The organism is Kushneria indalinina DSM 14324 (genome assembly GCF_003385845.1).
Lineage (GTDB): Bacteria > Pseudomonadota > Gammaproteobacteria > Pseudomonadales > Halomonadaceae > Kushneria > Kushneria indalinina.
This window is the reverse complement of the sequence record NZ_QRDJ01000007.1, coordinates 275,380-386,684: the sequence shown is the minus strand read 5'-3', so window position 1 is coordinate 386,684 and position 111,305 is coordinate 275,380. Positions and strand designations below refer to the sequence as shown.

Below are 111,305 nucleotides of genomic sequence, written 5' to 3'. Positions count from 1 at the left end.
TTCCAAATTAATGAAAATGTATGCTGGCTGAGCTTATCAATTTTAAGGTAGAATATTTATGAACTATCAGAGAAGACGTATTGCAATAAATAGTATTTTATTAGATTTGCGCAATGCAAGGCATGGGGTGCTTAATAGCCAAAAGCAAATACTAGAGTGGATGGTAACTGAGCCAACTAAAGAGAAAGTTCTCAACTTGGCTAAAGAAATAGCAGCTCATGGTTTGAGTCCAAATGAACTGCCGATCCTTATACCCGATACTAGCACAGACAAAAATAAATATATCGTTGTTGAGGGGAATAGGCGTCTAGCTGCGTTAAAGATGCTTCGCAAACCTGCTTCATGTCCTATCAAGAAAGTAAAATCACAGTTTGAAAAGATAGCAGGTTCCTCAGAAGTCGATTTGCCAAAATCTCTTTGGTGTATAATTTATCCTACATTAGAGGAAGCGGAATACTGGATTAAATTACGTCATGGAGGTCAAAACAACGGCGCCGGCACGGTTGATTGGGGACCAAAAGAATTTGATAGCTTCGAAAAAAGGATGGGGCGCCGCACTCCCAATAGTGCAGCAATAAGTTTATTAAGTTACGCTTTGTCAGAAGGTATAATAAATCAAGAGCAATACTCATTAGTGCCTGTGACTAATGTTACTCGTCTTGTCGGAACTAAGGATGCGCGCCATGTTTTTGGCGCTTATTATGCAAAAGGAGAAGTTAAAAGAATAGCTGACAAAGAATACTTTGATCGAGCTATCAAAGATATTTTTATTGCTTTGAGTGGTGGCTATTGGACAGTCACAAAGCTAAAATCTGGTAGCCAGAGGAAAGACTTTGTTGACCAGCTAAAAGAAGAAAATAATTGGGGAAAATACGAAGCTGTTGAGCCTGCTGCGCTTGAACCTACTGTTAGTGAACACGATAACGTAGAGGAAGAAGACGCGGACGAAAAAAGTAAGGATAGAACCTCTTCTAGAGGGAATAAGAAATCTACATCACGGTCGAAACTACTTCCAGCGGATTTAAAGCTTAAAATAAAAAACAAGAGGCTCAACGATATTTTTGTTGAGTTGAAAAGTATGCACGCTAGCAACACAAACTCTTGTGCAGTTTTGACTAGAGTTTTTATAGAAGGGTGTACCGACGTTTTTTTAAAAAATAGTGGGGTAGAGGTAGGGTACAATGATAAGCTTGAAAAAAAAGCGATCGATGCCAGAAAGCTTATTCTTGGCAATCACAATAACGCGAAGCACGTTAAAGATGACCTAAAAGGATATGAGCATTTGAGTGGGCCTCACAATACTATTGGTTCTGCCAATTTCTTCAATAACATTGTTCATAATATGAGCTTTAGTGTTAGCTCAGAAGAGCTTAAAACGCATTGGAATAATTTGGCTAATTCCCTGAAATGGTTTGAAGGTTATATTTAATTATCGTTTTAATGTGGGAGTTCTTCCAAGAGCAATGTTTTTGTAAAAAAGCACTTCTTTTGCTTTTGGGCGCTTCAGATGAGTTGAGTAGTGAAGAGAAAATTCTTCACATTCAGCTCCCTTGTAAAGCGATTTAATTTCTTCACAATTGTCGTAAGTGACAAGCCATGGGGTTTCCAGAGCCATCACCTTTTTGGCGATCTCAGCATGATCTTCTGGCTTATAGAAGTTTCGGTAGAGCTGGTTGGCCTTGTTGTAGTAAGGCGGATCGAGATATATCAAACAGCTTTCGGGGTTCTCAAGAAAGCCCGGTTGGATCAGATCCATGGCGTCTACATCATAAAGCGAGATGTCATCGCGTCGTGCAGCAATATCTTTAATGCGTTTGCATAGGCCTTCAATATTGTATCGCGCATCCAGCTTATAATCGCCGGATTGGCCTTTGCCGCCAATGACCCCGCCAGAAATGATACCTGACCGATTGGTGCGGTTCATGAAGAAGGTGGCAAAGCCGAGCGTGGTGGTGTCAGCTTCGCCCGGAGTATCTACAATCGAGCGTTGTTGATGCCAAGTATCCATGGTGACAGGCGTTTCTCTGATCAATGATACAAGGCGCTCACTGTCGTTGAGCACAGCCCACCAGAAAGCATGAATCGCCGGATCAGCATCGTTGATAACGATACTGCTGACGTGTTCCTTCAACAGCAGATACATGGCTGCACCAGCACCACCTGCGTACGGCTCTACATAGCAGCCTTCCTGCAGATTGTTGTGCCGGATAACCTCGGCCAGCCATGCGCCAAGTCGTCCTTTGCCGCCAGGGTAGCGTAATGGGGTAGCGAATGAAGAAGACATGGCACTTCCAAATAAAGATGTATCTAATTCTAACTGTTTATTCATGAGATGGCCAGCCTTCTAAAAGCTTTAATTTCAAGCAGATAGAGATGCTTCCTTGATTGCCTAATGGCGGCATTGTACTGTATTTGCATCCAGTAAAAAAGGTTTGGCTTGAAGCTGACAATAGTATATTGCAATCCATATAAAAATTTTTTCCTTGTGCGAATAAAGAGTTTTTAAAGGTTGAGGAGTTGTAGGTATGAATAAACCGCCTGTAGTGGGCTTATTGTTTGCGGTTGCCCTTTTTTTTGTTTATGTGGCTTTAGTTTATTTTGGGCTTTATGCACATGGTGGTGATAAAGAATACGCACTGAATTTATTTAAATATGCCAAAGGTTCATCTCCGGGAGCTATTCTGGTTTTCGTGGGTTTGGTTAGCTCTTCGTTAGAAAACTATGGCTATGAAGGGTCGTGCAAATTTTTTATAATATTGTTTGGGGCGATATCTGCTTTAAGCTATTTCGTAACCTCAATGTACTATGGCCCTCAAGAATTTTTTGATGATGTGCCTAGGTTTTTTATTCTTTCAGCAGCGGCATCATATCTTTTCTTTACTCAGATGATGTGCGCGTTTTTCTTCGCAATTTTTAATTTTATTGGTGTTGATAAAAAGTCTGTTTAGTCATTCATTTTACGTGGGTGGTTTTGGGCTGGCATCTGATCTGGCTGCATCTGTGAATGTAGAACTAAGCCCATCCGCCCCTATGCTCTGCTTCAACCCACACCATAAACTTCCGTACTCCTCGTCACCCCCTCCCTGCACGACGTCATCAGCTCCACCACCACGCGCCTCTGACGGGTCCTGAGGCTGGTCTCCCTGTCCCGGTAGTGCGCGTTGGCCAGCCAGTTGAAGCTGCCGACGATGGCGTAGCGCTTGTCCACGATCAGGCACTTCTTATGCGTGGGGCGCTGCACAATGGTCAGCCGGCCCTTGCGGCTGCGATCGCCGATCTCCTTCAAACGCTCCAGCGCCTTGATAGCCGTCTCGGATAGACGGTGCTGTCGATCTCGATCACTCGCGCCATAGGCAATATGGACGTTGACGCCGCGGTTGAGGGCGCTGGCCAGTAGCCCACAAAACTGATCGTTCACGACCCGGTCGGATAGCCAGCCGGAGACGATCATCAGCTCCTTTCTGGCCGTCTGGAGTGCGTGGGTCAGCTCATTGTGATGATCACGGCCCTGGATCAGAGAACTTTTAGCCGTGGTTCTGTTGGCATTGGGTGCTGCCTTGTGGTCGGCGGTTTGAGGCGCATTGCCGGCTCGCGTTTTCTGCTTGAGGAAACACCGGGTGCCGTACCAGCTGATCCAGGCGGTGAAGGTCTGTACGGCCATGAAGGGCAACCCTGCAAGCGTGGCGATCGACCATAGCGTCCAGACAAGCGCTGAGCCAGCGCCCAGCCGACGATGGAGCCGTGTCAGGCACAGCACCGAGACAAAAATGATCAGCTGGTAATGCAGAAACGTCATTCAAAAATACTCAGAAAAACCAGCATGTTACCGGGCGCTGTCCGGATGGGCCATGCGCAGCAGGCTCTGATGGGGCGGGATTCCTGAATTTCTCTCTTCACCGCTCGTGACTACACTCCCGTCATGTGCGGACGATACGTATTGTTTACCCAGCGTCAGAAGGCAGCCCGGGAGCTGTCGTTTGGCGTGCGCGATCGAATCGAGGATGCCGAGCGGCCCCGCTACAACGTGGCGCCCGGCACCCATGTGCCCGTGGTCCTGCATCGGGAAGAGGCGGAAGAGGCGGATGAGGCGAGCTTTGAACACGTCTGGTGGGGCTATCACCCGCATTGGGCGGGGGAGGGTGCGCCAACGCCGATCAATGCCAAGGCCGAGAAGGTCGCGACGTCGAAATACTACGCCGGCGCGTTTTCCCATCACCGCTGCCTGGTGCCGGCCGATGGCTGGTATGAATGGCTCAAGACGGGTAACGGCAAGCAGCCGCACTTTATCTGCCGGGAGGATCGGTCGCTGATCTGGCTGGCCGGCATCTGGTCAACGCGACCGGATGGGGAAGCGGGGCTGGCCATCATTACCCATGATGCCCAAGGGGCGGCCCGGGACGTACATGACCGGATGCCGCTGGTGCTGGGTGATGACTGCCTGGAAGACTGGCTCGACCCGCACATGACCGAGCGGGAGACGATCCGCCAGCTGATCAAGCCGGTGCCGGCCAGGATGATCACGCACTGGGCGGTGTCGAAGGACGCCAACCGGGTCGGTAACGATCACGCCGAGCTGGTCGAGCCGGTTAATCCTGCCTGAACGCGGGTTGGTGCTGCGCCATGAGCGTGATGGTGCGCATGGCCCAGCTTTCGACCTCGAGCCATGCCCGCTCGGTCCTGTCGCTATGCGGCATGGGCTCCATCCAGATACGCTCGTCGTTCCATTCGATCGCGCCGTGCCAGCCCTGGTTGTCCGGCCGGCGCATCAGCAGAATCGCAGCACTGGAAGGCCCGTAGGCAATCGCCTGCTTGTGCGTCTCATAGGGGCGGTAAGGGGTGGTCATTGTAACCTCACTGTTGGCAGTTCCTCCCATCGGGTCGACCAGCGGTTCGAGCGGTGATTGCTGCGCAGCTGCCACGCCGCCGCCTGGCGTTGTACGCCGACGGTGACCGTGCCCCGCCCGTACTGACCGTTTAACTGATCCAGCACCGACATCAGCCGGTCGGTCCGCTCTCTATCGGCCGCGGGCTGCGGCGGCTGAAAGACATCGAGCTGCTGACCGGTCACGTCGATCAAATCCATGAGCTGCACGCCGCACTTCTGATAGCGAATGCCGCGGTCCTTCCAGAGCCGGCGCAGCCCTTCCTGCGCAGTGCGCACGATCTCGAAGGTGTCGTCCGTCGGACAGGGCAGTGCCACGGTGATGCTGTCGTGATCCTGCGGCAGATGCGGCATGTGCTTGTTGGTCTTGAGCGTTACCCTCAGCGAGCAGGCGAGACTTTGCTGGCGTCGCAGCTTTTCGGCGCCGCGGGAGGCGTGGGCGCGCACGGCTTCTTCAACGTCGCGGCGCTCGGCGGTCATCTGCCCAAACGAGCGGCTGGTCATGATCAGCTTTTTGCTGTCGTGCTCGTCGTTCATGTCGATGCAGCGGGTGCCGGCCAGCTCCCGCGCGGTGCGCTCGACGACCACCGAGAAGCGTCGGCGTATCCAGGTCGGGTTGGCGCGGGCGAGATCCAGCGCGGTGCGAATGCCCATCTCATACAGGCGAGGGGTTACCCGGCCGCCGATTCCCCAGACCTCCCCGACCGGCGTGCGCTCAAGCAGGGCGAGCGTGTCGGGGCTGCCGGCGTCTTCGATGACAAACACGCCCCGGGTGGCGCCGTGCCTCTTGGCGTGACGGTTGGCGAGCTTGGCCAGCGTACGCGTGGGCGCCACGCCGACCGAGACCGGAATGCCGGTCCATTTGTAGACGATCCGGTGCATCTCCTGACAGTGGGCGGGCAGGGCGGTGCGGTCGAAGCCTGCAAAATCCAGCCAGCTCTCGTCGATCGAGTAGGGTTCAACGCGGGGCGTGAATTCCCGCAGGGTAGCCATCACCCGCGCGCTCATGTCGCCGTAGAGCTCGTAGTTGCTGGAGCAGAGCACCAGGCCGCGTTCGAACGCCTCACGCGGGAGGTGATGCATCGGCGTGCCCATGGCAATGCCGAGATCCTTCACCTCCTGGGAGCGGGCAATCACGCAGCCGTCGTTGTTGGAGAGCACCGCGACCGGGACGCCGTGCAGCTTCGGGCGAAACACCCGCTCGCAGCTGGCGTAGAAGTTGTTGCAGTCGACCAGGGCAATCATCGCCGCACCCGTCGCAGAATGTCGGTGACGACGCCCCAGATCTGGTAGTCGGCGTCGCGCAGGGGAATGGGCGTATAGCGCGGGTTGGCGGAGTGCAGCGCCGGCGGGCAGCCGCGGCAGCGCAGCTCCTTGACGATCATCTCGCCATCCACGAGTGCGATGACGATATCGCCGTGGCCGGCCTCGATCGAGCGATCCACCAGCAGCCGGTCACCGGCATAGATCCCCGAGCCATTCGGGCCCTGCATCGAATCGCCGTCCGTCGTGAACATGAAGGTCGAGGTCGGGCGCGGAATCAGCTGCTCGTTGAGGTCGATGCGCCGGCCGTCGTAGTCCTGCGCGGGGGAGGGAAAGCCGCTGATCCCGCCGCGCACGTGATGGATGGCCCAGGGGATGCTGCGTCGCGGCGGATCGATCGCCAGTGAACATTGATGGGTGACATGAAGCATGCCGGCTGCCTGCGTTGGTAAACGTTAGAATACTGTTTATATATACAGCAAAGTGCGTCGACGCTGCCATCGTGAAATGGGCATCATTCGACCAAACGATGAGGCGGGGTGGTACCCGACAGCGGGCCGCAGCGTGCTGGCGTATTCCCCGACTACACTCCAGTGACGGGCGTAGATGTCCTGTGTGGTATCCGCCTTTCTGCCCGGGCTGTGGCCGCTCCGGGCAACACTTCCCTTCAACGTCGGTGAGGATCAGTCATGCGCGTGGCGTATCGAATGCCCATGCCTACCATGGTGCCAAAGGGCGAGCAGGACCCGGCCTATAACCCGGCCGCCGAGCGCTGGCAGCAGTTTTTTGCCCCGCATGCGCACGCCGCCTTTCTGGCGGAGGTGGTACAGGACGATGACGCCGCCGCGCCCTGGCAGGAGGGCGACTGGCTGGTTGTCGATTCATGGCGGTCGCTGCGTGACGGTGTGCTGGTGGTGGTGAGTGTCGATGAGGCGCTGTACGTCTATCGGTATGCCCATCGCATCAATCTGCCCGTGCTGGAAGGCCTTGATGGGCAGCTATGGACGGGAGATCTGACCAACGTGGAGATGGTGGGGGTGGTGTCGCATCAGGTGCGGGCGGTGTATTGATTGTTCGCGCGTGGCCACCGACCGAGGATCGGCGACCACGTTGGCAGGCGCCCGAAAGCGTCAATCACTCCGCGGGCATGACCCGCAGTACCCGCCCTTCAGGATTGTCCGTCAGCAGATAAATCGCGCCTTCCGGGCCGGTGCGGACATCGCGGATGCGCTCATCGAGTTCACCAAAAAGCCCTTCGACGTCCTCGGCCTGAGTACCATCCTCAGAGAGCGTCACGCGGCGCACCTCGCGATCCACCAGCGCACCGACGAGCAGGTCGCCCTGCCACTGAGGGAACAGCGCGCCGTCGTAGAGGGTCATGCCCGAAGGCGCGATCGAGGGGGTCCACTCATACAGCGGTGACTGCATGCCGGGGTACTCGTCAAAAGGCGTTACACGAGCGCCGGTGTAATCGAGCCCGGTGGTCGCGATCGGCCAGCCGTAGTTGCCGCCCGGGACGATGATGTTGATCTCGTCGCCGCCCTTGGGGCCGTGCTCGTGCATGATGATGCGGTCGTCACTATCCACCACCAGGCCCTGCACGTTGCGGTGGCCGTAGCTCAGGATTTCGGGTCGGGCGGTGTCGTCATCCACAAAGGGGTTGTCCTCCGGGACGCTGCCATCCGGATTCAGGCGCACGATCGAGCCGATATGATTGCCGGTGTTCTGAGCCTGCTCGCGATAGTCGAAACCATCCCCGAGCGTGAGGATCAGCGTGCCGTCCGACAGCCACGCCAGGCGCCCGCCAAAGTGAGCGTCGCCCCGCTTGGCCGGGTCCACCCGGAAGATCTCCTCGACCTGCTCAAGGCCGTCATCCCCAAGGCGCGCCCGGCTCAGACAGGCGTGATTGGCCGCCTGCGTGCCGCATGAATAGGCGAGAAACAGCGTCCGGTCCTGCTCGAAATCCGGTGACAGCAGCACATCGAAAAGCCCCGACTGGCCCGAGGCAAATACCTCCGGTACGTCCTCGATCGAGGCGGTGAGCGTCTCGCCCTCGGCGCTCAATAGCCGCAGCCGCCCGGGGCGTTCGGTGACCAGCATGCGCCCATCGGGCAGAAAGGCCAGCGACCAGGGGTGCTCCAGCCCTTCGGCAACGGTGTCGATCCGGTAGTCGGCGGTCTCGGACTGCGCCAGTGCCTCCGTCGTGGGCGCCAGACCGGCCATACCTGCTGCCAGCAGGGCCACTGTCATCGTGTTGGCCGCTCTGGCAGGGGCGCGCTGAGGACGGGTGCCTCTCAATAGCCCCAGCACCACGCCGGCGATACCGGCGCTGATCAGCATGGCAATCATGCCGGCGGCGGTGCGGGTGGCCGCGATCAGCGTGGGCATGGGCGCGAAATAATTGACGATATGGAAGGTGGCCCACAGCGCCGCCATGGCAGACAGCGCACAGAGCACCGGGCGGTGATGGCCGTTCCAGAGACGTCGCGAAATCCAGAGCGCCGCGACCTGAGAGATGACAAAGCCGACCGAGAAAAGCGCGGCATAGACGGGGGCGAACAGGACCAGATCACTGAGGGTCGTCGTCAAACGCTGCATGACCGGAATATCCACACCCATCTGCTGCAGTGCCGCCAGATTCATCTGGGTCTGTACGATGCTGCCCAAAAGCGTCCCGACGAGCAGGGCAATGGCGAAGTGAATCGTCGTGGTAAGCCAGGCAGGCCGGTTGCGCATAGTGTTGACCCTTGAGCCGCAAGTGGTGACAGAGGCGGGGCCGCCGCTGCCTTTGATGGGACCCAGCGTACCCTGCTTTCCTCAGCTCGGGTTTAAGGCGGAAGGCGATGGCGAAAGGCCAACGTTATTAACACCCTTCGAAGTGTTTCCCTGCTTCATCAATGGCGTATGACACGCTGTTGTGACAGTGACTGAATAACCGCCCGTTCGAGACAGTTATTTGTCAGCAGTGACCCCTTATCTGTAACCCCGTGTCGCCTCCGGTGTCGGCATGTCAGGCATGATTTTTGATTACGACATCGACTGTTTTAAAAGCGACGCTTTCAACTAACGGAGGGCGATACAGTGTCCATAAAACCGTGTATACGTGCCTGTTAGCGACAATTTAAGAGGCGACTGTTGAAGCCGGTATGGTGCATGATGGGCCATGGCAACCGTGCTTCGATGGATCGCAGACGAGTCTGCCAAAACAATGACAAAAGCAGGAAAAGTTGAGGAGGCATGACGCCATGTTACCTGACCATAAGGCCGGCCCTGTACCGGGAGCCAGCGGCATCAGCATGCCGCAAACCATCGGTTTTTTATTACTGGATAATTTTACGCTGATTTCGCTGGCCTCGGTGATCGAGCCGCTGCGCATGGCCAATCAGCTGGCCGGACGCGAGCTCTATCGCTGGTACACCCTGACCCAGGACGGGGCGCCGGTACGTGCCAGCGATGGTCTGCAGGTGACGCCCGACGTTTCGATCACCGTGCCGTTGTCGCTGGACTGGGTGGTGGTCTGCGGCGGTGTGGCGCCTCAGCATAGTGTCACGCGTGAACACGCGCACTGGCTGCAGGCGCAGTCGCGTCAGCTGCGACGCATCGGCGCCATCTGTACGGGCAGCTGGGCGCTGGCCAGGGCGGGGCTGCTGGACCACTACGAGGCCAGCATTCACTGGGAGTGTCTGGCCTCGATGCAGGAAGCCTTTCCCAACGTCACGCTGACCACGCGTCTGTTCTCGATCGATCGCGACCGGTTTACGGCCTCCGGCGGGACGGCGCCGATGGACATGATGCTCAATCTGATTGCGCATGATCATGGCCATGAGCTGTCCGCCGGTATCTCCGAGATGTTCATCTGCGAGCGGGTGCGCAACGAGCAGGACCATCAGCGCGTGCCGCTCAAGCATGTGCTGGGCACCACCCAGCCCAAGCTGCTGGAGATCGTGGCGCTGATGGAGTCCAACCTCGAGGAGCCGATCGAGCTGGATACCCTGGCCCGCTACGTCAACGTCTCCCGGCGCCAGCTGGAGCGCTTGTTCCAGCGCTATCTGCACTGTTCGCCGTCACGCTACTATCTTAAGCTGCGTCTGGTGCGGGCGCGGCAGCTCCTCAAGCAGACGTCACTGTCGATCATCGAGGTGGCCTCGGTCTGCGGCTTCGTGTCGACGCCACATTTCTCGAAGTGCTATCGCGAATACTTTGGCGTGCCGCCCCGGGGCGAGCGTTCGGGCAGCAATGTCTGGTATGGCCGCAACGCCAGCGCCGCCACGGCCCTGCAGCAGGGCAAGATCGTGGCCGTGGAGCCGGCGTCGAGCGAACCCATGTCGAGTGCCATGATGTCGCTGATGAATGCTCAGGGGGAGCCAACATTTGCCAGTGTGCCGCTGACGCGCTAACCCACCAATGTGACGCGCTGTTGACGCTACAGCGTGCTTTCGATGCCACCCACAAGAGGAGCTGCCCCGACCGGGCAGCTCCTTTTTTATGCCTGTCCGCTCAGGGGTTGCCGGGCCCCGTCAGGGCAGGGGCCTGATTCGCCGATGGTTTGTCCGTGGGCCCATGGGCGGGCAGGGCCTGTAACGTCGCTCTTTGGCAGGACATGACGCTTTTGGAATTTTCCCCGTCGTTTCCAGGCGTCGGATGATGTCGGGGCAGGGATATGCTCCTCGCATAAGCCACAATCTGGAGCCTGACCATGACCCCTGCCGAACTGCATGACGACGCCATCGTGATCGACGGCCTGATCATCGCCAAATGGAACCGGGAGCTGCTGGAAGACATGCGCCGCGGCGGCTTGACCGCGGCCAACTGCACCGTCTCGGTCTGGGAAGGGTTCAGGGCAACGGTCGATAACATCGTGGCGTCAAAGAAGCTGATGGACGAGTGCAGCGATCTGGTACGTCCGGTGCGCACCACCGCCGACATCACTCGCGCCAAGGAAGAGGGCAAGACCGGCATCATCTTCGGCTTCCAGAACGCGCACGCCTTTGAAGACCAGATCGGCTACGTCGAGGTCTTCAAGAACCTGGGCGTGGGCATCGCGCAGATGTGCTACAACACCCAGAACCTGGTCGGCACCGGCTGCTATGAGCGCGACGGCGGCCTGTCCGGCTTCGGGCGCGAAATCGTCGCCGAGATGAACCGCGTCGGCATGATGTGTGACCTTTCCCACGTCGGTGCCACCACCTCTCAGGAAGTCATCCTCGAGTCCAAAAAGCCGGTGTGCTACTCCCACTGCCTGCCCTCCGGGCTCAAGGAGCACCCGCGCAACAAGTCCGACGAAGAGCTCAAGTTCATCGCCGATCACGGCGGCTTTGTCGGCGTCACCATGTTCACCCCGTTTCTGAAAAACGGCGTCGATTCGACCATCGACGACTACTGCGAAGCGATCGAATACATCATGAATATCGTCGGTGAAGACGCCATCGGCATCGGCACCGACTTCACCCAGGGGCATGGTCAGGACTTCTTTGAGTGGCTGACCCACGACAAGGGCTATGCCCGTCGTCTGACCAGCTTCGGCAAGATCATCAATCCCGAGGGCATTCGTACCGTCGGCGAATTCCCCAACCTGACAGAAGCGCTTTTGAAGCGTGGCCTGAGCGAGTCCCAGGTCAGAAAAATCATGGGCGAGAACTGGGTGAGAACCCTGAAGGATGTCTGGGGCGAATAAGCCGCCACCAGCGCCGGGGCGGTGCCTGAACCGCCGCCCCGGTCCTGTTTCCTGCCGCCCCTTGAGGGCCGATCCGGCCCCTGAACAATGACAAGCTTGAGGAAGACGACCGTGACGACACAAGCTCCCGAACTCCCGATTGAAGTCGACAGCGAAACCGGTATCTGGACGACCGATGCGCTGCCGATGCTGTACGTACCGCGTCATTTCTTCATCAACAACCACATGGCCATTGAAGAGGCCCTGGGCGCCGAGAAATACGCGGAGATTCTCTATCACGCCGGCTACAAGAGCGCCTGGCACTGGTGCGAGAAGGAAGCCGAGCTTCATGGGCTGGAAGGCGTGGATATCTTCGAGCACTACATGAAGCGCCTGTCCCAGCGCGGCTGGGGGCTTTTCATCACTGAAGAGATCGATCTGGAAAAAGGCACGGCGCGTGTGCGACTCGAGCACAGTGCCTTCGTCTACCAGATGGGTAAGGTGGACCGGAAGGTCGAGTACATGTTCACCGGCTGGTTTGCCGGCGCCATGGACCAGATTCTGGGCGCCCGGGGCAGTGATCTGCGCACCGTTGCCGTACAGACCCAGAGTGGCGCCCAGCAGGGCCACGACCACGGTCTGTTTGTTGTCACGCCCGCGTAACCGAGGATCGATGAGATGGCATTCGAGGCACTGTTCAAGCCGATCCAGATCGGCAAGCATACGATTCGTAACCGCGTGGTCAGCACGGCGCATGCCGAGGTGCACGCCACCGATGGCGGCATGACCACCGACCGCTACGTCAAATACTACGAAGAGAAGGCCAAGGGCGGCTGCGGTCTGTGTATCTGCGGCGGCTCCTCGGTGGTTTCCATCGACAGCCCCCAGGGCTGGTGGAGCTCGGTCAACCTGTCGACCGACCGCATCATTCCGCACTTCCAGAATCTGGCCGATGCCGTGCACAAGCATGGCGGCAAGATCATGATCCAGATCACCCACATGGGGCGTCGCTCGCGCTGGGACGGCTTCAACTGGTCGACGCTGGTGTCGCCGTCGGGCATTCGCGAGCCGGTTCACCGCTCCACCTGCAAGACGATCGAGGAAGAGGAGATCTGGCGCATCATCGGTGACTTCGCTCAGGCGGCGCGCCGTGCGAAGGAAGGCGGTCTCGACGGCGTTGAGCTCTCGGCCGTGCACCAGCACCTGATCGACCAGTTCTGGAGCCCGCGCGTCAACAAGCGGACCGACCAGTGGGGCGGCACCTTTGAAAACCGCATGCGCTTTGGCATGGAAGTGCTCAAGGCCGTGCGTGAAGAGGTCGGCGACGACTTCGTGGTGGGCCTGCGCATTACCGGTGACGAGTTCCACCCGGACGGTCTTGACCACGAAGAGATGAAGCGGATCGCGGCGTACCATGACGCCACCGGCAAGATCGACTATTTCGGCGTGGTGGGCTCGGGCTGTGATACCCACAACACCCTGGCCAACGTTATCCCCAACATGTCCTATCCGCCGGAGCCGTTTCTGCATCTGGCCTCGGGCATCAAGGAAGTGGTCAGCGTTCCGGTCATTCACGCCCAGAACATCAAGGACCCCAACCAGGCGCAGCGTATCCTGGAGGGCGGCTACGTCGACATGGTCGGCATGACGCGTGCCCAGATTGCCGACCCGCACCTGATCGCCAAGATCCAGATGGGCAAGGTGGATCAGATCAAGCAGTGCGTCGGTGCCAACTACTGCATCGACCGTCAGTATCAGGGTCTGGACGTCCTGTGTATCCAGAACGCGGCGACCTCGCGCGAATACATGGGGCTGCCGCACAACATTGAGAAAAGCGAAGGTCCCAAGCGCAAGGTCGTGGTGGTCGGCGGTGGTCCCGGCGGCATGGAAGCAGCACGCGTGGCCGCCGAGCGCGGTCATGACGTGACGCTGTTTGAAGCCCTGGACCAGATCGGCGGCCAGATCACCATCGCCTCGAAAGCGCCGCAGCGCGACCAGATTGCCGGCATTACCCGCTGGTATCAGCTGGAGCTGAACCGTCTGGAAGTGGATCAGCGCCTGGGCACCAAAGCCGATGAGGCCACCATTGCCGATCTGCGCCCGGATATCGTGGTTCTGGCCACCGGCGGGCATCCGTTCCTCTCGCAGGTCCCGGAGTGGGGCTATGACGAGGACAAGGGCAAAAGCCTGGTGGTCAGCACCTGGGACATCCTCAACGGCGACGTGGAACCCGGCAAGAACGTGCTGATCTTTGACACCATCTGCGAGTTTTCTGGTGTCTCGGCGGCGGACTATCTGGCCGACAAGGGCGCCCGCGTCGAAATCGTCACCGACGATATCAAGCCCGGTGCTGCAGTGGGCGGGACCACCTTCCCGACCTACTACCGCAGCCTGTACGAGAAGGAGGTCATCATGACCTCGGATCTCGCGCTGCATAAGGTCTATCGCGAAGGCGATTCGCTGGTGGCGGTGCTGGAAAACGAGTACACCGGCGCCCAGGAAGAGCGGGTGGTCGATCAGGTGGTGGTCGAAAACGGGGTGCGTCCGAACGAGTCGCTCTATTACGCCCTCAAGGAGCGCTCGAGCAACAAGGGCCAGGTCGATATCGAAGCCCTTTATGCCATCGAGCCACAGCCCTGCCTGTCCGAGATCGGTGACAGCTTCGTGCTGTTCCGTCTGGGAGATTGCACCGCGCCACGCAATACGCATGCTGCCATCTATGATGCGCTGCGGTTGTGCAAGGACTTCTGAAACAATAGCGCTGTAAGTTGAGCGTCATGGGCCGCAGGGTCCGTGACGTTTCAGTCCTTACGGTGTCTCCGAGAGGAGAGACGCCATGCTCGATATCCTTTTGCCGATACTGCTGTTCTCTGCGCTTGCGCTGGCCGTCATCGGTGCGGTGCGCCGCGTGCGCCTGTGGCGCCAGGGGCGGCCCTCTCCCGTGCCCGTCATCAAGGGCCTGATGCAGGTTCCCCGGCGCTATCTGGTGGATCTGCACCATATTGTCGATCGCGACAAGTACATCTCCAGGACCCACGTCGCCACGGCCGGCGGCTTTGTGCTGGCCGCGCTGCTGGCGATCGTGGTGCACGGTTTTGGCCTGGACAGCGCCATTCTGGCCTGGGTGCTGCTGGCCGCCACGGTCAGCATGTTCGTGGGCGCCCTATTCGTTGCCAAACGTCGTAATCCGCCGCCCTCGCGTTTGTCGAAAGGGCCGTGGATGCGCCTGCCCAAAAGCCTGATGGCGTTTTCGGTCGGCATGTTCATGGTCACCCTGCCCACGGCCGGTGTATTGCCGGCCGATGCCGGCGGCTGGCTGATCGCGCTGGTGCTGGCCGCGGTCGTCACCTGGGGACTGGGCGAGATGTTCTTCGGCATGACCTGGGGTGGGCCGATGAAGCACGCCTTCGCCGGCGCCCTGCATCTGGCCTTTCACCGCCGCCCCGAGCGCTTCAGCAGCCCGCATAACGCCAGTGCTGCACGCTCCAGCGGCCTCAAGGCGCTGGATCTGGACAACCCCGATACCCCGCTGGGGGTGGAAAAGCCTGCCGATTTTACCTGGAACCAGCTGCTGGGCTTTGACGCCTGCGTGCAGTGCGGCCGCTGTGAAGCGATGTGCCCGGCCTTTGCCGCCGGTCAGCCGCTCAACCCCAAAAAGCTGATTCAGGACATGATCGTTGGCATGCGCAACAGCACCGATGCCGACTATTACGGCTCGCCCTATCCGGGCAAGCCGATCGGCGAGCACGGCGGCAGCCCGAACGGGCCGATCGTGCCGCGGGAAGGCCGTGCGCTGGTGGATGCCGAGACGCTGTGGTCCTGCACCACCTGCCGTGCCTGCGTTGAAGAGTGTCCGATGATGATCGAGCACGTCGATGCCATCGTCGACATGCGCCGTTTCCTGACACTTGAACATGGCAACACGCCCAACAAGGGCGCCGAGGTGCTCGACAACCTGATCGCCACCGACAACCCCGGCGGCTTTGACCCTGACTCGCGTCTGAACTGGGCGGCGGATCTCAATCTGCCGCTGATGGCCGACAAGGGCGAGGCCGACGTGCTGCTGTGGCTGGGTGACGGCGTCTTTGACATGCGCAACCAGCGTACGCTGCGCGCACTGGTCAAGGTATTGCGTGCCGCCGAGGTCGACTTCGCCGTGCTCGGCAATGAAGAGCGCGACAGCGGTGACGTGGCACGGCGTCTGGGCGATGAAGCCACCTTCCAGACCCTGGCACGGCGCAACATCAGGGCCATGAGTCAGTATCGCTTCTCGCGCATCGTCACCTGTGACCCGCACAGCTTCCACGTGCTCAAGAACGAGTATGGCGAGCTGGGCACCGCTGAGATGCCGTCCGATTACGAGGTGTATCACCACAGCACCTATATCAATGAACTGGTCAAGGCCGGCAGCCTCACCTTCAAGGAGTGGAAGGGCGGCAGCGTGACCTATCACGACCCATGCTATCTGGGACGCTACAACGGGGAGTACGAGGCCCCGCGTGACGTGCTCAGGGCGCTGGGCATCGAGGTTCAGGAGATGGCGCGCTCCGGCTATCGCTCGCGCTGCTGCGGCGGCGGCGGTGGCGCACCGATCACCGATATCCCCGGCAAGCAGCGTATCCCCGATATGCGCATGGGCGATGTGCGTGAAACCGGCGCCGAGACGGTCGCGGTAGGTTGCCCGCAGTGCACGGCGATGCTGGAAGGTGTGGTCGAACCCCGCGCCGACATCAAGGATATCGCCGAGCTGGTGGCCGACGCGCTGGTGGCTGGATCATCGGCCGAGAAGGGCGCCTCCAATAAGGAAGCGTCGCAGACACAGCGCAATGTCGAGGAGGTAACGTCATGAGCGAGCTTGTTCGCCGCGATCCTCGCAAGGAGTGGATCGCCCGTAACCGCCTGCACTCGCAGCATCTTGAAGTGCTGGCCGAAATTGGCGGCAACGCCGTTGCCACCGAATGGATGGGCCCCAACGGTCTGACGCGACGCAACCCGCATGCCGTCGGCTTCACCGGGCCCAACGGCATTCGACGCATCGACCGCAGCGGCGCCTCGCACGCCGCGCATACGAATGCTCGCAGCACGCAGAGCCAGGACTCACGCCGCAGTGTCACGATCGACACCCCGTCCTTCATGGTCGCCGTGGTGCCTGATATGGCCGGCGGTCGTCTCTCGGGCCACGATCGCGATCTGCTGGGGCTGGCGCGCCAGCTGGCCGACGCCGACCCGGACAACCCGGGCGCGGTGCTGGCAATTCTCTATGGCGAGCACAAGGAAACCACCTTTGATGAGGCCGGCATTGATCGCCTGCTGCATCTGGAAGGCGAGCAGTTTGACGGCTACACCCCGGAAAATCGTATTGCCGCCCTGCAGGGCGTGGATCGGGAAATAGCGCCGCGCTACTGGCTGCTGCCCGACTCCACCCAGGGCGGCGGCGAGCTGGGCCGACGCCTGAGCGTGCGGCTGGGCGAGCGGGCGGCCAGCCAGGTCTGGCAGGTCGAGGCCGACAGTGACAGCGACACCGGCTGGCGCTGCACCACCCGCGGTGCGGCCGGGACGACCGATATCGTTCGTGCCCTGCCGCGCGTCGTGATCGCGCTGGCCGAGTGCGCCGATCCGATCACCGAGACGCGTCACGCCGCCGAGCCCATCGAACTTTCCCAGGATCTGCCCAACGTGCTCGGTCGTATCGAGGACATCGGCGAGGTCGCCGTTGATCCGGCCAGCGTGTCGCTGGCCGAAGCCGAGTTCATTCTGTCGGCCGGCAACGGCGTCAAGGACTGGGACAACTATCACCACGCCGCCGACATTCTGGGCGCGACCAAGGGCGCCTCGCGCGTGGCGGTCGATGACGGCCACATGCCGCGCGATCGTCAGGTCGGCGCGACGGGCACCTGGGTGTCGGCGAAGGTCTACGTGGCCGTGGGAATTTCCGGAGCCATTCAGCACCTGCAGGGCATTCAGACCTGCGAGAAGGTCGTGGCCATCAACCTTGATGAAGGCTGTGACATGGTCAAGCGCGCCGATCTGGCCGTGATCGGGGATGCCAACGCCATACTCGCGGCCCTGGTCGAGCGCGTGGAACAGTTCCGTGCCGAACAGGAGGGCAGTCGCGATGCCGCTTGATGCACAGTCCTCCAACGCTGCCGGGCTCAACGTGGCCGTGCTGGTGTCGATCGGTCGCCATCCGCTGACCGCCCGCACGCGCCGCGCCGATCAGGACGCGCGTGCCGTGGAAATGGCGCTGAGCCTGAAGGGCGCCTCGGTCAATCTGATGCATGCCGGTCAGCATGACAGCGACCACGAAGAGGCCATTCGTGGCTATCTGGGCATGGGGATCGAGGAGGTCCGCCTGCTCGAACAGATGCCCGAGGCCGACGTGGTGCCCGTACTGACCGATGCGCTGCGCGCCAGCTCACCGCAGCTGGTGCTGACCGGCACCCGCGCCGAAACCGGCGAAGGCTCCGGCATTTTGCCCTACCTGCTGGCCGAAGCGCTGGGATGGCCGGTCATCAACGGGCTGGCCGCGGTGGAAAAGGTCGAGAAGGGCGTGGCCACGGTGCTGCAGGCCCTGCCCAGGGGCAAGCGCCGTCGCCTGCGCGTTCGCCTGCCGGCGATCGCCACGGTCGACACCAGCGCACCGAGCGCCCGTCAGAGCGCCTTCGGGCCTGCCCGGCGCGGCGAGTTTGATGTGCAGCCACACGCCAGCGAGGCCGATGCGGCCCTGACCCAGTGGCAGATTCAGCCGGCGCGCAAGCGGCCCAAGCGTCTCAAGGTCATCAAGTCGTCCTCGGCCCGTGACCGCTTCAAGGCGGCAGCCGCCAAGTCCGACGGCGGCGGCGGGCAGTTGCTCAATGATGTCACCCCGGAGCAGGGCGCCGAGGCGATTTTCAAACTACTCAGGGAAGAGGGTGTGCTTCGTTGAGCCTTCGCGTCTGACGTCATCGTCAGGCGGGTACGGCGATCGGCAGCACCGGTTAAAAAAAGGGATCAAAACGCGTCTTTGCCCCGCCACCATGGCGGGGCGTTTTATTGTGGGGAAGAGAAAATTCGCCCCGATTGAGGGGGCGGTTCAGGGCAGCGCTCAGGCGGCCGACCGGCCCCGAGGGACCGGTCGGCAGCCTGCCAATGGAGCGCCTATGAGTGGGCGCTCTGCATCGCCGGCGTCGTCTGTCGCCGCTTGCAGACCACCCAGTAGCCCACGCCACCGGCGGCCAGCAGCATGCCACCGCAGCCTGCGGCCAGCAGGTAGGCACCGGTCGTGGCCTGTCCGGGCACGCCGAAGCGTTCGGCCAGCGACGACAGCGTGGTGGCGTACTGAAACCACAAAAACACCCCCACGGCCACGCCTGACAGCATGGTGCAGGCGGCAATAACGCGCGTGCCGGAGATCCAGGCAGCGCTGACGTCACGATCATATTCATGCAGAAAGCTGCGATACGCCCGCTGGATATCCGTCACATGGGTCAGCCGTGAGGCCACCACGATCGCGGCCAGGGCGGCCAGCGTGCTGAGCACGACCGGGTGCAGATAAACCGGCAGCGAGATCCACTGCGCCTGATCCATCAGCGACAGCGCGATATTGCTGACAAAGCCGACCGTCAGCCCCCAGCCGGCGCCTGCGGCGGTGATCCGGCGGCTCCAGACGCTCATCAGCGCCACCGGCCCCCAGGAGGAGGCAAACAGCGTGGCGGCAAACCAGACCACCGCCATCACGGCCGGCGACTGGAACAGTGCGATGATCAGCGACACCAGCCCGGCGCCCAGAATCGACAGGCGGCTGGCGCGCATGGCGGCCTTTTCGCTGCGATTGGGCGGCAGAATGTCGTTGGAGATACTAAAGCCGATGATCGACAAAAAGGTCGAGCACGAGGAGAGCCCCGCGGCAAAGACACCGGTGAGGATCACCACGCCCAGCCAGGTCGGCAGGATGTTGAGCGACGCCCAGACCATGGCGCGCTCGCCGTCGAGTCCGCTGTCATACAGGTTGATGGCGGCCCCGGTCATCATCATCAGGGCGTAAAACACGGCCAGCGACACGGCCGTGAGCATCGCCGAGCGCATCACGACGTGTTCGTTGCGCGCCATGAGATAGCGACTCGACTGCCAGGGGCTGGCGGCCAGCACGGCGGCCCACACCAGCCCCAGCGTGATCCCCCAGGTCAATGCCTCGCCCGGCGTCGAAAAGGTGGCGTCAGGGCCTTCCAGCACGCCGTGCCACAGCGCGATATCGGGCTTGTCGGTCTGGGCCAGCAGGCCTTCGATAACGCCGTGCCAGCCCCCCAGGTCCTGCAGGATATAGACCGAGCCACCCAGGGCTGCCAGCGAGAAGATCACGAACATGATGGTATCGGTGACCATCACCCCGGGGGAGCCGGAGTAGAGGATAAAGCCGGTATAGGTCAGCCACACCAGCACCAGCCCGGTCCAGTAGGGCATCCCGGTCAGCTCGGAGAACATGATGCCGGCGCCCTGCATGACCCCCACCAGATACGCCCCCAGACCGATCACGGTGGTCAGCCCGGCAATCATCTGTACGCGCCTGGAATCAAAGCGCTTGCCGAAAAATTCCGGCACCGTTTTGGCCTCGCTGCGTCGCAGATAGCGGCCGAAGGCCAGCGCGCCGAGCAGACAGCCCGAGGTGCTCAGGGCGGCGAAGATCAGCATGACAAAGGGGTAGCCGTCGTAGGCAAAGCCGGTTTCGCCCAGAAAGGCACTGGTGCTGAGGTAGCTGGCCACCAGAGTGCCCAGAATGAAAAAGGTCGGCGCATTGCGCCCGGCCACCAGGTAGTCGTCCAAGTGCTTGACGCGACGCCCGGCCAGATGACCGATCAGAAAATAACCAACGAGACTGCACAGGATGGCGATGGTGTAGACCATGGAAGGCTCCAGCGGGGTAGATCTTGTAGGACTTGTCTGAAAAGCATGTCGCGAGCGCCCCGGATGCTCATGCCCGCCAGCGTCACGGGACATGGCATTTGCGACATGGCGAGCCTGAAAAACACAGGGCCGCCCCTGGGGGCGGCCCTGTGATGCCGCGGTGTTGATCCCGTGTGACCGGGCAATGGGGCTTACGAAATGGCCGCTGATCCTTTGGGCGCCGCCGGTCCGTAAAGCTCTCGATGCAGGCCCATGTAGAGACTGCAGCACATCAGGAGAAGGACCACGGTGAAGGGCAGTCCGGTCGCCACGGCACCCGCCTGCAGGGCGCTCATGGCGGTAGTGCCGCCGCCGTAGAGCAGTACGCCGGCAATCGAGCCCTGCATGGTGGCCCAGAAGACCCGCTGGCCGCGGGGGGTATCGGTCTTGCCGCCGGCGGTGATGTTATCGATGACCAGCGAGCCCGAATCCGATGAGGTGATAAAAAACACCAGCACCAGAATGATCGCCAGCAGCGAGGTCACACCGGACAGGGGCAGCTGCTCGAGCATGTGGAACATGGCAAGTGACACATCATCAATGCCGCCGGCCAGCTTGCCGATGTTGTTGGTGACCTGATACAGCGCCAGTCCGCCGAAGGTGCTCATCCAGATCAGGGTGACCACGGTCGGAATGACCAGCACGGCAATCAGGAACTCACGTACGGTGCGACCCTTCGAGACGCGGGCAATGAACATGCCGACAAACGGTGACCAGGAGATCCACCAGGCCCAGTAAAAGATCGTCCAGCCGTGATACCAGGTGCCATCATCACGACCGATCCAGTTCGACAGCGGCAGGATATGGGAGGCGTAGGCCATGGCGGTCGTGCCGATGCCGGACAGCACGGTCAGCGTCGGCGCCACCGCAATGACGAACAGCAACAGCAGCGCAGCGATGATCATGTTGATGTTGGAAAAAAGCTTTACGCCGCCGTCAATGCCGCGCCAGACAGAGATCAGTGTCAGCACGCTGACCACGATGATAATGGCCAGCTGGGTGCCCAGCGTGTTGGGCACATTAAAGAGATAGGCAAGCCCGCCGGCGGCCTGGGAGGCGCCAAAGCCCAGCGAGGTGGCAAGGCCGAAGACCGTGGCCAGAACGGCCAGAATATCGATGATATGACCGGCCCAGCCGCGGGTATGTTTGCCGAGAATTGGATAAAAGGCCGAGCGAAAGGTCAGGGGCAGACCTCGGTTATAGGCAAAAAAGGCCAGCGATAATCCCACCACGGCGTAGATCGCCCAGGGGTGCAGGCCCCAGTGGAACATGGTGGCGCCCATGGCGGCACTGGCGCCTTCGGCCGTGCGGGCCGTGGCGTTGAGCGGGGTGCCATACCAGTCGGTGTAGTAGGCCACGGGCTCCGCCACGCTCCAGAACATCAGCCCGATGCCCATGCCGGCGGCGAAGAGCATGGCAAACCATGACATGCGCGAAAACTCGGGTCTTGCCTCACGTCCGCCCAGTCGAATGCGCCCGACCGGCAGCACGATCAGCGCCAGGCAAAAGATCACGAAAACGTTGCCGGAGATCATGAAGAGCCAGTCGAAATGTTCGATCGACCAGGTCTTGGCCAGGCCCAGCTGCGCGTTGGCCATATCGGGATAAACCAGGGCATAGACAAGAAAGGCAAGAATGGCGAAGGCGGAAAGCGGGAAGACAGGATGGTGGAAATCCATGCCCATCATCTGCTTGTTGTCCTGGCCCGACGTCAGTAATGAATTCTGGTCATCCATACGCGGTCCTCTTTGTTGTTATACAAAAAGTTGTGATGCCACCAGCCCCCTTTTTTCGGCTGTGATGCATTCTTGTGCGCGGCCTTTAAGGTCATTTGTTTAAAAGCGACGCTGACATATCCATTGCCGCTGGGACGGGCGCGCCATTGGTCTATTGCCTTTAATATCGACCGGCAGGCAGACCAAAGGGCAACAACAGGAGAGCGTGAAGATGATGATTGTCGATCTGATTGATGGCGATGATTTTCGGGCGCGGCTGGTGGCACTTGGCGTCCATATTCCCGAAGGCGCGGGCCCGGATACCTGCGCGCGCATGGCACTGTGCAAGCAGCGCGGCGAAGGGGTAGAGGGCCTCAGGGAGCTGGTCGATGAGCTGGTCAGGCGGTCGGATATCCTGCTGCCATCGGTACGACAGGCCATCGATAAATATCTGCTGCCGGCACTGAGTCGAGATTAAAAAAAGGGACCGGTTCACAGCACGTGAACCGGTCCCTCTGGTACATCACCCGTTGCCGGGTATCTCAATGGGGCAGACGTTTAGCCCTTGGCCAGATGCAGGGTCGGCGCTTCCTGGCCCAGATGCGTGAGCATGCGCTCGCCGTACCAGTTGACGAAGTCGATCACACCGAACTCGTAGGTCTCGGAGTAGGGGCCGGGCTGGTAGGCCCGTGAGTTGATGCCGCGCTGGTTTTCTTCGGCCAGCTGGCGGTCCTGGTCGTTGGTGGCATCCCAGACGTGACGCAGGTTTTCAACGTCGTAGTCTTCGCCTTCCACGGCGTCCTTGTGCACCAGCCACTTGGTGGTGACCATGGTCTGCTGCGGACCGAGCGGCAGCACGCGGAACACCACGGCATGGTCGCCCATGAAGTGGTTCCAGGAGTTGGGCAGGTGCAGGATACGCAGCGACCCCATGTCAGGGCTGGTCAGACGCCCCATGAGCTTCTTGCAGCCCGGCTTGCCGTCCATGGTCATGGAGACCACGTTATCCAGCAGCGGCGTGCGGGTCAGGCGATTGCGCTTGCCAAAACGCTTGAGCTGCCAGGGCACCTGCTCCTGGTTCCAGTCGGCCTGCTTGCGGGTGACCAGCTCCTTGTACTTCTCGGTGGCGCGCGGGTCTTCGGTGTCATCGAACTCGATCAGCGAGTTCAAGAGCTCCGGGTGCGCGCCGTTGCAGTGATAGCACTCGCGGTTGTTCTCGAGGACCAGCTTCCAGTTGGCCTGTTCAACGATGGTGGTCTGGGTGGCCACCTTGACGTTATCCATGTCATACGGCTCGAGATAGTGCTCGAGCGAGACCAGAAAATCGTCAATCGCGGGCGGCTCTTCGCTCAGATTGATGAAGACAAAGCCACCGGCGGTGCGCACGTTGACCGGCTTCAGACCGAACTGGCCGAGATCGAAGTCGGTACCCATGTCGCTACCGGCAAACAGCAGACGGCCGTCGAGTTCATAGGTCCACTGATGGTAGGGGCAGACCAGCTTTGCGACCTTGCCCTTTTCCTTGGTGCAAAGCCTTGAACCGCGGTGGCGACAGACGTTGTGAAAGGCATGGATTACGCCTTCGGCACCACGAACGATGACGATCGGGTTGTCGCCGATCTCCAGCGTCATGAAGTTGCCCTTGGCAGGGATTTCGCAGGTCATGCCCGCAAAGAGCCACTCCTTCTCGTATACCTCCTGCATGTCGAGCGCGAAGAAGCGCGCGTCGTTGTAGAACGGCTGAGGCAGGGAGTAGGTAGGGTTGCGATTCTGAAGCAGATCGGCCGCGGCCTGGCGTGCCTGGTTCAGAGGGTCATCGGGTCCATAAGAAGCTGTCATGTCCATACCAAATATCCTTTTCATTGTCGCTGCGCGCGCGAGAGCGACAATACGGTTGAGCGGATGTTATTTGTCTTTTGTGGCCTGGTATTCATGCATGGAAAAAAAATCGATCCATCTTGATTGATGGCGATTGTGGTACAGGGTCATGAAATCCGATTGTCTACCCGCGACATGGAAGAGCGTCACGACGACCTGATTGGTCCATGACAGACAGAAAGTGGGGGTGAAAGGTATGTGCGTGTCGCTGACAGACAAGCCTGGTGTGAGAGGCGTCACCAGAATGCCAGATTGAAAGGGTGTCGGGCCGTGTCATCAACACGGATCGGCGAGCGAACAGCTGTGGCACTGCCAGGCAGAGATCATCATGACAATGAACTTTTTCAATCCGGTTACAACTCAGACCTGGACCAACGGCCGCCACGAGGTTCGCTGTGTCAAGATCATTCAGGAAACCCCTGACGTACGCACCTTTTGCTTCATGGCCGAAGAGCCTGTTCTGTTCTTTTTCAAGCCCGGTCAGTTCGTAACGCTTGAACTGGAGGTCGAAGGCGAGCAGATCATGCGCTCCTATACGATCTCCAGCTCGCCTTCGATTCCCTACAGTTTCTCGATTACCGTCAAGCAGGTGCCCGGCGGCAAGGTCTCCAACTGGCTCCATGCCAATATGAGCGTTGGCGACAAGATCGCCGTGCACGGGCCGGTCGGTAACTTCAACTCGATCGATTATCCGGCCGACAAGGTGCTGCTGCTCTCCGGCGGGGTAGGCATTACGCCGTTGATGTCGATGACGCGCTGGTTTTTCGATACCAACGCCAATGTGGATGTCGAGTTCATCCACAGCGCCCGTGCGCCGCGTGATGTGATCTATCACCGCGAACTGGTGCACATGTTCTCGCGCATCCCCGAGTTCAAGCTGCACATCGTCTGTGAAAAGAAGGAAGACATCGGTGAGGCCTGGGCCGGCTACCGCGGCTTTCTGACCCAGCCCATGCTCGAGCTCATGGCGCCCGACTTCCTGGAGCGCGAGATCTTCTGTTGTGGTCCCGTGCCCTACATGAATGCGATCAAGAACATCCTGCGCGAGAACAACTACGACATGGATCACTACCATGAAGAGTTGTTCGGCGCGACGCCTGCCGACGTCAAGGAAGATGCGCTGGAGCTGGCCGAGCGGGCGGAAGAAGCCGCCGAGAATGTCGACGAGGCCGATCTGGTCACCGTCGAATTTGCCGACTCCGGCAAGAGTGTCCAGGTCCAGCCCGGCGAGACGGTCCACAGCGCGGCGGCCCAGCTGGGACTGCATATTCCCAAGGCATGCGGTATGGGCATCTGCGGCACCTGTCGGGTCGGGATCAGGTCAGGGGAGGTCGATATGGACCATAACGGCGGGATCACCGATGAGGACATCGAAGAAGGCTATATCCTGTCGTGCTGCAGTCGGGTCAAGGGCGACCTGGTGGTCGATTTCTAGACCTCTGATGTCCGGGCCCTGATTTCAGTCCTCCGTGACCGGCGGAGGGCGGCCATCCGCCATCCGCGCTGGTCCTGCCTGCCGCGATCAGCAGGCATCAAGGAACAGGCATCAGAGGGAAAGCATCAAAGGAAAGTCAGCAAAAGACAGACATTAAAAAACGCTCATGGCCAATCGCCATGAGCGTTTTTTTGTCATGCCCTGCTTAGCGCATGATATCCGTCAGAGGCTCAGGCAGCGCCCAGCATGCCGTGCGGGTCCAGCACAAACTTGCTGGCCACACCGGCATCAAACTCTTCATAGCCCTTCGGTGCCTCTTCCAGGCTAATGATCTGAGCGTTGACGATCTCGGCGATGTTGAGACGGCCGTGCAGGATGGCCTGCATCAGCTGACGGTTGTACTGCACCACCGGGGTCTGGCCGGTATGGAAGGAGTGACCCTTCGCCCAGCCCAGACCAAAGCGCAGGCTCAGGCTGCCGGTCTGTGCGGCCTTCTCGGTCGCGCCCGGATCTTCGGTGACATAAAGCCCCGGAATACCGATGGAGCCGCCTTCACGGGTCACTTCCATCATCTGGTTGAGCACCACGGCCGGCTGCTCCTTGCCACCATGACCCACGGCTTCGAAACCAACCGCATCGATGGCGCTGTCAACGCTGGGCTCGCCGACGACGGCGGCAATCATTTCGCCCAGACGGTCGTGCTTGTTCAGATCGATCGGCTCAAAGCCCATCTTGCGCGCATGTTCCAGACGCTTGGGATTGAAGTCGCCAATCATGACCACGGCCGCGCCCAGCAGACGGGCAGAGGCCGCCGCTGCCAGACCGACCGGGCCTGCACCCGCCACATAGACGGTCGAGCCTGCCCCAACGCCTGCTTTCAGGGCGCCGTGGAAGCCGGTCGGCAGGATGTCGCTCAACATGGTCAGGTCGCGAATCTGGTTCATCGCCTGATCACGGTCCGGGAACTTGAGCAGGTTGAAATCGGCATAGGGCACCATAACGTAGCGCGCCTGACCGCCGACCCAGCCACCCATGTCGACATAGCCATAGGCGCCGCCGGCACGGTCATCGTTGACGTGCAGGCACAGGCCGGTATGGCCTTCCTTGCAGGTCCGGCAGCGGCCGCAGGCCACGTTGAAGGGCACGGAGACGATGTCGCCGATATCGAGGAACTCGACATCCTTGCCCTTTTCGATGACCTCACCGGTGATTTCGTGACCCAGCACCATGCCCTGGGGCGCCGTGGTACGGCCACGCACCATGTGCTGGTCGGAACCACAGATGTTGGTGGAGACCACCTTCAGGATGACGCCATGTTCAATGGGCCTGCCATTGGGCGTTTCCATTTTCGGGTAGGCAATGTCCTGTACTTCGACCTTGCCCGCGCCCATGTAAACCACGCCGCGATTGTCTGACATGCTGGAACCTCCTGGTGCCATCACTTGCGTTTAAAGAGACCAGGCGAGCGAGGCCGCTTTTTGCACCATGGAGGTGCAAAAAGAGGCCGGGCGGATGCCTGAAACGCTAGAGTGGAACAGCCGTGAAGGGGAGAGTTGTCCGTGCGCGACGTCGCAAGGTGGCTGGGCGACGTCGTTATCCCATGGTCGTATGCCTGTCGCGTAATGACGGTCATGTCGCAAATACACCAGGTGGTGACGTCGGCAAGCATTTCAGGGCAGGGGAGCAGCGATACCATCGCAGCAGGATAGCGTGCAATAGACACCCCCCTGGCACCGCATTCGACCGATTCCGGATAACAACCGATTTGATGATAAGGAGGCGTGATGCTTCATCATGGTTTCTCCCCCAGCGCTCAGCTGTCTGACTATGACGCAGCCCTGGCCGAGGCGATCGCTGAAGAGACACAGCGACAGGAAGCGCATATCGAACTGATCGCTTCCGAAAACTACACCAGCTGCTACGTCATGCAGGCGCAGGGAACCCAGCTCACCAACAAGTATGCCGAAGGCTACCCGGGCCGGCGCTACTACGGTGGCTGCGAGTTCGTCGACAAGGTTGAGGCCATGGCGATCGAGCGCGCCTGTGAACTGTTCGCCGCCCATTATGCCAACGTCCAGCCGCACTCCGGCGCTCAGGCCAACGCGGCCGTGTTCATGGCGCTGGTCAAGCCCGGCGATACCATTCTGGGCATGAGCCTGGCCCACGGCGGCCACCTGACCCACGGCGCGGCGCCGAACTTCTCCGGCAAGTACTACAACGCCGTGCAGTACGGCCTGAATCCCGAAAACGGCCAGATCGACTACGACGAAGTGGCCGCGCTTGCCCGCGAGCACCAGCCGAAGATGATCATCGCCGGCTTTTCGGCCTATTCGCGCGTCATCGACTGGCAGCGTTTTCGCGAGATCGCCGATGAGGTCGGTGCCTGGCTGATGGTCGACATGGCCCACATCGCCGGTCTGGTCGCCGCGGGTCTCTACCCGAGCCCGCTACCCCATGCCCATGTCGTGACCACGACGACCCATAAGACCCTGCGCGGCCCCAGGGGCGGCCTGATCCTGTCGGCCGAGAGCGACGAGACGCTCTACAAGAAGCTCAACGGCGCGGTCTTCCCGGGTCAGCAGGGCGGCCCGCTCATGCACGTGATCGCGGCCAAGGCCGTGGCCTTCAAGGAGGCCATGACCACCGAGTTTGCCGACTACCAGCGTCAGGTGATCGCCAATGCGCGCGCCATGGCTCAGGTCTTTATCGATCGTGATTTTGATGTGGTCTCCGGCGGTACCGACGACCATCTGTTCCTGGTCTCGCTGATCAAGCAGGGCGTGACCGGCAAGGATGCCGATGCGGCACTCGAGCGTGCCTGCATCACCGTCAACAAGAATGCCGTGCCCAACGACCCGCAAAGCCCGTTTGTCACCTCGGGGCTGCGTATCGGTACGCCGGCCGTCACCACGCGCGGATTCATGGAAGAGGACTGCCGCGAGCTGGCGTCCTGGATCTGCGACATTCTGGATGTGCTCGCGCAGCAGAAGGATACCGACGCGGTCGAGCAGGAGGTTCGTGGCAGGGTGGAATCACTGTGCGCACGTCATCCCGTCTACGGCCAGAGCACCGACCGGGCGGATCAGCGACTCGAGAGTGAAGCCTCCGTAGTCTGAACACGGCCGACAGCAGGCTCCCTCGGGGCCGATCAAGGAGAAAGCTCATGCAACGTTATTCCGGCTTCGGACTGGTTAAACACGCGTTCGGTCACCACGAAAACTGGGAACGCCAGTGGCGTAACCCCGAGCCCAAGAAGCAGTACGACGTCATTATCGTCGGCGGTGGCGGCCACGGCCTTGCCACGGCCTACTATCTGGCCAAGGAGTTCGGCGTCAGGAATGTCGCCGTCATCGAAAAGGGCTGGCTGGGCGGCGGTAACACCGCGCGTAACACCACCATCGTTCGCTCCAACTATCTGTGGGACGAAGCGGGACGGCTCTACAACCACTCGCTGGATCTGTGGAAGGGCCTGTCGCAGGATCTGAACTACAACGTGATGTTCTCCCAGCGTGGCGTGCTCAACCTGGGCCACACCCTGCAGGACATGCGTGACATTCAGCGTCGCGTCAATGCCAACCGCCTCAACGGTATCGACAGCGAAGTGGTCACCCCGCAGCAGGTCAAGGAGATCGAGCCCGAGATCGATATCTCCAACCGGGCCCGCTATCCGATCATGGGCGCGTCCTGGCAGAAAAGCGCCGGCGTGGCGCGTCATGACGCGGTCGCCTGGGGCTTTGCCCGTGGTGCCGACTCCCATGGCGTGGACCTTCTGCAGAACACCGAAGTGACCGGCTTCAAGATTCGTGACGGCAAGGTGCTGGGCGTTCACACCAACCGGGGCGACATCGAGGCCCATACGGTCGGCTGTGTGGCCGCGGGCAATTCGGGCGTACTGGCAAAGATGGCCGGCATCAAGCTGCCGCTGGAGTCGCATCCGCTGCAGGCGCTGGTCTCCGAGCCGCTCAAGCCGATTCTCAACACGGTCACCATGTCCAACCACGTTCATGGCTACGTGAGCCAGTCCGACAAGGGCGATCTGGTCATCGGTGCCGGTATCGACGGCTATCTCGGTTACGGTCAGCGCGGCAGCTACCCCACCATCGAGCACACCCTGCAGGCGATCGTCGAGATGTTCCCGATGTTCTCGCGAGTGCGCATGAACCGTCAGTGGGGCGGCATCGTGGATACCTGTCCCGACGCCTGTCCGATCCTTTCAAAGACGGATGTGAAGGGACTGTATTTCAACTGCGGCTGGGGTACCGGTGGCTTCAAGGCCACGCCCGGTTCAGGACATGTTTTTGCAGCCAGCCTTGCCAAAGGTGAAATGCATCCCATCGCTGCGCCCTTTTCCATCGACCGTTTCCATACCGGTGCGCTGATCGATGAACACGGCGCTGCCGGCGTGGCGCACTGAGGAGAGCCCATCATGTTTTATATCTTATGCCCCTACTGCAAGGAGCACCGCGAGGAAGAGGAGTTTCATCCGCGCGGACAGGCCCATCTCATGCGTCCCGAGGACCCGGACAACACGACCGACGAAGAGTGGGGCGATTACCTGTTCTTCCGTGATAACCCGCGCGGCATCCACCACGAGATGTGGGTGCACTCGGTCGGCTGTCGCAAGTTTTTCAACATCACCCGCAACACGGTGACCTACGAGATTCTTGAGACCTACCCGATGGGCGAGCAGCCGACCATTACGGCTGATGATCCCAGTGTTCGTCATGAGCAGGGGGCTCAGGTGGCCGATGGCGGTTGGCAGACCGTCGGTGCCCGGCCCGAGAATACGGCGCTTAACGAGGAGACCTCGTCATGACCCAGACCAACCGTCTTTCGGCAGGCGGGCGCATCGATCGCTCGCACGGTCTCGAGTTCACCTTCAACGGCCAGCGCTATCAGGGCTTTGCCGGGGACACCCTGGCCTCGGCGCTGCTGGCCAATGGCGTGGATATCATCAATCGCAGCTTCAAGTATTCGCGTGCCCGCGGCATCGTCGCCGCCGGCGCTGAAGAGCCCAATGCCGTGGTGCAGCTGGGCGCCCGCGAAGAGACCCAGGTGCCCAACGTGCGTGCCACGCAGCAGGGGCTCTACGACGGTCTGGTGGCGCGCAGCACCAACGGCTGGCCCAACGTTCAGCGGGACGTGATGAGCTGGGTCGGCAAGCTGGGCGGCAACTTCATGCCGCCGGGCTTTTATTACAAGACCTTCATGTCGCCGGCCTCGATGTGGATGACCTATGAGAAGTACATCCGCATGGGCGCGGGGCTGGGTCGCGCGCCGACCGTTGCTGACCCGGACATTTACGATCACATGCACCATCACTGTGACGTGATGGTCATCGGCGCCGGCGCAGCGGGCCTTGCTGCGGCACTGAGTGCTGCCCGTAGTGGCGCCCGGGTCATTTTGTGCGATGAACAGGAAGAGATGGGCGGTTCGCTGCTCGACAGCCGCGATACGCTGGATGGCGTCTCGGCAGTGCGCTGGATCGAGCAGACGCTCAACGAGCTGGCGTCCATGGAGACCGTGACGCTGCTGCCGCGCACCACCGCCAACGGCTATCACGATCACAACTTTGTCACGCTGCACGAGCGTCGCACCGAGCATCTGGCCGACACCGCCAGTGATGCCGGCTTCCCCGACATGCCCCGTGCGCGGCTGCACCGTGTGCGTGCCACGCGCGTGGTGCTGGCCACCGGCACGCATGAACGCCCGCTGGTCTATGCCAACAACGACCTGCCCGGCAACATGGTCGCCGGTGCGGTCTCGACCTATATCCGTCGCTACGGCGTCATCCCCGGCAACAGCCTGGTGCTCACGACCAGCAACGATCACGCCTATCGTGCTGCGCTGGATTGGCAGGAAGCGGGACGCAAGGTCGTGGCCATCGTCGATGCCCGTGCCAATCCCGACGGGGATCTGGTGCGCCAGGCCTGCGACAGCGGCATTCGCGTCATCACCGGCAGCGCCGTGATCGAGGCGAAGGGCACTCAGCGTGTCAGCGGCGCCCGCGTCTCGGCGGTCGATCTGGATCATTTCGTGATCACCGGGCGCATCGAGGATCTGGAGTGCGACACGATCGCCAGCTCCGGCGGCTACAGCCCGGTCGTGCATCTCTCCTCGCACACCGGCACGCGCCCGCAGTGGGACGAAAACCTGCTGGGCTTTGTGCCCGGTGAGGTCAAGGGCATGCTCATGGCCGGCGGCGTGGCAGGTCATTACGGTCTGGACAACACGCTCTCCGACGGGGCGCGTGCCGGCCGCCAGGCCGCCATCGACAGCGGTTTTGACGAGGCCGGGGAGCTCAATCTGCCGACGGTCAAGGCGCGTCGCGATGGGCCGGCCTGTGCCATCTATCAGGTGCCGCACGAGAAAAAGGGCCTGCGGGTGCCCAAGCAGTTCGTCGACATGCAAAACGATGTCACGGCTTCGGCCATCGAACTGGCCACCCGTGAAGGCTTTGAGTCCATCGAGCACGTCAAGCGCTACACCGCGCTGGGCTTTGGTACCGACCAGGGCAAGCTGGGCAACATCAACGGCATGGCCATTGCCGCACGCTGCCTGGGCCGCTCGATTCCCGAAGTGGGCACCACGGTGTTCCGCCCGAACTACACGCCGATCACCTTTGGCGCCATCGTGGGTCGTCACTGCGACGAGCTCTTTGATCCCAAGCGCTACACCGCGCTGCATCAGTGGCACGTCGAGTATGGCGCCGAGTTCGAGGACGTCGGCCAGTGGAAGCGCCCCTGGTACTTCCCGCGCAATGCCAACGGCAAGAAGGAAAGCATGCACGACGCCGTGGCGCGCGAGTGTCTCGCCGTGCGCCAGGGCGTGGGGATTCTGGATGCCTCGACGCTGGGCAAGATCGACATTCAGGGGCCGGATGCCCGTGAGTTCCTGGGCCGTGTCTACACCAACAAGTGGGCCAAGCTGGCACCGGGTCGCGTGCGTTACGGCCTGATGTGCAAGGACGACGGCATGCTGATGGACGATGGCACCACCAGCTGCCTGGGGGACAACCACTTCCTGATGACCACCACCACCGGTGGGGCCGCCTCCGTACTGGAGTGGCTGGAAGTCTGGCATCAGACCGAATGGCCGGAGCTGCAGGTCTACTTCAACTCGGTGACCGACCACTGGGCCACCATGACCGTGACCGGGCCCGAGGCGCGCAAGCTGATGTCGGAAGTGACCGATATCGACCTTGATCGCGAACAGTTCAAGTTCATGGACTGGAAGGAAGGCAACGTGGCCGGCGTGCCGGCGCGCGTGTTCCGGATCTCGTTTACCGGCGAGCTGGCCTACGAGATCAACGTGCAGGCCAACTACGCCATGCAGGTCTGGAAGACGCTGTTCGAACACGGCGAGAAGTATGACCTGACGCCCTACGGCACGGAAACGATGCACGTCCTGCGCGCCGAGAAGGGGCTGATCATTGTGGGTCAGGACACTGACGGTTCGGTGACGCCGGAAGATCTGGGCATGCACTGGGCGATCGGCTATGACAAGCCGTTCCACTGGATCGGCAAGCGCGCCCTGAGCCGCCCGGACACCATGCGTGGTGACCGCAAGCAGCTGGTCGGGCTCAAGCCGAAGGATGCCAATGTGGTGCTGGAAGAGGGCGCCCAGATCGTGCTCGATCCCAACCAGGCCATCCCCATGAGCATGGTGGGCCATGTGACCTCGAGCTACTACAGCCCGGTGCTTGAAAGCGGCTTTGCACTGGCCGTGCTGAAAGAGGGCCGCGAGCGCATGGGTCAGACGGTCTATCTGCCCATGTCCGACGGCAAGACGCATGAAGCCGAAGTCGTCAGCACCGTCTTTATCGACCCCAAGGGAGAGCGCCAGAATGTCTGACGTCCAAGAGTTCCAGACCCGCCCGACCGACACGTCGAAGGCCGAGTCACCCCTGGAGTGGTCGCTGCACGAGCAGAAATCGCTGCCGCACGCCTCCAACCCGGGCGTGACCCTGAGCGAAAAGCCCTTTCTGGGCCAGCTGATCGTGCGTGGCGGTGCCATCGTGCTTGATGAGGCAGTCCGCGAGGTGATGGACATGGCCCTGCCGGCGAAGCCGCACGCGCTGGTCAGTGATGACAGCGGCGAGCGCTCGATCCAGTGGCTCTCGCCCGATGAGTGGCTGGTGATCGTGCCCGGTGGCGAGGAGTTTGAGCTGGAGCAGAAGCTGCGAAAGTCGCTGGGCCAGTCCCACTTCAGCATCGTCAACGTCAGCGGCGGTCAGACGGTGCTGTCGCTCAAGGGGAATCGGGCGCGTGAGGTGCTCATGAAGTCCATCTCCTACGACGTGCATCCGCAGGCGTTCCCGGTCGGCAAGGGGGTTTCCACCGTTTTTGCCAAGGCCACCATTATCCTGCGTCGACCGGAGGAGAATGGCTGGGAGCTGGTCATCCGCAGAAGCTTTGCCGATTACTGCTATCGCTGGCTGCTCGATGCCTCCCGGGAGTATGGCGTCAGCGTCGTACGCTAGGTCCTGAAGGGCCGGAGGCACACGCCTCCGGCCCTTTTTCATGAGCTCAAGGCAGAACAGGATAAACGTCATGACCCGAACCGCCGATACCTGGATCCTTGCGGCTCAGTGCCCCAGTCTTCTGGGCACCGTGGATGTCGTCACGCGCTTTCTCAAGGAGCAGCGCTGCTACATCACGGAACTCAACTCCTTTGATGATCGATTGAACGAGCGCTTTTTCATTCGGGCCGAGTTTCGCCCGCTGGAAAACGATTTCAGCGTCGAGGCCTTCGAGGAGAGCTTTGGCGCGCGCGCCGTCGAGTTCGACATGTCCTTTGAACTGACGCCGCCCAACAAGCGCACAAAGGCCGTGATCATGGTCTCAAAGGCCGATCACTGCCTCAACGATCTGCTGTATCGCTATCGGACTCATCAGCTGCCGATGGAGATCTGCGCGGTCGTCTCCAACCATCCCGATCTGGAACCGCTGGCCCAGTGGCACGGTTTGCCCTGGCATTATCTGCCGGTCACGCCGGAGAGCCGGGAGCAACAGGAGCGCCAGATTCTCCAGATCATCGAACAAACCGATGCCGAACTGGTCATTCTGGCGCGTTACATGCAGGTGCTCTCGGCCAACATGTGTGACGTGCTGGCCGGGCGCGCCATCAATATCCACCACTCGCTGCTGCCGGGCTTCAAGGGCGCAAAGCCCTACCATCAGGCCTATGAGAAGGGCGTCAAGCTGGTCGGGGCCACGGCGCACTACATCAACAATGACCTCGATGAAGGGCCCATCATCGCCCAGGGGGTCGAGACGGTGGATCATGCCCATTATCCGGAAGACCTGGTGGCGAAAGGGCGGGATATCGAGTGCCTGACGCTGTCACGTGCGATCGGCTATCATCTCGAGCGTCGCGTCTTTCTCTATTCGGGCCGAACGGTGGTGCTCGGCCACTGACCACGGTGTCACAATGACCGGTGCGGGGGCGTTGTCAGGCAAAAGAGCCCTGTGCCGGACGGCAACGGCTCACTCGGTCTCGGGGACCTCTTCCAGTTCACTTCGCCAGCGTTGCAGGGTGCGACGCTGGCGGCGGGTCTTGAACTGTTGGGTGCGGGTGTCATCCGGGATCAGCAGGATGCGGCCATCGTCATCGGCCTTTTCGATGTAAAACGTCCTGCGGGCACCGATCTGGTGACCTTCCGCGCCAAAGACAGCAATCAGACTGACCTCGATGGAAACCAGCTCGTCCTCGCCGGCAATATCATAGCGATCATCAAACTCGATGCCCTGTGATATGCCTGCCTGGCGGATCATGTTGCCAAAGGTGCCAGCCTCCATGTAATCGCCGGAGACCATGGGCCCCTGGCGGGTGAACTCATTAAGGCTGGCATCGACGCCTTCTTCCTGGCGAACGATCTCCAGCGGCTTGCCCGATTCATCCACGACATCGGTAACGTTGCAGAGCCACTGGGTCTGTGAGGTCGTGATACGCACCATGACAAGATCAATAAAGACACTCTGTTTGCTCATGTTGCTGAGCAGACAGACCGAGTTGATATCCCGACCCTTGCCGCGGTTGATGATGATCTGAGGGCGGCGCTGCATGCGAAAATTGTGCAGCAACAGCTGCAGATAGGTCGCCCAGATAATCAGCATGCCCACGCTGGTAATGCCGCTGAACGTGGACGCATTTTCGATAATCCACTGCCACAGGCCATTCAGCGAGGAAAACATTACAAGGGACTCTTCAGGTTATCGGGTTCAAAATTCAGCGCGGGTCGCTCATGAGGCCAGACGTAGACTGACCGGAGGCTTCCCGCTGATGTGCAGATAATTATTATCGAAATCGGCAAATTCGGCCAACTGTTGCCAATCAAGAATGGTCAGTGTCTTCCGGGACAGCGATACCAGCTTCCTGCGTCTTAGAAGCTGCAGTGAGCGATTGAGATGTACGGGTGACAGCCCCAGCGCCTCGCTCAGGGCAACCTGGGTCAATGGGAAGTACATGCTGTTGTCTTCTGTCCTGCCAATGATGACACTGCGAGTAAACAGCTCACAAAGCAGATGCGCCAGACGCATGACCGCCGGGCGACGGGTCACGTTCAAAAGCCACTCCCCCATGATGGATTTATCCACGATCGAGGCCCAGGCCAGGCCATTGGTCAGACCGGAGCCCGGCGTCAGCTGCGAAAGGAGCTTCTGGCGATCCACGCGGGTGATGCGGATATCCGACAGCGCCCGGATGCCGTGGTCGAGGCTGCACTGGATAGGAGAGATGTCTTCACACTGATCGCCCGGCAGGATAAAGGAAATGGCCTGATCCGTGCCGTCGTGGGCACTCTTGAAGCGACAGGCCCACCCTTCGGTGACGATGTTGATCCTGTCCGGCTTTTCCCCGGCTCTCGCCAGCGTCTGACCCTTGGCAAAATAATGCTTGCTGTCCACACAGCCCTGTATGGCAGCCTTCTCTTCGTGGGTCAGGCAGGAGTAAAAATTCATTTTGTTGATGAATGAATACATGAGCCAGCTACCTCTTGATGCCCTTCAAAGGGTGTTTGGTTGACCCGGTGACCGGAGGAAAGAACTTTCCTTCCTTCCTGAAGCTGACGTCCCTGTCAGTCGTGCACTCATCAGGCGTTACCAGTAATGACTGCCGCTGCTATGAGACTCATCATTTTTACCGGCTTCGAATTCCTTGAGGCGATCATTGGCAAAATGACCACCACTGTCTGGACGGCGTGCCCACACAATCCAGGATGTCCTTTTACGGTCTTGGTCAAGCGTACCTGAAGTGCCGCGATGTCTGGATATGAGGATCCTTTTCGATAAGCGGTTCGCATATCAATATGGCGCGTATATGATTGTAGGTTATCGAGTAACTTTATTTTCCTTATCATTTCAACCAAATAATGGGTCAGTCATCTTTTTACTTAATATATCGGTAGAGGATGTGTGGTATAAATAACGCATGTTGTTTATCTGGCCGAAAAATTTTGGGTCCTTTTTCTGTAATATCAGGTTACTTCGTTCAGTTTTTGATGTTCGCAAAGCCTGGGTGGCATTGATTCGATTGTCGGACAGAGGTTCATGGCTTTTGGGAGAGAATATTGGGAATGGCCCCTGTTTTTATTGATGTTGCTGGCAGTATGGAAATGAGCTGGTATAAATTATTAATCTGAGTCATGTGAAAAATAAGATAGCTTTAAATGAGCTTTTATTGTTTTGGCATGCATGTTGGAATAAGAGGCATTTTCAGGAGTTCCTTTTTAATGGTCGATCCACTAATCAACAAGCTACAACACTATACGGATCTGGGAAAAAAAGAACTCAGCATGCTGCGCTCGCTACCAGGGCGAACGAAGCGTTACGAGAAGGGCGAGTACGTCATTACCGAGGGCGAAAACCCTGTCGCGGTACACCTGATGCTCGAGGGTTGGGCCTGCCGCTGCAAGATGCTCTCTGACGGGCGCGAACAGATCATGGGGTACCTGATCAAGGGCGATCTGTGCGATCTGCATGTGACCCTGCTGTCCCATATGGACCACTCCATCCGCACCCTCACGCCTGCCACCGTGGCGATGATTTCCGAAGAAAGTATCAACCAGATTTTTGAAGACTATCCGGATCTGGCCAGAGCGCTTTCATGGTCCATGACGGTGGATGAAGCCATCACCCGACACTGGATCCTCAATATCGGGCTACGCACCGCCGAGGCACGCATCGCTCATCTTTTCTGCGAGATGATTTTGCGCTATCAGGCGTCCGGGCTTACAAGGGATACCACCATCGACATGCCGCTAACCCAGGTTAATCTGGCCGAAACACTTGGCCTGACATCTGTTCATGTTAATCGGGTATTGCAACGGCTGCGTCAAAAAAATCTCATTACGTTGACGCGCAAGACACTCACCGCGCTTGATTTTGAAGGGCTTAAAGAAGTCGCCGAGTTTAACGATATTTATCTGCATCTCAGATAATTTTTTGAAAAACGAGGGTGTCTTGAAAAAGGCGATTCCTTTCGCCTCAAGGTTGTCGTCCCTGACGTGTTTATAGTGTCAGTTATAGAGGTTCTCGCTGTACATAAACTGGGTTATTTTTGGCTGATTATATAACGCAAACAAAAAGTTTGAAAAAAAGGATCACCTTTTATGGTCAGGTCTTTTGTTGTTAATATGTTTTTAGTGTCATTGTATTAATGGAAAGTGTTAATTAAATACCCGGTTTTGAGCAATGGTTTAATCCTGACGCCCTTTTATCAAGGTTAATCGACGTGCGGGGAGTTGTGCCCGTCAATGGCAGGTGTCCTTGAACAGGGCAGGGGGCATGAGCCTGTTGCGACGGTTTCCAGCCGCGCGCCGGGCGCTTACAGGCCCGAGCCCTTGCCAGGGGCTCGAGCGCTGCCCGTGCTGATCGGGGCATGTCAGGTTCGCTGGGTTCGCCAGGCTCTAGCACTCAGCACCACCAGCGTGACGGCGGTCAGGGGCAGGGCATACATCAAAACGGCATCGCCCAGCAGGGTGGCGCTGCCCTGATGGGTGGAATAGAGCACCAGATAGGTGGTGTAGGCCGCGTAATAGACAAAAAACAGCAGCCCTTCCCAGCGCTCGATACGGTAGCCGGTAAAAAAAATCGGCAGACAGGCCAGCGATACGGCAATCATGACCGGGAAGTCAAAGGCCAGGGCGTTGGCGGCCACGGGAATGCCCTGCGGTGCCACCAGCGAGGCCAGGCCCAGCACGCACAGCAGGTTGAAAAGCCCGCTGCCCACCACGTTGCCCACGGCGATATCACGCTCCCCCCGCACGGCGGCCAGAATCGAGGTGGCCAGCTCCGGCAGTGAGGTCCCCACGGCCACGACGGTCAGGCCGATCACCAGATCCGACAGCCCCAGCGCGCGGGCAAGCGAGGTGGCACCTTCCACCAGAAAGTGCGAGCCGGCCACCAGCAGTACCAGACCGGCCACGATCATGACCAGGTACATCACCCAGGCCATCGGCGTGCGCGCTGGGGCAGGTTTGGCGTCAGGGTTTTCCGAGGCCGCCGCCTGCGCCTCCCTTTTGCTCGCGTGCAGGCTGCTGATCACCATATACAGCGTATAGGCCACGATACAGGCAAAGAGCAGTGCGCCATCGAGTCGGCTCAACACCCCATTGGCGCCCAGCACCCAGACCAGCAGCCCGGCGGCAATCAGCAGTGGCACATCCAGGCGAATCAGCTGACGCGAGACGATCAAGGGGGCCACCATCGCTGTCAGGCCCAGGATCAAAAGTACGTTGGCAATGTTGCTGCCCACCACGTTGCCCAGCGCCAGATCACCGCTGCCGCCGAAGGCTGACTGCACGCTGACGGCGGTTTCCGGCGCGCTGGTGCCAAAGGCCACCACCGTCAGGCCGATCACCAGCGAGGGGATGCCAAAGAGCGCGGCCAGCTTCGAGGCGCCACGGACCAGCACCTCGGCCCCGCCCATTAACAGTACAAGCCCTGCCGCAAGGTAGATAAGGGTCATCAACGTCATACAAGGGCGCTCCCGCCAGAGGGTGTTATGGCGTGATCTTAATACAGTGATGGCGGTTGCGATAATGGGTAAGGAGGGCGGGGATGCCAGAGGGGTATCGGGGCTGATGAAGGGACATGTGGCCGCCGCAGGCAAGGGCCTGACACGGGCAGGGGCCCGATACCGTACGTATCGGGCCCCTGAATGGGCTGGCCTGGAAGAAAAGGGTCAGCGTTTGGCGGTGGTATCGTCCTGCTCGGAGCGCTCGAGAAAGGTCTGCGTGATCGCGGGAAGGTTTTCCTCCAGCCACTTCGCCATGGCCTCTTCCTCCTTGAGAATGCGCTCAAGGGAGGCGCGAATCTCGGGTTCGCCCAGATAGTCGGCCGCCCCCATCAGCGCGCGATAGTTGGCGATTTCGAAATGCTCGAAGGCGTAGCTGGCCGAGCCGCCCTTGACCACTTCATCACTGGTGAACATGCCGCCCATGCCCTGAGCCATGGCCGCCATCTTGCCGCCCATGTCCTTGAAGCTGGAAGTACTGCCATCCAGCCGTTCGATACACTCCTCCAGCAGGACAGCCTGCCCCCGGGTCTCCTCGATATGCTGCTCGATACGGGCATGAAGTTCGGGGTAATGCTCAATGCGTTTGGCCTGTGCCATGAGCATGGACTCTGCCTGCTGCTCCATGGCATGCGCATCGCGCAGCCAGTCCATAAAGTGGGCTTTTGCATCCGTTGCCATATCTCGATCTCCTTGTCTCCATCGGAGGATGTCCGACAGAAAAGGTTACGCACCGCATAAAGGCATCACTGCCACAGGGCAGCCATGCCAGAGGTAACGCTGTCAGAGCTGCTCTTTCTGTGCGCCCGAGCCGGGTCTGGCCTTGCCCAGACTCGGTACCTGTCCCAGCGGTTCGGGCTGCTGCTTGAAGCTGAAGTTGCTGCGACCATCCAGCGACGGGCCTTCGCTCCAGCGTCCCTGAGGGGCTTCCTTGTCGAGCAGCGTGTTGAGGAAGTAGTACGAATGCTCGGTGGCCTCGTGCTCCTCGGGCGTGCTGTTGGGAATCGGCAGGCTTGCCTGCAGACCGCCCAGATCCTCGATCACGGCCAGCCACTGCTGCTGGTGATAGGTGTCACGGGCAATCAGAAACGAGAGAAAGTCCTTCATGCCCTTGTCATCGGTCCAGTTGTACAGACGGCTGGCCAGCACGCGGCCACCGGCCTCAGCGGCCACGTTGGCCTGCATGTCAGCGGCAATGTTGCCGGTGGCGTAAACATGGCTCATGTCAAAGGGCACGCCATTGGCGTTGACCGGCATCGCCGAGAGTCCCGAGGAGAGAAGATGGCGCGGATTGGCGCCGCCCAGAATGGCGTTGATGACCGGGTCCTTCGCCGACTCTTCCTGATAGGAGACGGGCGCTCCTTCCAGGTTGAGCGCCACGGCATGGCCCAGCATCTCGATGTGGGCGAGCTCTTCTGTCGCCGTGGACATCAAAAGATCACGAATCCGGTCATCGCCACGCGCCCCCATGGCCTGAAAGAAATACTGCATGGCCACGCGGATTTCCCCTTCGATGCCGCCGATGGCCTGCTGTAACAGCATGGCAAACTGCGGGTCGGGCTTGTCGACACGAACGGGATATTGAAGCTTTGATGAGTGATGAAACATGAATGCCTCCCTGCATGAATGTTCAGACCACAATAAAATCGAGACTGCAATCCATGAGCCCGCATGACAGATCGGTATTCGAGGGCGATAACGTTCATGATGCGCCGTCTCGTGCGTTATGGACGCTCGCGGTGTCATGCGAACCGCTGTATTGAGCGTGGCCAGGAAGGCGCAGAACAGCAAAACTTATTAGGTGTTTTAATATATTTAGATGTGTCTTTTTTCGACGCCTTGATATGAATCAAGGCGCCTTTTGAAAGAGGGGTTATGCCGCGCCTCTTAGCAACCGACGATGGCGCTATTCTGGAAAAGGTACGCGCGGCATTAAAAGCGTCTGGCCTTGTTGAAAGCGGTTTGAAAGGGCCGAAGGCGGTTTGGTTTAAAAGGGCCGAAAGCGGTTTGAAAGGGCTGAGCGCGGTTCACGAGGCCAGTCGGGAGGTAAACAAAAGCAAAAGGGAGGACAGCGCAGGCAGACGCAGCGCCCCTGTACGGTTACAGGCCTTCGATGGTGATGTTCTGTCGCCAGCGGTTGAGCTCTCGTCTCTGGCGCCAGGAAGTCAGTAGCTGGGTGTTGTCCTTTTCCGGTGCGAGCATCAGCTGATTGTCATTGCCACGAACCAGATTGAAACGGCGCCGGGCGCCGATCGGGCGTTTTTCCGTGGCCTGAATGACAATCAGATTGATCTCGATGGTCTTCAGCGTCTCATCGCTGTCCTTGAGGGTGTAGTCACTGTTGAGCGCCAGACCATGCTGCTGCGCTGCATTAGCAAGAATGCGATCAAAGGTGCTCGCCTGCATGTACTGCATCGAATTGAGTGGCCCCATACGCGTGACCAGCTCGCCTTCCTCTTCACCGCCGCCCTTATCGGTCTCCCCCTCGTCGGTGGTCTCCTCATCGGAGGAGGGCTTCTGCTGACGGGTGTCTTCATCCGCCAGTTCGGTGATATCACAGACCAGCGTCTGTTGATCGGTTTCCAGCCGCGCCAGAATGGATTCCACGAAAACGACGCCATGCCCCATGTTGCTGACCAGACAGGGCCCCTCGACCCGGCGGGCCTTGCCGTGCTTGATCAGGATGGAGGGTCGGCGCAGGGCGCGGGCATCGCTGACGGCCACCTGCATGGCGATGCCCCATATCAGCACATGGCCAATACTGGCCAGCCCGCTGACAACGATCGCGTTTTCGGAGATCCAGGCCCACAGGGCACTTAACTGGCTCAGCATGCGGTGTTCTCTTGAAGAATATCTGCGCGCTCTGCGTTATTGGGTCGCAGGAAAACAGCCGGATCATGACATGACGACTGGATGATGCAATGACTGTAGCCTGTCAGGCATCACCGTGCCGGGTAGATGTCCTGTCGACCGTGCCTGTGCCTCAAATGGATTGACGATGCCGGCAGGCACCGCCGGAAGGGGGCCTCCTGCATCGCCTCGCTATCAATGGTATCAGGTGGGCACCGGCGTGGGTGCCCTGCTTCCCTGCTGCGTTACCCGATGCCGGGCTTAGTGTTCGTCGGTGTGATCATCCTGCTCACCGGCGCGGGCGGAGGCCACGTTGTGCCCATGCCCCGAGGGAAACCGGTGTGAGCCGTAACGCACCACCAGAATGGACAGGGCCAGCAGCAGAATGGAGCCTGCAATATAGATGATGCCCATGTCCGGGCGATGATGATGCTGAATGTCGCCGATCATCATACGCGTCAGCGCAGTGATGGCCACATAGATCAGAAAGCGCACCGGCATGTGGTTGGTCTTGAAATAGATGCCGACCATCGCCCCCAGCTCGAGATAGATAAACAGCAGCAGCACGTCATCGATGCCTGCCTGGCCATCGGCAATCATCTCGAGAAAGGCGCCCAGTGCCGCCCAGGCAATGACGCCGCCAATGGCAAAAAGCGCCATGAAGTGAAAGGTGCTGACCAGGAAGTTGCCCAACCGGTCGGCCTGATGATGCAGCCGCACGCCTGCAGGATCCTTGTTCTTTAACGCCATGAAGATGTCCTGAAAAAACAGTAAGGGAAGAGGGGAGGCGGCATGATGATCTGATCCGCTCGACTCAGCGATGCAGCGCCCAACAATGAGAATGTGCCATTGTGCTGCCATCATAATGTTTTTATCACGCCTTGACGCACGGCAAACGCAATGGAAAGGATCATGACGCGGGATCAAAAGCAGCACGATCATCACGACCAGCATGGACACGAGCATCATGGTCACAGCCATCATGGACATGGCCATTCTCATCACGGCACGGATAACGAGCGCCGCCTGCTCTGGGCCATGGTGTTGACCGGCGGTTTCATGGTGGCCGAGGTGGCCGGCGGACTCCTTACGGGGTCACTGGCGCTGCTGGCGGATGCCGGCCACATGCTGACCGACAGTGCCTCGCTGGCGCTGGCCTGGGTGGCCGCCCGGCTGACGCAGCGTCCGGCCAATGCCCGCAAGACCTACGGCTATCATCGTGTGCAGGTGCTGGCCGCCTTCGTCAACGGTCTGGCCCTGTTGTTGATCGTCGCCTGGATTCTGTTTGAAGCCGTGCGCCGGCTGTGGGCGCCGCCCGAGGTCGCCGGCACCGGCATGCTGGCCATCGCCACTGTCGGGCTGGTGGTCAATATCGGTGTGTTCTGGCTGCTGCACAGCGGCGATCGAGGCAACATCAATGTTCGCGGCGCGCTGCTGCACGTCATGGGGGATCTGCTGGGGTCGGTGGCGGCCATTGCCGCGGCCGTGATCATCATGGTGACCGGCTGGATGCCGATTGACCCGCTGCTCTCATTGCTGGCCGCAGCGCTGATCGCCCGCAGTGCCTGGAAGATTACCGCCCAGTCGGGGCATATCCTGCTCGAAGGGGCGCCGGCCCATATCGACAGCGAGCAGCTGGTCCAGGATATACCGCACGCGCTGGACGATATCCACAGCGTGCATCATGTCCACATCTGGTCGCTGACCCCGGAGCGCGTGATGGTCACCCTGCATGCCGTGCCCCATGATGCGGTGGATCAGGACCAGGCCATTATGGCGATCAGGGGGTATCTCAGGGGGCGCTTTGACGTTGATCACGTTACGGTGCAGATCGAGCGCCGGGCATACTGCGTCGAGCAGGGCCGCAACGAGTCTGACCACGCGCCCCTGCCCTGATCATGCCAAATGACCGGGTCAGGGCGCCATCGGGCGCCCCGATAACCCAGGTGATGGATGATGGCTGGCCGAATGTTTTTGAATGCGCACCACCTTGATGCGCCAGGCAACGCATCGAAGGTCCATTAACCATGCGGCGACCGGGTGTCGCTGCATGACCATCATCATGAAAGGAACGAGATATCGTGTCTGAAAGTGGCCAGAGCGCCAAATGGGACAAAATCGCCGGACAGCTCAAGGAGAAGTGGGGCGTCGTTGCCAACGACCTCTCTGCCTATGAGCAGGGCGAGGTGCAGCGCATCGCCGGCCTGCTCAAGGAGCAGAAGGGTCTGAGTGACGAAGACGCCAGGCGCGAAGCCGAGCGCATCATGCGCAACTCCTGATCCGTGCGATGTGTGTCACACTGCATGGCGCAACCGAAAAAGCCCGGCGTTTGCCGGGCTTCTTGCGTTGGTGGGTATCAAAAGCGCAGATTGCAGCATGACCCATCGTGGTGCGACAGGGAGTGACACAATGAGTGAGATCAATACCGTGAACACGGCGAAAGTCATGCGCCCGGCGCCGGTGACGCTGGCGTGGATCGTGCTGGTCGTAGCCTGGGGCGCGTTTCTGCTGCCTCGGGCGGGCTCCGGACTGCTGGTCGGCTGGCCGCTCAATCTGGTCGCCTTTTGCCTGGCCATCGTGATCGTGGCACGCGGACGCACGGTGGCCGGCATTCTGGCACTGGCGGCCTCCGTTATTGTGTCGCCGCTGATCTATCTGCTGGGGCTTTTGCTGCTGATGCTCACCACCGCCTTCAGCGATGTCGAGATCGACATTCAGGAGTCCGGCCCGGTGCGTGAACATCACGCCCCGCCGCCACCGGTGGAAACGCCATCGCTGCAGATGACCGCGCTATCGACACGGCTCTCCTGAAAGGCCGGAAGCGGGTGGGCGGCAGCGACGTCTTGTTGATATTCGATAACCCTAACGCAGGTCATGGCAGCCGTGAATGGCGCTGTCTATGCTCTTCTTTCATGGAGGAAAAAAGAGACGTGATGCGAATGATTCGGGTTGTTTTTTTTCAAAATGATGCGCCAATCGATCATCCTTTCTGCAACAGCGAAGGCGTCATGGAGCTGCCATCGGTGCCTCGTGTGGGAGAAGACATGATGTTTGATGGTCATGTGGTCAAGATCATCAATGTGACCTGGGTGTTGGGCGAGCAGGATTTCGATGTTCGCGCAGACTTGGTGGCCACGCCTGTCGAGTAACAGAGCTCCGGGCCTGGACAACCGGTCAAAAAAAGGCGCCCATCGGGGCGCCTTTTTTAGTGGCCGGGTCCTGTCTCTCAAGGGCGATGGCCCCGTGAGTCGGGCTCACCCTCGGACGGCTTGCGCGTTGTCGACGTGCTTCATTGTTCGCTGGCGGGATAGGCGGTGTTGACGCTGGTTTCCCGCCACTGCTCGATCTCCTCCAGGGTCTCGCGCAGATGCGCGCTGACCTTGTCCACGCCCCAGGCGCCGAGCACCAGATGCTGCGGCGGGTTGGCATGTTCGACAATGTCGATCATTGCCTGGGCCGCGCGTACCGGATCACCGGGCTGCTGGCCGCTGCCTTCGGCGGTGCCGGACATGCGCGTCCCGACCGTGTCGCGGTAGTCATCAATCTCGGTGGTGGTCTGCTGCAGCGAGCGCCCGGCCCAGTCGGTGCGAAAGGGCCCGGGGGCGACGCTGGTGACCTTCAGGCCCAGCGGTGCGACCTCGGCGGCCAGCGCCGTGGAGAAGCCTTCGACGGCGTGCTTGGTCGCCGCATAGTAGCCCGAGCCCGGGAAACCGATGAACCCTGCCACGGAGCTGATATTGAGAATGTGGCCCTGACGGTGCTCGCGCATGCCGGGCAGCACCAGACGGGTCAGCTCGAAAAGCCCGAAGACATTGGCATCAAACTGGGCGCGCACCTGCTCGTCATCGGCTTCCTCGACGGAGGACTGATAGCCGTAGCCGGCGTTGTTGACCAGCACATCGATGCGTCCGAACTGCTGCTCGGCGCTTTTGACCACCTCGCGCAGCTGCTCGCTTTTGGTGACATCAAGCCCCAGTGCCAGCACGCGGTCCTCGACGCCCTCGGCCAGATCGGCGACCCGCGCCCGATCACGGGCGGTGACCACCGCCTTCCAGCCTCGCTCGATGACCAGCCGGGCAAGTTCGCGGCCAAACCCGGTCGAGCAGCCGGTAATCAACCAGACAGGATCTGTTGGTGTACTCATGTCTCTCTCCTTCAGGCCGGGTAACGACGCATGCATTCAGCAGGCCGTTATCAATAGGGGTCCGGTCACTATAGGACAGTCACGAAGAGAGCCTTATCGAATAAGGCAATACGGGGAATAGTGTCCTTTGGCGGGCAGGGCAACGTCTTTCCAGTGCCCCGGGCGCGATGCATGAAAGGTAACCTTTCTAAACAGGGTGAAGTTTTAAAACTGTTTTTAAACAAGAATTAATAAAAAAGAGGGCAAATACACTACAAAAAAGGACAACGAATTTAACCTGCTTAAGTGTTGATGCGATATAAAAGGAGGCCATTAAACGACACTATAAAGAGGGTGGTTGCCATTAATAATCACAGTGCATCCTTTATGGACCTGAGCACGTCATACCGCCGAATCGAGCAGCGGATCAGGTCCGAAATGGAGGAGGTGCTGTCATCATCTACCTTCATCAACGGGCCGAAGGTAGCAGCCCTGGAGCAGCAGCTGGCCGAGCGTGCCGGTGTGGCGCAGTGTGTTACCTGTGCCAGCGGCAGCGATGCACTGGTACTGGCCCTGCGAGTGCTGGATATCGGGGTCGGTGATCAGGTGCTCTGTCCGGCCTACACCTTTGCCGCCACGGTCGAGGCCATTAACCGGGTCGGCGCCGAGCCGGTGTTCATCGATATTGACCCGATCACCTTCAACCTGGACGCCCAACGCCTTGAGCGCTGGCTGGCGGTGCATGGCAGCGCCCGCGTACGCGCCATTATTGCCGTGGATATCTTTGGTCAGCCGGCCGATCATGACCGGTTCAACGCCATCGCTGCGCGTTTTGATCTCCATCTTGTTGCCGACGCCGCCCAGAGTTTTGGCGGTGCTCATCACGGCCGCCCGGTCGGGTCGCTGGCCGACATCACGATCACCTCCTTTTACCCCTCCAAGCCGTTGGGCTGCTACGGCGATGGCGGTGCCCTGTTCGTGCGTGATACTGCCCTGGCCGAGCGGCTGCGCTCGCTGCGCAACCATGGCGTAAGCCACGATCGCGCCCGCCATGACGAGATCGGCATGTGCTCGCGTCTGGATGCGCTGCAGGCCGGCGTATTGCTGGCCAGACTGACCATCTTCGATGACGAGCTCGAGCGCCGTGAGCGCATCGCCTGCGCCTATCAAAAGGGGCTTGGCGAACGGCTCTTGACGCCTGACCTGCCGGCAGGCTGTCGCTCGGCCTGGGCGCAGTATACGGTGCGTCTGCCGGAGGAGCCCGGGGAGGACAATGCCGCGCTGACGGGGCGCCGTGACGCGTTCATGGCCGCTCTTCAAAAGCAGGCTATTCCGGTGCGCTGTTATTACTCCCCGGCGCTGCATCGTCATCCTGCCTATCAGACGGTGGTGCATGATGGGCTGATCTGGACCGATCGGGTGGCCGCCGGCACCTTCAGCCTGCCGATGCATCCCTATCTTGAGCCCGTGCATGTCGAGCAGATCTGTCAGGCGGTGAGGGAGCAGCCATGACGGCCAGGTCGCCGAACACCCTCCATGTGGCCATCGCCGGTGCCGGGAAGATGGGCGCCCGGCACGTGCGCACCTTCGATGCGCTGACCGATGTTGAGGTCAGCGTGATTTATGACCCCCTGCCGGCGGCCGAGTGTGATCTGTCAGCGCCCATGCGACGTCGCTGCTTCCAGAGTTACCGGGCCTTCCTTGAGCGGGCGCGGCTGGCCGACGTGGCGGTGGTGGCCGGGCCTACGGCCACACACTTTGGCGTGGCCCGTGATCTCATCAATTGTGGCCTGCCGTGTCTGGTCGAAAAGCCCATGACCGTGCGACCACAGGAGTGTCTGATGTTGAGTCAGCTGGCCCGGGCTCGCGGCACTGGGCTCTTTTGTGCGCATATTGAGCGGTTTAATCCGGCGCTGGTGGCCACGGCCGGCGTCCTGCGCACCCAAGGCTGGGAGGAGGTGGTCATCACACGGCAGAACCCGAGCAGCGCGCGACTTTCCGGAGACTCCATCGTGACGGATCTGATGATCCATGATCTGGACATCATGCAGCACGTCATGGGGCTCATGCCCGAGGCGCTGCTGGAAGTCGAAGGCGGACTCAACGGTCGAGGGCGCAGCGCTGGGGAGGGCGCCGATCAGGTGATGGTGCGCCTGCAGACCGATGCCGGCTATCCGATCTCCCTGACCACCGGGCGGCTGCCGGAACACCGTGCCCGCGCCATTCATGCCCGTGGGACGCAGGGCAGTCTGCATGTGGATCTGCTCAATCACTGTCATGACCTGCAGTTTGCCGATGGGGCCGAACCGCCGATACCCGCGGTCAGTACGCAGGGGGATGCCCTGTCACATCAGGCCCGCGCAATGATTGCCAGCGTCATGGATGGCCGGGCCCACGGGCTTGCCAGCGCCGATGAGTGCTGGCAGACCCTGACGCTGTGTCAGCTCATCGAGCAGCGATTAAGGCTGGCCTCATATCGGCACATTCGCCTGCACTGACGCCGTAGCGGTTTGTGAACGGATGGTGCTAAAGTCATGATCGCGCGCCGCCGGGCGGCCGATCACACGGGAAGGTAATGCCATGAAACACATGACGCTTTTGGTTCTGGTTGTACTGATGTCTGCCGGAGTACTCGGCGGGTGTAACACCATGCATGGCGCAGGCGAGGACATCTCCGACGGTGGCCAGGCCATCCAGAACGCCTCCGACTGAGACCGCTGTATCAAACACGCAAAGGGGCCCGCAGCCGTATGGCTGCGGGCCCCTTTTGTTATTCGTCAGTGCCCTGCCTCGTGTCAGTGCCCTACATGGCGTGCTTGATGCCCTTGTTGACCAGCAGCCAGTTGGCCGGATAAGAGCTTAAAAACCCGACCAGCATGGCGATCTGCATCATGAACCAGAATTCGGGTGTGGCAGCATCCATTTGGCCGTCCAGCAAAAGCGGCGTGGCGATCAGCATCCAGAGATACATGCCGATCTGAAAGGCGATCAACGACAGCGTGTCGGCCTTGATGGCATCCAGCAGTCCCGCTTTGGGCGAGCGCTCCCCCATCTCGCGAATGGGCAGATACTGAAACAGGATGCCAAAGGCATAGGCGGCCACAAAGGCCAGCAGAAAATGGCCGGCCATGTGCGAACCGAACAGGGTGAACCCCAGTGCCGTGGCCAGCGGTGCCGCGGTGATATCGCCCAGCGTACAGCCGCCGCCGCAGTGGGTGGCGGAGACAAACACGCCCTGCCATTGAGGCTTGTCGCCGTGATGCTCATGACCGCCGTGTTGATGGTGTTCCGAGGCGTCATGACCCTGATCAGCGCGCGCTGTCCGCCCCATCTTCTGGTAGACCCACCAGCCCAGCACCGGCATATAGAGCCCCGTGATCGGCCAGGTCACGTTCATGATCGCCATATGCTGCGGGCGCCGGCGCACATCCGCAGCGATCAGCGCGCAGGTCACCACGCCCAGTAGCAAGAACACCCACGACCAGAAGATCAGCATGGCAGCACTCCCTTTATGGCTTCAGTCTGAATTTACCTGATGCCATAAAGGGTTTAGTGCAGCCGAAGCCAGTCATCAAACCCTGGGGTGGGGCATGGTCAGGGCTGCGTCACCTGGCGCTGTGCCCGCAGGGTATCCACTGTGTAGAGCACCAGCCCGGCCCAGATGCAGCCAAAGGTGACAAGGCTTGCCTGGTTGAAGGGTTCACCGAAAAGGAACACGCCGGTGAGCAGGTGCAGGGTGGGGGTGAGATACTGCATCAGCCCCAGCGTGCCGAGCTTGAGTCGCCGCGCCCCCATGGTAAAGAGCACCAGCGGCAGCACCGTGATCAGGCCGCAGCCGATCAGCAATGCATCGGTGCGCACGCTGCCCTGTAAAAAAACGACCTGCTGCTGAAAATACAGCCCCCCCAGCCACAGCAGGGCAAACGGCAGTAGCAGCATGGTTTCGATATAAAGTCCGGTAATGCTGTCCACGGCGATGCGCTTTCGAATCAGGCCGTAAATGCCAAAGGTGCCGGCAAGCATCAGCGATACCCAGGGCACTCGCCCAAAGCCCACCACCATGATCAATACGCCGGCGGCAGCCAGAAGCACCGCGACCATCTGCAGCGGGCGCAGCCGCTCGCGAAAAAAGATCAGCCCCAGCACCACGTTGAGCAGCGGATTGATGTAGTAGCCCAGGCTTGCCTGCAGTACGTGATGGCTCGATACCGCCCAGATGAACAGGCCCCAGTTACAGCTGATCAAAAGCGCCGAGGCCGTAAGCGCCAGCAGCAGTCGAGGCTGCCGCACAATGGCCATCACCCTCTCATGACGGCGGGTCATCAGGACAAACAGGGTCAGCAGCACCGCGGCCCACACCATGCGCTGGGTCAGGATCTCCCAGGGAGAGACGCTCGGGCCGATCAGATGAAAATAGATCGGCATCACGCCCCACATCGAAAAACAGCCCAGCGCGGCCAGAAGCCCGGCACTGTGTTCGCGCTTGTCCATCGTTGCCTCAACCCTCGGATAAAAGACAGCATCATACGCCCGATGCCGTGCCGCAGCGACGCGTCACGCTTGACGGATCCCCTTTATGTCCATAAGTTTGGACATATGGACAATACAACTGCTATCGACATCTTCTCTGCGCTGGCTCAGAGCACCCGTCTGGATGCGTTTCGCCTGCTGGTACAGCACGAGCCCGAGGGGCTGGCGGCTGGCGAACTGGCGCGTCATCTGGACGTGCCGCACAACACGCTATCGGCGCATTTGAGCGTGCTGTCGCGGGCAGGGCTGGTGGTGTCACAGCGTCAGAGCCGCTCGATCATCTACCGCGCAAGCCTTGAACAAATGCAGGACACGCTGGCCTTTCTGGTGCGTGACTGCTGCGCGGGGCACCCCGAGCTCTGTGCGCCGCTGCTGGAAGCGCTTCAACCCTGCTGCCTGAATGAGGAAAAAACGCCATGACCCCCGTGATCTATCACAACCCTGACTGCGGCACCTCGCGCAACGTGCTGGACATGATGCGCCAGTCCGGCGAAACGCCCCAGGTGATCGAGTATCTGAAGACCCCGCCCACGCGGGAGCGGCTGGTCGAGCTGCTGGCGTTAATGAACATCGCGCCCCGCGAGCTGCTGCGAAAAAAGGGCACACCGTTTGAGGCGCTGGGCCTTGATGACCCGGCCCTGAGCGATGAGCAGCTGATTGACGCCATGATGGCGCATCCGATTCTGATCAACCGGCCGATCGTGGTCACCGACCGGGGCGCGCGTCTATGCCGGCCCTCCGAACAGGTGCTGGCGCTGCTGGACCATCCGTTGACCGAATTCACCAAGGAAGATGGTGAAGTGGTGCGTTTCAAAGGGGTCGGGCATGAGTGACACATTGCCCCATATCGATACGGATCAGCTCCAGCCCATTGATGTCGAGGCACTGATCCATCCCGATGATCCACGCCATGCGCCGCGTATTCTGGTGCTGTATGGCTCGCTGCGTGAGCGTTCCTACTCACGGCTGGTAGCCGAAGAGGTCGGCAGGCTTCTGCGCTGGTTTGGCTGTGAGGTCAAAACCTTCAATCCTTCCGGACTGCCGCTGCCCGATGACGCCGAAGCCGATCACCCAAAGGTCGCCGAGCTGCGCGAACTGGCGCAGTGGTCGGAGGGCATGGTGTGGGTCAGCCCCGAGCGCCACGGCGCGATGACCGGCATCATGAAAACCCAGATCGACTGGATTCCGCTGTCACTGGGCGGCGTGCGTCCGACCCAGGGCAAGACGCTGGCGGTGATGGAGGTCTCCGGCGGCAGCCAGAGCTTCAACGCGGTCAATCAGATGCGCCTGCTGGGGCGCTGGATGCGCATGCTGACCATCCCCAATCAGTCCTCGGTGCCCAGGGCCTTCAACGAGTTTGACGAGGCGGGGCGCATGCTTGCCTCACCGCTTTACAACCGCATCGTTGATGTCTGCGAGGAACTGGTGAAGTTCACCTGGCTGACGCGTGGCCGGGCGGCCTATCTGACCGATCGTTATTCCGAACGTGTCGAGAGCGCCGAAGACGTTTCCCGGCGCGTCAATCAACGCACTCACTAAACAGGTTCCTGCATGCTGGCACTGACCATTTTCGTGATCACCCTGGTACTGGTGATCTGGCAGCCGCGCGGGCTGGGCATTGGCTGGAGCGCGCTGGGCGGCGCCGCCGTGGCGCTTGCTACCGGCGTGGTGGGGTGGGGCGATGTCGCCACCGTCTGGGAGATTGTCTGGGACGCCACCTTCACCTTCGTGGCGTTGATCATCATCTCGCTGATTCTCGATGAGGCGGGCTTTTTCAACTGGGCAGCGCTGCATATCGCCCGCTGGGGCAACGGGCGCGGGCCGTGGCTTTTCATGCTGATCGTGATGCTGGGTGCGGTGATTGCCGCGCTCTTTGCCAACGATGGCGCCGCGCTGCTGCTCACGCCGATCGTGCTGGCGATTCTGGTGCGTCTTGAGTTCAGTGCCAGTGCCGCACTCGCCTTTATCATCGCCACCGGCTTTGTGGCCGATACCACCAGCCTGCCGCTGGTGACCTCGAATCTGGTCAATATTGTCACCGCCAACTACTTCGATATCGGCTTTGGTGAATACGCCCGGGTGATGGTGCCGGTCAATCTGGTCTCGCTGGCGGCCACGCTTTTGGTGCTGTGGTTCTATTACCGTCGCGAGGTGCCGCGTCATTATGATCGTCGCAAACTGGAGGCGCCGGCCAGTGCGATCGTGGACAGTCGCGTCTTTCGCGCCGCCTTTCCGCTGCTGGCGGTGCTTTTGATCGCGCTGTTTGTGACGGCCCGCTGGCACATTCCCTTTGCCTTCATCATGGGTGCGGCGGCACTGGTGCTGATGGCGATTGCCGGGCGCTGGGGCGCTCGCGGTAAACCGGTCATTTCACTGAACAAGGTGGTCAAAAACGCCCCTTGGCAGATCGTGCTGTTCTCGGTCGGCATGTATCTGGTGGTGTATGGACTGGGCAATGCAGGGCTGACTGAGCGCGCTGCCAGCGTGCTGACCTGGCTTGCCGCCCAGGGCGCGTTTGTCGCCACGCTGGGCACCGGCATCGCGCTGGCAATCCTGGCCTCCATCGTCAACAACATGCCCTCGACCCTGATCGGAGCACTGGCCATCGATCAGGCCCAGGTGCCCGAGCTCACCCGTCAGCTGATGGCCTATGCCAGCGTCATCGGCAACGACCTGGGGCCCAAGTTCACCCCGATCGGCAGCCTGGCAACGCTCCTGTGGCTGCATGTACTGGCCGGCAAGGGCCATCGCATTGGCTGGGGGCAGTACATGAAGGTGGGGCTTGTGATTACGCCGCCGGTGCTGCTGGTCACGCTGGTGGCGCTGGCGATGTGGGGGCCACGGGTGATCGGAACCGGCGGGTAGGGCATCTGACATGGGGCACCTGATGAGACGTGGCTGATTCGCGCTGGCGGTCAGACAGGCATCGTCGGGTTGTGTAGATCAATATCGGTAAAACCTCAAGGAATGAGTTTGATATGCCGATGCTGGTCTCAGACCCCACCTGAACCGCAGACATCCGACAGTATCGGCGGCACTGTCATGGCAGGAGTAACCACGTGTTTGGAACCAGAACCCCTCGTCAGCGTGAACCGCTGATAGACGCCATTCATCGCGCCATGGCCGTCATCGAGTTTGATCCGCAGGGCACCATTTTGTGCGCCAATTCGGCCTTTTTTGAGGCCACCGGCTACAGTGCCGAGACGCTGGTGGGCCAGCATCACAGCGTGCTGTGTACCCCGGAACATGTGGCAGATGAGGCTTATGCGACCTTCTGGGCGCGGCTGCGTGACGGTGAGTTCATCAACGGCCGCTGCAAACGCCTGGACCATGAAGGTCAGCCCCTGTGGCTGGAAGCGACCTACAATCCGATCCGCGACCGGCGCGGTCGTGTCGTGCGTGTGATCAAGATCGCCACTGACATTACCCCACAGATTCGCGAAGAGCAGGAGATGAACAGTCGCCTCAAGGCCATCGACCGCTCGATGGCGGTCATCGAGTTCACACCCGATGGCCATATCCTCACCGCCAATCAGAACTTTCTGAATACGGTCGGCTATACGCTTGAGGAGATCGAAGGCGCGCATCACCGGATCTTCTGTTGCAAAACGCTGGCGGCCAGTCCCGAATATCGGGCGTTCTGGGCACAGCTCAACGCCGGTGAGTTCATGTCCGGCCAGTTCAAGCGGTTCGATAAACACAGGCGCACCCTGTGGCTGGAGGCCACCTACAATCCGATCTTTGATGACGATGGTCAGCTCTACAAGGTCATCAAGTTTGCCAGCAACATCACCGAGCGGGTCGACCGGGAGACCGAAAGCCTGCGCCTGGCCTGTCGCATCTCGGCCGATACGGAAAACACGGCCGGGGATGGCAGTCGCATCATTGATGAGACCGTACGCGAGATTCGCAGCATTGCCGATCGGGTCGAGGCGACCTCCAGGCTATTGAATGATCTGACGCAGCAGGCGGCCGGCATCACGGCCATTGTCGAGACCATCCGCTCCATTGCGTCCCAGACCAACATGCTGTCCCTGAACGCTGCCATTGAAGCGGCGCGCGCCGGTGAACACGGGCGCGGTTTCTCGGTCGTCGCGCATGAGGTGCGTCAGCTGGCCCGCCGAACGGCCGAGGCCACCAGCGATATCTCCGGTACGATCGACACCCTGCAACAGCTCTCTCGCAATGCCAACACCAGCATGCACACCTGTCGGGAAAGCGTGGACAAGGGCGTGGACATGGCCGGCAATGCCGGCGAAGCGATCGTGCGGATCAGTGCCTGTACCAACGATATGATCATGGCCGTACGCAGCATGGCCTCTACCGTGGACATGAACGATGAGTCCGGTGCCGTGCGCCAGTTGCCGGATTGCAAGTCACTGGCCGCCTCTCCGCAGTGGGAGGATCGGGACACGCCCGCATCGGTCGCCTTGTAAGTCCTGGTGCGCTGCGGTTGCCCGGGGCGGCCTTCGCCGAGAAGGTCAGCCTGCTCAACGTCTCCTGCGATCCGACCCGCGAGCTTTACACCGACTACAACCAGGCGTTCAGCCAGAGGTATGAACAACACCCGGCAGCGGCCACGTCCTGACCGTCGCCGGGATGTCGGTCTGCCGTTATGCTGAGTACCCGGGATGACCCTTGCGCCGTTCAGGAGACCGACGTGCCCAGCATTGATATCGCCCTCAATATCAGCGCCGAGCAGTGCCGCGCCCACTACGCCGGCGCCGCCGACAGCATTCGTACCCGCACGCTCGATGGGCGCAGCGTGGTGCTGCCCTCGCGGGTCCTGCACCACATCATCGGGCGCGATGGCGTACGCGGCACCTATCGGGTCACCTTCGATGACAATGGGCGGTTCGTCTCGATTCGGGCGCTGTGACAGCGATATTTTTCAACGCACGGCATCAACGGGATCTGCATCGACCAAATCATGATGAACGTGAAATTTTGAGCGGTAAGGGGGGCGGGATCACTGCTGCTGCGAGGCTGAAAGGGGAGTTGTTTGAATAGCGCTGGTGGCATGGTTATATCTGTTTTTTCTGAAGTTTAAGCCATTGATAAAGCGCTTAAAATTATCGCGCTTTTAGCGAGGGCAGTTGGTGGAAAAGCATCATGCCTTTTTGCTCTTTAAAAACAGATGGTTATATTTAGACCGTTCCCCGCAGACGCGGGGATGAACCGAAAAGCGCCGACGAGGACCTTAATCCGGAGCTCCGTTCCCCGCAGGCGCGGGGACGATTCGCCAGTAATGGATTTTCCATGTGGGCCAACAAAACACCCGGCCGGAGCCGGGCGCGTTGTGACGACAGTGCCGCTACATCTTCTGCTCGGGGTGAACATCATCCGGTCCGGGGTTGTCGGTCGCCGAGCGGTTGAGCGTCTCGCAGCGGCGTTGTGCCTCATGCTCCGAGGCATAGATGCCTTCCTGATCAAGGGTCTCTTCGTCATAGATAATGAAGCTTTGATCGGTTTCAGAAGCTGAGGTGGCATCCAGCGCGTCCTGCGTGGCAGGTTTGTAGGCGTAGGTCATGTCAGAGCCCTCCATGGGGAACTCCTTGACTCTAGCCTTGCCTGCCAGCGTTGACCGAATTCAATGGTCTCGTCTCTCGGAGACGGCAAACGAGCGAACGCTGTTCGCCATGTATCAGGACGCCTGCTTCGTTCGATGCCGCCTCATCAGCGCATGCCCCGCCGTGAACACCGCGCCGAGCGCCAGCATGGCGGCGACGGCCAGCAGGGCGTGCCGGCCCAGATGTTGATCCAGCGGGATGGCGAGTGCGGCCCCTGCCACCAGCGCACTCCAGCGCACCAGACCGTCAAACCAGGCCGAGAAATTGCCTTCGGCGAAGGCGCGCCCGGTCTTGACCAGCATGCCGGTCAGAAACGTCACCCCCGATTCGTTGGCGCTGACCTGGTTGAGCACGCCCATGGCGGCGGCAATGAACAGCACGGTGGTGAACGGGTAGTCGTCGCTGTGGGCAAAGGGCATCGAGGCGCTCATCAGGGCCGCGGTCAGCAGCAAAATCACCGTGGGGCGCCAGCGCCCGGCGCGTATGCCGATCCAGGCAGCCAGCGTGGTGGCCGTAAAAAAGGTGGCAATGACCGCCAGTAGCGGCTTGAGATCGCCCCACAGCCCGTCACCAATGTCCCGCCCGATATGCGAGCTGTTGCCGGTCATGTAGACCGCCAGCAGGTCCCGGCTGTGCAAATAGATCAGCGCGTCCGTGGCGCCGGCCACCATGAAGAGCAGGGCGAAGGCCGGAAAGGGGATCTTTCTGTCAAACATGGGAATACCTGAAAGCGGTCATGACGCGTCCGAGTGTAATGCCTATCGACCCGGCAGCGGTTGAGCAATGCCCCTGGCAGCGCCCGATGGGCGTCATTTGGCGATGGCTTCGACCTTCGTGGTGAAACGGCCGTGTGGCCGCTGCAAGGGTCATAATGAACAGGGAGGCGACAGCGGCGCGCAGTACACTGCCTGAAGGGTCTGTCACGTTCGAGGGAGGTGGTCATGGCTTATCGTCTTGAGATGTCTGAAAGTACCTCAAAGGGACTCGCGCGCATTGCCGCCGAGCAGATTGACCGGGCGCGCCGCGATATTGCCAGGCGCGATACGGTGGAAGGTATTCACAAGCTGCGCCAGCGCTGCAAGCGTGTTCGCGCCGTTTTGCGCCTGGGGCGACCGGCGCTGGGCAAGCACTACGCTCGCGAAAACCGGCGCTTTCGCGATCTCGCCCGGGCGGTGGGTGGGCCGCGCGATGAACAGATATTGATCGATACCCTTGATGCGCTGATGGCCGTCAACAAGGACCGCGTGGACCGACGCCAGTTTACACCGACGCGCCAGCAGCTGCTCAAGCGCCATCGCCAGGCCCTGAAAGCGACCGCCCTGCCGGATAGGGCGTGGTTATCAAGCGAGCTTGAAAAGGCCCGTGAGGCGGTCAATGACTGGGCGCCGGCCATCGACCGCTTCAAGGCGTTGAGTGAGGGACTGACCGACACCAGCCGACGGGCGCGTCAGGCAATGAAGCAGGCCGAAGGCGCCAGTGATGAAGTGACCTTTCACGAGTGGCGCAAGCAGGTGAAGTATCACCGTCATCACTGCGAGCTGCTGGCAAACGTGTGGAAGGCCCCGATGGATGCGCGTGCCAAAGAGGCCCACCGGCTGGCGGACCTGCTCGGCGAGGAGCACGATCTGGCCATGCTGGCGCAGGTGCTGAGCGACCCGGCCACGGCCTTCCAGGGACAGGAAAAGGCAGGGGCGCTACTGGAGATGATCGCCGAGCGCCGGCAAACGCTTCAAGGGGAAGCGCTGCTGCTGGGACGACGGCTGTTCGCCGAGAAACCCGAGGCGCTGGGCAAGCGGATCAAGTGCTACCAGGCGGTGGCGCGTCAGGAAGCCCGAGAGGCCGAGCCTTCGGTGTCATGATCGACGCGGCCACTCAAAATGGCGATGATAAGCCCGCACTCATGAATGCGGAGCCGACGACATGGCAGGACAGCAGCATCAGTATCAGGTGACGGTACTCTGGCAGGGCGGTGGCGACACCGGCACGACCGGCTATCACGACTACGGGCGCGAGCACGAGCTGCGTGCCCCCGGCAAGGCGCCCATTGCGGGCTCCGCCGACCCGGCCTTTCTGGGCGATAAGGGCCGCTGGAACCCGGAGGAGCTGCTGGTCGGTTCGCTCTCGGCCTGTCACAAGCTCTGGTATCTGCATCTGTGCGCCGAGGCGGGCGTGGTGGTGCTGGCCTACGAGGATCACGCCGAGGGCGAGATGGATGCAGCACTCGGGCGCTTTACCCGGGTCAATCTGCGCCCGCACATTACCCTGAGCGGTGAGAGCTGCGAGCAGCGGGCGCTTGAGCTGCACGACAAGGCCCACGACAAGTGCTTTATCGCCGCTTCGGTCAACTTCGAGGTGAACTGTCAGCCGGTATTTGCTCGACAGGACGCCACTCATGGGTGAGCAGACCATCTGGTATCTGGAGATGTGCGATCCGGGCGCCCATCACGCCCGCGCACTGCCGGAGGCCCTCAATGTGGTCGAATGCGAAATCCCCCGGTTGGCGTTCAATCGTTTTTTGTATCAGCTGGTCGGGGCGCAGTGGCAGTGGGATGAAAAGCTCACTGGCGATCAGAATGCGTGGCGATCAATGATCGAAAGTGACGCCCATCGCACCTTTGTGGCGTACCACCGCGGCGCGATCGCCGGCTACTACGAGCTCTATCGCCCGGATGGCGTCAACGTCGAGATTCTCTATTTCGGGCTGGTGTCGGACTTCATCGGCATGGGATTTGGCTCAGGGCTGTTAAGTCACGCCATCGACCAGGCCTGGGGCTGGTCGGGCACCGAGCGGGTCTGGCTGCACACCTGCTCGCTGGATCACCCGGCGGCGCTGGATAACTACCAAAAGCGCGGGTTTGTGATCTATCACGAGGAGACCGCGCCCTGTTAGGTCATGGGCGCTGATAATTCTTCCAGTTACGACGCCCGCTCCCCGGATCCGGCGGCTATCATGGGTCGTCTTTCAATGATCGTTTCGGAATGAGTGCCCATGTCCTCTGCGCGCGCCCTCGTCGTTCAACGCCTGCTGCCGGTGGCTCTGCTGCTGGTGGCCATGTCCTCGATTCAAAGCGGCGCCTCCATCGCCCAGCAGCTCTTCCCGGTGATCGGCGCCTCCGGGGCGACCTCGCTGCGTCTGCTGCTGGCCTCCGCCCTGATGCTGGTCATCATTCGCCCCTGGCGGTGGCCGGTGACGCGCCAGGCCTGGAAGGCGATCGTCGTCTATGGCGTGGCGATGGGGATGATGAACTTTCTGCTCTATCAGGCGCTGGTCACCGTGCCGCTGGGCATTGCGGTGGCGCTCGAGTTTACCGGACCGCTGGCGGTGGCGGTGTTCACCTCGCGCCGCCCGCGCGACCTGGCCTGGATTGCGCTGGCCATTGTGGGGCTGGCGATTCTCTTGTGGCCGGACAAGGGCATCGAGCACGGCATCGACCCCCGCGGCGCCCTGTGTGCGCTGGGGGCGGGCGTGTGCTGGGCGCTCTATATTCTCTTTGGCCGCAAGGCCGGCAGCGGTAACGGCACCCAGAGCGCTGCGCTGGGCATCACCATTGCCGCTATTGTCATGGCGCCGATCGGGCTGATCGAGGCCGGCACGGCGATCTTTGCCCCGGCCGTCCTGCCCGTGGGGCTGACGATCGCGGTGCTCTCCACGGCGCTGCCCTATACGCTGGAAATGTTCGCCCTGTCGCGCATGCCGACCCATATGTTCGGCACCCTGATGAGCCTGGAGCCGGCCATCGGCGCGCTGTCGGGGCTGCTTTTTCTGGGCCAGCAGCTCACGGTGCTGCAGTGGCTGGCGATCGGCACCGTCATCATGGCCTCGATGGGCACCACGCTGACGGCCCGTTCGGCGGCCCCCGTTCAGAGCTGACACGACTCTGGCATGACCGCTCCGGTTTGATCGCTGCGGCATGACCGGCATGTTCTGCCATCACCGACAGGCTTCAGGGAGGTCCCCATGACAGCAGCACTGCCCGTATCCCTTCCTCTCATTCAGGCCCCCATGGCCGGGGTATCGACGCCCGAGCTGGCCGCAGCGGTCAGCGACGCCGGCGCCCTCGGCTCGATCGCCATCGGCGCGGCCACGCCCGATGCTGCGCGATCGATGATCGAGCGGACACGGACGCTGACGGACCGGCCCTTCAACGTCAACGTGTTCTGCCACCGCACGCCCTCTGTTGATGCCGAGCGCGAAGCGCGCTGGCTATCAGGGCTGGCGCCGCTGTTTGCCCGTTTCGATGCCGAGCCGCCCGAGCGGCTGGAGACGATCTACACCAGCTTCAATGACGACCCGGCGATGCAGGCGCTGCTGTGCGAGCAGCGCCCGGCGGTGGTGAGCTTTCATTTCGGGCTGCCACCGCAGCCGGTCATCGATGCGCTTAAAGGTTGTGGCATCACGCTGCTGGCCACGGCCACCACTCTGGCCGAAGGTCGGGCTATCGAGGCCGCCGGCGTCGATGTGATCGTCGCGCAGGGCAGCGAGGCGGGCGGCCATCGCGGCGTGTTCGAGCCCGAGCGAGGGGATGCTCTGCTGGGCGTGCTGCCGCTGGTGCGAATGCTGGTACAAAACACGTCGATCCCCGTGATTGCCGCCGGCGGTGTCATGGATGGGGCGGGCATTGACGCGGTACTGGCGGCGGGGGGCGGCGGTGTGCAGCTGGGTACGGCCTTTATCGCCTGCCCGGAGTCTGCGGCCAGTGACACGCATCGTGTCTGGCTGGCCGGGGCGCATTCGCTTGAGACGGTGGTGACATCGGTCATTTCCGGGCGGCCGGCGCGCGCGCTGGTCAACGGTCATACCCGCGAGATCGCACCGATCGAGGTGCCCGACTACCCGCGGGCCTATCTGGTCGGCAAGGCACTGGCTGCGGCTGCTTCAAAAGCGGGTGAAGAGGCGTTTGAAGTTTGCTGGGCCGGGCAGGGGGCCGCGTTGTCACGCGCGCTGCCGGCGGGCGAACTGGTCTTGCAGCTGTGCGCCGAAAGCCGAAATCTTCAGGGTCAATTAAAAATTGTTGAATAAATAATAACTTATATAAAGAATGGACTACCCGACGGCAGGTGGTAGCTTTCTTGTGAATGCTGGTATCACCGTATCGAGTCGTCGTGAATCCTCACCTGATGCTGCAAGGAGTGATCATGACAGGCCGAACCCACCAGGTTCGTGAAGTGCACCACGATGTGGTGGTGATCGGTGGCGGCACCGCCGGTATCGCCATCGCCCAGGGGCTTCGCCAGCGTGAGGCACAGTTTGATACGGCCATCATCGAGCCGGCTGACGACCACTATTACCAGCCGGGCTGGACGCTGGTCGGCGGCGGGGTGTTCGAGGCCGAAAAGACCCGGAAGACGATGGAGGCGGTACTGCCCTCGGGGGTGACCCGTTACGCGCAGGCGGCCGCTGCGATCGATCCTGACCGGGGCATGGTGCAGCTCGGTGATGGTCGCATGCTGTACTACCGGGCGCTGGTGGTGGCGCCGGGGCTCGAGCTGGACTGGGAGGCCATCGACGGGCTTGCCGGGGCACTGGGGAATCACGGCGTGACCTCCAACTACCGCTTTGATCTGGCGCCCTATACCTGGTCACTGGTACAGGAGCTGCACCAGGGGCGCGCACTCTTTACCCAGCCGGCCATGCCGATCAAGTGTGCCGGCGCGCCGCAAAAGGCGATGTATCTGGCCTGCGACCACTGGCGCCGGCAGGGGAAGCTTCACAACATCAGCGTGCAGTTTCACAACGTGGGCGGTGCGCTGTTCGGGGGACCGGCCTATATCCCGGCCCTGATGGAGTACGTCGAGCGCTACGGCATTCATCTTGCGTTTTATCAGCAGCTGGTGGCAGTGGATGGAGAGAGGCGCCAGGCGCACTTCGTGATTCACGACGCCGACGGGCGTCAGCGTGAACACGTCGAGTCCTTTGACATGCTCCATGTGGTGCCGCCGCAGCGTGCGCCTGCACTGGTGCGCGACAGCCGGCTGGCCAACGACGCCGGCTGGCTTGATCTGCACCCCAACAGCCTGCAGCACCAGAACCATCCCGCCATTTTCGGCGCTGGCGACGTCAGTGCCACGCCCAATGCCAAGACGGCGGCGGCCGTGCGGGTTCAGGCACCGATCGTGGCCGACAATGTGGTGGCGTATCTGCAGGGCAGGCCGCTGTCGCCACGCTATCAGGGCTATGGGGCCTGTCCGCTGACGGTCGCCAATGGGCGGGTGGTGCTCGCCGAGTTCGGCTATGGCGGTGAGCTCATGCCGACCCTGCCGGGCTGGCTCAACGATGGCCAGCGCGCCACGGCCCTTGCCTGGCAGCTCAAAGCGCATCTCATGCCGGCCATGTACTGGCAGATGATGCTGAAAGGGCGTGAATGGATGGTGTCATGACGCCTGCCATAATCTTTTGATCATGTTGGAGGACAGGGGGTGCTTTAAGCTGCCGGCCACTGCTCTCAATGAGAATGCCCCATGGCCGCTGGTAGTCTGTTAACCCTGCTTGATGATATTGCCGCTTTAATGGATGACGTCTCCGTCATGACGAAAGTGGCCGCCAAAAAAACCACCGGTGTACTGGGTGATGACCTGGCGCTGAACGCTCAGCAGGTCACCGGCGTGCGCGCCGAACGGGAGCTGCCGGTGGTGTGGGCGGTCTGCAAGGGCTCGCTGCGCAACAAGCTGATACTGGTGCCGGCGGCGCTTTTGATCAGTGCCTTTGCCCCCTGGCTGGTCACGCCGCTGTTGATGCTGGGCGGCGCCTATCTCAGCTATGAAGGTGTGGAGAAGCTGGCCCATGCCTGGCACAAGTGGCGACATCCGCAGGCGGCCAAAAAGGACGCCAAAACCGCCGAGCGTTCTCCGGAGGAGCAAAAAGCCTTTGAGCAAAAGCGCATCAAGGGCGCGGTGCGGACCGATTTCATTTTATCGGCGGAGATTATTGCCATCACGCTGGGCACCGTGGCCGAGGCGGCCTTCATGCAGCAGGTCGTGGTGCTCTCGATTATCGCTCTGGCCATGACGCTGGGCGTGTACGGGCTGGTGGCAGCGATCGTCAAGCTGGATGATCTGGGGCTGTATCTCAGCCGTCGCAGCGCCTCCATCGCACAGTCGCTGGGGCGTGGCATCCTGACGGCCGCGCCGTGGCTGATGAAGTTTCTATCCATTGCCGGCACGGCGGCCATGTTCATGGTCGGCGGCGGTATCCTGACCCACGGCATACCGGTGCTGCATCATGCCATCCAGGCGCTGACGCTGGCCGAAGGCGACATTCCAGGCGTTGGCGTCATTTTGCAGCCGATCACGCCCACGCTGATCAATATGCTGGTAGGGCTGGTGCTGGGCGGGCTGATTCTGGGCGCGGTATCACTGGTGCAAAGGATGCGCGGAGCCCACTAAAGCCGGCCCGGCTGGCACGACAGCCGTCAAGCCCATCAGGCCTCAAGGGATGCGGGGCCTGCCAACAGAACAGGAGGCAGTATATGACCATGCCCGATAGCGTCGTTCCCGAGCGAAGCGAACTCGATGCCAGCCAGGGGCCGGTGGTGGTGGAATTCGGCACGCCCTGGTGTGGCCACTGCAAGGCCGCGCAGCCATTGATCCAGGCGGTGATTGATCAGGCACCCGGCGTGCGCCACATTCGGGTGGAGGATGGCAAGGGCAAGCGGCTGGGGCGGAGCTATCAGGTCAAGCTCTGGCCGACGCTGATCTTTTTGAAGGGTGGCGAGGAGCGCTCACGCTGCGTGCGCCCGACGGATCATGAGGCGCTTGAGCGCGGGCTCAAAAGCATTGTGTAGGGGATGAGGCGTGGTGTGGCGTACAAGAAGGTGACCCGGCAATTGTCATCACTGACCTCCATGGCATCCTGCCATGGGGCCCGTCCCTGGGCCTTGCCGGGTCGACGCGGGTGTCGTCCCTGGCGCGTCCTGTCTTCCCTTGGCGGACACCTTCCGGTTGCCCGGGCAGGTGCCGGGCCCGAGGAACATGATTCCCTTCATTAGCCAGGTCCTTCTGTCCTGGCGCCTTCCTGGCACCGCCTCAAGCCATGAGCAATATAGCGGCTTTACAACGGAGCCAATAGATACAGATGCACCGGCGGGCAGGGTGCATTTGCAGGGCATGCCCTGTCGCTGTTCAGCGACGGTTCATGATCTCTTCTCTGCGTCCGGCCTGCCGTCCAGCCCCTGCTGGCGCGCGACAATGATCGCCTCGCTGCGACTGTGAACATCCAGCTTGCGATACAGCGAGGCGACGTAGTTGCGCACCGTGCTGTGGGCCAGTGCCAGCTCGGCGGCAATACGCTTGTCGGACAGGCCCTGACACAGCAGGGCCAGCACGTCGTGCTCGCGCAGGCTGAGGCTGACGGCTGGTGGCATCGGGGCGGGGTCGGGACCACTGGCATGACGCACGCTGGTCAGCTTTTCGACCAGCGTGCGGGTAAACCATGAGGCGTCCTGCATGACGGTGTCGATGGCAGCAAAGAGCTCCGCTTCACTGCGCTTGCGCTCGGTAATATCCACCAGTGTCAGCAGCACCCGGTCGTGCTCATCGATCTGCACGAGCGTGGCCGAAATCAGACAGGTCAGGCGCTCGCCGCGCTGGTTGGTCACACTGCTTTCAAATCCGCTCAGGGCATTACCGGCCTCAAGCGCGGCCAGAATGCACTGGCGGATCGGCGAGGTCAGCAGTACGTGCTCTTCCAGCCGGCCGGTAGTGAACGCCCCGGCGGCGTCTCCCAGAGTGGTGTTGAAGGCTTCATTGACTTCGATCAGTGACAGCGTTCGGCAGTCGGCCAGCGCCGTGGGCACCGGTGACATGTGAAACAGCGTTGAAAACTGGTTCTCACTGCGACGCAGCGCGGTCTGGGCACGCCGAATGGGCTCGAGGTCGGTAAAGGTCAGCAGCATGCAGGCGTCCTGATTGACCTCGATGGGCTGCCCGGCCACCACGACACACTTGCTTTCCCCCGTGGCGCCCGGATGCAGTACGGCTTCCATCTGCGCAATCATCAGGCCTTCATCGAGGCGGCGAAGCGCCTGGTCACGCTGGTCGGCGCCGGCAAAGACGTCCAGATCATGGAGGGTGCGCCCGAGCACGTCATCCTCTTCCAGGGCGGTCATGTCCAGAAATCCCTGATTGACGCGGATGAAGCACTGATCACGCAGTCGACAGATCAGGGCAGGGGCCGGGTTGGTATTGAAGGATTTCTCGAAGCGGTCCTCGGCGCTGACCAGCTCCGTGATGTCCTCGATCAGCAGGGCGGCCAGGTGGGCGCCGTCGTCGCTGGACAGCACCCGCCCCCGGATGCTGTGAACGCGCAGAACCTCTTCCGGGCCCGGCAGCATGATCTCCACGCCGATCTCGTCAAAGGGCGTGCCTGCCAGCAGGGCGGGCACCAGTGAGTCATCCTCTATATCGGGCGGTCGAAAGCGCAGCTGAAAGCGCTGTCGGTACTCGGCAATATCAAGGCCCAGCGACTCGATATCATGGGCGTTGTGCATGGCCAGTGCGGCCTGGTTGGCCCAGCACAGCGTGCCATCCGGGCCCAGCAGGATGACGCCTTCGCGCATCTCCTCGAGCAGGGCATAAAGCGGTGAGGGGCGGGTGGCACAGGCAAGGGGACTGTCAGACATGCTCGCTCCTGCGCGGCGTGATCGGAAAAGGGCAGACCTTCATGATGCTTTGCGCTCACGAGCATGAAAAGTGCCGGATAGTACACCATATCGCTGTCCAGTGCGCCGTGACCGCTATGCTGTGTCTATCCGGCGTGTGATACACGCCGCCAATGGCCAACAAGGGATACCGACACCATGACGGACAACACAACGCCGCTCTGGCAGCACCGACTGAGCGATTTTCGTGACGCCGTGGCCCGCGAGCCGATGCCCGGCTGCGGCGCCACGGCGGTGGTCAGTGCCGATCTGGGGCTGGCACTGGTGCTCAAGGGCCTGCATCTGAGCCAGCAGCATGACGCCAGCGCCCCGCGGCAGGCGCTGATCGATGAAGGCGCATCGCTCAAGCAGCGCCTGGCGCCGCTGGCTCAGGAGGATGTGGATGCCTTCGAGGCGTTCATGGCAGCTGTTGGCCGCGATAAGGACGATGAGGGCCGTACGCAGGCCATCCACGCGGCTGCTGCCACCGCCGTTGAGGTGCCCCTGAAGACCGCGCAGCTGTGTGACGCAGCGCTGGTGCTGTCCCATCAGGCCCGGGAGGACATCGAACAGCAGTTCGTCAGCGACGCGCTTGCTGGCGCTCGGCTGATTCATGCCGCGCTGCACGGCGTGCTGCTCAACGTCCAGGCCAATGCCGGCCAGCTCGGCAGCGACGACGCCCGTGACCGGGCGCTGCTTTCCCGCGATGGCCTGGCCCGTCGTGCCGATGCCCTGCTGGCGGCCATCACCGACAGCGCCCCGGTCTGAGCCCTGATCAGGCCACGGCCAGGACGCGTCGCCGCCGCTGGGCCAGCGCCACGGCGCCATCGATCAAAATCAGCAGCACCAGGCTGGCGCCCAGAACCGGCAGGGCCAGCCCCAGCAGGACGGCGGCCACCACCACGACCAGCGCCGCCGGGCGCGGTGCCCGGACCAGGGCCTGGATCAGCGTCACGGGCGTGACGGCAGTGCTGGCACGGGTCGGGCGTCGGCGCCACCACATGGCATAGCCCAGCACCAGCATGATCACCAGCGCACTGGCGAAAATGACCAGCACCAGCTGATTGATCACGCCAAACAGCACGCCCATGTGCAGGTCGATCCCCCAGCGGGTCAGTTTGGCGGCGAGTGGAAAGGTCTCAAACCGGGTGCGATCGATCACGGCCAGGGTGGTCGGATCGATGGCGGCTTCATCCACCTCGGTGGGCCATTCACGACCGATCTCGCGCACCTTCCAGGCACTGCCCGGTCCGGCCGCTGGGACAATCTCGATCCTGCCGGCCATGAGCCCCTCGTCGCGCGCCGCTGACAGGACGCGGTCATAAAGCGCCGGGTCGGAGGTGTGTTCCACCATCGCCATGTCATGGCCGGCGTGATCGGCGTGCTCGGCGTGCGGGCCCTGCTCGGCCGGCGTCACGCCGTCCAGATGCGTCGAGACCGTCGGGGTCTGCCAGCCGAACATGTGGCGCAGCTCGCCGATATTGTCGCCGGCGTATTTCGACCAGGTCAGGCCCGTGGCGGAGAAGAACAGAAAACCGATCAATGCCCAGGGGCCCAGCCGGTTGTGCCAGCGACTGGCGCGCCGGCCGGCACCATCGCGCAGGGGGCTGCGCCGGCGCTTGAACCACAGCGTCAGCCCGCCCAGTGCCGCGATCCAGAGCCAGGAGGCGGCCAGCTCGCTGTAGAAGCGTCCCGGCTCGCCCAGCAGCAGGCTGCGATGAAACTTGTCGATGGTGATACGAAACGCTGAAATGCCGCTGGTGCCGTAGACCGGCAGGGCGCCGCGCACCTCGGCGGTCACCGGGTCGACAAACATCGCCAGATGTTCCCACTGGCCAACGCTGGGGTCCGAGAACATGACCCGGGTGGTCTCGCCCGGCGCGGGGGCCGGACGTACCGCCATGGGCGCCTCGTCGCGCCCCAGCGCCTGCTGGGCGGCATGGATCTGCTCGGCCAGCGGCAGCGGTGTGCCGCCGTCGCTCTGGGTATAAAACTGCTCGTGATAGAGCGCCTGCTCGATCTGCGGGGTCAGGGCATAGACAATGCCGCTGAGGGCGACCACCAGCAGAAACGGGCCGACCAGCAGGCCGATATAGAAATGCAGTCGGGCGATAAAAGCCCAGCCCCAGGGTCTGCGACTCGGGGGAGAGGTGGCGGTGTCGTGTGTCATGAAATCACCTGTCACGGCCATGAGCGACGATCTCATGGCATCTGTCTGGTTCGCGCCTTCCCGGTACGGGCCGGAAGGGGGCAGAGCGGGGTCGAACCGGGTATCAGACGGACAGGGGTGGTGCGCGTGAGCGGGCATTGGGAAAGTGGGGATGCCGGGCATGGCCCTGTAGACGGGCAGGAACCGGGGCGCTATTGGGCCCGGCACGGCTGGGGGGCAGCGCCAGGGCGGCCTCGACCATCAGCGGGGTATGGGCCAGCAGCGAGCAGTAGCCACACTGGGCGAGATCGACGTGGCCTGCCGGATGGGTCTCGGTGTACTGGTGTGTGGTGGCCTGCTGGCTTTCCTGCGTCGCTGGCGCGGCCATGACATGGCCGGCATGCATGTCGGAGGTCTGATCCTGCCAGGGGGGATCGGGGTTGGTGCGCTCACGCTCATGGGCCAGCGCCAGTGTCTGCGACAGCACCGGGGCCAGAAAGATCACCATCATTGCGGCCAGGGCCAGCCAGGCCGGAAACGAGCAGCGCAGACGAGTCATGGGCAGGGAAAGGCAGCGCCTAAGGGGTACGTTTGAGGCCTGTGACTTTAACGCAAACCGGCGTTTGAGAACATCCCGCCAGGGGCGTGTGGCCTGGACGACACTGAACACCGACGGGGTATGGCAGACAGGATCGGCACTGAAACATCGCGGCCCGGGTGGCGGCCGTCTTCGAGACGGCGGGCTCTATTCTGCCGAGGAGGTGGCGCTGGTGGCCAGCGACGCTACAGGCGTTGATGCCTCACTGTCGTTGATCACCCTGAGCGCGACCGGCGTGTGAAGGGTCACGGCATCCGGATGGTGATCAAACGGTTCATTGGCCGCGCCGATAATCAGGCGGCGACGTTCAAAGGCGAGATCGCTGCGACGACCCAGGTAAGTGTCACAGTCCCGGCAGTGCACGGGGTCTTCGACCGGGCGCATGTGGCCTGAACGAACGGTAATGCGTCGGCTGCCACAGTGGAAACAGCGGACATTGAGCTCTGTGGGCCTCATGAAACACCTCTGTAATTTGTTTACCCATGTTATGTGATAACGCGCGCTCCCCCTAGCATGAAATTGCCTTTTCATACTTCAAGCTCAGGCCCTTGAACCCTCCAATTCATGTCTTTAATGATTGGTCGGACCTGATCTCACTCGTTTGGCGTGCCGGTATCGATCAGTCGGCCGTCCGGCGCTGGCACGCCCTGTCGAATCGCGGCGGAGAAGTCGGGCAGTGCGTGCCCCCCGTTATCGGCCGCTCGGGCGCGGGAACTGATATGCCCTCGCGACTTTAGTTCTAAAAGCGTTCGGGACGTATCCAGCGCGTCAAGATCAAACAGATAGCCGGGCAGATAGCCCGACAGCAGCAAGCGATAGTCGGCGGGCAGCCCCGGGATGATCCGTTTCACCATGTCAAAGACCAGAGTGGTGCAGTTGCTGGTCAGGGTGTTGTAGAAGGCAGGCGTGTCACGCAGGTCGTCGGCTTCATCGAGATAGGCCAGAAAAAGTTGACGGGCAGCGTCATCGGGCAGGGCCACTCGATAAAGATAGACGTCTTCATCGCGCACGTTGGAGCGGGTGCGCACGATGTCATGCTCATCGGCGGCGATGAGCGCCAGTTCGAACTGCTTGAAAAAGCCGCCGATGGCGGAAAAGGCTTCATTGCGCTGGCGGCGAATCTCGACCGAGAACACCAGCTGCTGGCCGTTTTCAAAGCCGAAGCTGACCAGCGTATGGGCGATCGCGGGGCCCATCCAGTAGGAGACGATCAGGTCGGTGGATTCAAGCTCGGAGAGGTCGTAGGTGCGTGTCTCCCAGCGCTGGGTATAGTGCTCCCGGCTGTGCCAGTCGAAGTTGCGCACGTTGTGGAGCGTGACCTGATCCCCCTGAATCTCGGCGCGCGGCAGATGCGCCATGTCATCGGCCCAGTCACGATCGCCCCGGGGCGTGATGGTCTGCCACCAGGCCAGCAGGATCATCGAGGCCACAAGCCAGGCCCATGGAATAGCCCGTGGCCGTCGCCGGACGCCGAACAGTCTCAGCATCGCCAGCGCTGCCCCCAGTCCGAGCAGGGCCCACAGGGTCATGACGGTGACCACCAGCGCGGCGGGCCCGGGCAGCTGATACCAGAGCGCCAGCGCGCCCCACAGGGTGGCGAACACGATCAACAGGGCGACGAGGCTACGCCACATCCAGCGCAGTACAGGGCGCCACCAGCGCGTTAAAAGGGAGAGCATGGACAGGCTCCGATCATCGACAGCAGTGAAATTTTTGTCCCGGTCATGATGTCGGATCCGTCGTCATGCGCCAGGCTTGAGACCACGATACCGCATTGCCTGAACCAGAGCCTGCCAGGAGAGCGCCATGGCCGTACAGCCCCCCGTTGCCCAGGATGTTCGCCGCACGATGATCGCCGCCGTTTTGCTGGGAATCGGTTTCATGGCGGCCATCGACGAGATCATCTTCCACCAGCTGCTGGCCTGGCACCACTTCGTCGATACCGGCTCCACGGCGCTGGCACTCGCCTCTGACGGTATTTTGCATACCATGGAGCTGGTGCTCTTTATCGTGGGCGCGTTCATGATGATCGAGCTGCACGGGCGCGCTGCCCAGGCCCCCGGCTACCGCGGCCCCGGCTTTTTGCTCGGCATGGGCGGCTTTCAGACCTTTGACGGCATCGTCGATCACAAGATTCTGGGCCTGCACCAGGTGCGCTACGTCGATCATGTCTGGTTTTACGATATCGCCTGGATTGGCGCGGGCCTGATCATGCTGGCCATCGGCTGGAAACTGCTGCAGCGCGCCCGCCAGGGCCAGGCCACCAGTCAGCACTGATCCGGCAGGGGCGTGCCCATGACGTCACACTCTATCCTGCATGGCCCCATGGCCATGGGCGCGACCTCCGCGGTCGCGTTTTTTCTGATGGCGCTTGTGTGGCTGGCCTACCTTTTCGGCGTGTGGCGCACGCGACGGCAAAAGCCCTGGCCCTGGTGGCGCACGCTTTTGTTCACCGCCGGCTGCGCCACGCTGGCCGTGGGGTTTGTGCCTGATCTCATGCACGCCGCGCATCAGGATGTGCGCATGCACATGGTGGTGCATCTATTGCTGGGCATGTTTGCCCCGCTCGGGCTGGTCTTTGCCGCCCCCATGACGCTTTTGTTGCGCAACCTGCCGCCCGGCGGCGCGCGGGGGCTGGTGCGCTTTCTCGGCACCGGGCCGATTCGTGTACTGACCCATCCCTTGACGGCCGCGATACTGGATATCGGCGGCATGTATCTGCTCTACATGACCTCGCTGTATGCGCACAGCCTGCATAGCCCCTGGCTTTCGAATGTCCTGCATCTGCACTTCGTGATTTCGGGCACGCTCTTTACCTGGGCGATCGCCGGGCCCGACCCCGCACCGCACCGTCCCGGCTGGCGCATGCGCATGGCGGTGCTGTTTGTCGCCATGGCCGCGCACGCCACGCTTGGCAAGCTGTTGTATGCGTTCGGCTTCCCGCGTGGCACCGGCGCTGCGCTTGAGGAACTTCAGCAGGCGGCGGTGTGGATGTACTACTGGGGCGATCTGGCCGAGGCGGTGCTGGTCGGGGCGCTGATGCTGGCCTGGCTGCGCCGGCGGCGGCGGATGGCGCACCCCGGAGGCGTCGCGTCCGGGATGAGTCCCCTCTGATTTGCGTCATCGCGGGTCGATGATCGGGCCAAAATGGCGTAGACTGCGCCGCAAATTCCTTGCCCCCTTCATGACTGCGCCAGCCTGACGCTGCGCGCGTGGTCGTGACGATACCGTGCGGACCCCGTCTTGCAACTCGACACCCGAAAGCTTGGCTGCGAGCGCGATGAGCGCTGGCTTTTCAGCGACCTTGACTGGCACATCGGTCCGGGCGAGCTGTGGCGCGTCGAAGGACCCAACGGGTCGGGCAAGACTACGCTTTTGCGCATTCTGTCCGGTCAGATGGCGGACTATACCGGCACTCTCTTATGGCAGGGGGAGCCGCTGGGGCGCTGCCGCGAGGCGTTCATGGCCGCGATGCTCTATATCGGCCATCGCCCGGGCATCAAGAAGGCGCTCACGCCGCTGGAGAATCTGGACTGGTATCAGGCCATGAGCACGATAACAGGGGGCGCTCGCACTCGCCGCGAGGCCGGCCTTGAGGCGCTTGAGAAGGTCGGGCTGGCCGGTTTTGAAGAGTCGCCGGTAGAGGCTCTTTCTGCCGGTCAGCAGCGCCGGGTGGCGCTGGCCAGGCTCGCGCTGGGCCATCAGACGCTCTGGATTCTCGATGAGCCCTTCACCGCCATCGACCGCGACGGCGTGCGCCAGCTGGAGGCCTGGATGATGGGGCACTGCCGGGCCGGCGGCAGCGTCGTGGTGACCTCGCACCATGACAGCGGGGAACTTTCCCCCGCTTCAGATGTTCTTAAGCATTTGCGATTCGACGGTCAGGGAGGCGTGCACATTGAGTGCTGAGCGCGCCGCCACCGACAACACTGCAGCAGGCCTGCCGGGACTGTGGCAGGGGTTTTCGGCAACGCTTTATCGCGACTGCCGGCTGCGCTTTCGACGCCGCAGCGAGCTGGCCAATCCGCTGATCTTCTTTGCGCTGGTGGTCACGCTCTTTCCGCTGGGGCTTTCACCCGACAGCACGCTGTTGGCCGAGATTGCGCCGGGGCTTTTATGGGTGGCGGCGCTTCTGGCGGTACTGCTCTCGCTTGATGGCCTGTTTCGCGATGACTTTGACGACGGCACGCTCGAGCAGCTGTTGCTGGCGCCACAGCCGGCCGGCGTACTGGTGCTGGCCAAGATCGTGGCGCACTGGCTGACCACCGGTCTGCCGCTGGCGCTGCTCTCGCCGCTGCTGGCCGTCATGCTCGCGCTGCCGGGCCACAGCATGGGCGTTTTGATGCTCACGCTGCTTGTGGGCTCGGCCACGCTGAGTCTGATCGGCGCCATCGGCGCCGCCCTGACCGTGGGGCTTCGACGCGGCGGCGTGCTGCTGTCGCTTTTGATTCTGCCGCTTTATGCGCCGGTGCTGATTTTTGGTGCCGGCATCGTGCGTCTGGCCGTGGAGGGCGCGGTGGTCACGCCTTGGCTTGCGCTGATGGGCGCCATGCTCGCCCTGTCCCTGCTGGCCGCGCCCTGGGCGGCAGGGGCCGCCCTGAAACTCTCGCTGGATGGCTGATCCCTTCCCGATACCGACCTGAACAACGCTGACCGATAATCATGTGGCCCATCATTCATAAACTCGGCTCCCCCAAATGGTTTTACACCATGAGCGGGCGCTGGCTGCCGTTTCTCTGGGGGATCGGTGCGATCCTGATCACCATTGGCAGTCTCTGGGGGCTGGCGTTTGCGCCGGCCGATTACCAGCAGGGCGACAGCTTTCGCATTCTCTACGTGCATGTGCCGGCGGCCATTCTGGCCCAGTCGTGCTTTGCCATGATGGCACTGTGCAGCGTGATCTTCCTGGTCTGGCGCATCAAGCTGGCCGACATGGCCGCCGGCGCCGCCGCTCCCTTTGGCGCGGCGATGACCTTCAGCGCGCTCTTTTCCGGGGCCATCTGGGGCGTGCCGACCTGGGGCACCTGGTGGGTATGGGATGCGCGGCTGACCTCGATGCTGCTGCTGCTGTTTATCTATCTGGGCATTATGGCCCTGCGCGGGGCCTTTGCCAGCCGCGATGGCGGGGCGCGGGCGGCCGCCATCCTCACCCTGGTGGGGGTGATCAATCTGCCGATCATCAAGTATTCGGTGGTGTGGTGGAACACCCTGCACCAGGGCGCCACCTTCAGCCTCACCGAAAAGCCGGCCATGCCGGCGAGCATGTGGCTGCCGCTGCTGCTCATGGTGATCGGCTTTTACCTGATCTTTGCCGCCGTCACGGTGGCGCGCACCCGTAACGAGATCATCAGACGCCAGCCGAGTGCCCGCTGGGTGCGTGCGCTGGCGCAAGGAGAGCGCAATGGCCTTTGATTCGCTGACCGACTTCTGGGCGATGAACGGCTACGCCGCCTACGTCTGGCCGGCCTTTATCGTGGTGCTCGGCGCGCTGGTGGCGTTTGCGCTGGTCAGCGTCATCGAGCAGCGCCGGCTGCTGCGGCATGTGTCAGCGCTTGAACGCCGCGAAGCGCGCCGTCCGGGGCGATCAGCGACGGCGACCGTCGAGGAGACGTCATGAAGGCGCATCGTCGGCAGCGGCTGATCATTATCCTGGTGCTGGTGGCGCTGGCAGGCGTGGCCATCGGTCTGACGCTCTATTCGCTGCGCGCCAACATGAACCTCTTTTACTCCCCGACCCAGATCAGCGCCGGCGAGGCGCCGCCGGGGCGCTCGCTGCGCGCCGGTGGGGTGGTGCGTGACGACAGCGTCCAGCGCGATCAGCAGACGCTGGATGTGACCTTCACCGTGACCGATTTCGAAGAGGATGTGCCGGTGCACTATCGCGGCATCCTGCCGGATCTCTTTCGTGAAGGGCAGGGCGTGGTCATTGTCGGCACGCTCAACGAGCGCGGCTGGCTCGAGGCCAGCGAAGTACTGGCCAAGCACGATGAAAACTACATGCCGCCGGAGGTGGATGGGGCGCTCAAGGCCGCCGAGGCCCGCAAGTCGATTCCCTCCAGTGGCGCGGTCACCGGCGGCAACGATGAACGCATTTAGGGTCCGCGCGTCATGCTGATTGAAATTCTTCCCGAAATCGGGCTCTACGCCATGATGCTGGCGCTGGCCATGGCGCTGGTGCAGGCGATCGTGCCGCTGGCCGGCAGCCTGACCCGCCGGCCGCTGTGGATGAGCTATGCCGGCCCCATGGCCTGGGGCCAGGCGCTGTTTCTGCTGGTGGCCTTCGTCTGTCTGGCGCTGGGCTTTTTGTTCAATGATTTCAGCGTGGACTACATCGCGGGCAACGCCAATTCACAGCTGCCCTGGTATTACCGCCTGAGTGCGGTCTGGGGCGGCCATGAAGGCTCGGTGCTGTTGTGGTCGATGATGATGGCGTTCTGGGGGCTGGCGGTCAGCGTCTTTTCGCGCAATCTGCCGCGCGACATGCTCGCCCGCGTGCTGTCGGTGCTGGGCATGATCAACGCGGGCTTTCTGCTGTTTATTCTGGCCACCTCGAGCCCGTTTGAGCGCATCCTGCCGGCCCCGCCCATGGAGGGCGCCGACCTTAACCCGCTGCTGCAGGACCCGGGGCTGATCGTGCATCCGCCGATGCTCTACATGGGCTATGTCGGCTTTTCGGTGGCCTTTGCCTTTGCGCTCGCCGCGTTGATGGGCGGGCGGCTGGATGCGGCCTGGACGCGCTGGGCGCGCCCCTGGACCAATCTTGCCTGGGCGTTTTTGAGTGTGGGCATTGCGCTGGGCAGCTGGTGGGCCTACTACGAGCTGGGCTGGGGCGGCTGGTGGTTCTGGGACCCGGTCGAAAACGCCTCACTGATGCCCTGGCTTGCCGGCACGGCGCTGATGCACTCGCTGGCGGTGACCGAAAAGCGCGGCGGCTTCAAAAGCTGGACGGTGCTTTTGGCAATCGTCACCTTCTCGCTATCGCTGCTGGGCACCTTCCTGGTGCGCTCGGGGGTGCTGACCTCGGTGCACGCCTTTGCCAACGACCCCTCCCGCGGCACCTTCATTCTGGTATTGCTGGGGCTGACCGTGGGCGCCTCGCTGACGCTGTATGCCTTTCGCGCCCCCCGGGTCAAAAGCCCGCTCGGCTTTGGCTGGCTGTCGCGTGATGCCATGCTCCTGTTCAACAACATCGTGCTGCTGGTGATGACGGTGACCGTGCTGCTGGGCACGCTCTATCCGCTGATTCTCGACAGCCTGAACATGGGCAAGATCTCGGTCGGCCCGCCCTATTTCAACGCTTTGATCGTGCCGCTCACTGTCGCGCTGGGGCTGTTCATGGGCGCCGGCCCCGTGACGCGCTGGAAGCAGATGACGGCGCGCGAGCTGATCAAGCGGCTGTGGCTGAGTGCAGCCGTGTCGCTGGCGGTGGCGCTGATGATTCCCTGGCTTTATGACGGTGCCTGGTCGCTGCCGGTCAGCCTGGGGCTTCTGGTGGCGGCGTGGATCGTGGTGCCGCTGGCGCGCGAGCCGCTGATCCTGATACGCCGCTTCGGCCTGCGCGGGCCGGGGAAACTCTCGCGCAGCCACTATGGCATGGTGCTGGGCCATATCGGCATGGCAGTGACCATTGTCGGGGTGACCATGGTGTCGAACTACGACCACGCCGATAACGTGCGCATGAGTCCCGGCCGTTCGGTCGAGGTGGGCGGCTACAGCTTCACCATGACTCAGCTCAACGAGACACGCGGGCCCAACTATTTAAGCGACCGCGCCACCATCCGGGTCACCCAGGGGGACCGGCTGGTAACGCTGCTGCATCCGGAAAAGCGCTTTTTTACCACCCGGCGTCAGGCGATGACCGAAACCGCGCTGGATAACGGTCTGACCCGCGATCTGTACGTGGCGATGGGCGAGGCGCTGGATGACGGCGAGTCCTGGGCGATGCGCATCCAGGTCAAGCCCTTCGTGCGCTGGCTGTGGCTGGGGGCGCTGTTGATGGCGGCGGGCGGCATTCTGGCCGTGTGCGACAAGCGCTACCGCCACCGCAGTCGAACCCGGCAAACAATGGAGGCTCGAGCATGAAAAAACGCTACTGGCTGTTCGTGCCGCTTCTGATTTTCGTGGTGCTGGCTTTTCTGCTCTGGCAGGGGCTGGGGCGCGACCCGTCTCATCGCGATTCGGCGCTGCTGGAAAAACCCTTTCCAGCGTTTTCGCTGACCACGCTGGAAAACGACGAGCGCACGGTGGACGCCTCGCTGCTTGAAGGGCAGGTGACGCTGGTCAACGTCTGGGGCGAGTGGTGCCCGACCTGCAAGCGCGAAATGCCGCAGCTTTTGACGCTGGCCGAGCGCGGCGTGCATCTGGTCGGGGTGGACTACAAGGACACCCGCGACAAGGGGCAGGGGTTTCTGGAGGAGTTCGGCAACCCGTTTGCGCTCAATATCTTTGACCCGGAAGGCTCGCTCGGCTTTGATCTGGGTGTCTATGGCGCGCCCGAGTCGTTTATTGTCGATGCCCGCGGCAATATCCGCTATCACCACACGGGCTATATCACGCCCGAGGACGTCGAGGATGTGATCCTGCCGGAGATCAGGCGATGGCAGTAACCCCGAAAGCGCTGATGCGGGCTCTGATTGCAGCCGTGGCGATCCTGCTGGCCGCCACTGCCGGCGCCGACGATCTGCACCGCTTTGACGACCCGGCCCTGCAAGCGCGCTACAGCGAGCTGATCGCCACACTTCGCTGTCCCAAGTGTGAAAATCAGGCGATCGGCGATTCCGGCTCGCCGATTGCCGGTGACATGCGCACACACGTGGCGCGCGCGTTAAGGCGTGGCGACAGCGACGACGACATCCGCCAGGCCATGGTCGAGCGCTTTGGCGACTACGTGCTCTATCGCCCGCGCCTTGAGTGGCGCACCGTCGCGCTCTGGGCCGGGCCGGGCGTGGGCGTGCTGCTCGGGCTGGCCGCCATCGCGGCGGTGATTCGCTCACGCCGCGATGAGCGCGCCGAGGCGCTCGATGATGACGAGCAACAGCGGCTCGACACGCTGCTGTCGCGCCATCAGGGCAATGACGATCAGGACAGGAGCCATCAATGACGGCGTTATGGGTAGGCCTTGCCCTGCTGCTGAGTGTGGCGGTGGGGTTTTTGCTGCTGCCGCTGTGGCGAAGCCGGCCTCTGCGTGAGGCCCAGGCGGCGCTGGAGACGCGCGATGACGATGCCCGCGACAACGTCACCATCTTTCGTGACCGGCTGGCAGGCCTGGAGGAGGAGCTCGCCCGCGGCGAGATCGACCAGGCGCGGTTCGAGGCGCGACGCCTGGAGCTTGAGCGCGATCTGCTCGCCGACACCGAAGGCCGGGCGCCGCGCGGGCTGAAGTCAGCCTACAGCGGGGTGTGGCTGACCGCGATCGTGGTAGTGGTGGTGGGCTTTGGCTCGCTGTACGCCTACCACCGCGAGGGGAGCGTGGATGATCTGACGCTCTATCAGGCCCGCGTGCAGGTCGAGCAGGACGGCGGCGAGCCGCAGCAGTTTATCGCGCGCTTTGAACAGGAGGCGCAGCGCCAGCCGGACAATCCCAGCGTGTGGGCGTCACTCTATCCGCTCTATCGCGACAGTCGGCAGTATGACAAGGCCGATCACGCCCTGACCCGGCTGATCGCGCTGAAAGGGCGCGAGCCGTCGCTGGTCTCCGAGCTGGCCCAGATTCGCTTTGTCGAAAACGACCGCGAGATGAACGACGACATTCAGGCGCTTGCCGATGAAGTGCTGAAAGCCGACCCGCGCCAGCCCACGGTGCACGGGCTGCTGGGCTTTGCCGATTTCCGCGCGGGCGACTATCAGGGCGCGATCGATCACTGGCGCACGGCCATTGCCGGCAGCGACAGCGACGACAGCCAGCAGGCACTGCGCCAGGCGATGGCGGCGGCCAGGGCCCGCATGGGCCCCACCGCCGACGGTGCGCCGGTGGAGCAGAACAGCGAGTCGCGCAACGAGCAGGGCGATAAACCCTGAACCGCGACGTCAGCCGGCGTCCCGGGCACTCGGGGAAGGCTCGGGCTGGGCATATTCCAGCGCGTACAGCAGTGCGCCCAGCCCTTCGGGGGCGCGTGCATGGCATCGGGCGCTGGTCATGACGCGAAGCTCGGGGGCCCAGGTCATGCTGCCGTGCGCGGCCAGATGGCGCTCGATCAGATCTACATCCTCGTGACAGCGCAGCGGGCGAAAGCCGCCCAGCCGCTGGTAGGCCGCCATGCTGATCCCCAGGTTGGCGCCGTGAATGTGCTGTCGCTTGAGGTTCTGGCGCCGATGCGTCAGATAGCGCGCGCGCAGATCCGGCGATAGCCGCTGCCATTGATTCAGATGGACCCCGCCACAGACCGCCTCGGTACCAAAGCCGTGCTGGTGGCTCAGCCAGGTGTCGGGTACGCAGGTATCGGCATCGGTAAAGGCCAGCCAGTCGATGCCCGCCGGCAAGGCCAGCACGCCGGCATGGCGGGCCATGCCCACATTGGCAGCGGCCATGCTGACCACGGTAACCCCATGTTCGGCGGCTATGGCAGCCGAACGGTCCCGACAGCTGTCGAGCACCACCACCAGCGTGACCTCATGCCCCAGGCCGCGCGCATGGTCGGCGGCGCGACACAGCGAGCGCAGACACTCGGGCAGGTGCTGCTCTTCATTGTGGGCCGGCACCACCACGCCCATGCGTGCCATATCATTGCCCCTCATTGCCGAACGCCTGACGAGCGGCCACGGGAGACGGCGTGCGCTGCCACAGATCAATCCGGGTATCCCTGTCCTGGTAATGGCCGTGGTGCGCGTAGCCCAGACGCTCGCCCAGCGTGTCGTGAACGCTGTCGGCGTTCAGATCACTGCCGTCGATGGGATGGCGCCAGTGACAGGCCAGCAGCTCGCCGTCATCACTCAATGAGGCGTCAATGCGCGCGCACAGCGTCGTTAGTGCCTCACGGCTCAGGTAGTACCCCATCTCGCTGATCACGATCAAATCAAAACGACCTTCCGGCCACTGCTCGGGCACGGCACCGCCGGTGATGCTCACATGATCCAGCCCGCCCAGCGTCTCGCAGGCGCGGGCCACGGCGCTGTCGCTGACGTCCTGTATCCACAGGGCGTCGCAGCGTTTTGCAAGCGCTGCGCTGAGTACGCCGATGGAGCAGCCCGGTTCAAACGCGCGGCGGTAGCGCTCGCGGGCCAGCATGGCCATTGTCAGGTCGCGCTTGCGCTTTTCATACCAGCGGGTGTGGTAGCGCCAGGGATCAACATACCGGGCGTGCAGCTGTTCAAAGGCTTGAGCATCCAGACGGGTCACGGGCATCGCCTCCGGTCAGTCATGAGCGCCATCGCATGGCTCGCTCATCAGGAAAACTTCATAAGGGCGCATCAGGCGGGCCAGCACCGCCTCGGGCAGAATCGGCGCCTGTCCGGTGTCCGGATCAATACGCAACTGGCTCTCATGGGCCTGAATGGCGGCCTGCTTTCTGGCCAGCATGTTGGCATCAAGCTCCAGACGCCGGGCGCGCGCCCATGGCACGCGGGGGTCGCCCGGCGTGGCCCAGTGCCAGGTCCAGATCGGGATTTCAATCAGGCGCGCCCCGCTGAGCTCACAGGCACGGGCACAGGCGCGCCCGGTGGCTTCATGATCGGGATGGCCATCGCCACGCCAGGTGGTCAGGACCACATGCTCGGGGGTGAGCCACGCGGCGAGATGCTCACTCAGCGCCGCTTCATGCTGTGCCACGGCGGTATCCGGCAGCGCCAGGCGCGCCACGCTCGTGTGGCGCTCACAGCCCAGCTTGAGCAGCGCGCGCAGGCTCTCCTGCGGGCGCTGCTGCGCCAGCCGCTCGGGCGTCCAGTGGGTGGAGCCCGAGTGGCTGGCCGTACCATCGGTGACGGCGATCAAGTGGATGGCATGGCCGGCGGCAGTGAGTTGCAGCATGAGCCCGGCAAAGCCCAGCGTTTCATCGTCGGGGTGCGGCGCGACGATCACGGGGCGCTCATGGGGGGCCACCAGGGCGTCATGCGTTATATACGGCAGCGCTTCGAGCCTGCCCCGGGCCTGCCAAGCGGACTCGGGCGTGCCTTCGCCTTCGATGCGACGATCGTCCTGCATCATGGTTGCCACCCGCTGGCGGTGTCGGCGCAGCGTTGGCCCAGCGCTTCAAGATCGCGTTCGGCGTGGCTCTGGCGCAGATAAACGGGCAGGTCGGCCATCATGTGGGCGAAAGCACGGTCGCGACAGAAGGGGCCGGCGCCCAGCGCGCGGCCGCAGTGCGTGATGATCTGTTCAACGCTGTGTTCGATCAGCGCGCGGGTGCGCAGCGCCAGCCTCTGGTGGTTTTGATCCGGTGCGGCATCGATCGTGGCGGCGGCGTCGCGAAGCCCGGCAAGGCCGGCATGCAGGGCCACATCGACATGCCCCAGGTGCGCCATCATGAGCGTGTCGTCCCGGCGGGTGGCGGCCTTCGCCTGGAGTGCACGCGCAAGGGCCTGCGCACCGCCCAGCCAGCAGGCGGCGATGCCGGCACCGCCCTGCCAGAAGCCGGATCGGTTCAGATAGGCATTGGGTGGGCCGATCAGCGTGGCCCGGGCGTTGTCAAAATCGACCTCAACGCTGGCAGTGGCCTGCATGCCGACGGCCTGCCAGCCCCGGTCGGTGACGTTAACGCCCGGCTGGTCCAGCGCCACGGCGGCGAGACGCTGCTGGTCGTCCTGCCACACGGTCATCAGGGCATGACTGACGATCGAAGCACCCGAACACCACGCCTTGGTGCCGTTGAGAGTGATCCGATCTGCCTCGCCAGTGCTGGCATCATCGCTGATATACACCCGGGCCTGCGGCGGCTCGGCGGCCCACATCGCCCAGCGGGCGTCTGTCGGGGCATCAAACGTAACGCCAAGCTCTGTCATGATCGCCAGCGCGTCCGTGTGCCCTTCATAGAGCTTGATGAGCGCCAGATCGCAGGCTGCCACGCGGTAAAGAACGCGCCATCGCAGTAGCGTGTCGCCGGCGCCGGGCGGGGGCAGCGGCCCCAGGGCAATCAGTCGATCAAGAGGATTGGCCAGCGCACTGATGTGCTCAGCGGGTGTGTCGTGACATGTCAGCACATCGTCCAGACGCCGGAGGGGGGAGGCATCCATGAAAACTCCTTTTTCTGCCTGTCACGGGCGATCCGTGCCCGATAAAAAATGACAGGGGAACGCCCGAGAATAGTCAGGACGCCTGTACGCAACGTTGACCGAAGTTAAAAAATTGCAGTTGGATACAAAAAGGGCTGCCCGACGGCAGCCCCGCGTGACGCGCCCTGTCGCTTACAGGCTGGCTTCATCCAGAGCTGATGACCGCACCCGAACCGAGCGTTTTAAAGACCTGGTGTCGTTGGTTCGGAAGCTGAAGAAAAGTGGCGGGAAAGGCGCATGGCGCAAAAGGCCACCCGCATTGATGCCGGGGTGGCCTTCATATCGGTGGTTCAGTTGCTTACGCCATGTTCGCTGGCATCTTCGGCGCCTTCTTCGATCAGCTCCTCGGCCTTTTGATGCGCTTGCCTTGAGGCTTCGGGCGCCGTGTGATCCTTTCTCGCGGCCGTTAATGTCGTCGTAATGGCGAAGTGATCCGAACCTTGAAGCTTGACCCGGTTCAGGTCGACGAGCTGAAAACCGTCAGAGACAAACATGTGATCGATCGGGTAGCGCCAAAAGGGATACGCGGTGTGATAAGTGCTCAGCAACCCCCGGCCGCGACGTGGGTCCTTGAGGTCGCTCAGCTCGCTGAACAATTGGTTGGTATCGGACCAGGCGACATCGTTGAAGTCTCCGGTAACGATCCAGCGGTTGTCCGGGTTCTGCTGGACATGGCGGGCAACGAGCATGACCTCGGCGTCGCGAACCCGGCTGTCGCGGCGCTCGGTGGTTTCATCATTGTGTGCGATACGATCCTTCAGCCCCGGGGGCACCGGATGAATACCCGTGTAGCGCACAAGCCCCAGGTCCGGAATGTCCAGCGTGGCAAAAATGGAAGGGCGACGTTCGGAGACAAGGTGTGCCACTTCCTGTTCCCGCATGGGGAAGCGTGACCAGAGCATGATGCCCAGCCCCTCGCCTCGCACCTCACCGATGCGATATTCATAGGCTTCACTCAATGGCGCCAGACCCTGCTTCCACTCATCATCGACCTCGATCAACAGCAATAGGTCAGGGTCCTCACGCCGGATCAGATCCACGGCCTCGGCATAGCGGTCATTCTTGTAGTCGACGTTAGCGGTCATGACCTTGAATGTGGCCTGATCCTCAAGGGTCCGGGCATCGGCCGTGGGCACTTCCTTCGGCCAGACAGGTGTGAACGGCAGGATATGAAACGCCTGCCACCCGCCGGTGGCGAGCAGCAGGACCAGCAGCACGGCATGCTCCTTTCGCGGCCTTTTAAGCCAGGCATGCAAAATCAGCAGCAACAGCGTCACGGCTATCGCCAGGGTCAGCTGTAGTCGTGGAAATTCCCAGAGTTTGATAAACCACTGGCCACTGGGAAGCTCGGGGAGCAGGCTTGCCACGATCAAAAGCAGTGTCAGTACACGAACTACCCAGAACAGAATTTTTGAAAACATCATGTTGCTCAAGGAAGGCGTGGCAGCATGACGAATGCGGTCCCTTCGATGGCGCCGGACGCCTGTGTCCGGGAAGTCATCGGGCAGCAGCCACAAAGGATCGAAACGTCACTTCGCCACCAGGTTTCGTTTTGAAACACAATAAACGCTTGCTCATCAAAACAACACTGTCCGGGTCGCTTTCGAGGACGCCCCGGCCGGGAAGGCCCGGCGGTGTCGCGATCGGGGCCGAGCAGAAAGGAGAGCGTGCTGCCAGCGGCGCGACTCGAGCGTGTGGCGCGACGGCGGTCTCAACGGCGGGTTTGGAAGGTCATCCTTATTACGGTACGAACTGCCTAGCGCGAGGCGAGCTGGCGTACGGTCTCGCCGGTCAAAAGGCGGCGCGCGCCCAGATAGTGGCGCTGCCAGTAGGCGCCCTCGAGCGAGCTGATGCGAATGTTCTCGCCGGTACGTGGGGCCTGAATGAACCTGCCGTCGCCCAGATAGACGCCAACGTGGTCGGCGGCGCTGGCGGCCTTGATGCGGAAAAAGACCAGATCGCCGCGTTTGAGCGAATCGGTGGCGACCGGGGCCGCCTGGGACCAGTGATACATGCCGTTGGCGGTGCGCGGCAGCTCGCCGGAGAGCAGGTCACGAAAGGCGTAATAGATCAGGCCGCTGCAGTCGAAGCCGGCCTGGGGCGTGGTGCCGCCCCAGAGATAGGGCCGCCCGAGCTGGTCGGTGACGGTGTCCATGGCGCGTGCCATGGCGATTTCGCCGGGCTGGTCGATCTCGCCGTTGAAGGCGTATTTCTTGTAGTTGAAGTTATCCACACCCGGGGCGATGCCCTGCGGCAGCAGCGAACGGCCCTGAGCGGCCGCCTTTTTCATCTCGGTTTCGGAAAGTCCCATCTGCCGGGCGCGCGCCTGCTCGCGCTTGCGTTTGGCGCGCAGTTCGCTGGCCGTGCCGTGTTCCGGTTGAATCAGCTGACGAGCGTGTGCCTGGGTGGCCGTCAGGGGCAGGGCGGTGACCAGCAGTGCTGTCATCAGCAGGCCGGCCGACAGCTGATTCAAAACGCGACGAATAGCAGTGTGAGAGGGCATGTGAGTGCTCATGAAATCAATGTCGTGTCGGGAAGTGGACCGGTGACGCCGGCGGCGCGCGGTCAGGGATCACGGCAGCGACATTGATAACATCCAGGCGGGGGTCGGGAACATGATCGATGCGCGCATTAAAGCATTGAACGCGCCACGGCGCGATACGCGTAACCTGAGTTATGGAAGGTCGGGGGGTGCCATGTTCACGTAGTGGCGCTTGCCGGCGCCGTGTCAAACGGATGCAGCGCCTGCGAGCCCCTGAAAGGGTCAGACGATGGTTCATGATCTGCTGACGTCCCAGGACCGAAAGCATGTATCCACAGGCGCCTTTTGCGCCGGATATCCGTAGCGCCCCGCCAGGGGCGACGTCAGGCAGGAAGCCGTCGTCTTGTATTGATCAAGGAGGAAAGCATGTCAGCCGTACACGCACAGCGTCACAACACCCTTATGGAAGACCCGTACCCTACGCGCCTGGCGACGCCTGCTGAGCGCAGCTGGTTGCCGCGTCAGGAAGAGATTCTGCGCGGGCCGGAAGAGGGACCGCTTACGAGCGAGCAGCGCGAGGAGTTTCGCCAGAAGGGATATGTCTTTATCCCCGGTTTTCTCGATGACGACGAGCTTGCCGAGTACCAGCGCGAGCTGGATACCCTGCTGGCGCGCGAGGATTATCGTGACCAGGACTTCACCATCACCGAGCCGAGCAGCAACGATATTCGCTCGATCTTTGCCATGCATTTTCTCTCGGCGAAGTTTGGGCAGCTGGCGCAGTCGCCAAAGCTGGTCAAAAGTGTCGAGCAGCTGATCGGCGAGGATGTCTACGTGATGCAGGGGCGCATCAACTACAAGCCCGGCTTTGAAGGCAAGGGCTTTGACTGGCATTCAGACTTTGAAACCTGGCACGCCGAGGACGGCATGCCGCGCATGAACGCCATCAGCGCCTCGATCGTGCTCACCGACAACCATGAGTTCAACGGCCCCCTGATGCTGATTCCGGGCTCGCACGAGAAGTTCGTGCCCTGCATCGGCGAAACGCCGGAGGACAACTACAAGAGCTCCCTGAAAAAGCAGGAAGCGGGCGTGCCGAGCCGGGAAGCATTGGCCGAGCTGGTCGCCGAGCACGGCATCGAGGCGCCCAAGGGCCGCGCCGGTGGCCTGTTGCTGTTTGACTGCAACACGCTGCACGGCTCCAATGCCAACATGTCGCCCGATGCGCGCAGTAATATCTTTTTCGTCTTCAATCGGCGTGATAACGCCCTGGACACGCCGTTCGCGGCCAAAAAACAGCGCCCCGATTTCCTGGCGCATACGCCGGACGGTCGCTGGCGTGATCTGACCCTTTAAGCCTGTCCGGTGCAGGCCGTATAACCGTCGTGAGCGTACGGCGTGCCCCTGGGATGCCCGGGGGCAGATACGAAAGACAAGCGGCAGGGCGCCATCGCGCCTTGCCGCTTTTTATGGGTGTGATAAAGCTTGTGGTGATTCAATAACAACGCATGGATCTTCAAAAGGAACAGGTCATGGCCTTTCAGCCCGGTTTTACCGATGGACGCACCCTTGCCGAGCCGCTGGGCAAGATTGTCTGCGTGGGGCGCAACTATGCTGCCCATGCCCGAGAGCTCAACAATGAGGTGCCCACCACACCGCTTTTGTTCATCAAGCCGGCCTCCAGCGCGACGCCCATGCGCGAGCGCATTCGGGTACCGCGCCACCTGGGGGAGGTGCATTTCGAGACCGAGGTGGCTTTGTTAATCGGTACCCGACTGTGTCGCGCTCGCCCGGAAGAGGTGCTCCCGGCCATTGCCGGCGTGGGGCTGGCACTGGATCTGACCCTGCGCGATGTCCAGTCACGGCTCAAGGACAAGGGCCATCCGTGGGAGCGGGCCAAGGGCTTTGACGGCGCCTGCCCGATGAGTGATTTTGTGCCCTTTGACCCGGAGACGATGCGTCTTGATGATCTGCGCTTTAGCCTGACCATCGATGGCGAACGTCGTCAGACCGGGCATACCGCCCTGATGCTGTTCAAGGCGGTCGAGCTGATCGTTGAGATGTCGCGCTCGTTTACGCTCGAGCCGGGGGATGTGATCCTGACCGGCACGCCGGAAGGGGTCGGGGCACTGCCCGAGGGCGCTCGCCTGGCGCTTGAGCTTGACGGGCATTTCGAAATCACGGGGCGCAGCTGATTTCACGCTGAACCGGCCAGGGCGTATACTCGACACCCTGCGCCGGGCCTGACACCCGGCCGCGCTATCCGCGCAGTGTGTGTCGCCTGCTCCCGAAGATCCGGGAGCCCCGGGGCACACTCCTGTCGATACCTGATGCGTTTTGAGCACGCGGCGCAGCGCCTGTGCCGGAGCGATATCGACAGCGCTTTCGTGGGTCCCGGGCCCATGCCCGACATGATGCGCCCCGAGACCTGTTCGTATTCATTACCATTAAAAGTGATCAGATCATGAGCCAGGAAGACCGGCCGGATAGCCCCTCGACAGCACCGCTTGCCAATGACCGCGCCCATACCCGTCGACACTCGTCTGCCGTGGTCGACGGCCCCGGCAAGGCCGCCAGCCGCGCCATGCTGCGCGCCGTGGGCTTTAACGACGAGGACTTCACCAAACCCCAGGTGGGTATCGCCTCGACCTGGAGTCGCGTCACCCCCTGCAACAGCCACATCAACGTGCTGGCGGACGCTGCCAGTGACGGCGCCGATGCTGCCGGCGGCAAGGGCGTGGTGTTCAATACCATCACCATCAGTGACGGCATCGCCAACGGCACCGAGGGCATGAAGTACTCGATGATCTCGCGCGAGGTCATTGCCGATTCGATCGAGACCGTCGCCGGCTGCGAAGGCTTTGACGGCGTGGTCGCCATCGGTGGCTGCGACAAGAACATGCCCGGCTGCATGATGGGCCTGGCCCGTCTGGACCGCCCCGGCATCTTCGTTTACGGCGGCACCATTTTGCCGGGCGAAGGCCACACCGATATCGTCTCGGTGTTCGAGGCGATGGGCGCCCACTCCCAGGGCAACATGGATCTTATCGACGTCAAGCGCATCGAAGAGACCGCGATTCCGGGGCCGGGCTCATGCGGGGGCATGTACACCGCCAACACCATGGCCTCTGCCATTGAGGCACTCGGCATGAGCCTGCCGAACTCCTCGGCGCAAAATGCCGTGTCGCAGACCAAGCAGGACGACAGCCGCGAAGCCGGTGCCGCCGTGCTCAAGCTGCTCGAACTCGACATCAAGCCCTCTGACATCATGACCCGCAAGGCGTTTGAAAACGCCGTGACCGTGGTCATCGCGCTTGGTGGCTCGACCAATGCGGTGCTGCACCTGATCGCGATTGCCAACACCATCGGCGTGGAGCTTACGCTGGATGACTTCACCGAAATCGGCAAGCGCGTACCGGTGGTGGCGGACCTGCGCCCCAGCGGTCACTACATGATGAGCGAGCTGGTTGCCATTGGCGGTATTCAGCCCTTGATGAAGATCCTGCTCGATGCGGGCCTTTTGCACGGCGACTGCCTGACCGTGACCGGTAACACGCTGGCCGAAAACCTGGCGGATGTTGCGCCCTATCCGCAAGGCCAGAACATCATCAAGCCGCTGGATAACCCGGTGAAGGCCTCCAGCCACCTGCGCGTGCTTTACGGCAATCTGGCACCGGAGGGGTCGGTTGCCAAGATTACCGGCAAGGAGGGCACCCGCTTTACCGGCACGGCGCGGGTATTTAACTCCGAAGAGGAGGCCCAGGCGCGCATCAACGACCTGACCGTGGTCGCCGGTGACGTGCTGGTCATTCGCTACGAAGGCCCGCGCGGCGGCCCGGGCATGCGTGAAATGCTCACGCCAACCTCCGCCATCATGGGGCGCGGTCTGGGCGATAGCGTGGCGCTGATTACCGACGGGCGCTTCTCCGGCGGCAGCCACGGCTTTGTGGTGGGACACATCACCCCGGAAGCCTTCAACGGCGGGCCGATCGCGCTGGTCGAGAACGGTGACCAGATCACGATTGATGCCGAAAACGACGTCATGACGTTGCACATTGATGAGGCGGAAATGACCCGTCGACGCGAGGCCTGGCAGCGGCCGAAGCCGCGCTATACCCGCGGCGCGATGGCCAAGTATGCCCGCACGGTCAGCTCGGCCTCGCTCGGTGCGATCACCGATCTGCCGGAGGCGACCGACGATCTGAGCTGATCCTCGCGCTGGCTTTGCCAAAAAACGCCCCGGCCATGGCCGGGGCGTTTTTTTGTGCCTTTCCCTTTTACGTTCTTATAAACGTTCAGCGCGCCAGCGGCTGTGTTTTCTCGGCAAGCCAGCTGCGGGTCTCATCATCAAGCCCCGGGGCCAGGCGCTCAAACACCGTGTGGTGGTAGTCATCGAGCCAGCGGATCTCGTCATCGCGCAGCAGCGAAGGCTCGATCAGGCAGGTGTCGATGGGGCACAGGGTGAGCGTCTCGAACTCGATGAATGTGTCCGCCCCGGGCTCGATGTCATCGGTCACCCGGCGGTTGGCCACCAGGTTCTCGATGCGAATGCCCCACTGACCCGGACGATAGAGCCCCGGTTCGATCGAGGTGATCATGCCCTCGCGCATGGCGGTCTGCGGCGTGGGTTGCGCGCCGCGGGAGATGACCTGCGGGCCTTCGTGCACGTTGAGGAAATAGCCCACCCCGTGGCCGGTACCGTGGCCGTAATCAAGGCCCGCCTCCCACAACGGGGCACGGGCAATGGCGTCCAGCCGAGGCGCTTCGAGGCCGTCCGGAAAGCGGGTGCGTGACAGCGCCATCATGCCCTTGAGCACGCGGGTGTAGTCGGCCTTCTGGGCCGGCGTTGGCGCACCCACCGGGATAACCCGGGTGATGTCGGTGGTGCCGTCCAGGTACTGGGCGCCGGAGTCGATCAGCAACAGCCCCTGACCCTCGATGGTCGAGTGCGCCGTCTCGGTGGCGTGATAGTGCGGCAGGGCGCCGTTGGCGTTGAAGCCGGCAATGGTGGGAAAGCTGCGCGAGATGAAGTGTTTCCCCCGCGTACGCTCGGCGGTCAGGCGCGCATCGATGGTCAGCTCGGTGATCGTCTCATCAGTGGCCAGCGTTGCCTCAAGCCAGCACAGAAAACGGCACAGCGCCGCGCCGTCGCGGGCCATGGCCGCCCGGACATGCGCGATCTCGTCATCATGCTTGCACGCCTTGGCCAGCGTGGTCGGCTGAAAGGCCTCGATGAGCGTGACGTGCCCGGGCAGCGCCGTGAACAGCGAGAGCGTGACCCGCGCCGGGTCGATCAGCAGCCGCGTGGCCTCGGGCAGCCGCGCTAGGGCATCAACGGCCTCGGCGTAATCATGCAGCATCACGCCGTCATCGGCCAGCGCCTCGCTTAGCGACGCGGGCACCTTGTCCTGATCAATGAACAGACGGGTGTGGTGGGTATCCACCAGGGCGTGGGCGAGAAACACCGGGTTGTAGTCCACGTCACTGCCGCGCAGATTGAACAGCCAGGCGATGTCATCCAGCGTCGAGATCAGATGCGTATCGGCGTTGGCCTCGTTCATGGCCTGGCGCAGCTGCGCCAGACGCTCGGCCCGGCTCTGGCCGGTAAAGGCAGCGTCATGGGCGGTCACCGGCGCCTGCGGCAGGGCCGGGCGATCGGGCCAGATCTCTTCCAGCAGGTCCCGTTCGCTTGTGATCGTGACCGCTTCCCCCAGGCGGTCCCTGAAGGCGCGATGGGCGGCCAGTGGCAAAACGGCGCCATCGAGCCCCAGTGTGGCATGGTCGGAGTGATTGACGGCCAGCCAGTCGATCGGGGCGAGAATCTGCTGACCCTGCGCCACCTTCATCATCTCGATGCCGCTGCCGGCCAGCTCCTTGTCGGCCTGCACCCAGTAGCGGCTGTCGACCCAGAGTCCGGCGAAATCGCGGGTCACCAGCAGCGTGCCGACCGAACCGGTAAAGCCGGTCAGCCACTCGCGCCCCTGCCAGTGCCCGGGGAGATACTCGGACAGATGCGGGTCGGAGGAGGGCACCAGCCAGGCATCAATCCCCTGTTCTGTCATGACCTGTCGCAGGGCATGAAGTCGCTGTGCCGGTGTGTCGATGGAAAGCGTCATTTACGAGGTCTCCTGAGTGCCATGTCCGGCATCATCATGGGTGCTCTTGCCGAGCAGATGGCGAATGGGTCGGATCAATATCATGAGTATGATCGCCCCGATCAGCAGCGCCAGTGCGCAGCGTCCGAAAAGCTCGGGCAGTTGTGCGACCTGCTCGGCGCTGACATGGCCGCCGATCAGACCGGCCACCAGGTTGCCCAGCGCCGTGGCGGCAAACCAGATGCCCATGATCTGCCCGCGTATCGGCGTCGGCGCCAGCTCGGTCATGGTCGAAAGTCCGACCGGACTCAGACACAGCTCGCCCAGGGTCAACAGCAGCAGACTCATCACGATCCACATGGGTGAGACCTGGCCGGCACCGCCTACAATCTGCCAGGCGGCCATCATCATCAGGCCAAAGCCTGCCGCGGCAAACACGAGGCCGGCACTGAATTTGGTGACGCTTGACGGTTCGAAGCCGCGACGGGCCATGGCCGGCCACAGCCAGCCAAACAGCGGCGCCAGCACAATGATGAACAGCGGATTGAGCGACTGAAACCAGAGCACCGGAATCTCCATGCCCAGCACCCGGCGATCGGTGTAGTCCGCGGCAAACAGATTGTAGGAGGTGGGCTGCTGCTCGAATGAGGCCCAGAACAGGGCGGCGGCCACAAAGAGCACCAGACAGACGATCACCCGGGCACGGCCCATGCGATCCAGACCGGTGAAAAACATCAGATAGAGAAACCAGCCCAGCACGAACAGCCCGACGACGTAGCTCATGGTGGTGGCGATCATGACCGGGTTGAAGGTAATGACGCCGGTCAGTCCAAGCCCCGTGAACAGCGCGACCAGCAGCAGGCAGACCAGCACGCCGGTGCCGACATGGCGGCGCCGGTTGACCGGCGCGTCCCAGCTCGATTCGCGCCCATGCTCGCGGTCAAAGCGTTTCATGGAAGGGATGGCGAACACGCGAAAGATGGCCAGCGCTACCAGCATGCCGATGCCGCCGGCGCCAAAGCCCCAGTGCCAGCCGCCACTTTCCATTGCAAGGCCGGTGATCAGCGGGGCGATCACGGCGCCCAGATTGATGCCCATGTAGAAGATCGAGAAGCCGCCGTCGCGACGGCCGTCCCCTTCCGGGTAGAGCGTGCCGACCATGACCGCCATACAGGTCTTGAAAATGCCCGAGCCCAGTACGAGCAGAATCAGCCCGATATAGAACATGGGCGCCCCCCACAGCGCCGACAGCGCAATGGACAGGTGCCCCAGCGCTATCAGAATCGAGCCGTACCAGACCGCGCGGCGCTGGCCCAGCCAGTTGTCGGCCAGCCAGCCGCCCGGCAGGGCGCTCAAATAGATCATCCCACCAAAGATGCCCACGATGGCGGCGGCGGTCTCGCGAGGAATGCCCAGCCCGCCTTCGGCAAGCGTTGCCGCCATGTAGAGCACCAGCAGCGGGCGAATGCCGTAAAAGGAGAAGCGCTCCCACATTTCGGTGAAAAAGAGGGGCCCCAGCGGGCGGGGGTGGCCGAAAAAGCCGCGTTCAGAGGAAGTTGCCATGACAGTATCCAGCAGATAAGACCCGGAAGCGAAACGGCCGGGACAGGCCATTGATAAACGCCGTGCACCATACGAGCCGGTGAGGAAGGGTGCAAATCATCATTTGGTACCGGGTGCGGCAGGTCTGGATGACCGGACAGAATCGAGCGTTTCGCAACAATAGTCGGGTAAGTTGCGCCGGGAGTTTCTACACTCAACACGAAGCCAATAGTCAGGGATGAATCATGAACGTACACAAGGGTATGTGGTGCGCGGGTGCAATGACGCTGGCGATGACCGGGTTTGCTCAGATGGCACAGGCCTCCGTCGAAGAGTCGGCTGACGTGCCGCAGGAAGAGCGTGAGCTGGTGAATCAGTGCCACGATGCCGCCATGAACAGCAAGGATGGTGACACCTTCGAAAGTTCGCAGCTTTTAATGGAGCAGCAAAATGCCGGAGACTACGAGCCGGGCGAAGAGCTTTTGCTGCACATCAACATGCTGGGCCACGGCACGACCATCTATAACGTCAGCTGCAACGTGGATGAGCAGGGCAACGTGACCTATGAGGAGTATCAAAAGGCCGGCACGCCGGCAGGCTCCACCCGCTGATCATCGCTTGAAATATTCATGTGAAAGGCCCCAACCGGGGCCTTTCTGCTGTCAGGGGAGGACGCCATGGCGCTGTCACTGTGTGACCGGACATCCTTTTCCATTGATCCCGCCATCGGTGTGATCAGCGATACCCACGGGCTGTTGCGCGATGAGGCGTTAAAGGCGCTGGAAGGCTGTGCATTGATCCTGCATCTGGGTGATGTGGGAGATCCTGCCATCCTTGAGCGACTTGCCGAGCGGGCGCCCTTGATCGCGGTGCGCGGCAATATCGATCGGGAAGCGTGGTGCGAGGTGCTGCCGATGCATCGCGATATCGTGGTCAACGGCTGGCGGCTGCATCTGGTTCACGACATCGCGGATTTCGATACCGACATGGCCTGCGACGCCGTGTTGTTTGGCCACTCCCACAAGCCGCGTCAGCAGTGGGTGACAGAGGAGGCGGGCACACGGCGGCTCTACTTCAACCCGGGCAGTGCCGGCAAACGCCGTTTTAAACTGCCGATCACGACCGGCAGGCTTTGTGCCCGTGACGATGGCTTGCGCAGCGGCGTGATGCATCTGGTGCTGGCGGGGTGATGCCCGGCAGGAACACCGGGCATCGGGATGGGTCGATTACATTGGCGGGATGGTGCCGTCGATGCCGACAATCACGGCCTTCGCCTGGATAGGCGATGTTGACAGATCGCCGGCCACGAACACGGCTTCGCCTTCCCTGATATCATCCATGGTCGCCTTCTGAACGGCCACCACCGGCACGTCGCGCGGCACCATGATCTGCTTGCTGCCGTCACCGTAATCTACCGTCAGTGTCATCATGCCCTTGTCACCGCCGCTTTTCGTGTCGCTCTGGCTGACGGTGCCGTTGGTCATGGTCGAGCCGCCGCCGGTGCCGCCCATTTTGCCATCGCTGCTCTGGCTGACGGTGCCGTTGGTCATGCTCGAGCCGCCGCTGGCGCCGCCCATTTTGCCGTCATCGCTCTGGCTGACGGTGCCGTTGGTCATGGTCGAGCCGCCGTCGGCGCCGCCCATTTTGCCACTGCCGCCCTGACCGGCCTGATCATGGCCGCGCGGGGTATCCCACGGGTAGTCGCCCTCGCCGGTGCCCTTCATGGACTCGGGAAAGATCACCACTTCCAGCGCTGTCGAGGCCTGGCCGTTGTCGCCGGGCGCATTGGCGGTACCGATGAAGGTGCCTTCCTGAATCTCGTCCAGACTCGAGGGCGTGACGCCGGCCAGACGGGTGTCATCGCTCAGGCGGACCTCGTGGGTGCTGCCGTCGCGGGTCGATTCAACGCTGAAGCCGTGATCGCTGACGGCGGTGATGGTGCCGCGCAGATGCTCGGGGGTTTCGGCCGATTGATCGGCGGCCAGCGCAGAACCTGCCGAGACAGCGCAGGCCAGCGCGATGGCCGAGGCCAGCAGGGTGGGGCGAAACGTCTTGTGTTGCGTCATCGAACATACTCCTGAAGCGGATGGGACGCGGCGCACTGACGCGGCGTCGTTGCGCCGGGTGTCCTTTAGTTCAGCCTGGCACAAGGTTTTGTCAATTCGTGACCGCTCCGGCACGACCAAAGCAGTAGCGGTGCGCTAGATGCCCGCGTACCAGGTATAGCCGCGATCCTCCCAGTAGCCGCCCTTGCCGCCCTGAATATCGTCGAAGTGCTCGACCAGGGTGATGCCCTTGAGGTATTTGGCCATCTTGTAGCCGAGCTGTCGCTCCACGCGCAGGCGCAGCGGTGCGCCATTGCCCACCGGTAGCGGCTCGCCGTTGAGCGAGTGGGCCAGCAGGGTCTGGGGGTGGAAGGCCTCGACCATGTCGATGCTTTCGTAGTAGTCGTGCTCGCCATCGAGCTGGTCCATGCAGTGAAACACCACATAGCGCGCCGAGGGGTGCACGCCGGCCTGCTCCAGAATGTCGCCCAGCACCGGGCCGGACCACTGACCGATGGCGCTCCAGCCCTCCACGCAGTCGTGGCGGGTGATCTGGGTACGCGAGGGCATTGAGCGAAGTGTTTCCAGCGAGAGTTGCAGCGGTGTGCGTACCCGCCCGCCCACGCTCAGGCGCCAGTCGGCAAAATCGTTGGCGGCAAGCCCTTGATAGAGCGCAGTCTGCGGATCGATCGTGCCGTTGGGTCGAAAAACCGGCGAGATCATCGAGGCCGGATACTCGGGCGCCAGCGACTCGCGCCCGGCCAAAAGCCGCTGCGCCTTGAGATTGAGCGTCTCGGCGCTGCTCAGAAGGCGTACCACAGCATCGTTTTCGGACAGCCGGTCACATCCGACCAGCCCCAGCGTGGCGGCGCCCAGCAGGGTGCGTTTCAACAGGGTGCGGCGAGTCAGGGAGGCGTCTGATGGCGATTGAGGGCTCATGACGGTGACTCCGGATCAGACGACTTTGACTGGCGTGGCACATGGCCGGTGATCATGCCGCGAAGCTGACGCAGGGGGTGCGAGAGCAGCACCATCACCACATGGACAATGACAAACAGCACCAGCGAAAAGGCCGTAATGAAATGGATCGATCGGGCGCTCTGACGCCCGCCGAACAGGTCCAGCATCCAGGGGGCGGCCGCATTGATGGTGGGCGACATGCAAAGGCCGGTGACGATCATCAGGGGCAGGGCCAGAAATACCACGCTCAGGTAGCTCAGTTTCTGCAGACTGTTGTACTTGCCGGCATGGGCGTGAAAGCGCAGCTTCAGGTGGTTGCCAATATCCTGGCCGAGCCCGCGCCAGTCGCGGCGATCAAGCCAGAAGTTGCGGCGAAAGTGGCCGCTCAATAGTGCGTAAAGGGCAAAGAGCGCGCCGCTGAGGGCAAACAGCCAGGCAAAGAAGAAGTGCCAGATTCGGCCCATGCTCAGAAACTGATAGCTCGGCAGCGTCGCCCAGGCCGGGAAGCCGCGAACGCTATCGCCTGAATACCCCAGAACACCGGTGGTCGTGAACTGCCAGGGGCCCAGAGCGGTGATGCCATCAATGCTGCCGTCGGCGGCGCGCATGGCATACATCTCAAGCCAGGGGGCGTCAAAATCGGAGGCGCTGCCCCAGTAAAGCGCAGGGTGGGCGTTAAATATCTGCAGGCCGCTGAGCAACAGCACGATCAGACACCAGAGATTGATCCAGTGCCACGCTCGTACCGGCAGGCGGTGACGCCGTCGGCGGGTGACGCTGTTATCAAAAGACGTGGGTCCGGACATGACGACATCCCGCAGAACATGATGAACACTGGAGTATGGGCCTTGATCGGCCCTGGCTACCAGTGATCATGCGTACAGGAGTGTAAAACAGGCTTGATGGAATACGACGCCCGCCGTCTGCGGGCGCCATGCAGAAATTACAGGCCGCGATCACCGGCGCGCCAGGCAACCGAGGAGATGAAAGAAGAGGAGCCACTGATCAGGGCTTCGGTGACACCACATTCGGTGCACCATGTCTGGCTTTCAGACAGGCCCAGACGGGCATTGGTCGTACGAATCGACTGGCTCTTGCTGTCGATATAGATGCACTCCAGAGGTGTATCACGCGGCGGCGCCTGCTCGGAGGTCAGGGTGTAGCCGCCCTTGCGTACAATGTCGCGATAATTGCTGACGATACCTTCCATGGTTCTGCTCCTTACAACTTGACTCAAATTCCACGAACCATCTCGCCTTCAATGGCAAGGATGATTATTTCTTATACAAGCATTCGCCATGAAGTCACGCCATAACATGGATTGCCTGTGCCGCTGGTGCTCTGGACGTGCTGCCCTGACGAAGGCGTGCACACTCAATACAATAGTCTATATTTTTATCCAGTACTGACATGGCCATTCACGGAGAGCGCCTCATGACCAATCGCACGGAAGACCCCAGCCATAACGATCAGGCCAGCAATCTCGAGAAGGACCCCAACGACTGGGCGACCGGTGATGAAAGCATGACCGGTGCGCAGGCCTCCTATCTGCGCACCCTGTGTGAAGAAGCCGGCGTTGATTTCGATGAAACGCTCAGCAAGGCTGATGCTTCCCGAATGATTGATGAGCTCCAGCACAAGACGGGGCGTGGCGAGAACCACTGATTGTGCTGTTGCTGGAGAAAAAAGCGCCTGCGGGCGCTTTTTTCATGTCTGTCTCTTCACATGATGCCCGGTCGTGCCAAATCCGAAGGGCTGGCGTATGATCGACGGGCGGCCGGGGCGAAGGCCCGGCTGATCCAACAATCCCAAATGCTCAAGCTTCGAGTCTGCCGTGTCCCTGATTGCCCGTCTTAATATCGACAAGTTCCTCCTTTATCTTGTCTGCACCGTGGTGCTGGCCTCACTGCTGCCGATTTCAGGTCGCTACGCCGAGTGGTTTTCGGTGGCGACCACCATCGCCATTGGCCTGCTGTTCTTTCTTCATGGTGCACGGCTGTCGCCTAAAACCGTCGTACAGGGCATGACTCACTGGCGGTTGCACCTGGTGATCTTTCTGACCACCTTTGCACTGTTTCCCGTACTGGGATTGATAATCGGGCTGCTGTCGCCGGCGCTGCTGTCACCGGCGCTGTATACCGGTGTGCTGTTTCTGTGCGTGTTGCCCTCGACCGTGCAGTCCTCGATCGCCTTTACCTCGATCGGTGGCGGCAACGTGGCAGCGGCGATCTGTTCGGCCACGGCCTCCAATATTCTGGGCATGTTCATCACTCCGATCCTTCTGGGGCTGGTGCTCAGCGTCAATGCAGACGCCGGCGCCGGGCCGTCGCTGGGGGCGATCGGCAATATCCTCATGCAGCTGCTGGCCCCCTTCCTGCTGGGTCAGCTTCTGCAGCCCTGGATCGGGCAGTGGGTGCGTGAGCACAAGGCGCCGCTGGCCATTGTCGACCGCGGTTCGATTCTGATGGTGGTCTATCTCGCCTTCAGCGAGGCGATCGTGGGCGGGCTGTGGCAGCAGGTCGACGGCGTCAGCATCGCCACCATGGTGGTGGTGGACTGCGTGCTGCTGGCGGTGGTACTGCTGATTACCCGGACCGTCAGCCGTCTGATGGGCTTTTCGCGCGAGGATGAAGTTGCCATCGTTTTTTGCGGTTCCAAAAAGACGCTGGCCTCCGGGGTGCCCATGGCCAACGTGTTGTTTCCGCCCGGGCAGGTCGGCAGTGCGCTGCTGCCGTTGATGCTGTTTCACCAGATCCAGCTTTTCGTATGCGCCATGCTGGCGCGGCGCTATGCGACGCGCCGTGCAGCGATGGCCGGCGAGGCACAGACCACATAAGCGATGGCCCGTTCGGATGGCATGACCATGACCGATGCTGGATTATTGATCATTGAGCGAAGGAGAAAGCACGTGACTAAAAGCGTTTTCATTACCGGCGCCACATCGGGGTTCGGCCGCGCCGCCGCCCGCCGCTTTGCCGAGGCCGGCTACTCGCTGGTGCTGACCGGCCGTCGCCGCGAGCGCCTGGAAGAGCTTGAACAGGAGCTTTCCGGCAAGGTGGCCGTTCATGTCGTCGAGCTCGACGTGCGCGATGAAGCGGCGGTGAAGAAGGCGGTCGATGAGCTGCCCGAGGCGTTCGCCTCGATCCATGTGCTGCTCAATAACGCCGGCCTTGCGCTGGCGCCGGAGCCTGCTCAGGACGTGGCGCTGGAAGACTGGCACACCATGATCGATACCAACGTGAAGGGAATGGTCAACGTGACCCACGCGCTGCTGCCGACCCTGATCGACATCGGCGCGGGCGCCAGCATCATTAACATCGGCTCCACCGCCGGCAAGTGGCCCTACAAGGGCAGCCACGTGTACGGAGCGACCAAGGCGTTTGTCGAGCAGTTCAGCTACAACCTGCGCTGCGACCTGCACGGCACCGGCGTGCGCGTCACCGATATCGCCCCCGGCATGGCCGAGACCGAGTTCACTCTGGTGCGCACCAAGGGCGATCAGGCGGCCTCCGATCAGCTCTATGGCAACACCACGCCGATGTCGGCCGAGGACATCGCCGAGCAGATGTTTTACGTTGCCACGCTCCCGGCGCATCTCAACATCAACTTCCTCGAGATCCAGCCCGTGCGCCAGGTCTGGGCCGGCATGGCCGTCGACCGCGACGAGTAAGCGTTCTCGCTTCTGCAACGAAAACGCCGGCCCATGGGCCGGCGTTTTGATGCCCCTCTCTAATGGTGGTTTTTCAGGAAATCCCTGACACGCTGGGTAGACGGTGTATCAAAAAAGGTTGCCGGCGCCGCCTTTTCAATAATCAGCCCCTTGTCGAGAAACACGACCTGATCGGAAACGGCGCGGGCGAAGCTCATTTCATGGGTGACGATCACCATGGTGTAGCCCTCCGCGGAGAGATCCTTGATCACCGTCAGCACTTCGCCGACGAGTTCGGGGTCCAGCGCCGAGGTCGGCTCGTCGAACAGCATCACCTCCGGCTGCATGGCGAGCGCCCGAGCGATGGCCACGCGCTGTTTCTGGCCGCCGGAGAGCGTTCCGGGATAGGCCTGCGCCTTGTCCGAGAGCCCCACCTTGTCGAGCAGCTCGCGGGCGTGAGTCTGCGCCTCGCCTTTTGATTTGCCCATCACGTGAACCGGCGCTTCGGTGATGTTATGCAGCACGTTAAGGTGCGGCCAGAGATTGAAGCTCTGAAACACCATGCCGGTTTGCGCTCTCACGCGGGCGAGCGCCCTGGCATTCATGCGCTTGCCCGCATCGTCGACGCCGATGCGCTGCCCCGCGATGTGAATGCTGCCGCGATCGGGCTGCTCGAGCCAGTTGATGCAGCGCAAAAGCGTCGACTTGCCTGACCCGGAGGCGCCGAGAATCGTGACCACCTCCCCCGGGGCGACCTCCAGACTGACGTCGCGCAGGACTTCGACGTCGTCGAAGCTCTTGGAGAGCTGGTGGATCGAGACCGCTGTGTCGTCAGGCATGATCGAGCCCTCGCCTGGCGCCGAAGCGCCCGCACTGTTTGATGATGATCTCCATGGCGATACTCACTGCCCAGTAGAAACCGATGACCACCAGAAATGCCTCGGTGGGAATGAAATAGGTGCCGGAGAGACTGTTGGCCGCCGCCGTCAGTTCGCGCACCGTGATGATGACCAGAAAGGCCGTGTCCTTGAGGGCATAGATCAGCTGATTGCCGATCAGCGGCCGGGTCTGCATGACGATCTGCGGCAGGATCAGACGGACGAACATCCTGGCGCGGGTGAAGCCGTGGGCCTGGGCCGCCTCGATCTGGCCCTGCGGAAAGACCAGCCGGCTGCCACGAAAGATCTCGGCGAAGTAGCAGCCGTGATAAACCGCCAGTGCGCCCACCCCCGCCCACCAGGCATCGAGGCGAACGCCAAGGGTTGGCAGGCCGTAGTAGAGCAGATAGGCGAGCATCAGAAACGGCAGCATGCGCATGCCATCGATGAATACACGCAACGAGAGTTTGCCCACCGAAGGGCGGCCCTCAAGCAGATAGAGCATGAAACAGCCGATCACGAAGGCAGCGGTGATCGACAGCCCGAAGATCTGCATTGTGTTCAGAAAGCCCGTCCAGAACTCGTCGCGGGCCTGCCACAGGATGTCCCAGTTGCTCATGCGCCTCTCCTCAGGTGGCCAGACGATTGGCGCGGCGCTCGGCAAGACGCTGCAGCCACACCAGCGCGCCGATGATCACCATATAGAGCGCACAGGCGACGAGAATCGGCGGCAGCGGCTCGTAGGTGACCGCCGAAATGCGATTGGTCACGCGGGTCAGGTCGACGACGCCGATAACGGCGATGGCGGGGCTGCCCTTGATCAGAAAGGACATCTCGTTGATCAGCCCCGGAAGGCTTGTGATGATCATCTGCGGCAGCATGATGCGGCGAAAGGTAATCCATGGCGTCATGCCGGTCGCCATGGCGGCCTCGCGCTGATCGCGGGAGAAATTGCGAAAGCCACTGCGCCAGATTTCGGCGTTGAACGCGGTGGTGTTGATGGTCAGCGCCAGGATGCCGGCGACACTGCGATCCAGTCCGAAGCCGAGCGTCGGCGCGCTGAGAAAGATGAACAGCGCGAGTGTGACCAGCGGTGTGGCCCGCGCGAGACTGATGTAGAGCACGAGAATCTGATCGATGACGGGAATTCTGGCCAGGCGGATCAGTGCGATGATCAAACCGGCGACGACGCCGATGGCGATCGACACCGCAGAGATCCAGAGCGTGGTCCAGGCCCCGTCGAACAGCATCTGCCAGGCGCTGGCATTCATGGGCGATTTCCTGGGTGACTGGTAAAGGACAACGTAACGAGACGGGCGCTGTCAGCGCCCGCTCGCGGTGCCGGAAAACCTCGCTCAGTCGTCGAGCCCGGCCAGCTCGTGGAACTGTTCAACGCTGGTCAACGCTTCGGTGGGCAGGTCGGGGAAGCTCTCGCCGAACCACTTTTCCTGCAGCTCGGCCAGCCGGCCGCTGTCGCGCAGGTGGGCAAGGAAGCCGGTCATGTACTCGAGCAGCGCCGGGCTTGATTTGGGGATGGGCCAGGAAACGTAGCCGGCGCCGGAAACCGCGGGTCCTCTGGCGAAAACGTCCGGCCGCGAGGCGACCAGCGTATTGGCCGGCACCGCCGAGTCGATCACGTAGTCGAGCCGGCCGTTGGCGAGATCGGCAAACGCCTCGGGGTAGGATTCGTACTGCACCACTTCACCGAGTTCGCCATCCTCTTCACTCAGCATCGTCTCGAGCTCTGGCAGCCGGGACAGCAGCACGCTGCCCGCCTGCACGCCCAGGGTCAGGCCGCCGAGATCGTCGACGCTGTCGATCTCCGAGCCCGCGCGGGTGATGGCGAAGTGCTGAGCGGAGGCGTAGGGCGGGGTGTAGTCGAACACGCGCAGGCGTTCATCGGAGACCGAGGCGCCGGTCAGCGCCATGTCGTACTGACCGGTGGAGACCGCCGCCAGCAGCCCCGTCCAGGGTAGGATCTCCTGTTCGATGTCGAAGTCGGCGTACTCTCGCAATTCCTCCAGCACGTCGGCGTTAAAGCCTCTGGCATCGCCATTCTCGATGAAGTTGAACGGCGCGTAATTGTCCTCCGTCGCCACGTTCATGCTGCCGCGGCGCTCGATCTCCTCCAGATCGGCGGCGATGCCGGGAAGGGCGACGCTCATCAGCGACCCCGCGAGCGCAGCGGTGATCCAGCGTCTGAGCGAGCCAGTGTCGGGCGCGGCGATGGGAGAGTACGTACTGGATCGTTTCATGAGACACCTCGATGTTGTTGTTGAGTGCTGTCTTTGAGCGGTGTTCGGAGTGGGAGTGTCCTGGGGGGCCCGTGACAGGCGCTCTTCACGCCGTCTCATGGCAGCCACCCCTGGCATGAAGCACCGGCGCGCGGCGGCTCACGGGACTCAAATCACCCTAAAGAAGATCGAGGAGGTCGCTGTAGAGCCAGTTCGGCGGTATTGGCTGGCCAGTTACGCCGTGGGCGGCGCCAGCGCGGCGGTTCAGTGGTCCCTGGGGGAGCGTTCGTCCCGTGGTGAGGTCGAGAGTTCGGCGAGGGCGTCGAGCAGAGCGTCGAGTTCGGTACCCGCGAAGCCGATGCCCACCAGCTGGCCCGCCCCGGCACGCGGTGCGGTGGGCGTCCAGCTGGCCCGTCCCCCGCTCCAGTGGAAGATGAAGTGGCGGTTGTCGACCTGAAGAAACCCCTTGGCGCGAGCCACTGCACCGGCGTGGCGTGCCAGTAACGTCTCCAGCGCATCTCGCTCGGCCATCGCAGGGAGTTGGCAGGTGAAGCGCTGCCAGTTCGGAGCGTCGAGCAGGCCCGTGCGGCGGGCAAGAAAACGTGGGGCGCGGGGTTCGGCCTCCCCGGCGTCGACAGTCTCGATGTCGGTGTCGCCGGGTTCGGCGGTCTGGCTGTCGCTCGCTCGGGGTTCGTGCGTCGCGTGAGGGTTGATCGACGCAAGCCAGGTTCTTGCCGATGCCAGTTCGTCGGGGCCGAGCCTGTCTTCACGGTTGAACGAGAGGCGATCCGCCGCGGCGATCTGTATCTCGACGAGGTCAGCGATGCGGTCATCACGACGATGGCGGGGCAGAGCGCCGAGATCGACCAGAGTCACGATCGAGGCCAGATGGTACTGGCGCGCGACGCGGACCATGTCGGCGATGCGCCCCGGCAGCGCGACGCCGCTGGTCTCGATGATCAGCGCCGTCGGCGGCTCGGGCCAGCGGGCGATCCGCGAGAGCTGGGCACCGAGAGCATCGCTCAGCGAGCAGCACAGACAGCCGTTGTCGAGGGACAGCAGCCGGTCGCCGCGGTAGTCGATCAGCTCGGCATCGACGTTGATGGCGCCGAAATCGTTGACCAGCACCAGCGTCCCCGGGGTGACGCCTGCGCGCAGATGCCGGTTGAGCCAGGTCGTCTTGCCGGCCCCCAGATAGCCCGCGACCAGCGTCACGGGAATCGTCGCCGGTGATGACGCCGTCGCGGGTTCAGTCGTCTCGGGCATCGTCAGTCGCGCGCTTTGTCATCGTAAGCTCCGTCGTCGATGTCGTTGGCGAACACCTTGCCGCCGACCATCGTCGCGGCGATGCGAATCCCGGGCAGCCGCTCCAGCGGCACCTCCATGGGGTCCTCGTCGAGCACGGCGATGTCGGCGAACTTGCCGACCTCCAGGCTGCCGATACGGTCGTCGAGCTTGAGGGTGTAGGCGGCATCGAGGGTGATCAGCTTCAGCGCCCGCTCCACCGTCAGCGCCTCGGCGGCACCCAGCACGCGACCGCTGGCGGTCCGGCGGGCGACGCTGCACCAGGCCGTGAACAGCGGTGACAGCGGCGTCACCGGGGCGTCGCAGTGGGCGGCGATGGGAATGCCCAGGCGGTCGGCGCTCGCCAGCGGCTCCAGGCGCTGGCTGCGCTCGAAACCGAGGGTGCGCTCGCAGTGAATGTCGCCCCAGTAGTAAAGGTGGTTGGCGAACATGTTGAGGCAGACGCCGAGCCGCGCGGCGCGCTTCATCTGGGCGTGATCGATGATCTGGCAGTGCTGGAGCGTATGGCGGTGATCGGGTCTCGGCGAGAGCTCGAGTGCTGACTCGATGGCATCGAGCATCAGCGCCACCGCCTCGTCGCCGTTGGTGTGAATGTGCAGCTGCAGCCCGGCCATGTGGTAGCGGTGCACCAGCTCGACCAGGCGCTCGGGCTCGGCGTTCCAGAGCCCGTTGGGGGCGCCGTCGTGGTACCCGGGCCACCGCAGGCGAGCGCTGTAGCCCTGGATCGAGCCGTCGGTCATCAGCTTCACCGGGCCGAAGTGCAGCCGGTCCGTGGCTAGCTCACGACACGCCATGAGGCGCTCGATCCCCACCTCGGCGCTGTAGGTCAGCGCGCTCATCGCCGGCACCAGGCGCATCGGCAATGTATCGTCGCCGAGGCACTCGCGCATGCTGGCCACGCCGGTCTCGCTGAGCGGGTTGTAGAGATCGGTGAGCGTGGTGACGCCGTTGCGCTGGGCGATCCTGGCGTAGCGATTCAGCGTCTCCGGCGTGCTGCCGCGGTCGAAGAGATCGAGGGCCAGGGTGTCGAAGACGGCGTGCATGGCCGCCATCTCCCGCAGTTCGCCGTTCAATCTGCCGTCCGCGAAGGTCATGACGCCGTCGATGTTGGCATGCGCCTCGAGCCCCGCGAGTGCCAGCATCGCGGAGTTGACGGTCATCATGTGGAGACTGGCGTGGATCACCACGATCGGGCGCCGGTCGTCGACGGCGTCGAGATCGTCCCGGTCGAGCCGGCGCGACGGGAAATAGATCGGATCGAACCCCCAGGCGATCAGCGGGGTCTCGGCCTCGAGCGTTGACGCATGGTCACTGAGCCGCGACTGAACCGAGGCGATATCGGTCAGCCCCGCCCAGACCCGGCCCTTCGGGTCGGTACGGGGAAAGAAACCGGCGTAGACGTAGGCCCACATCGCCCCTTCCAGCGCGTGGCTGTGCCCCTCGACGAACCCCGGCATGAGGATCTTGTCGGTGAAGCGTTCGTCGAGCACGTAGTCGCCGAATTCGGTCAGCGTCTCGAGCGGGCCGACGCCCAGAATACGGCCATCGCGCACCGCGATATGGGTGGGGCGCTCCCCCTCGGCGGTGGGCTGCGAGGGGTTCATGGTGACGATGCGTTTGGCAGCGTAGATGCGACAGCTCATGCGGGACGCTCCGTGGTGTGACTCGCGGCGTCGGCATTACGTCGACGCTGCCAGCGTAGCAGCAGCGGAATGCAGGCGAGCGTGATGAGGGCGTAGCCGCCGAAGATCAGGAGATAAACCGTCGGGCTCAGGCTCGGCGCGATGGGGGCGAAGAAGAACAGCGTGGGAATATTGACGATCAGAATGGCGATATTGAAAAACGCCAGCTCCTTGGGCACCGACGTGCTGTAATCGGCGTCCAGCATGCGCAGCAGCAACAGTCCCGTACCGGTGGAGCCGCAGCAGCAGCCAAAGGCGGTCACCGCCCGCTCGGCGCCGAGCGGGCCACTGAGGCGCCCGATGGCCAGCGCGCCGAAAAGGGTCACCAGCGTGATGCAGGCCGCCACCAGCAGTATGGGCAGCAGCAGCGCGGCGAGCACCGCGATCTGAATGCTCATCAACGTCGCCACCACCATGAAGTCCACCGAGGCGCTGGTGATGCGCTTGAGGGTGTCGTCATCGACGCGATGCGCCCAGCCCAGGCGGTCGATCGCCAGACGCATCAACACGCAGACCGTCAGGCCGTGGGCGAAGAAGAGGTTGTAGCTGAAAAACACCGAGAGCACCTGATTGCCGGCGACCAGCGGCTGCATCAGCGACAGCCACAGATAGGTGATGACGTAGGCCACGCCGAGAAGCCCCAGGTGCCAGGCGAAAGAGTCCACCGTACCGGCATGTGAAACCTGTTTGCCGGCACTGGGCTGCGTGTCGGGACGATGAAAGCCGTTAATGAAGTCGTCGTCGAGGGTGGAGTGACGATTGGCGTTGCGCCCACGCTTGAGGAAGTAGCGTGCCATCGGCACGCCGACGGCAAAGGCGGCGATAAAGCCCATCGACGCGAAGATCACGCCGACCTGGGCGGCGTCGGCGATGCCGTAATCGTTTTGCCAGATCGTGCCGTAGGTGAGCGCCTGCCCTGGCCCCTGGGTGAAGCCGTGAGTGGCGATGGCGCCGAGCAGCGGATCGAGATCGGCACCGCTGACGAAATCGAATCCCGACATCACGGCGTAGCCGATCACTGCCTGGACGCCGAGGCTCGCTGTCCACATCAGCGTCAGCCAGAGCCCGCCACCGACGATACTTTGACGCTCGCTGCCATCGGCTGCGGGCGGGCTGCCGGTCAGACACAGTGACATGAAGCTCAGGGTGAAGAAATGAAATGCCAGCGCGGTAAAATCCTGCGGACTGTAGCCAGGAATCCATCCGAGCGAGAGCGCAGCGAAGCCGATGGCGCCGGCGACGATGCTCCCCGGTACCAGACTCGCGCGCAGCCAGGGCAGACGCGAGCGCAGAAGGCTGCCGATGACCAGAAGGGCGGTCATCAGGGCGAAGGCGATGACGCCGTGAAACGTACTGCCCATGAGGAATCCTCTTCGTTGTCGTTGTCGTTGCGCTGGCAGCGTGCGGACGCAGGGGGCCGCCGCTCATCCTGATTCGTTGCTCATACTAAAGAGTCTGGCGCATCACGGGGCAGGACAGAACAACCGTGTGCGCGGGACAGCCTGCTGACGGCCCGGGTCCTGCAGGCCGCCATGCGGTAGTGGCGCGCTAATTGCATCGCATAAGGACGTACCGGCATTCTCCATCAGGAGTCGTCCATGCTCGATCACTACTTTCACCTTGATTTCGACTGCCAGCGAGGGCTGCAGGAGCAACTGCGCAAGGCGCTACTGGATGCCATCCATACCGGCACCATCCCCACCGAGGAAGCGCTGCCCTCCTGTCGCAGACTCTCGCTGCAGCTTGGGGTCTCGCGTAACACCGTCGCGCTCGTCTACGAAAAACTGGTCGAGGATGGTTACCTGGTGAGCCGGCCGCGCAGCGGCTACTACCTCGACGATGCCTACCAGCCAGGCGCCGCACCAGGAGCGATAGCGGGAGCGCATGACGAGGTCGTCGATGCGCCATCCTGGGGCAGGCGCTTCACTCATCGGCCGAGTCATCTCCAGGGCGTACTGCGACCGAGTAACTGGATGGACTACGAATTTCCTTTTATTTATGGCCAGCTCGATGCCCGGCTTTTTCCGCTCGAGCAGTGGCGAGAGGCCTCACGCCGGCTACTGGGCGGGCACCGCGAGCGGCACTGGCTCAACGACCGCTACGACCAGGACGATCCCATGCTGGTCGAGCAGATCCGCACCAGGGTGCTGCCCAAACGGGGTATTCATGCTCGCAGCGACGAAATTCTGATCACCCTTGGCTCCCAGAACGCCCTCTATCTGATCGCTCAGCTCCTGTTTGATGCCCGCACGCGGGTGGCGATGGAGAACCCCGGTTATCGGGAGGCGGCCAACGTCTTTCGCCGCCAGGGCGCGACGCTGAGTTACCAGCCGCTCGATGATGAAGGGATGCAGCTTGACGCCGTGGCCGCAAGCTGCGACTACCTCTACGTGACGCCGAGCCATCAGGTGCCGACGGGCGTGACCATGAGTCGGGCGCGGCGCGAGGCGCTGATCACCCAGATCCTTGAGCGCGATCAGATCGTGCTGGAAGACGACTACGACGCCGAGGTCAATTTCGACCGCCACGCTCAGCCAGCCCTGAAGGCGAGTCGCGCCGGCGCCCGCGTGATCTACATGAGCTCGCTCTCCAAACCGCTCTCTGCCGGCCTGCGGCTGGGCTACCTGGTGGCAGACGCGGAGCTGATCGACGAGCTCAGAGCGCTGCGGCGGCTGATGTACCGTCATCCGCCCTCGGGGCTACAGCAACAGCTGGCGGAGTTTCTCGCCCAGGGGCACTACGATCGCTATCTGCGTACGTTTTCGGAAAAGATGAGACAACGCTGGGAGACGATGGATGACGCTATCGCCCGGGCGCTGCCGTCATGCCGGCGCATCGGTAACGATCACGCCAGCGTGTTCTGGCTGGAGGCGCCGAGTGAGATCGATACCCAGCGCCTGGCCTGGCGCGCGTCCCAGCAGGGCGTGCTGATCGAGCCGGGGTTTCAGCACTTCTTTGATCGTGCGCCGCCGTGCAACTTCTTCCGGCTCGGTTTCGGCGTCATCGACAACGAGCGCATTCGTCCCGGCATCGAACGTCTGGCTGACGTCTTCTAGCGGAGGCGCTGTCCAGAGAATGCATTTCTGGCGGGCGCCTTGCCAACGCCCGCTCGCCTTTCTCTTTACCTCAGCCGAGGCGAGCGCTGGCCTCGCCGAGCACCGCATCGAGCGCGGCGAGCCCTTCCGCCACCTCCGCTTCGCTGACGATGCATGGCGGCACCACATGAATCCGATTCTCGACCACGAACGGCAGCACGCCCTTGTCGATCAGCGCGCGCTTGATTGTTGCCACCTCTGCGGCCGGCAGCGGGGCGCGGGTTTCAGGGTCGCTGACAAGCTCGAGGGCGTGGAAGACGCCGAGCCCGCGCGTCTCGCCGATGACGGCATGTTTATCCGTCAGCCGCGAAAGCCCGCTCGCCAGCACGCCGTTGCCGATGCGGTCGGCATTTTCAACCACGCCTTCTTCCGCCATCGCATCCAGCGTGGCGACAATCGCCGCCATCGCCAGCGGATGGCCCGAGTAGGTGAGGCCGCCGAAGAACATGCGCTCGTCGAAATGCCGAGAGATCGTCTCGGAGATGATGATACCGCCGGCGGGTACGTAGCCCGAATTGACGCCCTTGGCGAACACGATCAGATCCGGACATGCGCCAAAGTGTTCGAAGGCGAACCAGCGTCCGGTTCGGCCGAAGCCCGCCATCACCTCGTCAAAGATCAGCAGGATGCCGTGCTGATCGGCGAGCCGACGAACCCCCTCGAGATACGCCCTGGGGGGCACGAGCACGCCGGCGGTCCCTGGGATCGACTCAAGCAGGATCGCGGCGATCGAACCAGGCCCCTCACACTCGATCACGCGCTTCAAGTGGGCAAGGGCGCGTTCGCACTCCTGGGTTTCGTTCTCCGCCCAGAAGTCGCTGCGATAGAGAAACGGATTGAAGAAGTGGGCGTGACCGCGGGAGAACTCGTTGGGCACTCGCCGGGGGTCGCCGGTGGCGGCGATGGCGGCGCCGGTGCTGCCGTGATACGAGCGATAGGCCGAGAGGATCTTGTCGCGCCCGGTGACTGCGCGCGCCATGCGTATGGCGTTCTCGTTGGCGTCGGCGCCGGCGTTGGTGAAAAAGACCTTCTCGAAGCCTGCCGGAGCGTGCGACAAGACTCGCTTAGCGGCTTCGCCGCGGGCCAGGTTGGCGTGCGCCGGAGCGACAGTGGCAAGCGTTTCGGCTTGGGCCTGGATGGCGGCGATTACCCTGGGGTGCTGATGGCCGATGTTGGTGTTGACCAGTTGACTGGAGAAGTCGAGATACTCTTTCCCCGCATAGTCCCACAGGCGACATCCCTTGCCGCCGGCGATGACCAGCGGGTCGAGGCTGCCCTGAACCGACCACGAATGGAAGACGTGCTGGCGGTCGAGCTTTTGGACATGGGCATTGGTGACCTGGACACTCATGTGGGCAATCCTCTAGCAGGGGCAGGCGGGTGAAAGAGCCGGGCAGGACATCGATTGCCGTGCTCATCAAGGTGTGGCTTCACCCTAGAGGGGGCAATGCTGGACAGGTAGAGCCAGAATCCCTTATCTCCTGTGACAGCGATCAGGTAACGACGATACCGGGATGTCTCATTGAGGACGTCAAACTGGCCCTACCGGCATGTCAGGGGGGAAAGGCACGATAATGTGTCATTGCTTCGGGAAGCACACGTGATCGCCACACCATCAATACTGACGGCAGCGGTCGGGCTGGCACTGCTGGCCGGCGGCGTGCGGGGTTATTGCGGCTTTGGCTTTGCCATGTTGCTAAGCCTTGGATTGATGCTTTTTTTGCCGCCGGTTGTCGCGGTACCCGTAGCCCTTTTATTGGATCTGGTTACCAGTATCGGCCTGTGGCGTCGCGCGTTGCGTCACGCCCACTGGCATTACCTGCGCTATCTGCTGCCCGGCATGCTGCTGATGACCGGTCCGGGGGTACTGCTGCTGTCCTGGGTGCCGGTAGCGCCCATGCGTGTTCTGGTGGCCCTTCTGGCCCTGGCCGGCGCGCTGGCGCTGATGTTGCAGCGTCAGGCGCTGGATGTGCGTGGCAGGGCATCACCTCGGGCATGGATGACCCTTGGTGCCGGCATGGTGTCGGGGCTTTGTATGACGCTGGCCTCCTCGGGCGGGCCACCGTTGATGCTCTATCTTTTGTACTGTCGCCTCTCGGCCGACAGATTGCGGGCCACGGCCATTGTCTTCTTTGCGGTCAGCAGTACGTTGTCCCTGCTGGGATTGTGGGGTGCTGGTTCATTGTCATACCCCGTTCTGGGGTGGGGGGCGTGGCTGATTCTACCGGCCCTGGCAGGCAATCTTCTGGGGCAGTGGCTTTTCGAGCGCGCCCCGCCTGCATCGTTGAAAAACAGTGTGGCGCCTCTGCTCGGAGGGCTTGCGCTACTGGTGCTGCTGCATGAGCTGTTGTTCTGAGCCCGGGTATATCGTTTGCATGTCCGCCATTTCGTTCGTATTCATTCAGGAGAAAGCACGTGACTAAAAGCGTTTTCATTACCGGCGCCACATCCGGGTTCGGCCGCGCCGCCGCCCGCCGCTTTGCCGAGGCCGGCTACTCGCTGGTGCTGACCGGCCGTCGCCGCGAGCGCCTTGAAGAGCTTGAAAAGGAGCTCTCCGACACCGTGGCCGTTCATGTCGTCGAGCTCGACGTGCGCGATGAAGCGGCGGTGAAGAAGGCGGTCGATGAGCTGCCCAAGGCGTTCGCCTCGATCCATGTGCTGCTCAATAACGCCGGCCTTGCGCTGGCGCCGGAGCCTGCTCAGGACGTGGCGCTGGAAGACTGGCACACCATGATCGATACCAACGTGAAGGGGCTGGTCAACGTGACCCACGCGCTGCTGCCGACCCTGATCGAGATCGGCGCGGGCGCCAGCATCATTAACATCGGCTCCACCGCCGGCAAGTGGCCCTACAAGGGCAGCCACGTGTACGGAGCGACCAAGGCGTTTGTCGAGCAGTTCAGCTACAACCTGCGCTGT

111 protein-coding genes are annotated in these 111,305 nt (G+C 62.0%); 64 read left to right on the top strand and 47 right to left on the bottom strand.

Features of this window, described 5'->3' with window-relative positions; genetic code table 11:
* Positions 1-58 precede the first annotated feature (58 nt).
* Positions 59-1,429, top strand: a complete 1,371-nt coding sequence (locus C8D72_RS08365) for a ParB N-terminal domain-containing protein (RefSeq protein ID WP_115853956.1) — start codon at positions 59-61, stop codon at positions 1,427-1,429.
* Here the strand turns inward: C8D72_RS08365 and C8D72_RS08360 are convergent, their stop codons facing one another.
* Positions 1,430-2,329 (bottom strand): DNA adenine methylase, encoded by a 900-nt coding sequence (locus C8D72_RS08360; protein WP_211308815.1) that lies wholly within the window; start codon positions 2,327-2,329, stop codon positions 1,430-1,432.
* Positions 2,330-2,525: 196 nt separating this feature from the next.
* Here C8D72_RS08360 and C8D72_RS17350 point away from each other — a divergent pair, with 196 nt between their 5' ends.
* Positions 2,526-2,948 (top strand): hypothetical protein, encoded by a 423-nt coding sequence (locus C8D72_RS17350; protein ID WP_147301515.1) that lies wholly within the window; start codon positions 2,526-2,528, stop codon positions 2,946-2,948.
* A gap of 92 nt (positions 2,949-3,040) precedes the next feature.
* Here C8D72_RS17350 and C8D72_RS08355 read toward each other — a convergent pair whose 3' ends face one another.
* Positions 3,041-3,796 carry a phospholipase D-like domain-containing protein gene (locus tag C8D72_RS08355; protein WP_115853954.1) on the bottom strand — a complete coding sequence of 252 codons (756 nt, stop codon included), beginning with the start codon at positions 3,794-3,796 and terminating at the stop codon, positions 3,041-3,043.
* Positions 3,797-3,919: 123 nt separating this feature from the next.
* On the opposite strand from C8D72_RS08355, the gene C8D72_RS08350 reads away from it, so the two are divergent.
* Positions 3,920-4,600: an SOS response-associated peptidase gene (locus C8D72_RS08350; protein ID WP_115853953.1), complete on the top strand. Its 681-nt coding sequence runs from the start codon at positions 3,920-3,922 to the stop codon at positions 4,598-4,600.
* Here the strand turns inward: C8D72_RS08350 and C8D72_RS08345 are convergent.
* Genes C8D72_RS08345 through C8D72_RS08335 form a run of 3 tightly spaced genes read right to left on the bottom strand, consistent with a single transcriptional unit; the run spans position 4,587 to position 6,576 of the window.
* The gene (locus tag C8D72_RS08345; RefSeq protein WP_115853952.1) at positions 4,587-4,844 is read right to left on the bottom strand and encodes a hypothetical protein; all 258 of its coding nucleotides are present in this window, start codon (positions 4,842-4,844) and stop codon (positions 4,587-4,589) included. The genes C8D72_RS08350 and C8D72_RS08345 overlap by 14 nt on opposite strands.
* Entirely contained in the window at positions 4,841-6,127 is a 1,287-nt protein-coding gene (locus C8D72_RS08340) for a Y-family DNA polymerase (RefSeq protein ID WP_115853951.1), read from the bottom strand. The genes C8D72_RS08345 and C8D72_RS08340 overlap by 4 nt, the downstream gene beginning before the upstream one ends.
* On the bottom strand, positions 6,124-6,576 hold the full coding sequence (locus C8D72_RS08335) for a LexA family protein (protein ID WP_115853950.1): 453 nt from the start codon (positions 6,574-6,576) through the stop codon (positions 6,124-6,126). The genes C8D72_RS08340 and C8D72_RS08335 overlap by 4 nt, the downstream gene beginning before the upstream one ends.
* A 276-nt stretch (positions 6,577-6,852) precedes the next feature.
* Between C8D72_RS08335 and C8D72_RS08330 the strand changes: the two genes are divergently transcribed.
* A complete protein-coding gene (locus C8D72_RS08330; RefSeq protein WP_147301514.1) occupies positions 6,853-7,215 on the top strand; it encodes a S24 family peptidase in 363 nt (120 codons plus the stop codon).
* Between the two features lie 64 nt (positions 7,216-7,279).
* Here the strand turns inward: C8D72_RS08330 and C8D72_RS08325 are convergent, their stop codons facing one another.
* Positions 7,280-8,881, bottom strand: coding sequence for a PQQ-dependent sugar dehydrogenase (locus tag C8D72_RS08325; RefSeq protein ID WP_115853948.1), 1,602 nt, complete (start codon positions 8,879-8,881; stop codon positions 7,280-7,282).
* Positions 8,882-9,390: 509 nt separating this feature from the next.
* On the opposite strand from C8D72_RS08325, the gene gbdR reads away from it, so the two are divergent.
* From gbdR to etfB, 7 genes are all read left to right on the top strand, one after another.
* Entirely contained in the window at positions 9,391-10,542 is a 1,152-nt protein-coding gene (gene gbdR, locus C8D72_RS08320; protein ID WP_211308814.1) for a choline metabolism transcriptional regulator GbdR, read from the top strand.
* A 299-nt stretch (positions 10,543-10,841) separates the two neighbouring features.
* Positions 10,842-11,819, top strand: coding sequence for a dipeptidase (locus C8D72_RS08315; protein WP_115853947.1), 978 nt, complete (start codon positions 10,842-10,844; stop codon positions 11,817-11,819).
* Positions 11,820-11,930: 111 nt separating this feature from the next.
* A complete protein-coding gene (locus tag C8D72_RS08310; protein WP_115853946.1) occupies positions 11,931-12,461 on the top strand; it encodes a 4-vinyl reductase in 531 nt (176 codons plus the stop codon).
* A 15-nt stretch (positions 12,462-12,476) separates the two neighbouring features.
* Positions 12,477-14,549 (top strand): dimethylglycine demethylation protein DgcA, encoded by a 2,073-nt coding sequence (gene dgcA / locus C8D72_RS08305; protein ID WP_115853945.1) that lies wholly within the window; start codon positions 12,477-12,479, stop codon positions 14,547-14,549.
* Between the two features lie 85 nt (positions 14,550-14,634).
* Entirely contained in the window at positions 14,635-16,647 is a 2,013-nt protein-coding gene (locus C8D72_RS08300) for a (Fe-S)-binding protein (RefSeq protein ID WP_115853944.1), read from the top strand.
* The gene (gene etfA, locus C8D72_RS08295; RefSeq protein WP_115853943.1) at positions 16,644-17,924 is read left to right on the top strand and encodes an electron transfer flavoprotein subunit alpha; all 1,281 of its coding nucleotides are present in this window, start codon (positions 16,644-16,646) and stop codon (positions 17,922-17,924) included. Before C8D72_RS08300 ends, etfA begins: the two co-directional genes overlap by 4 nt.
* On the top strand, positions 17,914-18,723 hold the full coding sequence (gene etfB / locus C8D72_RS08290) for an electron transfer flavoprotein subunit beta (RefSeq protein WP_115853942.1): 810 nt from the start codon (positions 17,914-17,916) through the stop codon (positions 18,721-18,723). Before etfA ends, etfB begins: the two co-directional genes overlap by 11 nt.
* A 212-nt stretch (positions 18,724-18,935) precedes the next feature.
* Here the strand turns inward: etfB and C8D72_RS08285 are convergent, their stop codons facing one another.
* Together C8D72_RS08285 and C8D72_RS08280 are read right to left on the bottom strand one after the other, a co-directional pair.
* Complete coding sequence (locus C8D72_RS08285; protein ID WP_115853941.1) at positions 18,936-20,678, bottom strand: sodium:solute symporter family protein; 1,743 nt, start codon at positions 20,676-20,678, stop codon at positions 18,936-18,938.
* A gap of 191 nt (positions 20,679-20,869) precedes the next feature.
* On the bottom strand, positions 20,870-22,453 hold the full coding sequence (locus C8D72_RS08280; RefSeq protein ID WP_115853940.1) for a BCCT family transporter: 1,584 nt from the start codon (positions 22,451-22,453) through the stop codon (positions 20,870-20,872).
* Between the two features lie 211 nt (positions 22,454-22,664).
* Between C8D72_RS08280 and C8D72_RS08275 the strand changes: the two genes are divergently transcribed.
* Positions 22,665-22,910: a hypothetical protein gene (locus C8D72_RS08275; protein WP_115853939.1), complete on the top strand. Its 246-nt coding sequence runs from the start codon at positions 22,665-22,667 to the stop codon at positions 22,908-22,910.
* Between the two features lie 80 nt (positions 22,911-22,990).
* On the opposite strand, the gene C8D72_RS08270 is transcribed toward C8D72_RS08275, so the two are convergent.
* Positions 22,991-24,277: an aromatic ring-hydroxylating oxygenase subunit alpha gene (locus C8D72_RS08270; protein WP_115853938.1), complete on the bottom strand. Its 1,287-nt coding sequence runs from the start codon at positions 24,275-24,277 to the stop codon at positions 22,991-22,993.
* Between the two features lie 361 nt (positions 24,278-24,638).
* On the opposite strand from C8D72_RS08270, the gene C8D72_RS08265 reads away from it, so the two are divergent.
* Entirely contained in the window at positions 24,639-25,745 is a 1,107-nt protein-coding gene (locus C8D72_RS08265; RefSeq protein WP_115853937.1) for an FAD-binding oxidoreductase, read from the top strand.
* Positions 25,746-25,975: 230 nt separating this feature from the next.
* On the opposite strand, the gene fdhA is transcribed toward C8D72_RS08265, so the two are convergent.
* Entirely contained in the window at positions 25,976-27,163 is a 1,188-nt protein-coding gene (fdhA, locus tag C8D72_RS08260) for a formaldehyde dehydrogenase, glutathione-independent (RefSeq protein ID WP_115853936.1), read from the bottom strand.
* Positions 27,164-27,529: 366 nt separating this feature from the next.
* Between fdhA and glyA the strand changes: the two genes are divergently transcribed.
* The 6 genes from glyA to purU all read left to right on the top strand — a co-directional run bounded on the left by glyA (position 27,530) and on the right by purU (position 35,164).
* Positions 27,530-28,861: a serine hydroxymethyltransferase gene (gene glyA, locus C8D72_RS08255; RefSeq protein WP_115853935.1), complete on the top strand. Its 1,332-nt coding sequence runs from the start codon at positions 27,530-27,532 to the stop codon at positions 28,859-28,861.
* Positions 28,862-28,908: 47 nt separating this feature from the next.
* Positions 28,909-30,159, top strand: a complete 1,251-nt coding sequence (locus C8D72_RS08250; RefSeq protein WP_115853934.1) for a sarcosine oxidase subunit beta family protein — start codon at positions 28,909-28,911, stop codon at positions 30,157-30,159.
* Between the two features lie 12 nt (positions 30,160-30,171).
* Positions 30,172-30,561: a sarcosine oxidase subunit delta gene (locus C8D72_RS08245; protein ID WP_115853933.1), complete on the top strand. Its 390-nt coding sequence runs from the start codon at positions 30,172-30,174 to the stop codon at positions 30,559-30,561.
* Positions 30,558-33,599 (top strand): sarcosine oxidase subunit alpha family protein, encoded by a 3,042-nt coding sequence (locus C8D72_RS08240; protein WP_115853932.1) that lies wholly within the window; start codon positions 30,558-30,560, stop codon positions 33,597-33,599. Before C8D72_RS08245 ends, C8D72_RS08240 begins: the two co-directional genes overlap by 4 nt.
* Complete coding sequence (locus C8D72_RS08235; protein WP_115853931.1) at positions 33,592-34,227, top strand: sarcosine oxidase subunit gamma; 636 nt, start codon at positions 33,592-33,594, stop codon at positions 34,225-34,227. The genes C8D72_RS08240 and C8D72_RS08235 overlap by 8 nt, the downstream gene beginning before the upstream one ends.
* A 70-nt stretch (positions 34,228-34,297) precedes the next feature.
* Positions 34,298-35,164, top strand: a complete 867-nt coding sequence (gene purU, locus C8D72_RS08230; RefSeq protein ID WP_115853930.1) for a formyltetrahydrofolate deformylase — start codon at positions 34,298-34,300, stop codon at positions 35,162-35,164.
* A gap of 69 nt (positions 35,165-35,233) precedes the next feature.
* On the opposite strand, the gene C8D72_RS08225 is transcribed toward purU, so the two are convergent.
* A complete protein-coding gene (locus C8D72_RS08225; RefSeq protein ID WP_115853929.1) occupies positions 35,234-35,941 on the bottom strand; it encodes a hypothetical protein in 708 nt (235 codons plus the stop codon).
* Positions 35,942-35,989: 48 nt separating this feature from the next.
* A complete protein-coding gene (locus C8D72_RS08220; protein WP_115853928.1) occupies positions 35,990-36,727 on the bottom strand; it encodes a Crp/Fnr family transcriptional regulator in 738 nt (245 codons plus the stop codon).
* A 749-nt stretch (positions 36,728-37,476) separates the two neighbouring features.
* Here C8D72_RS08220 and C8D72_RS08215 point away from each other — a divergent pair.
* Positions 37,477-38,184: a Crp/Fnr family transcriptional regulator gene (locus C8D72_RS08215; protein WP_245955199.1), complete on the top strand. Its 708-nt coding sequence runs from the start codon at positions 37,477-37,479 to the stop codon at positions 38,182-38,184.
* A gap of 443 nt (positions 38,185-38,627) precedes the next feature.
* Here C8D72_RS08215 and C8D72_RS08210 read toward each other — a convergent pair whose 3' ends face one another.
* The 5 genes from C8D72_RS08210 to C8D72_RS08190 all read right to left on the bottom strand — a co-directional run bounded on the left by C8D72_RS08210 (position 38,628) and on the right by C8D72_RS08190 (position 43,361).
* Entirely contained in the window at positions 38,628-39,722 is a 1,095-nt protein-coding gene (locus tag C8D72_RS08210; protein ID WP_115853927.1) for a calcium/sodium antiporter, read from the bottom strand.
* 207 nt (positions 39,723-39,929) lie between these two features.
* Entirely contained in the window at positions 39,930-40,442 is a 513-nt protein-coding gene (locus tag C8D72_RS08205) for a ferritin-like domain-containing protein (RefSeq protein ID WP_115853926.1), read from the bottom strand.
* Positions 40,443-40,544: 102 nt separating this feature from the next.
* Positions 40,545-41,369, bottom strand: a complete 825-nt coding sequence (locus C8D72_RS08200; RefSeq protein WP_115853925.1) for a manganese catalase family protein — start codon at positions 41,367-41,369, stop codon at positions 40,545-40,547.
* A 492-nt stretch (positions 41,370-41,861) separates the two neighbouring features.
* The gene (locus tag C8D72_RS08195; RefSeq protein WP_115853924.1) at positions 41,862-42,593 is read right to left on the bottom strand and encodes a hypothetical protein; all 732 of its coding nucleotides are present in this window, start codon (positions 42,591-42,593) and stop codon (positions 41,862-41,864) included.
* 279 nt (positions 42,594-42,872) lie between these two features.
* Complete coding sequence (locus C8D72_RS08190) at positions 42,873-43,361, bottom strand: phosphate-starvation-inducible protein PsiE (protein WP_115854466.1); 489 nt, start codon at positions 43,359-43,361, stop codon at positions 42,873-42,875.
* Between the two features lie 162 nt (positions 43,362-43,523).
* Here C8D72_RS08190 and C8D72_RS08185 point away from each other — a divergent pair, with 162 nt between their 5' ends.
* The 4 genes from C8D72_RS08185 (at position 43,524) to C8D72_RS17345 (ending at position 45,760) form a co-directional block, all read left to right on the top strand.
* On the top strand, positions 43,524-44,507 hold the full coding sequence (locus C8D72_RS08185) for a cation diffusion facilitator family transporter (RefSeq protein WP_115853923.1): 984 nt from the start codon (positions 43,524-43,526) through the stop codon (positions 44,505-44,507).
* A 185-nt stretch (positions 44,508-44,692) separates the two neighbouring features.
* Positions 44,693-44,890: a CsbD family protein gene (locus C8D72_RS08180; protein ID WP_115853922.1), complete on the top strand. Its 198-nt coding sequence runs from the start codon at positions 44,693-44,695 to the stop codon at positions 44,888-44,890.
* Positions 44,891-45,020: 130 nt separating this feature from the next.
* Positions 45,021-45,422 carry a hypothetical protein gene (locus C8D72_RS08175; protein ID WP_115853921.1) on the top strand — a complete coding sequence of 134 codons (402 nt, stop codon included), beginning with the start codon at positions 45,021-45,023 and terminating at the stop codon, positions 45,420-45,422.
* 14 nt (positions 45,423-45,436) lie between these two features.
* Entirely contained in the window at positions 45,437-45,760 is a 324-nt protein-coding gene (locus tag C8D72_RS17345; RefSeq protein ID WP_147301513.1) for a hypothetical protein, read from the top strand.
* A gap of 140 nt (positions 45,761-45,900) precedes the next feature.
* Here C8D72_RS17345 and C8D72_RS08165 read toward each other — a convergent pair whose 3' ends face one another.
* Positions 45,901-46,755 carry an oxidoreductase gene (locus tag C8D72_RS08165; RefSeq protein ID WP_115853919.1) on the bottom strand — a complete coding sequence of 285 codons (855 nt, stop codon included), beginning with the start codon at positions 46,753-46,755 and terminating at the stop codon, positions 45,901-45,903.
* Between the two features lie 291 nt (positions 46,756-47,046).
* On the opposite strand from C8D72_RS08165, the gene C8D72_RS08160 reads away from it, so the two are divergent.
* The 3 genes from C8D72_RS08160 (at position 47,047) to C8D72_RS08150 (ending at position 49,446) form a co-directional block, all read left to right on the top strand.
* Positions 47,047-48,246: an aminotransferase class I/II-fold pyridoxal phosphate-dependent enzyme gene (locus C8D72_RS08160; protein ID WP_115853918.1), complete on the top strand. Its 1,200-nt coding sequence runs from the start codon at positions 47,047-47,049 to the stop codon at positions 48,244-48,246.
* Entirely contained in the window at positions 48,243-49,232 is a 990-nt protein-coding gene (locus C8D72_RS08155) for a Gfo/Idh/MocA family protein (protein ID WP_115853917.1), read from the top strand. The genes C8D72_RS08160 and C8D72_RS08155 overlap by 4 nt, the downstream gene beginning before the upstream one ends.
* Before the next feature lie 82 nt (positions 49,233-49,314).
* On the top strand, positions 49,315-49,446 hold the full coding sequence (locus tag C8D72_RS08150; RefSeq protein ID WP_115853916.1) for an entericidin A/B family lipoprotein: 132 nt from the start codon (positions 49,315-49,317) through the stop codon (positions 49,444-49,446).
* A 91-nt stretch (positions 49,447-49,537) separates the two neighbouring features.
* On the opposite strand, the gene C8D72_RS08145 is transcribed toward C8D72_RS08150, so the two are convergent.
* Both C8D72_RS08145 and rarD read right to left on the bottom strand, forming a co-directional pair.
* Positions 49,538-50,230 (bottom strand): DUF4396 domain-containing protein, encoded by a 693-nt coding sequence (locus tag C8D72_RS08145; protein WP_115853915.1) that lies wholly within the window; start codon positions 50,228-50,230, stop codon positions 49,538-49,540.
* A 98-nt stretch (positions 50,231-50,328) separates the two neighbouring features.
* Entirely contained in the window at positions 50,329-51,225 is an 897-nt protein-coding gene (rarD, locus tag C8D72_RS08140; RefSeq protein ID WP_115853914.1) for an EamA family transporter RarD, read from the bottom strand.
* Positions 51,226-51,330: 105 nt separating this feature from the next.
* On the opposite strand from rarD, the gene C8D72_RS08135 reads away from it, so the two are divergent.
* From C8D72_RS08135 to C8D72_RS08110, 6 genes are all read left to right on the top strand, one after another.
* Positions 51,331-51,684: an ArsR/SmtB family transcription factor gene (locus tag C8D72_RS08135; RefSeq protein WP_115853913.1), complete on the top strand. Its 354-nt coding sequence runs from the start codon at positions 51,331-51,333 to the stop codon at positions 51,682-51,684.
* Positions 51,681-52,097 carry an arsenate reductase (glutaredoxin) gene (gene arsC / locus C8D72_RS08130; RefSeq protein WP_115853912.1) on the top strand — a complete coding sequence of 139 codons (417 nt, stop codon included), beginning with the start codon at positions 51,681-51,683 and terminating at the stop codon, positions 52,095-52,097. The genes C8D72_RS08135 and arsC overlap by 4 nt, the downstream gene beginning before the upstream one ends.
* Complete coding sequence (gene arsH / locus C8D72_RS08125; RefSeq protein WP_115853911.1) at positions 52,090-52,803, top strand: arsenical resistance protein ArsH; 714 nt, start codon at positions 52,090-52,092, stop codon at positions 52,801-52,803. The genes arsC and arsH overlap by 8 nt, the downstream gene beginning before the upstream one ends.
* Positions 52,804-52,815: 12 nt before the next feature.
* Entirely contained in the window at positions 52,816-54,129 is a 1,314-nt protein-coding gene (locus C8D72_RS08120) for an arsenic transporter (protein ID WP_115853910.1), read from the top strand.
* A gap of 194 nt (positions 54,130-54,323) precedes the next feature.
* Complete coding sequence (locus tag C8D72_RS08115; protein WP_281271610.1) at positions 54,324-55,700, top strand: methyl-accepting chemotaxis protein; 1,377 nt, start codon at positions 54,324-54,326, stop codon at positions 55,698-55,700.
* A 224-nt stretch (positions 55,701-55,924) separates the two neighbouring features.
* Positions 55,925-56,143, top strand: a complete 219-nt coding sequence (locus C8D72_RS08110; RefSeq protein ID WP_115853909.1) for a DUF2835 family protein — start codon at positions 55,925-55,927, stop codon at positions 56,141-56,143.
* A 435-nt stretch (positions 56,144-56,578) separates the two neighbouring features.
* Here C8D72_RS08110 and C8D72_RS08105 read toward each other — a convergent pair whose 3' ends face one another.
* On the bottom strand, positions 56,579-56,809 hold the full coding sequence (locus C8D72_RS08105; RefSeq protein ID WP_115853908.1) for a hypothetical protein: 231 nt from the start codon (positions 56,807-56,809) through the stop codon (positions 56,579-56,581).
* A gap of 99 nt (positions 56,810-56,908) precedes the next feature.
* Entirely contained in the window at positions 56,909-57,550 is a 642-nt protein-coding gene (locus tag C8D72_RS08100) for a YoaK family protein (RefSeq protein ID WP_115853907.1), read from the bottom strand.
* A 225-nt stretch (positions 57,551-57,775) separates the two neighbouring features.
* On the opposite strand from C8D72_RS08100, the gene C8D72_RS08095 reads away from it, so the two are divergent.
* The 8 genes from C8D72_RS08095 to C8D72_RS08060 all read left to right on the top strand — a co-directional run bounded on the left by C8D72_RS08095 (position 57,776) and on the right by C8D72_RS08060 (position 64,615).
* Positions 57,776-58,693 (top strand): CHAD domain-containing protein, encoded by a 918-nt coding sequence (locus C8D72_RS08095; protein ID WP_115853906.1) that lies wholly within the window; start codon positions 57,776-57,778, stop codon positions 58,691-58,693.
* Positions 58,694-58,754: 61 nt separating this feature from the next.
* Positions 58,755-59,234 carry an OsmC family protein gene (locus tag C8D72_RS08090; protein WP_115853905.1) on the top strand — a complete coding sequence of 160 codons (480 nt, stop codon included), beginning with the start codon at positions 58,755-58,757 and terminating at the stop codon, positions 59,232-59,234.
* A complete protein-coding gene (locus C8D72_RS08085; RefSeq protein ID WP_115853904.1) occupies positions 59,227-59,724 on the top strand; it encodes a GNAT family N-acetyltransferase in 498 nt (165 codons plus the stop codon). Before C8D72_RS08090 ends, C8D72_RS08085 begins: the two co-directional genes overlap by 8 nt.
* 99 nt (positions 59,725-59,823) lie before the next feature.
* The gene (rhtA, locus tag C8D72_RS08080; RefSeq protein ID WP_115853903.1) at positions 59,824-60,705 is read left to right on the top strand and encodes a threonine/homoserine exporter RhtA; all 882 of its coding nucleotides are present in this window, start codon (positions 59,824-59,826) and stop codon (positions 60,703-60,705) included.
* Between the two features lie 87 nt (positions 60,706-60,792).
* The gene (locus C8D72_RS08075; protein ID WP_115853902.1) at positions 60,793-61,854 is read left to right on the top strand and encodes an NAD(P)H-dependent flavin oxidoreductase; all 1,062 of its coding nucleotides are present in this window, start codon (positions 60,793-60,795) and stop codon (positions 61,852-61,854) included.
* Positions 61,855-61,970: 116 nt separating this feature from the next.
* Positions 61,971-63,212 (top strand): NAD(P)/FAD-dependent oxidoreductase, encoded by a 1,242-nt coding sequence (locus C8D72_RS08070; RefSeq protein ID WP_115853901.1) that lies wholly within the window; start codon positions 61,971-61,973, stop codon positions 63,210-63,212.
* Between the two features lie 81 nt (positions 63,213-63,293).
* Complete coding sequence (locus C8D72_RS08065; protein ID WP_115853900.1) at positions 63,294-64,217, top strand: DUF808 domain-containing protein; 924 nt, start codon at positions 63,294-63,296, stop codon at positions 64,215-64,217.
* Positions 64,218-64,300: 83 nt separating this feature from the next.
* Positions 64,301-64,615 (top strand): thioredoxin family protein, encoded by a 315-nt coding sequence (locus C8D72_RS08060; RefSeq protein ID WP_115853899.1) that lies wholly within the window; start codon positions 64,301-64,303, stop codon positions 64,613-64,615.
* Positions 64,616-64,963: 348 nt separating this feature from the next.
* Here C8D72_RS08060 and C8D72_RS08055 read toward each other — a convergent pair whose 3' ends face one another.
* On the bottom strand, positions 64,964-66,451 hold the full coding sequence (locus C8D72_RS08055) for a helix-turn-helix transcriptional regulator (RefSeq protein WP_115853898.1): 1,488 nt from the start codon (positions 66,449-66,451) through the stop codon (positions 64,964-64,966).
* A 177-nt stretch (positions 66,452-66,628) separates the two neighbouring features.
* Between C8D72_RS08055 and C8D72_RS08050 the strand changes: the two genes are divergently transcribed.
* Entirely contained in the window at positions 66,629-67,237 is a 609-nt protein-coding gene (locus C8D72_RS08050; RefSeq protein WP_115853897.1) for a cyclodeaminase/cyclohydrolase family protein, read from the top strand.
* A 7-nt stretch (positions 67,238-67,244) separates the two neighbouring features.
* On the opposite strand, the gene C8D72_RS08045 is transcribed toward C8D72_RS08050, so the two are convergent.
* The 4 genes from C8D72_RS08045 to C8D72_RS08030 all read right to left on the bottom strand — a co-directional run bounded on the left by C8D72_RS08045 (position 67,245) and on the right by C8D72_RS08030 (position 70,895).
* Entirely contained in the window at positions 67,245-68,639 is a 1,395-nt protein-coding gene (locus C8D72_RS08045; RefSeq protein ID WP_115854464.1) for a PepSY-associated TM helix domain-containing protein, read from the bottom strand.
* Positions 68,640-68,742: 103 nt separating this feature from the next.
* Positions 68,743-69,177, bottom strand: coding sequence for a DUF2946 domain-containing protein (locus C8D72_RS08040; RefSeq protein ID WP_115853896.1), 435 nt, complete (start codon positions 69,175-69,177; stop codon positions 68,743-68,745).
* 186 nt (positions 69,178-69,363) lie between these two features.
* The gene (locus C8D72_RS08035) at positions 69,364-69,672 is read right to left on the bottom strand and encodes a hypothetical protein (RefSeq protein WP_147301511.1); all 309 of its coding nucleotides are present in this window, start codon (positions 69,670-69,672) and stop codon (positions 69,364-69,366) included.
* A 137-nt stretch (positions 69,673-69,809) separates the two neighbouring features.
* Positions 69,810-70,895, bottom strand: coding sequence for an Lnb N-terminal periplasmic domain-containing protein (locus C8D72_RS08030; RefSeq protein ID WP_245955198.1), 1,086 nt, complete (start codon positions 70,893-70,895; stop codon positions 69,810-69,812).
* Positions 70,896-71,022: 127 nt separating this feature from the next.
* On the opposite strand from C8D72_RS08030, the gene C8D72_RS08025 reads away from it, so the two are divergent.
* The 11 genes from C8D72_RS08025 (at position 71,023) to ccmI (ending at position 79,233) form a co-directional block, all read left to right on the top strand.
* The gene (locus tag C8D72_RS08025) at positions 71,023-71,493 is read left to right on the top strand and encodes a DUF2243 domain-containing protein (protein WP_115853894.1); all 471 of its coding nucleotides are present in this window, start codon (positions 71,023-71,025) and stop codon (positions 71,491-71,493) included.
* 18 nt (positions 71,494-71,511) lie between these two features.
* Complete coding sequence (locus C8D72_RS08020; RefSeq protein WP_245955197.1) at positions 71,512-72,330, top strand: cytochrome c oxidase assembly protein; 819 nt, start codon at positions 71,512-71,514, stop codon at positions 72,328-72,330.
* A gap of 129 nt (positions 72,331-72,459) precedes the next feature.
* Positions 72,460-73,125: a cytochrome c biogenesis heme-transporting ATPase CcmA gene (gene ccmA, locus C8D72_RS08015; RefSeq protein WP_115853892.1), complete on the top strand. Its 666-nt coding sequence runs from the start codon at positions 72,460-72,462 to the stop codon at positions 73,123-73,125.
* Positions 73,115-73,837, top strand: a complete 723-nt coding sequence (gene ccmB / locus C8D72_RS08010) for a heme exporter protein CcmB (RefSeq protein ID WP_425453267.1) — start codon at positions 73,115-73,117, stop codon at positions 73,835-73,837. Before ccmA ends, ccmB begins: the two co-directional genes overlap by 11 nt.
* 41 nt (positions 73,838-73,878) lie before the next feature.
* A complete protein-coding gene (locus C8D72_RS08005) occupies positions 73,879-74,628 on the top strand; it encodes a heme ABC transporter permease (RefSeq protein ID WP_115853890.1) in 750 nt (249 codons plus the stop codon).
* On the top strand, positions 74,618-74,833 hold the full coding sequence (gene ccmD, locus C8D72_RS08000) for a heme exporter protein CcmD (RefSeq protein ID WP_115853889.1): 216 nt from the start codon (positions 74,618-74,620) through the stop codon (positions 74,831-74,833). Before C8D72_RS08005 ends, ccmD begins: the two co-directional genes overlap by 11 nt.
* On the top strand, positions 74,830-75,312 hold the full coding sequence (ccmE, locus tag C8D72_RS07995) for a cytochrome c maturation protein CcmE (RefSeq protein ID WP_115853888.1): 483 nt from the start codon (positions 74,830-74,832) through the stop codon (positions 75,310-75,312). Before ccmD ends, ccmE begins: the two co-directional genes overlap by 4 nt.
* 12 nt (positions 75,313-75,324) lie before the next feature.
* Positions 75,325-77,298, top strand: a complete 1,974-nt coding sequence (locus C8D72_RS07990) for a heme lyase CcmF/NrfE family subunit (protein WP_115853887.1) — start codon at positions 75,325-75,327, stop codon at positions 77,296-77,298.
* Positions 77,295-77,822 (top strand): DsbE family thiol:disulfide interchange protein, encoded by a 528-nt coding sequence (locus C8D72_RS07985; protein ID WP_115853886.1) that lies wholly within the window; start codon positions 77,295-77,297, stop codon positions 77,820-77,822. Before C8D72_RS07990 ends, C8D72_RS07985 begins: the two co-directional genes overlap by 4 nt.
* Positions 77,813-78,316 (top strand): cytochrome c-type biogenesis protein, encoded by a 504-nt coding sequence (locus tag C8D72_RS07980; protein ID WP_115853885.1) that lies wholly within the window; start codon positions 77,813-77,815, stop codon positions 78,314-78,316. Before C8D72_RS07985 ends, C8D72_RS07980 begins: the two co-directional genes overlap by 10 nt.
* Positions 78,313-79,233, top strand: a complete 921-nt coding sequence (gene ccmI, locus C8D72_RS07975) for a c-type cytochrome biogenesis protein CcmI (RefSeq protein WP_115853884.1) — start codon at positions 78,313-78,315, stop codon at positions 79,231-79,233. The genes C8D72_RS07980 and ccmI overlap by 4 nt, the downstream gene beginning before the upstream one ends.
* Positions 79,234-79,242: 9 nt before the next feature.
* On the opposite strand, the gene C8D72_RS07970 is transcribed toward ccmI, so the two are convergent.
* The 6 genes from C8D72_RS07970 to C8D72_RS17740 form a co-directional block, all read right to left on the bottom strand.
* Positions 79,243-79,950 (bottom strand): glycosyltransferase family 2 protein, encoded by a 708-nt coding sequence (locus tag C8D72_RS07970; protein WP_211308813.1) that lies wholly within the window; start codon positions 79,948-79,950, stop codon positions 79,243-79,245.
* Entirely contained in the window at positions 79,937-80,551 is a 615-nt protein-coding gene (locus tag C8D72_RS07965; RefSeq protein ID WP_211308812.1) for an SAM-dependent methyltransferase, read from the bottom strand. The genes C8D72_RS07970 and C8D72_RS07965 overlap by 14 nt, the downstream gene beginning before the upstream one ends.
* 15 nt (positions 80,552-80,566) lie before the next feature.
* The gene (locus C8D72_RS07960; protein WP_115853882.1) at positions 80,567-81,355 is read right to left on the bottom strand and encodes a PIG-L deacetylase family protein; all 789 of its coding nucleotides are present in this window, start codon (positions 81,353-81,355) and stop codon (positions 80,567-80,569) included.
* Positions 81,352-82,380: an acyl-CoA dehydrogenase family protein gene (locus C8D72_RS07955; RefSeq protein WP_115853881.1), complete on the bottom strand. Its 1,029-nt coding sequence runs from the start codon at positions 82,378-82,380 to the stop codon at positions 81,352-81,354. Before C8D72_RS07955 ends, C8D72_RS07960 begins: the two co-directional genes overlap by 4 nt.
* Positions 82,381-82,709: 329 nt before the next feature.
* Positions 82,710-83,843 (bottom strand): endonuclease/exonuclease/phosphatase family protein, encoded by a 1,134-nt coding sequence (locus C8D72_RS07950; RefSeq protein ID WP_115853880.1) that lies wholly within the window; start codon positions 83,841-83,843, stop codon positions 82,710-82,712.
* Positions 83,844-84,175: 332 nt separating this feature from the next.
* Positions 84,176-84,922 (bottom strand): C40 family peptidase, encoded by a 747-nt coding sequence (locus tag C8D72_RS17740; RefSeq protein ID WP_281271609.1) that lies wholly within the window; start codon positions 84,920-84,922, stop codon positions 84,176-84,178.
* Between the two features lie 405 nt (positions 84,923-85,327).
* On the opposite strand from C8D72_RS17740, the gene thpD reads away from it, so the two are divergent.
* The 3 genes from thpD (at position 85,328) to ilvD (ending at position 89,111) form a co-directional block, all read left to right on the top strand.
* A complete protein-coding gene (gene thpD / locus C8D72_RS07940; protein WP_115853878.1) occupies positions 85,328-86,257 on the top strand; it encodes an ectoine hydroxylase in 930 nt (309 codons plus the stop codon).
* 176 nt (positions 86,258-86,433) lie between these two features.
* Complete coding sequence (locus tag C8D72_RS07935; RefSeq protein ID WP_115853877.1) at positions 86,434-87,096, top strand: fumarylacetoacetate hydrolase family protein; 663 nt, start codon at positions 86,434-86,436, stop codon at positions 87,094-87,096.
* 269 nt (positions 87,097-87,365) lie between these two features.
* Positions 87,366-89,111 (top strand): dihydroxy-acid dehydratase, encoded by a 1,746-nt coding sequence (gene ilvD, locus C8D72_RS07930; protein ID WP_115853876.1) that lies wholly within the window; start codon positions 87,366-87,368, stop codon positions 89,109-89,111.
* An 85-nt stretch (positions 89,112-89,196) separates the two neighbouring features.
* Here ilvD and C8D72_RS07925 read toward each other — a convergent pair whose 3' ends face one another.
* Positions 89,197-91,017, bottom strand: a complete 1,821-nt coding sequence (locus C8D72_RS07925) for an aminopeptidase P family protein (protein ID WP_115853875.1) — start codon at positions 91,015-91,017, stop codon at positions 89,197-89,199.
* A complete protein-coding gene (locus tag C8D72_RS07920) occupies positions 91,018-92,559 on the bottom strand; it encodes a peptide MFS transporter (RefSeq protein WP_115853874.1) in 1,542 nt (513 codons plus the stop codon).
* 224 nt (positions 92,560-92,783) lie between these two features.
* Between C8D72_RS07920 and C8D72_RS07915 the strand changes: the two genes are divergently transcribed.
* Positions 92,784-93,149: a hypothetical protein gene (locus C8D72_RS07915; protein ID WP_147301510.1), complete on the top strand. Its 366-nt coding sequence runs from the start codon at positions 92,784-92,786 to the stop codon at positions 93,147-93,149.
* A 66-nt stretch (positions 93,150-93,215) separates the two neighbouring features.
* Entirely contained in the window at positions 93,216-93,728 is a 513-nt protein-coding gene (locus tag C8D72_RS07910; protein ID WP_115853872.1) for a metallophosphoesterase family protein, read from the top strand.
* 36 nt (positions 93,729-93,764) lie between these two features.
* Here C8D72_RS07910 and C8D72_RS07905 read toward each other — a convergent pair whose 3' ends face one another.
* The 4 genes from C8D72_RS07905 to C8D72_RS07890 all read right to left on the bottom strand — a co-directional run bounded on the left by C8D72_RS07905 (position 93,765) and on the right by C8D72_RS07890 (position 96,753).
* On the bottom strand, positions 93,765-94,604 hold the full coding sequence (locus tag C8D72_RS07905) for a metal ABC transporter permease (RefSeq protein ID WP_115853871.1): 840 nt from the start codon (positions 94,602-94,604) through the stop codon (positions 93,765-93,767).
* 135 nt (positions 94,605-94,739) lie between these two features.
* Positions 94,740-95,522: a molybdopterin-binding protein gene (locus C8D72_RS07900; RefSeq protein WP_115853870.1), complete on the bottom strand. Its 783-nt coding sequence runs from the start codon at positions 95,520-95,522 to the stop codon at positions 94,740-94,742.
* Positions 95,519-96,349 carry a cytochrome b/b6 domain-containing protein gene (locus C8D72_RS07895; RefSeq protein ID WP_115853869.1) on the bottom strand — a complete coding sequence of 277 codons (831 nt, stop codon included), beginning with the start codon at positions 96,347-96,349 and terminating at the stop codon, positions 95,519-95,521. Before C8D72_RS07895 ends, C8D72_RS07900 begins: the two co-directional genes overlap by 4 nt.
* A 137-nt stretch (positions 96,350-96,486) precedes the next feature.
* Complete coding sequence (locus C8D72_RS07890) at positions 96,487-96,753, bottom strand: hypothetical protein (protein ID WP_115853868.1); 267 nt, start codon at positions 96,751-96,753, stop codon at positions 96,487-96,489.
* 224 nt (positions 96,754-96,977) lie between these two features.
* Here C8D72_RS07890 and C8D72_RS07885 point away from each other — a divergent pair, with 224 nt between their 5' ends.
* The 3 genes from C8D72_RS07885 (at position 96,978) to C8D72_RS07875 (ending at position 99,213) form a co-directional block, all read left to right on the top strand.
* Complete coding sequence (locus tag C8D72_RS07885) at positions 96,978-97,208, top strand: DUF3072 domain-containing protein (RefSeq protein WP_115853867.1); 231 nt, start codon at positions 96,978-96,980, stop codon at positions 97,206-97,208.
* A 169-nt stretch (positions 97,209-97,377) separates the two neighbouring features.
* Positions 97,378-98,379, top strand: coding sequence for a bile acid:sodium symporter family protein (locus C8D72_RS07880; RefSeq protein WP_211308810.1), 1,002 nt, complete (start codon positions 97,378-97,380; stop codon positions 98,377-98,379).
* Positions 98,380-98,451: 72 nt separating this feature from the next.
* Positions 98,452-99,213 (top strand): SDR family NAD(P)-dependent oxidoreductase, encoded by a 762-nt coding sequence (locus tag C8D72_RS07875; protein WP_115853866.1) that lies wholly within the window; start codon positions 98,452-98,454, stop codon positions 99,211-99,213.
* A 59-nt stretch (positions 99,214-99,272) separates the two neighbouring features.
* On the opposite strand, the gene C8D72_RS07870 is transcribed toward C8D72_RS07875, so the two are convergent.
* From C8D72_RS07870 to C8D72_RS07840, 7 genes are all read right to left on the bottom strand, one after another.
* A complete protein-coding gene (locus C8D72_RS07870; protein ID WP_115853865.1) occupies positions 99,273-100,031 on the bottom strand; it encodes an amino acid ABC transporter ATP-binding protein in 759 nt (252 codons plus the stop codon).
* Complete coding sequence (locus tag C8D72_RS07865; protein ID WP_115853864.1) at positions 100,024-100,689, bottom strand: amino acid ABC transporter permease; 666 nt, start codon at positions 100,687-100,689, stop codon at positions 100,024-100,026. The genes C8D72_RS07870 and C8D72_RS07865 overlap by 8 nt, the downstream gene beginning before the upstream one ends.
* A gap of 10 nt (positions 100,690-100,699) precedes the next feature.
* The gene (locus C8D72_RS07860) at positions 100,700-101,341 is read right to left on the bottom strand and encodes an amino acid ABC transporter permease (RefSeq protein WP_115853863.1); all 642 of its coding nucleotides are present in this window, start codon (positions 101,339-101,341) and stop codon (positions 100,700-100,702) included.
* Positions 101,342-101,425: 84 nt separating this feature from the next.
* The gene (locus C8D72_RS07855) at positions 101,426-102,325 is read right to left on the bottom strand and encodes a transporter substrate-binding domain-containing protein (RefSeq protein WP_211308809.1); all 900 of its coding nucleotides are present in this window, start codon (positions 102,323-102,325) and stop codon (positions 101,426-101,428) included.
* A gap of 243 nt (positions 102,326-102,568) precedes the next feature.
* On the bottom strand, positions 102,569-103,570 hold the full coding sequence (locus C8D72_RS07850; protein WP_115853861.1) for a CobW family GTP-binding protein: 1,002 nt from the start codon (positions 103,568-103,570) through the stop codon (positions 102,569-102,571).
* 2 nt (positions 103,571-103,572) lie between these two features.
* Positions 103,573-105,252, bottom strand: coding sequence for an amidohydrolase (locus tag C8D72_RS07845; RefSeq protein ID WP_115853860.1), 1,680 nt, complete (start codon positions 105,250-105,252; stop codon positions 103,573-103,575).
* On the bottom strand, positions 105,249-106,652 hold the full coding sequence (locus tag C8D72_RS07840; protein ID WP_115853859.1) for a sodium/glutamate symporter: 1,404 nt from the start codon (positions 106,650-106,652) through the stop codon (positions 105,249-105,251). The genes C8D72_RS07845 and C8D72_RS07840 overlap by 4 nt, the downstream gene beginning before the upstream one ends.
* Before the next feature lie 237 nt (positions 106,653-106,889).
* On the opposite strand from C8D72_RS07840, the gene pdxR reads away from it, so the two are divergent.
* On the top strand, positions 106,890-108,347 hold the full coding sequence (gene pdxR / locus C8D72_RS07835) for a MocR-like pyridoxine biosynthesis transcription factor PdxR (RefSeq protein ID WP_115853858.1): 1,458 nt from the start codon (positions 106,890-106,892) through the stop codon (positions 108,345-108,347).
* Positions 108,348-108,417: 70 nt separating this feature from the next.
* Here pdxR and C8D72_RS07830 read toward each other — a convergent pair whose 3' ends face one another.
* On the bottom strand, positions 108,418-109,737 hold the full coding sequence (locus C8D72_RS07830) for an aspartate aminotransferase family protein (protein ID WP_115853857.1): 1,320 nt from the start codon (positions 109,735-109,737) through the stop codon (positions 108,418-108,420).
* 249 nt (positions 109,738-109,986) lie between these two features.
* Here C8D72_RS07830 and C8D72_RS07825 point away from each other — a divergent pair, with 249 nt between their 5' ends.
* Positions 109,987-110,742 carry a sulfite exporter TauE/SafE family protein gene (locus C8D72_RS07825; protein ID WP_211308808.1) on the top strand — a complete coding sequence of 252 codons (756 nt, stop codon included), beginning with the start codon at positions 109,987-109,989 and terminating at the stop codon, positions 110,740-110,742.
* Positions 110,743-110,801: 59 nt separating this feature from the next.
* The coding region (locus tag C8D72_RS07820) for an SDR family NAD(P)-dependent oxidoreductase (protein ID WP_115853856.1) at positions 110,802-111,305 on the top strand (504 nt) is incomplete at its 3' end.

Excerpts from the sequence above, each read along its gene's own strand:
- C8D72_RS08365 (WP_115853956.1), top strand. The coding sequence starts at position 59 with ATGAACTATCAGAGAAGACGTATTGCAATAAATAGTATTTTATTAGAT.
- C8D72_RS08360 (WP_211308815.1), bottom strand. The coding sequence starts at position 2,329 with ATGAATAAACAGTTAGAATTAGATACATCTTTATTTGGAAGTGCCATG.
- C8D72_RS17350 (WP_147301515.1), top strand. The coding sequence starts at position 2,526 with ATGAATAAACCGCCTGTAGTGGGCTTATTGTTTGCGGTTGCCCTTTTT.
- C8D72_RS08355 (WP_115853954.1), bottom strand. The coding sequence starts at position 3,796 with ATGACGTTTCTGCATTACCAGCTGATCATTTTTGTCTCGGTGCTGTGC.
- C8D72_RS08350 (WP_115853953.1), top strand. The coding sequence starts at position 3,920 with ATGTGCGGACGATACGTATTGTTTACCCAGCGTCAGAAGGCAGCCCGG.
- C8D72_RS08345 (WP_115853952.1), bottom strand. The coding sequence starts at position 4,844 with ATGACCACCCCTTACCGCCCCTATGAGACGCACAAGCAGGCGATTGCC.
- C8D72_RS08340 (WP_115853951.1), bottom strand. The coding sequence starts at position 6,127 with ATGATTGCCCTGGTCGACTGCAACAACTTCTACGCCAGCTGCGAGCGG.
- C8D72_RS08335 (WP_115853950.1), bottom strand. The coding sequence starts at position 6,576 with ATGCTTCATGTCACCCATCAATGTTCACTGGCGATCGATCCGCCGCGA.
- C8D72_RS08330 (WP_147301514.1), top strand. The coding sequence starts at position 6,853 with ATGCCCATGCCTACCATGGTGCCAAAGGGCGAGCAGGACCCGGCCTAT.
- C8D72_RS08325 (WP_115853948.1), bottom strand. The coding sequence starts at position 8,881 with ATGCGCAACCGGCCTGCCTGGCTTACCACGACGATTCACTTCGCCATT.
- gbdR (WP_211308814.1), top strand. The coding sequence starts at position 9,391 with ATGTTACCTGACCATAAGGCCGGCCCTGTACCGGGAGCCAGCGGCATC.
- C8D72_RS08315 (WP_115853947.1), top strand. The coding sequence starts at position 10,842 with ATGACCCCTGCCGAACTGCATGACGACGCCATCGTGATCGACGGCCTG.
- dgcA (WP_115853945.1), top strand. The coding sequence starts at position 12,477 with ATGGCATTCGAGGCACTGTTCAAGCCGATCCAGATCGGCAAGCATACG.
- C8D72_RS08300 (WP_115853944.1), top strand. The coding sequence starts at position 14,635 with ATGCTCGATATCCTTTTGCCGATACTGCTGTTCTCTGCGCTTGCGCTG.
- etfA (WP_115853943.1), top strand. The coding sequence starts at position 16,644 with ATGAGCGAGCTTGTTCGCCGCGATCCTCGCAAGGAGTGGATCGCCCGT.
- etfB (WP_115853942.1), top strand. The coding sequence starts at position 17,914 with ATGCCGCTTGATGCACAGTCCTCCAACGCTGCCGGGCTCAACGTGGCC.
- C8D72_RS08285 (WP_115853941.1), bottom strand. The coding sequence starts at position 20,678 with ATGGTCTACACCATCGCCATCCTGTGCAGTCTCGTTGGTTATTTTCTG.
- C8D72_RS08280 (WP_115853940.1), bottom strand. The coding sequence starts at position 22,453 with ATGGATGACCAGAATTCATTACTGACGTCGGGCCAGGACAACAAGCAG.
- C8D72_RS08275 (WP_115853939.1), top strand. The coding sequence starts at position 22,665 with ATGATGATTGTCGATCTGATTGATGGCGATGATTTTCGGGCGCGGCTG.
- C8D72_RS08270 (WP_115853938.1), bottom strand. The coding sequence starts at position 24,277 with ATGGACATGACAGCTTCTTATGGACCCGATGACCCTCTGAACCAGGCA.
- C8D72_RS08265 (WP_115853937.1), top strand. The coding sequence starts at position 24,639 with ATGACAATGAACTTTTTCAATCCGGTTACAACTCAGACCTGGACCAAC.
- fdhA (WP_115853936.1), bottom strand. The coding sequence starts at position 27,163 with ATGTCAGACAATCGCGGCGTGGTTTACATGGGCGCGGGCAAGGTCGAA.
- glyA (WP_115853935.1), top strand. The coding sequence starts at position 27,530 with ATGCTTCATCATGGTTTCTCCCCCAGCGCTCAGCTGTCTGACTATGAC.
- C8D72_RS08250 (WP_115853934.1), top strand. The coding sequence starts at position 28,909 with ATGCAACGTTATTCCGGCTTCGGACTGGTTAAACACGCGTTCGGTCAC.
- C8D72_RS08245 (WP_115853933.1), top strand. The coding sequence starts at position 30,172 with ATGTTTTATATCTTATGCCCCTACTGCAAGGAGCACCGCGAGGAAGAG.
- C8D72_RS08240 (WP_115853932.1), top strand. The coding sequence starts at position 30,558 with ATGACCCAGACCAACCGTCTTTCGGCAGGCGGGCGCATCGATCGCTCG.
- C8D72_RS08235 (WP_115853931.1), top strand. The coding sequence starts at position 33,592 with ATGTCTGACGTCCAAGAGTTCCAGACCCGCCCGACCGACACGTCGAAG.
- purU (WP_115853930.1), top strand. The coding sequence starts at position 34,298 with ATGACCCGAACCGCCGATACCTGGATCCTTGCGGCTCAGTGCCCCAGT.
- C8D72_RS08225 (WP_115853929.1), bottom strand. The coding sequence starts at position 35,941 with ATGTTTTCCTCGCTGAATGGCCTGTGGCAGTGGATTATCGAAAATGCG.
- C8D72_RS08220 (WP_115853928.1), bottom strand. The coding sequence starts at position 36,727 with ATGTATTCATTCATCAACAAAATGAATTTTTACTCCTGCCTGACCCAC.
- C8D72_RS08215 (WP_245955199.1), top strand. The coding sequence starts at position 37,477 with ATGGTCGATCCACTAATCAACAAGCTACAACACTATACGGATCTGGGA.
- C8D72_RS08210 (WP_115853927.1), bottom strand. The coding sequence starts at position 39,722 with ATGACGTTGATGACCCTTATCTACCTTGCGGCAGGGCTTGTACTGTTA.
- C8D72_RS08205 (WP_115853926.1), bottom strand. The coding sequence starts at position 40,442 with ATGGCAACGGATGCAAAAGCCCACTTTATGGACTGGCTGCGCGATGCG.
- C8D72_RS08200 (WP_115853925.1), bottom strand. The coding sequence starts at position 41,369 with ATGTTTCATCACTCATCAAAGCTTCAATATCCCGTTCGTGTCGACAAG.
- C8D72_RS08195 (WP_115853924.1), bottom strand. The coding sequence starts at position 42,593 with ATGCTGAGCCAGTTAAGTGCCCTGTGGGCCTGGATCTCCGAAAACGCG.
- C8D72_RS08190 (WP_115854466.1), bottom strand. The coding sequence starts at position 43,361 with ATGGCGTTAAAGAACAAGGATCCTGCAGGCGTGCGGCTGCATCATCAG.
- C8D72_RS08185 (WP_115853923.1), top strand. The coding sequence starts at position 43,524 with ATGACGCGGGATCAAAAGCAGCACGATCATCACGACCAGCATGGACAC.
- C8D72_RS08175 (WP_115853921.1), top strand. The coding sequence starts at position 45,021 with ATGAGTGAGATCAATACCGTGAACACGGCGAAAGTCATGCGCCCGGCG.
- C8D72_RS08165 (WP_115853919.1), bottom strand. The coding sequence starts at position 46,755 with ATGAGTACACCAACAGATCCTGTCTGGTTGATTACCGGCTGCTCGACC.
- C8D72_RS08160 (WP_115853918.1), top strand. The coding sequence starts at position 47,047 with ATGCGATATAAAAGGAGGCCATTAAACGACACTATAAAGAGGGTGGTT.
- C8D72_RS08155 (WP_115853917.1), top strand. The coding sequence starts at position 48,243 with ATGACGGCCAGGTCGCCGAACACCCTCCATGTGGCCATCGCCGGTGCC.
- C8D72_RS08150 (WP_115853916.1), top strand. The coding sequence starts at position 49,315 with ATGAAACACATGACGCTTTTGGTTCTGGTTGTACTGATGTCTGCCGGA.
- C8D72_RS08145 (WP_115853915.1), bottom strand. The coding sequence starts at position 50,230 with ATGCTGATCTTCTGGTCGTGGGTGTTCTTGCTACTGGGCGTGGTGACC.
- rarD (WP_115853914.1), bottom strand. The coding sequence starts at position 51,225 with ATGGACAAGCGCGAACACAGTGCCGGGCTTCTGGCCGCGCTGGGCTGT.
- C8D72_RS08135 (WP_115853913.1), top strand. The coding sequence starts at position 51,331 with ATGGACAATACAACTGCTATCGACATCTTCTCTGCGCTGGCTCAGAGC.
- arsC (WP_115853912.1), top strand. The coding sequence starts at position 51,681 with ATGACCCCCGTGATCTATCACAACCCTGACTGCGGCACCTCGCGCAAC.
- arsH (WP_115853911.1), top strand. The coding sequence starts at position 52,090 with ATGAGTGACACATTGCCCCATATCGATACGGATCAGCTCCAGCCCATT.
- C8D72_RS08120 (WP_115853910.1), top strand. The coding sequence starts at position 52,816 with ATGCTGGCACTGACCATTTTCGTGATCACCCTGGTACTGGTGATCTGG.
- C8D72_RS08105 (WP_115853908.1), bottom strand. The coding sequence starts at position 56,809 with ATGGAGGGCTCTGACATGACCTACGCCTACAAACCTGCCACGCAGGAC.
- C8D72_RS08100 (WP_115853907.1), bottom strand. The coding sequence starts at position 57,550 with ATGTTTGACAGAAAGATCCCCTTTCCGGCCTTCGCCCTGCTCTTCATG.
- C8D72_RS08095 (WP_115853906.1), top strand. The coding sequence starts at position 57,776 with ATGGCTTATCGTCTTGAGATGTCTGAAAGTACCTCAAAGGGACTCGCG.
- C8D72_RS08090 (WP_115853905.1), top strand. The coding sequence starts at position 58,755 with ATGGCAGGACAGCAGCATCAGTATCAGGTGACGGTACTCTGGCAGGGC.
- C8D72_RS08085 (WP_115853904.1), top strand. The coding sequence starts at position 59,227 with ATGGGTGAGCAGACCATCTGGTATCTGGAGATGTGCGATCCGGGCGCC.
- rhtA (WP_115853903.1), top strand. The coding sequence starts at position 59,824 with ATGTCCTCTGCGCGCGCCCTCGTCGTTCAACGCCTGCTGCCGGTGGCT.
- C8D72_RS08075 (WP_115853902.1), top strand. The coding sequence starts at position 60,793 with ATGACAGCAGCACTGCCCGTATCCCTTCCTCTCATTCAGGCCCCCATG.
- C8D72_RS08070 (WP_115853901.1), top strand. The coding sequence starts at position 61,971 with ATGACAGGCCGAACCCACCAGGTTCGTGAAGTGCACCACGATGTGGTG.
- C8D72_RS08065 (WP_115853900.1), top strand. The coding sequence starts at position 63,294 with ATGGCCGCTGGTAGTCTGTTAACCCTGCTTGATGATATTGCCGCTTTA.
- C8D72_RS08060 (WP_115853899.1), top strand. The coding sequence starts at position 64,301 with ATGACCATGCCCGATAGCGTCGTTCCCGAGCGAAGCGAACTCGATGCC.
- C8D72_RS08055 (WP_115853898.1), bottom strand. The coding sequence starts at position 66,451 with ATGTCTGACAGTCCCCTTGCCTGTGCCACCCGCCCCTCACCGCTTTAT.
- C8D72_RS08050 (WP_115853897.1), top strand. The coding sequence starts at position 66,629 with ATGACGGACAACACAACGCCGCTCTGGCAGCACCGACTGAGCGATTTT.
- C8D72_RS08045 (WP_115854464.1), bottom strand. The coding sequence starts at position 68,639 with ATGACACACGACACCGCCACCTCTCCCCCGAGTCGCAGACCCTGGGGC.
- C8D72_RS08040 (WP_115853896.1), bottom strand. The coding sequence starts at position 69,177 with ATGACTCGTCTGCGCTGCTCGTTTCCGGCCTGGCTGGCCCTGGCCGCA.
- C8D72_RS08035 (WP_147301511.1), bottom strand. The coding sequence starts at position 69,672 with ATGAGGCCCACAGAGCTCAATGTCCGCTGTTTCCACTGTGGCAGCCGA.
- C8D72_RS08030 (WP_245955198.1), bottom strand. The coding sequence starts at position 70,895 with ATGCTCTCCCTTTTAACGCGCTGGTGGCGCCCTGTACTGCGCTGGATG.
- C8D72_RS08025 (WP_115853894.1), top strand. The coding sequence starts at position 71,023 with ATGGCCGTACAGCCCCCCGTTGCCCAGGATGTTCGCCGCACGATGATC.
- C8D72_RS08020 (WP_245955197.1), top strand. The coding sequence starts at position 71,512 with ATGACGTCACACTCTATCCTGCATGGCCCCATGGCCATGGGCGCGACC.
- C8D72_RS08005 (WP_115853890.1), top strand. The coding sequence starts at position 73,879 with ATGTGGCCCATCATTCATAAACTCGGCTCCCCCAAATGGTTTTACACC.
- ccmD (WP_115853889.1), top strand. The coding sequence starts at position 74,618 with ATGGCCTTTGATTCGCTGACCGACTTCTGGGCGATGAACGGCTACGCC.
- ccmE (WP_115853888.1), top strand. The coding sequence starts at position 74,830 with ATGAAGGCGCATCGTCGGCAGCGGCTGATCATTATCCTGGTGCTGGTG.
- C8D72_RS07990 (WP_115853887.1), top strand. The coding sequence starts at position 75,325 with ATGCTGATTGAAATTCTTCCCGAAATCGGGCTCTACGCCATGATGCTG.
- C8D72_RS07985 (WP_115853886.1), top strand. The coding sequence starts at position 77,295 with ATGAAAAAACGCTACTGGCTGTTCGTGCCGCTTCTGATTTTCGTGGTG.
- C8D72_RS07980 (WP_115853885.1), top strand. The coding sequence starts at position 77,813 with ATGGCAGTAACCCCGAAAGCGCTGATGCGGGCTCTGATTGCAGCCGTG.
- ccmI (WP_115853884.1), top strand. The coding sequence starts at position 78,313 with ATGACGGCGTTATGGGTAGGCCTTGCCCTGCTGCTGAGTGTGGCGGTG.
- C8D72_RS07970 (WP_211308813.1), bottom strand. The coding sequence starts at position 79,950 with ATGAGGGGCAATGATATGGCACGCATGGGCGTGGTGGTGCCGGCCCAC.
- C8D72_RS07960 (WP_115853882.1), bottom strand. The coding sequence starts at position 81,355 with ATGATGCAGGACGATCGTCGCATCGAAGGCGAAGGCACGCCCGAGTCC.
- C8D72_RS07955 (WP_115853881.1), bottom strand. The coding sequence starts at position 82,380 with ATGGATGCCTCCCCCCTCCGGCGTCTGGACGATGTGCTGACATGTCAC.
- C8D72_RS07950 (WP_115853880.1), bottom strand. The coding sequence starts at position 83,843 with ATGATGTTTTCAAAAATTCTGTTCTGGGTAGTTCGTGTACTGACACTG.
- C8D72_RS17740 (WP_281271609.1), bottom strand. The coding sequence starts at position 84,922 with ATGCCCTCTCACACTGCTATTCGTCGCGTTTTGAATCAGCTGTCGGCC.
- thpD (WP_115853878.1), top strand. The coding sequence starts at position 85,328 with ATGTCAGCCGTACACGCACAGCGTCACAACACCCTTATGGAAGACCCG.
- C8D72_RS07935 (WP_115853877.1), top strand. The coding sequence starts at position 86,434 with ATGGCCTTTCAGCCCGGTTTTACCGATGGACGCACCCTTGCCGAGCCG.
- ilvD (WP_115853876.1), top strand. The coding sequence starts at position 87,366 with ATGAGCCAGGAAGACCGGCCGGATAGCCCCTCGACAGCACCGCTTGCC.
- C8D72_RS07925 (WP_115853875.1), bottom strand. The coding sequence starts at position 91,017 with ATGACGCTTTCCATCGACACACCGGCACAGCGACTTCATGCCCTGCGA.
- C8D72_RS07920 (WP_115853874.1), bottom strand. The coding sequence starts at position 92,559 with ATGGCAACTTCCTCTGAACGCGGCTTTTTCGGCCACCCCCGCCCGCTG.
- C8D72_RS07915 (WP_147301510.1), top strand. The coding sequence starts at position 92,784 with ATGAACGTACACAAGGGTATGTGGTGCGCGGGTGCAATGACGCTGGCG.
- C8D72_RS07910 (WP_115853872.1), top strand. The coding sequence starts at position 93,216 with ATGGCGCTGTCACTGTGTGACCGGACATCCTTTTCCATTGATCCCGCC.
- C8D72_RS07905 (WP_115853871.1), bottom strand. The coding sequence starts at position 94,604 with ATGACGCAACACAAGACGTTTCGCCCCACCCTGCTGGCCTCGGCCATC.
- C8D72_RS07900 (WP_115853870.1), bottom strand. The coding sequence starts at position 95,522 with ATGAGCCCTCAATCGCCATCAGACGCCTCCCTGACTCGCCGCACCCTG.
- C8D72_RS07895 (WP_115853869.1), bottom strand. The coding sequence starts at position 96,349 with ATGTCCGGACCCACGTCTTTTGATAACAGCGTCACCCGCCGACGGCGT.
- C8D72_RS07890 (WP_115853868.1), bottom strand. The coding sequence starts at position 96,753 with ATGGAAGGTATCGTCAGCAATTATCGCGACATTGTACGCAAGGGCGGC.
- C8D72_RS07885 (WP_115853867.1), top strand. The coding sequence starts at position 96,978 with ATGACCAATCGCACGGAAGACCCCAGCCATAACGATCAGGCCAGCAAT.
- C8D72_RS07870 (WP_115853865.1), bottom strand. The coding sequence starts at position 100,031 with ATGCCTGACGACACAGCGGTCTCGATCCACCAGCTCTCCAAGAGCTTC.
- C8D72_RS07865 (WP_115853864.1), bottom strand. The coding sequence starts at position 100,689 with ATGAGCAACTGGGACATCCTGTGGCAGGCCCGCGACGAGTTCTGGACG.
- C8D72_RS07860 (WP_115853863.1), bottom strand. The coding sequence starts at position 101,341 with ATGAATGCCAGCGCCTGGCAGATGCTGTTCGACGGGGCCTGGACCACG.
- C8D72_RS07855 (WP_211308809.1), bottom strand. The coding sequence starts at position 102,325 with ATGAAACGATCCAGTACGTACTCTCCCATCGCCGCGCCCGACACTGGC.
- C8D72_RS07850 (WP_115853861.1), bottom strand. The coding sequence starts at position 103,570 with ATGCCCGAGACGACTGAACCCGCGACGGCGTCATCACCGGCGACGATT.
- C8D72_RS07845 (WP_115853860.1), bottom strand. The coding sequence starts at position 105,252 with ATGAGCTGTCGCATCTACGCTGCCAAACGCATCGTCACCATGAACCCC.
- C8D72_RS07840 (WP_115853859.1), bottom strand. The coding sequence starts at position 106,652 with ATGGGCAGTACGTTTCACGGCGTCATCGCCTTCGCCCTGATGACCGCC.
- pdxR (WP_115853858.1), top strand. The coding sequence starts at position 106,890 with ATGCTCGATCACTACTTTCACCTTGATTTCGACTGCCAGCGAGGGCTG.
- C8D72_RS07830 (WP_115853857.1), bottom strand. The coding sequence starts at position 109,737 with ATGAGTGTCCAGGTCACCAATGCCCATGTCCAAAAGCTCGACCGCCAG.